Genomic DNA, 112,845 nt, shown 5'->3' with positions numbered 1-112,845 from the left:
CACTTGGTCGTCGACTCCCAGACGAGGTCGGCGCCGTGTTCGAGCGGCCGGCAGAGGTACGGGGTCGCGAACGTGTTGTCGACGAACAGCGGGACGCCGTGGTCGTGCGCGATGTCGGCGATCCGCTGGATGTCGGGCGTGACCAAGGCGGGGTTGCCGATCGTCTCGAGGTGGACGTAGGCGGTGTCCTCGTCGATCGCCTCGGCGTACCCCTCGTAGTCGAGGGGGTCGACAAAGCGAGTCGAGACCCCGCGGCGCTCGACGGAGTGGGTGAGGTAGGTGTAGGTGCCGCCGTACAGCGCCGACGACGTGACGATGTTGTCGCCCGCCGAGGCGAGCAGGAACGTCGTCACGTCGAGCGCGGCCATGCCCGAGGCGGTCGCGACCGCGCCGACGCCCCCCTCCAGCGAGGCGATCCGCTCCTCGAGGGCGGCGTTGGTCGGGTTCATCAGCCGCGAGTAGACGTTGCCGGCCTCTTCGAGCGCGAACAGGTCCGCGGCGTGGTCGGCGTCGTCGAACTGGTAGGCGGTCGTCTGGTAGATGGGCGTCGCGCGGGCGCCGGTCGCCGGGTCCGGCTCCGAGCCGGCGTGGACGCTTCGCGTGCTGAATTTCCGGTCGTCGTCCTCGTCGGATGGCATGGGTCGGTGTTCCGCCGCCGCGTAGTTAAACCCGACCGGCATACGCGGGCGTTTCCGCTATCTCTGATATCGCCCCCGAGGCGGCGGGCCGAGCCCGCGACGCGCCCAGCGGTACCGAACTCGTGCCAACCGTTAACAGCGTTCGGCCGTAACTTCGCGTATGGGAACACAAGGTCCGCGCGGCGAGTCCGCCGAGCTGGAGGACGTGCTGTCGGAGATCCCGGACGGGGTCTGGCAGTACCTCGCGCTCGGCGTCGCCCTCCTCGTCGGGGTCGCCCTCCTCGGGCAGAGCCTCGTCTTCGGCGTCGCGGCGCTCGCGGTGTTGCTCGCGGCCGTCACGGTCGTCAGCGCCGTCGAGATCGTCGACGCCTACGACAAGGAGGCGCTCACCGTCTTCGGCGAGTACCGGAAGCTGCTCCAGCCGGGCGTCCATATCATTCCGCCGTTCGTCTCGCGGACGTACGCGTTCGACATGCGGACCCAGACGATCGACGTCCCGAGCCAGTCGGCGATCACCCGGGACAACTCCCCGGTGACCGCCGACGCGGTCGTCTACATCAAGGTGATGGACGCGAAGAAGGCCTTTCTGGAGGTCGACGACTACAAGAACGCCGTCTCGAACCTCGCGCAGACGACCCTCCGCGCCGTCATCGGCGACATGGAGCTCGACGACACGCTCTCACAGCGGGAGCTGATCAACGACCGGATCAACGAGGAGCTCGACGAGCCCACCGACGAGTGGGGGATCCGCGTCGAGGCCGTCGAGGTCCGCGAGGTGAGCCCCTCCCAGGAGGTCCAGCGCGCGATGGAGCAACAGACCGGCGCGCGGAGCCTCCCCAGCCTGCGATCGCTCACGCGCGATGATCCTCGAAGCGCAGGGGGAACGCCGCTCCGCGGTCGAGCAGGCCGAGGGGGACAAGCAGTCCAACATCATTCGCGCACAGGGGGAGAAACAGAGCCAGATTCTCGAAGCGCAGGGGGACGCGATTTCGACCGTCCTGCGCGCTCGCTCCGCCGAATCGATGGGCGAGCGCGCAATCATCGAGCGCGGCATGGAGACCCTCGAAGAGATCGGGAAAGGCGAGTCGACCACCTTCGTCCTCCCGCAGGAGCTCACGAGTCTGGTGGGGCGCTACGGCAAGGCCCTCTCCGGCTCCGACGTCCAGCAGATGGAGGGACTGGAGGGCAAGGAGTTCGACGAGGAGACGGAGAAGCTGCTCGGCTTGGAGGACATCGAGAGCGCCCTCGAACAGCTCGACACCGTGGCCGACAGCGACCTCCGGACCGACGAGACGCGGGACGCGGACACGGCCCGCGATGTCGACCTCGGCAAGCAGGAGGCGGCGACCCGCGAGGCCGACCGCGACATCGAGTTAGAGAGCGAAAGCGAGCGGCCGGGGACGTGAGCCCGACTACGGGTTAGCGGTCAGCTCTCACAGGCCCGACACTCGAGAATATCCCGACTGAATTTCTGTGCGGCGTTCACGCTGTGCTGGTAGTAGAGGCTCTTGACCCCTTTCTTCCAGGCTTCGATGTAGAGCTGATTGATCTCCTTCACGCTCACTTCGCTCGGGTCGATCGAGACGTTCACGCTCTGTGCCTGGTCGATGTGTTTCTGTCGCTGTGCCGCCTGGTTGATGATCGCCATCTGCGGAATCTCGGCGAAGGTCTTGAACACCTCTTTCTCCTCGTCCGTCAGACAGTCGAGATGCTGAACGCTCCCGTCCTTATTCGCGATGCTGTCCCAGACGTCGCGCGTGTCTTTGCCCCGCTCCGCCAGTAGCGACTGAAGGAATCTGTTCTTCTGCGTCGACTTCAGCTTCGCACCGTCTCGCACGAAGTAGTTCGATTTCAGCGGCTCGATGCTCGGACTGACCTGCCCCAGAATGACGCTGCTCGATTTCGTCGGCGCCACGCTCATCGTCGTCGTGTTCCGCCTGCCGTACCCCTCGAGAACCTCCGGCTCCCCGAACTCGTCGGCGAGCGCTTCGCTCGCCTCGTAGCTCCGCTCTTTGATGGTCCGGAATATCTCCTCGTTCTTCTCCATCGCCTCCATGCTGTCGAAGGGGATCATGTTGCGCTGGAGGTAGCTGTGCCATCCGAGGACGCCGATCCCGATCGCTCTGTGTCGCTTCGCGAACCGCACGGCCCGTTCCATGAACCGGACGCCCTCCGTGCGCTGGATGAACTCCTCCATCACCGCGTCGAGGAACCGGGTCAGCGTCTCCACCGCGTCGGTGTCCTTCCACTCGTCGTAGTGGAGCGCGTTCATGCTCGAGAGACAGCAGACGAAGCTCTCGTCGGCGGTGGCCGGCAGCGCGATCTCGGTACACAGGTTGGACGCGTTTATTTGGTACTCCTTGTCCTTGTACACCTGCGGCTTCCCCTCGTTCATGTTCCCCCGGAAGATGATGTACGGAACGCCGATGTTGATCCGGGTCTCGATGATGTCCGCCCAGGTCTCTCGCTTCTCCTCGTCGCCGTCGACCATCGCCTGAAACCAGTCGTCACCGACGATGACGCCGTAGTAGATGTCCTGTACCGGGTCCCCCTCGGTTTTGATGTTGAGCCACTCCTCTAAGTCGTCGTGTTCGACGTCGATGTAGCCGGCGAACTGCCCCCGCCGGGTCTCGCCCTGGCTGATGACGTTGATGATCGTGTCGAACAGCTCCGTGAAGCTGTAACTCCCGTTGCTCTTGCCGTTGTTCGTTATCGGACTGCCCCGCGGCCGCAGCTCACCGAAGTACCCGCTCGTGCCGCCGCCCTGCTTGGTCATCTCGCCCACCTCGGCTTGTGTGTGGAGGATGCTCTCGATGGAATCCTCCATGTGGCTGCCGAAGCAGCTGATAGGCAGGCCTCTGTCTAAGCCGAAGTTAGACCATATCGGGCTGGCGAGACTGTAGAAGCCGCGGCTCATGTACTCGTAGAACCTGTCCGCGAACCCCTCCTCGTCGAGGATCTCTTCGGCGCGCTCCGCTATCTGTCTGACTCGCTCTTCGGCTTCGACCCCCTCGAGCAGGTATCCCTCTCTGAGGAACTCCCGACTGTCCTCGTTCAGCCAGTAAAACGGTTCGTCGTGCTGTTCCGCGACGCCGTCGAGTGCTGTCTGTGCCATCTTAGAACATGTCCTCCGCGGTAACGCTCTGCGTGTGTTTGTTGTACGTGGTCGACCGCTTGCTGAAGAAGTCGTTATCCTTCGTCATCATGATGTCCTCGTCGAACCAGCGCGTCTCCTCGAGCAGGTCGTCGTCCGTCTCGAATATCGGTTCCACGCCGACGTTTTCGAGGCTCTGATTGAACCGGTCTCGCAGAAACGCGTCGACATGGGCCCTGGGAAGGAAATCCAGCTCGTCGTCGGCGAATATCCAATCCAGGATCTCGGTCTCCGCCTCGTAGGCCTGCCGACAGGCCTCTTGGACGTCCGCCTCGAAGTCGTCGTCGAAGAGGTCCGGGTTCTCCGCTCTGATCGTCTCCACCAGCTCGACTCCGAACAGCCCGTGGATCTGCTCCTCCTTGCTGGTCGCTTCGACGGCGTTCGCTATCCCTTTGAACTTCTTTTCGTGCTTGTCGAAGCTCGTCATGATGAGGAACTGGCTGAACAGCGACACGTGCTCGACGAACGCGCTGAACAGCAGGATGCTCATCACGTACTCCCGTTCGTCGTCGCTCTCGCTCTTCTCCAGGTACTCGTCGAGATACTCGATCCGCTCTTTGATCGCCGGCTCCTCGGTCACCTGCTCGAAGTCGTCCGTGATCCCTAAGACGTCCAGTAGGTGACTGTAGGCGTCCATGTGCCGCACCTCGCTTTCCGCGAAGGTCATGCCCACGTTCCCGACCTCGGCTTTGGGCATCTCCTCGTAGATATCCGACCAGAACGTCTTCACCTGCACCTCGATCTGCGCGATAGCCAGCATCGTCCGCTTGATAACGGTCTGCTCGGCGGGAGTCGTGTTGACCTTGAAATCTTGGACGTCGCCGTCGAAGTTGAACTCCGTGTGTACCCAGTAGCTGTTCCGGATCGCCTCGACGTAGTCGAGAAACTCGCTGTACTCGTAGGGCTTCAGTTGTGTTCGCTCCGAGAAGATGTCCGTCTCTGTTTCTGTGTCTGTACTCGCGTCGGTGTTCGCGTTGGTGTTCGCGTTTTCGCTTTCACTCATTTGGCCGTCTCGAACGTGACCGATTGCGTTGGATTGCCGCTGCCACTGTCTGTCGTCAGTTCGGTGAGTCCGACCGCAGTCGTGTCGCTCGGGAGACGGTCTCACAGCGTACCGTGTGTGTAGCCGTGTGAACCGTATCGGACCACACAGACTCCACTGGCATAAGTATTACCAACAGAATTGTAGTATAACAATTTCACTTTCATAACGAGGGATCGAGGTCGGTCTCCCGATCCGCGAACGGGCGGTGCCGAGACGGGGACTGCGCGGTGATCTCCGGGTACGGGTGGTCGCGACAGCGCCCAACTGGCGGCGGCAAGCCCCCGCGTTAGTCCGATTGTGAGGGATCCGCCGAGTGGTTCGGCGAGAAGCGCGAACCCGGAGCTGGGCGCGAGGGAGACCGACGAGACCCGGAACTCGGACAACGTCGGCCTCGCCAAGCAGGAGGCGGCGACCCGCGAGGCCGACCGCAACACCGACTTAGAGACCGAAAGCGAGCGGCCGGGAAGCTGATAGGCGGGCGACCGACGGAACCCGGACTCAGGGCCGCCGGCGCTCAGGGCCGCCAGCGCTCGGGGTCGACCGCCCAGAGGAGCCCGACCGCAACCGCACCGCCGACGCCGCCGGCGACCAGCGAGAGGGGAAGGGACGCTCCCGACGCGATCGCCACCAATAACAGGACCGCGCCGGCGAGGAGCGCGGCGGTGTCCTCCGTGATCGTCGCCTGAACCACCGGGGCCAGAGCTGCGCCGACGACGGCGCCGGCGGCGATCCCGCTGCCCCGTCCGATGAGGATCGCGTGCGCCGCTGGATTTGTCGCTGTCTCGGGGACCGACGCGGGCGCGAGTGCGAGACCGACGCCGAACGCGAACGCGGCGGCAGCGCCGAGCGCGGGCGCGACCAGCGCGGCGCGGGCGGAGCGGTCGGTACCGCCCGCGGCGGCCGCGCCGCCGACGAGCAGGACCGAGCCGGCCGCGAGGAGCGCGGGGGCGGCGAGGAGTGAGACGGGCGAAGGGCTGACGAACGTGATTCCGTCGGGCGCGGATGGCGAAGGGACGAACCCGGGCGCGACCGTTCCGGCGAAACCGAGCGCCGCGACGCCGACGACGAGGAGGGCCGATCCGAGGAGTCGACTACGGAGTGACATGGACGGTCGGACGCGTTCCGATCACAAAACGATCGCGGGACCGAGTCGGGGGAGGGGGGCCTCGGACCGACCGCGCTCACACTGTAATTCCGGCGCGCCCGTCGCCGACGGTGACGATCACCCGTTCCGGCGGGCCCCGCTCGTCGGTGAGCCGCAACAGGAGCGTCTTGACGACCGGCTCGTCCGTCTCGATCTCGCCGCGGACGCCGGACTGGTCGACGGCGATCCGGAGCGAGTGGTCGCCCGTGCGGCTGATCCCGCCGAGGCGGAGTCGCACCTCGTCGGCGGTGAGCCGCTGGGCGATCAGGAGGATCGCGTCGCCGCCGTCGTCGACGAACTCGGTGCGCTCGACGAACTCGCGGGACTCGGTCGCCTCCGGCTTGAGCGCGCCGCGGGCCGCGTCGGCGGAGCGGAAGGAGGCCGCGTGCGTCAGCAGCTCCTCGGGCCGGGCGAGGACGCTGCGGCTGTCGACCATCGGGTTGCCGTCGACGTACCGGCTCCGAACGCCGAGGTCGCGGGGGGTCGAGGCGGCGACGTCGTGGAGGCGGTCGACGCACCCGCCGGTGGCGACGGCGAGCGTTCCGGCGACGACCGCGCGACGGTACACGGCCGGGAGTGTGACGCAGCGAGGTAAAAACCCCGTCGTCATGGTGACGCGGCGTGAGAATCGGAGCGGCGGTCGCGGTGCGGGCGCCGTCGACGGTCGCGGCGGGGACGACGGCGCCGGGAGGCGGCGGGCGCCGACGGCGACCGTTACTCGTCCATCGCCGGCGCCGGGACGCCCTCGTCGCCCGCGTCGAGTTCGAAGGCGCGCCGCAGCTCCGCGATCCGGTCGCGGATGTCCGCCGCTAACTCGAACTCCAGGTTGCTCGCGGCCTCGTCCATCCGGTCTTCGAGCGCCTCGATCTGCGCTTTCGCCTCGTCTTCGCTCTCGACGTCGCCGACGCTCACGCTCGAGGTGTCCGTCTTCGACCCGGGGAGGTTCGTCTCGCTGACGGGCTTGTCGATGGTGGTCGCCTCGTAGCCGTGTTCCTCGTTGTACTCCAGCTGGATCTCGCGGCGGCGCTGGGTCTCCTCGATGGCTTCCTCCATCGAGTCGGTCACCTTGTCGGCGTAGAGGACGACCTCGCCGTTGACGTTGCGCGCGGCCCGCCCCATCGTCTGGACGAGCGTCGTCGTGGAGCGTAAGAATCCCTCCTGGTCGGCGTCGAGGATGGCGACGAGGCTCACTTCCGGGATGTCGAGCCCCTCGCGCAGCAGGTTGATGCCGACGAGCACGTCGATGTTGCCGAGGCGGAGGTCGCGGATGATCTCGTGGCGTTCGAGGGTGTCCGTCTCGTCGTGCATGTACGCCACGTCGACGCCCGCCTCCTCGAGGTACTCCGTGAGGTCCTCGGCCATCCGCTTGGTGAGCGTGGTGACGAGGACGCGCTCGTCGCGCTCGATCCGGTCGTCGACGCGCTCTAAGAGGTCGTCGACCTGCCCCGTCGCGCCCGTCACCTCCACCTTCGGGTCGACGAGGTGGGTCGGGCGGACGATCTGTTCGACGATCCGGTCGGAGGTCTCGCGCTCGTAGTCGCCCGGCGTCGCCGAGACGTAGAGGGTGCGGTCCGTCTTCGCCTCGAACTCCTCGAAGGTGAGCGGGCGGTTATCGTACGCCGTGGGGAGCCGGAACCCGTTCTCGACGAGCGAGTCCTTCCGAGACTTGTCGCCCTCGTACTGCCCTTTGATCTGGGGGATCGTCTGGTGGGACTCGTCGACGACCGTGAGGAAGTCGTCGGGGAAGTAGTCCAGCAGGGTGTAGGGGGCGTCGCCGGACTCGCGGTCGTCCATGTGGACCGAGTAGTTCTCGATCCCCGAGCAGTAGCCGGCCTCGCGGAGCATCTCTAAGTCGAAGGTGGTGCGCTCCTCGATCCGCTGGGCGGCCACGAGGTCGCCCTGTCGCTCGAAGTAGCTGACGCGTTTCTCCATCAGGTCCTCGATCTCCGCGATCGCCTGTTCGAGCTTGTCGTCCGGGATCGAGTAGTGCTCCGCAGGGTGGAGCATGACGGCGGGCTCCTCGCTCACGACCTCGCCGTGCATCGGATCCACTTTGATCATGCGGTCGATCTCCTCGCCCCAGAGTTCGACCCTGACGGCGTACCGCCCGTACATCGGGTAGATCTCGACGGTGTCGCCGCGGACGCGGAAGGTGCCCTGCGTGAAGTCCACGTCGTTGCGCTCGTAGTTCAGGTCGACGAGGCGGGTGAGAAGCTCCTCGCGACCGACCTCCTCGCCGACTTCGAGGCGGAGCGCCATGTCCCGGTAGTTCTGGGGGTCGCCGAGCCCGTAGATGGCCGAGACCGAGGCGACGACGATCACGTCGTCGCGGGTCAGGAGCGAGCGCGTCGCGGAGTGGCGCAGTCGGTCGATCTCCTCGTTGATCGACATCTCCTTGTCGATGAACGTGTCCGTCTGCTCGACGTACGCCTCCGGCTGGTAGTAGTCGTAGTAGGAGACGAAGTACTCGACGGCGTTGTCCGGGAACAGCTCGCGGAACTCCTCGTACAGCTGGGCCGCGAGCGTCTTGTTGTGGGCCAAGACGAGCGTCGGCTGGTCCAACTCCTCGGCAACCCACGAGACGGTGTTCGTCTTCCCGGACCCGGTGACGCCGAGCAGCGTCTGCTTCTTCGCGCCCGACTCGAACCCCTCGACGAGTTGCTCTATCGCCTCGGGCTGGTCGCCCGCGGGCTCGAACGGGGCGTCGACGCGGAGCGGGCGGTCGACGGTTGGGCGGTCCTCCGAGAGGGGGGAGTCGGCGTCGCTCACGATACGCGTCGTTGGGCGGCGAGGCACTTGAGCGGCGCGACTACGTCGTTTATACCGTCAGAAGTCTCAGCGGTTCGGCCGGCTGTGAATACCCGATTGCTCCCAGTGGCGCGACGGAGGCTACTGAAACAGCAGTCGCTCGGACGTACAAGGTTACCGTTGGGGAGAACACCGCCAAAGCCCCGGTCACTTGTTTATAAATGATCAACAGTGGATCGTCGGCGAACACCTCCAAAGCCCCAGTCGCGAGGCGGGCGCACGCTCGCTGCGCGCCTCGCTCAGTCGCTCGCGCTGCTCGCTCCTTCGCTGCGGTGCTGGCGTCGCCTGCGCCCGCCTCGCGACTGCCCCTTTGAGTCCCGCCCCGCACAGCAACTGCGCCTCACACCTCCCCAGCCTCGTCGCTCACGCCCTGCGGGCGTTCGCGACTCCCTCGCGCGTGCTCCTCGCGCCCACAGGGCGCTCGGAGGCACGCGCCACCGCGTTTGTTTATAAACGGTCTCGCGTCGACACCCGGGTCGCTCCCCGGACGAAAACGTTTCCCCCTGTCCCCGCGACGCGTTCCGTATGCGCATCGCCGTCCCCAACAAGGGCCGCCTGCACGAGCCGACGCTCTCGCTGTTGGAGCGCGCGGGGCTCCACGTCGAGGAGACCGCCGACCGCCAGCTGTACGCCGACACCGTCGACGAGGACGTGACGGTGCTGTTCGCGCGGGCGGCCGACATCCCCGAGTACGTCCGCGACGGCGCGGCCGACCTCGGCGTCACCGGCCTCGACCAGGCGGCCGAGTCGGGCGGCGTGGCGGACGACGCCGCGTCCGCCGACGGCGACGACCTCGTCGACCTGCTCGACTTAGGCTACGGCTCCTGTAAGCTCGTCCTCGCGGCACCGGAGGACGGCGACGTGGCGGCCGTCGAGGACCTCGCCGGGAAGACGGTCGCCACCGAGTTCCCGAACGTCACCCGCGACTACCTCGACCGGGTGGGCGTCGACGCCGACGTGGTCACCGTGACGGGCGCGACCGAACTCACGCCGCACGTCGACATGGCCGACGCCATCGTCGACATCACCTCGACCGGGACGACGCTGAAGGTGAACCGCTTAGCCGTGATCGACGACGTGCTCGACTCCTCCGTGCGGCTGTTCGCCCGCCCGGACGTCGTCGACGACGCGAAGGTCGAGCAGGTGCTGACCGCCTTCGAGTCCGTCCTCGCGGCGGACGGCCGCCGCTACCTGATGATGAACGCGCCGAAAGATCGGCTCGACGAGGTGAAGGACGTGATCCCCGGGCTCGGCGGCCCGACCGTGATGGACGTCGAGGCCGACGAGGACGGCAACGGGATGGTCGCGGTCCACGCCGTCGTCGATGAGCGCGACGTGTTCGAGACCATCTCGGAGCTGCGCTCGGTCGGCGCGACCGGTATCCTCGTCACGGAGATCGAGCGGCTCGTCGAATAACTCCGGGACAGGGTCCTACCCGTCGCCGATCAGCCGCTCCTTCTCCGCGCGCGACAGCGACTTGATCGCGTACTCTCTCGACATCGCCGCCGACTTCGAGTCGAACGACTCGACGTGCCGCAGGGTGACGGGGGTCCGACCGCGGGTGTACTTCGCGCCCTCCCCGGCGTCGTGTTCGGCGACGCGGCGCTCGACGTCGGTCGTGTACCCGGTGTAGAGGGTGCCGTCGGCGCACTCGATGACGTACACGTGGTGGTCGGCCACGACCGGCCGTCCGGGCGCGAGCGCAAAGTGGGTACGGATGTGCCCGGGGCGGATCGGGGAGGTGCCCGAACCGAAGACGAGACGGAGCTGCGGCTCTCCGTGCGCTCGGTCTCCGATCGGCGTTTCGCCGGTCAGTCCCCGGTTCGCGTCCGCTCGCGAGACACCTCTGCGATGCCCGCGTTCGCGGAGCACTTCGGGCACGCGTTCAGGTCGCCGCGCTCGTCCGCGAAGACGCGCGCAAAGCGGTCCGAGACGTGCGACCCGCAGTGGTCACAGCGTGGCATGTGTTGCCGACGTGCGTCGGCAACTACCATACGAACTCGACGAACTAATACCCTTTTTCGACCCCGTCGGCTGCCGGTATTCGTCTCTTCGAGCCGATCCGCCGAGCGGAGCGTTCGGCAGGGCCCGGTCGCCTCACTCGGCCCGCACCGCGTCGACCGCGCGGGCGATCAGGCCGGCCTGCGCGCCGGCGACGAAGCCAGCGTCGACGTTGACGGTCGTGAGCACGGAACACGACTGGAGCGCGCCCTGAAGCGCCGCGACCCCCTCGCCGCCGACGCCGTAGCCGGTCGAGACCGGAAGGGCGATCACGGGCGCGTCGACGAGGCCGGCGACGACGGTCGGCAGGGCGCCCTCGCGGCCCGCCGCGACCACGACGACATCGGCTTCGCGGATCCGATCGACCTGATCGAGGATCCGGTCGAGGTTGGCGACGCCGACGTCGTCGACCCGATCGACCGCCGCCCCGATCTCGCGGGCGACGACCGCCGCCTCGCCGGCGACCGGCGCGTCCGCGGTGCCGGCGGCCACGACCGCGACCGCGGCGTCGAGCGACGGGGGCTCGAAGTCGCCGGCGCGCGCGACGACGGACCCCGTGCGGTCGTCCCGGTCGACCGTCGCGTCCGGGTCGCCGTCGCCGACCGCCGACGCGACCGCCGCCGCCGTCGCCTCGTCGGCGCGCGTCACCAGCGCCCGCCCCGTCGTTTCGAGCGCCGTCGTCGCCAGCGCGGCGACCTCCGCGGGCGTCTTCCCCTCCGCGAGGATCGCCTCGGGGATCCCGCGTCGCCGCTCGCGGGCGGCGTCGAACCGTCCCGCGTCGGTGGTCGCGTAGCCCGCGAGCCGCGACTCCGCCTCCTCGACGCCGATCTCGCCCGCTTCGAGCGCCGCAAGCGTCTCTCGCATGGCGGACCGTCGGCCGGGGAGCCGGTCGAACCTGTCGCTTCGCCGTCCGGGAGCGCGCCGCGAGCGAAGCCGGCCGGGGTCGGAGCGCACCCGTGAGCGTCACGCGACGGGGACGGCGCCCGGTCGAGGCGGGCCCGAGGCGGTGTCGAGAGGGGTTCGGAGCGCGTTCGAGCCGGCGCGCAGACGATAATCTCACAAGATTTATAAGTGACTGTGTTCGCAGCCCCCCGCGAACCGGCTTCACGGCGCCCCTCGCGGGCGAATTCAGGAACTCTTATTAACCATCACCGGGTAGGCCCGATCGCATGGCAGACCTCATTGTCAAAGCGGCCGTCAAGGAAGCCCTGGACGACAAGAACGTCGCTTCGGACTTCTACGACGCGCTGGACGACGAAGTGGACGAGCTGCTCGAAGACGCCGCGCGCCGCGCCGAGGCCAACGACCGGAAGACGGTCCAGCCGCGCGACCTCTAAAACGGAACTCGTTTCCGTTCCATTTTATTTGGACGCTGTCCGCCGAGCGGCGGCGCTGTCGGTCGTGGCGCCGTGATTCGGCGGTTTCAGACCTCGTCGACCCGGACGCCCGACTCCGTCCCGACGTGGATCTCGTCCGCGAGCCCGACGAAGAGGCCGTGTTCGACGATCCCCGGGATCGACGACAGCGTCGCCGACAGCGCGGCCGGATCGGCGACCTCACCGAACGGGCAGTCGAGGACGAGGTTCCCGTTGTCGGTCACCACGGGGCCGTCCTTCCGCTCCGCGCGCCGCAGCGTCGGCTCGCCGCCCGTCTCCCGGACCGCCGCGGCGACCGCGGTCCGTCCCGCGGGGAGCACCTCGACCGGGATCGACCGATCCAGCCGCGGCGACTCCTTCGAGGGGTCCGCGACGACGAGGAAGCGGTCGGCCGCGGCGTCGACGAGCTTCTCGCGGGCGTGGGCCGCGCCGCCGCCTTTTATAAGTGCTCCGCCGGGGGCGGTCGAATCGGACTCTCCGCTCCCGGCGTCGGCCGTTCCGGCACCCGTCGCCACCTGATCCGCGCCGTCGATGGCGACGTCGATCCCGGGCCCGTCCGGGCCGACTGCCTCCGGAAGGTCGAGGCAGGGAATCGCCGCCTCGACCGCGAGTTCGCGGCTCGCGAAGGAGGTGGGAACCCCCCGAATATCGAGGCCGGCGTCCACCCGGTCGCCGAGCCGCCGGATCGCGTGCGCCGCGGTCGACCCGGTCCCCAGTCCGACCACGTCGCCGTCGCTCACCGCCGCGGCCGCCGACTCGCCGGCGCGTCGCTTCATCGCGTCGCTCCCGCCGCTCGTCTTCATGGCGTCGACTGCGTGCGGGGGCGTTGAAAAGGCGTCGGGGAGGGGCGGCGCGAGGATATGAGGGAGGGGTATGAGGGCGTGCGCGGCCGACCTCGCCGTCACTCCAGCCGGTCCAGCACCGCCTCGGCGTCGTACGCCAAGGTGAGCTCCCGCGAGCGGCCGCGGCCGTCGACGTCGGCGTACTCCGCGTCGATGACGCCGAGCTGGTCGAGCTTGTTGATGATCTCCGAGTAGCGGGTGTAGCCGAGGTCGGTCTCGTCGTTGAAGGCGTCGTACACCGCCCCGGCGCGCTCGCCGTCGTGCTCGGCGAGGACGCGGACGAGATCCCGCTCGGACTCTGAGAGGCCGCGGAGCGACCGAGAGAGGTGGACGTGCTTCGACTTGTCGTACGCCTCCTCGACGTCCTCCTCCGATATCGTCTTCGAGGCGCGCATCTCGGCGTTGAGCCCGGCCCGGCGCAGGAGGTCGATCCCGACCCGGAGGTCGCCGCTGTCGGCGGTGAGGTCGGCGACGCGCTCCAACTCGGCGTCGCCGATGACCCCCTCGTGGAAGCCGCGCTTGGCGCGCTCGGCGAGGATGTCGTAGATCTCGGTCGCGTCGTAGACGGGGAAGTACACCTCCTCGGGGCGGAAGACAGACTGGACCCGGGTGTCGAGGTCGTCGATCACGTCGAGGCCGAGGTCCGAGGAGACGACGATCACGCCGATCTTCGCGCCGGAGTGGGCCTCGTGGGCGCGCAGGAGGGAGTACAGCGTGTCTGACGCCTCGTTCTCGTAGAAGAGGTAGTTCACGTCGTCGAGGGCGACGACCAAGACCTCGTCCTCCTCGACGAGGCGGTCGGTGATCTGGCCGAACAGCTTCTTGAAGGAGATGCCGGACGACGGGGGTTCGTACTCGAAGATCCCCTCGAACAGCCGTGAGAACACCGCGTAGCGCGTCGAGTCGACCTGGCAGTTGACGCGCACCGTCCGCACCTCGGTCCGGGCGCCGAGCTCGCCGAACAGCTTCTGGACCGCGGTGGTCTTCCCCGTTCCCGGCGGGCCGCGGACCATCGTGTTGAGGGGGCGAGAGCCGCGGACCGCGGGGCGGAGCGCGTACTTCAGATTCTCCAGTTGGCTCTCCCGGTGGCGGAACGTCTCGGGGACGTGGTCGATCTCGAACACCGACTCGTCGCGGAACACGGACTCGTCCCACGAGAGCATGTCCCCGGCGTCCCCGGTCATGCGAGTACCACGAGAGGCCGCGCACTTAACCGTTGCCCGGTGCCGGAGCGAAACTGAAACTTGTCGCACGAGCCCCGAAAGGAAGCGATTCCGGCGATCGGTCGTTCACTCTCGCTCTGGCGACATCTCGGTCGCAACACCTCCGCTCCCCGCCGCGTCATCGCGACGCAACACCAGCACGTGTCGAGTCAGCGACCGGTGAACCCGGCGCTCGAACGCCGCGTCGACGGTCCAGCCGGCGTCGCGGGCGGGGGCGCGCCAGTCGCGGTCCGCGACGAGTACCGCGCGCGGCGCGACCCGGGCCGCCTCGTCGAGCGCGCCCCCGACGAGGTCTGCCAGCTCGTGGCGCGCGATCTTCGACTGCCGGCCGTACGGGGCGTCGAACGCGACGCCGTCGACCGCGTCGTCCGGGAGGGGGAGCGCGGTCGCGTCGCCGCGCGCGACGTGCCAGTCGGGCGAGTCGTCAGTGCCGGGAGAACCGAGGTACTCGCGGAAGTTCCGACGCGCGCCGCGGACCATCTTCGCCTGCGCGTCGCAGGCGACGGCGTCGGCGCCGACGAGGCCCGCTTCGAGGGGAAGTCCCCCGGTGCCGCACATCGGGTCGAGGAGGGTCCGACCGGGGGCGGAACCCGCGAGGTTGGCGTAGGCGCGGGCGTCCGCCGGCGCCATGCTCCCCGGCTGGAAGAAGGGGCGCTCGGTGGGGTTCGGTGCGAAGTCGCGGGCGGCCTCGACCGCGACCCAGCCGAGCGCGCAGACGTCCGCGTCGCTGCCATCGGCACCGGCCACCGCGTCGTGTTCCGCGCGCGGGCCGGCCGCGAACAGCGCGCGGAGGACGTGGTCGGGGTCGTCGAGGTCGACGTCGAACCCGCGGTCGACGAGGACGCCGCCGAGCGCGCGCTCGGCCGCCTCGGTCGAGACGGCGGACGTCGCCCGGACGTCGCGGGCGCGGACCGCGACGCTCCCGGCGCGGTCGAGCGACGCGGCCCGGAGCGCGGCGGCCGCGGCGTCGACATCGGCGTCGGTCCGCGCGACCGCCTCGTGGGCGGCGCGGGTGTACGCGAGCCGGCGGACGCGGGCGCGGTCGATCCCGCCGGTGCGCGCGATCCCCGGCGCGAGGAGGTCGACGCCGGTGGCGGCGGTCGCGGCCTCGCGGGCCGCGAAGGCGTCGGTCTCGCCGGCGAGTTCGAGCCAGTACACGCCGACGGCTCCGCGCGGCGGCGCCAATAGCGTGGCGGTTCCGACCAGCCACCTTTTTACGGCGTTCGGGCGAGAATAGAGGTAATGACGGCCGACCCGAAGGAGACGATCACCGTAGAGAACGTCGTCGCTTCCACGGGGATCGGACAGGAGCTCGATCTCCAAAGCGTCGCGATGGACCTCGAGGGCGCCGACTACGACCCCGAGCAGTTCCCCGGGCTCGTCTACCGCACCACGGACCCGAAGTCGGCCGCCCTCATCTTCCGCTCGGGGAAGATCGTCTGCACCGGCGCGAACTCGATCGAGGCGGTCCACGAGAGCCTCGACATCGTCTTCGACGAGCTCCGCGCGCTCCAGATCCCGATCGAGGACCCGGAGATAACGGTCCAGAACATCGTCACCTCGGCCGACCTGGGCAAGAGCCTGAACCTGAACGCGATCGCGATCGGCCTCGGGCTGGAACACATCGAGTACGAGCCGGAGCAGTTCCCCGGGCTCGTCTATCGCCTCGACGAGCCGGAGGTCGTCGCGCTGCTGTTCGGGAGCGGCAAGGTGGTCGTCACCGGCGGCACGAGCCCCGAGGACGCCGCGGCCGCCGTCGACGTGATCGTCGAGGAGCTGAATGGGCTCGGACTACTGGAGTGACGCGGCGGAACGGAGACGGAACGCGGACTTGCCGCGGTCGCATTCCGCGGCCACTTTTACCCCTCGTCCCGTAGACCGACCATGCTCTTACAGACGGTGACGCCGGTCTCCGTGCTCGGGACGACCGTCCTGTTGGCGCTGTTCCTCTCGCTGACCGCGCACATCGCGGCTCGGAACGTCCTCGGCGACGTCGACCCGCGGCGCGCCCTCTACGTCGGCCCGCTGCCCGCGGTGATAAGCGTCGTCGGGAACGCGTTCGAGCTCTCCGGGGCGCTCATCCTCCTCGCCGCGCTCCTCGTCGACGGGACGATGTTCTGGTGGAGCTACGAGCAGCCCCGGCGGGCCGTGGCCGTGATGACGCTGATCCACGTCGTGGTCACGACGCTGCTCAGCGGGCTCCTGCTCGTGGCCTCGATCCTGCTCGCGTCGATGCCGGGGTAGGATCGGCGACGGCGGCGGTTCCTGCTCCCGGTCCCCTCACGGTGACGGCGGCGGCCCGTCGTACGCGTCGTGATCTTGGTAGAAGTTCAGCATCGCGAACTTCAGCTTCTCGGGGTCGACGTCGAGCAGCTCCTCGCGCTCCTCGGGCGGGAAGGCGGAGCGGACCGAGTACTTCCCCATGTCGGCGGTCGTGTAGCGGCGGTCCGCGAGGATCCGGACGCCGAAGTCGTCGGGGCCGCGGATCACCCGGCCGAGCGCCTGTCGCGTCTTGCGGATCGTCGGGATCTCGACGGCGTACATCCACCCCGGGTCGCGGGAGCGGTCGCGGTCCGCGAACGCCCGGTCGTAGGCGTCCTGAACCGCCTCGGTGCGGTCCGAGAGGTGCGGGTACGGGACGCCCACGACGACGACCGTGCGGGCGTCGTCGCCGTCGAAGCTCACCCCCTCGCCGAGCGTCCCCCACAGCGAGGTGAACAGCGCGGCGCCGTCGCTTGCGACGAACTCGCTGCGGAGTCGCTCCTCGTCGACGCCCGGCCCGTCGAGGTGGATCGAGCCGAGGGGGGCGTCGTTCCCTCCCTCCGACCCGCGTCTCGCGTCGCCGCCGCTCGGGGCGCTTCTCCCGCTCCCACCGGCGAGACGCTCGTGGTAGCGCTCGGCCTCGGCGTACGAGGGGAAGAAGGCGAGCGTGTTGCCGGGCGTGAACCGGATCGCGTCGCGGAGCAGCGACGACACCGCTTCCTGCGTCTCCGGGTCGTTGCGGTCCGAGGCGAAAAGCGGCGGCACGTCGGCGGCGAAGGTCCGGCGGTTCGCCTCGGGGTAGCCCATCTCGTAGGCCATCGACGCGACATCCTCCAGCCCCAGCACGTCCTCGGTCACGTCGAAGGGGCGCAGCGTCGCGCTCATCAGGACGGAGGCGGCCACCTCGTCGAACAGCTCGCTGGTGACGTTCCGCGGGATACAGGTGTACAGCTCCGCGCGGCCGTACACCTCGTCAGTACCCGCGTCGCGCCGGACGGAGACCACCGGATACTGGCCGAACTCCGCCCCCTCGTCCATCCACGTCGCGACGAACCGGGCGGCCGCGAGCGTCTGCGACTCCGACCGGGTCGTCGCCTCCCCGTCGCGGTAGCGGCGCTCGTACTCCTCGTCTATCGCCTGGCCGAGCTGGACGGCGAGCTCCGCCTCCGTGTCGATCCCCTTCCCCTCGTAGTTGCGGAGGAACGCCAGCGTGAGGTCGTCACGGCGGTCGTCGTTGGCGATCGAGACGTCCTCCCAGCTCTCGTCGACCCCGCCGAACCCGAGCCCGTCCTCGTACGTCTCGACGAGGGCGTCGCGGAAGGCGCGGAGGACGTTCTCGGCGGGCTCGGCGCGGGAGTCGTCGCTGTCGGCCAGCTCGTCGAGCGCGGCGTCGAGGGTGTTCTCCGTCAGCGTCCGGGTGGCGTGGTCGCGCGCGGCGTCCTCGATGTTGTGCGCCTCGTCGAAGACGGTGACTATCTCGCTCGGGTCGCGGTCGATCCAGCGGAAGAACTGCTCGCGGATGTTCGGGTCGAGCAGGTGGTGGTAGTTACAGACGACCAGGTCGACACCCTCCATCCCCTCCTTCAGCAGCTCGTAGCCGCACAGCTCGCGCTCGTCGGCGTACTCGTACACGTCGTCGGGGGTCCGGACATCATCGAAGAGCCACGAGAAGAACTCGTCGGTGTCGCGGGTGAGGTTGTTGCGGTAGTGCTCGCAGACGTTGGCGGTCTCGTACTCGTCGACCTCGGCCTCGAGCTCGTCGATCTCCTCCATGATCGCCTCGCGGGCCTCCGCGGCGCCCGCGTCGCCCTCGCGGCTCTCCGCCAGCAGCTCGCGCTGGCGCGACTCCAGCTCGCGCACCTCGCTCTCCGTCTCCACCATCTCGCGGGTGGTGTCCCGGAGGGTCTGACACTCCTGGTAGTCGACGTCGATGTGGCACATCGACGACTTCCCTTTAAATACGACCGCGCGGATCGGCTCCTCGCGGGTGATCGCGCGCGCGTCCTCGACGAACTGCCGCATCTGCTGGTGGACGTTGGTCGTGATGACGACCGTGCGGTCGTGCTCGCGGGCGTGTTCGAGCGCGGGCACGAGCGCGGAGAGGGTCTTCCCCGTCCCGGGCGCCCCCTCGAACAGCACGTCCTGTCCCCGGTCTAACGCGTTGGCGACCCTGTCCATCGCCTCGCGCTGGTTCGGGTAGGGTTCCTCGTACGGGAAGAACCGCAGGTGCGGCGACTCTGACACGGGGTGGGGTTCGGCGCCACCGGCCAAAAGGAGTCGGGTGGCGGGGCGGAAGTGGTTCGGGCCGGCGGCGGTCAAATTTTGACGGTAGTTGGTTTCGAAAATTTATAACTTTCGGGCGTGTGCGTCGTTACCACATAATTCCGGCATATACTACCGGTTCTTGCGCGAAAGCAGAGGCGAGATGGCAACCGAAACGGCGACCACGACGGAGGGGGTATCGACGGAGACCGGCAACTGGCGGGCGGGCGTGGCCGGCGGACTGGTCGGCGGGCTCGTCTTCGGCGCGATGATGTCGGCGATGACTCCTGGCGTATTACAGATGGCGATCCCGGCGATGTACGGCATCGAAGGCCCCGCCGGCGCCGTCGGCTGGGCGATCCACATGTCCCACGGCGCGGTCATCGGGCTCGGGTTCGCCGCGATCGCGGGCGTGCGGCCGAGGCTCGGCGACTCGGTCGGAACGGGCCTCGGCGTCGGGGCGGCCTACGGCCTCCTCGTCTGGGTCGCGCTCGCGGTGATCGCGATGCCGATCTGGCTGGGCGCCGTCGGCTTCCCGGGCGCGCCGCCGCTGCCGAACGTCGGCGTCGAGAGCCTCGTCGGCCACGTCGTCTACGGCGCGGTCCTCGGCGGCGTCTACTCGGCGGTCGCGAACTGAGGCGCGGCAGTGCGCCGTTTTTTAACACCTCGGCGACGACCACCGTAGCAACGAATGTTCGACGAGATCCTCGAGAAGTTCGAGGGGTCACCCAGCCAGCAGGCCGTCATCCGGCTGTTCCTGGAGCGCGGCTTCTCGGTCAACGAGGAGGGGCGGGTCGTCTCCGGCGGGATCGAGATCCCCTACACCGGCATCGCGCGCGAGCTCGACGTCGACCGCCGCGTCGTGGACTCGACGACGGACGCGATCCTGGCGGACCCCGAGCTGAAGCGCATCTTCACCAACATCTCGTCGATCCCGAGCCTGATGGATCTCGCGCCGGTCTTGGATCTGACGGTCCTCACCATCGAGGTCGCGGCCGCCGACGAGGCCGGGATCGTCGCCGAGGTCACGTCCATCCTCGCCGACCGCGGCGTCTCGATCCGGCAGGTGCTGAGCGAGGACCCCGAGTTCACCGACGACCCGAAGCTGTACGTGATCACCGACGCCGACCTGTCGGGCGACCTGCTCGTGGAGATCCGCGACCTCGACTACGTCCGCCGCGTCGGCTTCTGAGGCGCTTGCGCCGCGGCGCCGTCGCTGATCGATCGGCCGAACCGACCAGTTTCGCCCGATCGCCGCGTCCACGCGTCGGCCCGAGACCATTTATACGGCACCGAGCCATTCCGGAGCGCGGTCCCCACGCGATTTTTACTTTCACTGGGGTGTAAACCAGTCTTTATACGGGATGGGGAACAAGCCACGTGTACATGCCTGAAGACGAACTCGAGGACCTCCCCGGCGTCGGCCCGGCGACCGCGGACAAGCTCGTTGACAACGGATTCGAGAGCTACCAGTCGATCGCGGTCGCGAGCCCCGGCGAGATGTCCAACACCGCCGACATCGGCGAGTCGTCCGCCAGCGACATCATCAACGCCGCCCGCGAGGCCGCCGACGTCGGCGGCTTCGAGACGGGCGCGACCGTGCTCGAACGCCGCCAGGAGATCGGCAAGCTCTCCTGGCAGATCGACGAGGTCGACGACCTGCTCGGCGGCGGCATCGAGACCCAGTCGATCACGGAAGTGTACGGCGAGTTCGGCTCCGGGAAGTCGCAGGTCACCCACCAGATGGCCGTCAACGTCCAGCTCTCGAAGGAGAACGGCGGCTTAGAGGGCGGCTGCATCTTCGTCGACTCCGAGGACACGTTCCGCCCGGAGCGGATCGACGACATGGTCCGCGGGCTCGACGACGAGATCCTCGCCGACGAGATGGAGCGCCGCGAGATCGAGGGCACCCCGAACGATGAGGCGGCCTTGGAGGACCTGGTCGACGCGTTCTTGGACCAGATCCACGTCGCGAAGGCGTTCAACTCCAACCACCAGATCCTGCTCGCCGAGAAGGCGAAAGAGCTGGCTGGCGAACACGAGGAGACGGAGTGGCCGATCCGGATCGTCTGCGTCGACTCGCTCACCGCGCACTTCCGCGCGGAGTACGTCGGCCGGGGCGAGCTCGCCGAACGACAGCAGAAGCTCAACAAGCACCTCCACGACCTGATGCGGCTCGGCGACCTGTACAACACCGCCATCCTCGTCACCAACCAGGTCGCATCGAACCCGGACTCCTACTTCGGCGACCCGACCCAGGCGATCGGCGGCAACATCCTCGGCCACGCCTCCACCTTCCGGATCTACCTCCGGAAGTCGAAGGGCGACAAGCGGATCGTCCGCCTCGTCGACGCGCCGAACCTCGCCGACGGCGAGGCCGTGATGCGCGTCCAGAACGAGGGACTGAAACCGGAGTAAGCGAGGTTTCGCCGGCGTTAGTCGACCGTTGATCGCGTCGAACCGCCACCGATCGATCGAATCGGTCGGCAAACGGGAGATCGGGTTGACGAACGTCAATTTTCACCGAGAGGCCTCCAACCGTCCGAATTCGCGGAGGACGCCCCGTACGGCGGCGAATCGCGAGACGGCGGCGTGGCAATACTCGCCAGAACCGGCCGCGCATGGGCGCAGAGCGGCCGTCGGCGAGGGATCGCGGCTGAATAGATAGAAATTTTACACAACGCTCGTCCGCTTCGAGCGCAACGATTGCCGCGAAATCCGCGAAAAAACGTCCTTATATTCCATAGACATCTCCTTATATCGGACGAGCATCGTATTATCAACCCTCTTTTTTGTGAAACTCAACTCTAATGTTTATATGTAGTCGTTCCCGGGAGTCGAAACGTGATTCAGCGCATGAACACGAGCGAAACGAAGCGTGAACCGGACAGTCGTTCAGTAGAGGTGGAGGAATCATGACGGGCGGCGTTCTCGCCACGATCGATCCGAGCACGTTCGCGTCCGCGATGAACGGGACGTGGATCCTCGTCGTGACGTTCCTCATCTTCTTCATGCACGCCGGCTTCGCGATGCTCGAAGCCGGGCAGGTGCGGTCGAAGAACGTCGCCAACCAGCTGACGAAGAACCTCCTGACGTGGAGCGTCGGGGTGACGGTGTTCTTCCTCATCGGCACGGCGTTCACGAGCCTCGTGAACGGCTCGCCGGGGATCGCCTCCGCCGCCGGGTCGCTGTTCTCCGGCGGCGAACTGGCCGTCGAGGAGGGCGTCGTCGGCCCGTACGTCAACTGGCTCTACGGCGCGGTGTTCGCGATGACCGCCGCGACGATCGTCTCCGGGGCGGTCGCCGGCCGCGCGAAGCTCCGCGCGTACGTGACGTACACGTTCCTGCTGGCCGCGGTCATCTACCCGATGGTCATCGCGTTCACTTGGTCGGCGTCGGGCGACGGGCTCGTCGCGCAGCTGACCGGGACCGCGTTCCACGACTTCGCGGGCGGCATGATCGTTCACGGCATGGGCGGGATCGCGGGCCTCACGGCGGCGGCCGTCCTCGGTCCGCGGATGGACCGCTACGCGAAGGACGGCTCGACGAACGTCATCCCCGGTCACTCGCTGACGTTCGCCGTGCTGGGGACGCTCGTCCTCGCGTTCGGCTGGTACGGGTTCAACGTCGGCACGGCCTCCGTCGTCAGCGGCGGCGTGTTCAACACGCTGACGCTCAACCTCGTCGCGATGGGGACGACCATTGCGATGGCGGCCGGCGGGATCGGCGCCGCGACCGTCGTGTGGCTCCGCACCGGGAAGGTCGACACGCTGTACGTCGCCAACGGGCTGCTTGCGGGACTCGTCGGCATCACCGCGATCCCGGACACCACGGCGTGGTGGGGCGCGCTGGTCGTCGGCCTCCTCGCCGGCGGACAGCTCCCCCTCGTCTTCGAGTTCGTCTCGGACACGCTGAAGATCGACGACGTCTGCGCGGTGTTCCCGGTCCACGGGAGCGCCGGCGTCCTCGGCACGCTGCTGTTCCCGTTCGTCGCCGCGCCGGGCGAGCTCAGCGCGGGCATCGGCGCGCACTTCGTCGCGCAGCTGACCGGCGTCGTCATCATCGGCGGCTGGACGCTCACCGCGACCGCCGCCGTCTGGTACGTCCTCAAGGTCTCCGGCGAGGCGCGCGTCACCGCGGAACACGAGCAGGAGGGGCTCGACATCTCCGAGCACGGCGTCGAGACCTACCCCGAGTTCGGCGGCGACCGCGTCGCGACCGACGGCGGTCCGTCCGTGGTCGACACGACCGAGTCCGACGGCGAGTCCCCGCGCGCTGACGGCGGCGCGGAGGCGGGCACGGAGATCAAGATGGTCACCGCGGTCGTCCGCCCCGACAAGCTCGGGGACATCAAGCAGTCGCTCGCGGAGATCAACGCGCCCTCGCTGACGGTGACGAACGTCTCCGGCCGCGGCAGCCAGCCCGCGAAGAAGGGCCAGTGGCGCGGCGAGGAGTTCACCGTCGACCTCCACCAGAAGGTGAAAGTCGAGGTCGTCGTCGCCGACATCCCGGCCGACGAGGTGGCGGAGGCGATCGCCGACGCCGCCGAGACCGGCGAGCCCGGCGACGGCAAGGTGTTCATCATGCCGGTCGAGGACGCGCTCCAGGTCCGCACGGGCGTGACCGGCCCGGAGGCAGTGTAGCGACGACCGGCCCGGAGGCAGTGTAGCGACGACCGGAGACGGTGGAGGCGCGTAGCGCTCGAACCGACGCGGTCCCTTTTCGGCGTCCGAACCGGTTCGCCCGGTTCGGCAACTACTTTCAGCCCGACGCTCCAACCGATCGGTATGAACCACGAGCGCTCGCGCGGCCTGTACGACCGCGCGCTGTCGGTGATGCCGGGCGGCGTCAACTCCTCGGTCCGGGCGACGATGCCGCACCCGTTCTTCATCGAGCGCGGCGACGGCGGCCACGTGATCGACGCCGACGGCAACCGCTACGTCGACTGGGTGATGGGGTACGGCCCCCTACTGTACGGCCACGACCTCCCGGACCCGGTCGAGGCCGCGGTCCAGTCGCACGTCGCGGAGGGGCCGATGTACGGCGCGCCGACCGAGATCGAGGTGGAACACGCCGAGTTCGTCGCCCGCCACGTCCCGAGCGTGGAGTCGATCCGCTTCGTCAACTCCGGCACGGAGGCGACCGTCTCGGCGGTGCGGCTGGCGCGCGGCCACACCGACCGCGACAAGATCGTCGTGATGCAGGGCGGCTACCACGGCGCGCAGGAGTCGACGCTCGTCGAGGGGTCGCCGGGCGACGCCCGCCCCTCGACGGCGGGGATCCCGGAGGAGTTCGCCGAACACACCCTGCCGATCCCGTTCAACGACGAGGCGGCCGCGAAGGAAGTGTTCGCGGAACACGGCGACGAGATCGCGGCCGTCCTCGTCGAGCCGATCTTAGCCAACAAGGGGATCGTCATGCCGATAGAAGGGTACCACGAGACGCTGCGGGACCTCTGTGACGACCACGGCTCCCTCCTCGTCTTCGACGAGGTGATCACCGGGTTCCGGGTCGGCGGCCTCGGCTGCGCGCAGTCGAAGTTCGGCGTCACCCCGGACGTGACGACGTTCGGGAAGATCATCGGCGGCGGGTTCCCCGTCGGCGCGATCGGCGGGCGGGCGGACATCATCGAGGGGTTCACCCCCGCGGGCGAGGTGTTCCAGTCCGGCACCTTCTCCGGGCACCCGGTGACGATGGCGGCCGGGAAGGCCGGATTAGAGTACGCGGCCGAGAACGACGTGTACGAGCACGTCAACCGGCTCGGCCGGAAGCTCCGCGAGGGGATCGCCGAGATCTGCGCGGAGCGCGCGCCGGAGTACACCGTCGTCGGCACCGACTCGATGTTCAAGACGATCTTCACCCGCGAGGCGCCCGACGACGTCGACGACTGCTGTGCGGGCGGCTGCCGACAGGACCCCGACTGCGCCCGGTACGACCACTGCCCGAAGACGGGCGCCGACGTCGCCGCGGCCGCGACCGACCGCTGGGAGCGCGTGTTCTGGCAGGAGATGAAAGACCGGGGCGTGTTCCTCACCGCGAACCAGTTCGAGTGCCAGTTCACCTCCTACGCGCACACGGAGGAGGACGTCGAGCGGACGCTGGAGGCGTACCGAGAGGCGATCTGAGCGACGGCGGGAGCCGGTGTTCGAGACCGCCGCGTCGAGATAGTTTTTAAATAAAAGGGTCGTAGCGATGATTACTTATAAAAAGCGGCGCGGTGGCGCGTGCCTCCGAGTGGCCGCCGAAGGCGGCCGCGAGGAGCACGCGCGAGGGAGTCAGTCGCCGGAGCGAAGCGGAGGCGACTGACGAGGCTGGGGAGGTGTGAGGTGCGGTCGCTGTGCGGGGGCGGGACTCAAAGGGGCAGCCGGGAGGCGCGCGCAGGCGACGTAAGCACCGCAGGAGCGAGTGAAACGAGCGACGAGGAGCGCAGCGAGCGTGCGCGCGCCTCCCGGCTGGGGCTTTGGAGATGTTCTCGGTCGATTCATCGCTACCCAATTATAAGCGAGCGACTGGAGATTTGGAGGAGTTCGCCGGCGATCCGCTAGCAGCCATTTATAAGCGATCAACTAGAGCTTTAGAAAAGTCCGCCGCCGACCCGCGATCAGTCACGTATTACGGAACGCTTTTATACCGGAGATCGGGTACGTACAGGTGATGACCGCAGCGGCTCGTTCCGGCGCCGCCCTCTTCCGAGGCCGACGAGCCCTGCGACCGCGACGAGACGTCCGACCGCCGCGACCGGCTTCCGGCGCGGCGCGACGACGAGGCCCTTCGGGCCAGTAATCTTCACCTCTCGTCGCGTTCGCGCCGTTCCGTTCCGAAGAGTCTCGACTCCGCGTTCCGCGAGCGACCGCTCTCTGATTTTCTTACAAAATTAAAACCGCTGAATTTAAGGGCATAGCCCGGGTGTACTCTGGTAATGACGAGCGTTGCACTCGCGTTCAGCGGGGGACTCGACACGACAGTGTGCGTACCGCTACTGAAAGAGGAGTACGGCTACGACGAGGTCATCGGCGTCAACGTCGACGTCGGCCAGCCGACGGAGGAGTTCGACGAGGCCGAAGAGACCGCCGAAGCGCTGGGACTCGACATCCACGTCGTCGACGCGAAAGAGGAGTTCGCGGACCTCTGTTTCGACGCGGTGAAGGCCAACGCCGACTACCAGGGCTACCCGCTCGGCACCGCCCTCGCGCGCCCGGTCATCGCCGAGGCCATTCTGGGCGTCGCCGAGGAGCAGGGCTGTGACGCCATCGCGCACGGCTGTACGGGGAAGGGGAACGACCAGCTCCGGTTCGAGGCCGTCTGGCGCGGCTCCGACCTCGAAGTGATCGCCCCCGTGCGCGAACTCGGCCTCACCCGCGAGTGGGAGATCGACTACGCCGCCGAGAAGGACCTGCCCGTCGAGGCGGGCGACGGCGGCGTCTGGTCCATCGACGAGAACATCTGGTCGCGCGCGGTCGAGGGCGGCAAGCTGGAGAACCCGGACTACGAGCCGCCGGAGGACATCTACGAGTGGACCGCGGAGCCGGAAGGCGAGACCACCATCGAGATCACATTCGAGGAGGGCGTCCCCGTCGCGGTCGACGGCAAGGAAATGGACCCGGTCCCGCTCATCCAGCACCTCAACGAGTACGCGGGCGGCTACGGCGTCGGCCGCACCGACGTGATGGAGGACCGCATGCTCGGGCTGAAGGTGCGCGAGAACTACGAACACCCGGCCGCGACCGTCCTGCTGACGGCCCACCAGGCGCTCGAAGACCTCGTCCTCACCAAGAACGAGCGCTCGTTCAAGAAAGGGATCGAGCAGGAGTGGTCCGAGAAGGCGTACGAGGGGCTCGTGTTCGCGCCCGTCGTCGACGCGCTCGACGCCTTCGTCGACGAGACACAGGACGTGGTGACCGGCACGGCGACGGTGAAGGTCTCCGGCGGCGACTGCCGCGTCGTCGCGCGCGACTCCGAGTACGCCGTCTACTCCGAGGAGATGGCCTCGTTCAACACCGAGGACGTCGCCGGCATCGCCCAGTCCGACGCGACGGGCGTCGCGAAGTACCACGGGCTCCAAGAGCGCCTCGCGAACGACGTGAAGGCGAGCGTCTCGAAGCCGGAGCTGGCCACCGACGGGAGCGGCGAAACGGACACGTCCGAATAGATGACCGACGACGATCCCGACGCAGCGACGGACGCCGACATCGAAGCGAGCGGCGCGTCGGCCGGCGGCGACACTGCCGTCCGCCGCGACCGCTTCAGCGGCGGCCCCGCCCGCGAGTTCTTATCGAGCCTCGCGGCCGACGAGGCCATCTTCGAGGCCGACCTCGCGGTCGACCGCGCGCACGTGGTCATGCTCGCGGAGCAGGGGATCGTCGACGAGGCGGTCGCGGGCGAGATCCTCGCCGCGCTCGACGACGTCGAGACTGCCGGCCACGACGAACTCCCCGACGGCGAGGACGTCCACGAGGCGATAGAGACCGCCGTCATCGACCGGGGCGGCCCGGACGGCGGGCGGATGCACACCGCCCGCTCGCGTAACGACGAGGTGGCGACCTGCATCCGCTACCGCCTGCGCGAGGACCTGCTCGCCGCGGTTGAGGCGACGCTCACCGCCCGCGAGGCGCTCGTCGACGTCGCGAGCGAACACACCGAGACGGTGATGCCGGGGTACACCCACCTCCAGCCGGCCCAGCCGACGACGGTCGCGCACTACCTGCTGTCGTACGAGGGCGGGCTCGCGCGCGACACGGAACGCCTGTTCGACGCGTACGACCGGGTCAACCGCTCGCCGCTCGGCGCGGCCGCGTTCGCGGGGACGCCGTTCGACGTCGACCGCGACCGGACCGCGGAGCTGCTCGGCTTCGACGGGACGGTCCGCAACTCGATGGACGCCGCCGCCGCGCGCGACTTCCTCGCGGAGTCGGCGAGCGCGCTCGCGACGCTCGCGACGACGCTGTCGGGGCTCGCGGAGGACCTGATCATCTTCTCGAACAAGGGGGTCGTGGAGCTCTCCGACGACTACGCCTCGACCTCCTCGATCATGCCCCAGAAGAAGAACCCCGACACGCTGGAGCTCACCCGGGGCGTCGCGGGCGACGCGATCGGCGAGGCAACCGGCACGCTGAGCCTTCTGAAGGGGCTCCCGCGCGCCTACAACCGCGACCTCCAGCGCTCCCACGCGAGCGTCTTTGAGATCGCGGGCGACGTGTGCGAGGCGACCGAGGTCGCCGCGGGCGCGGTCGCGACCGCCGACTGGGACGAGGCCACGCTCGCGGCCGCCGCGGGCGAGGGATTCTCGACGGCCACCGGGGTCGCCGATCTGCTCGCGATGGGCGGCATGCCGTTCCGGACGGCCCACGAGATCGTCGCGGCGGCCGCGGAGACGGTCGCGGACGGCGACTCGCCGGACGCGGCGGCCGCAAAAGTTGACGAGGCCACTCGAAAGGTGACCGGCGAGCCCCTCTCCGCGTACGTGAGCCGCGAAGACGTGGAGTCGGCGCTCGACCCGGCCGAAAGCGTCGCGAGCCGCGACTCCGCCGGCGGACCGGCCCCCGAGGCGGTCGCCGACGAGCTCGCCGCCGCTGAGGCGGGCATCGAGGGAGACAACGCCGCGCTGGCGGCCGAGCGCGACGCGCTCGCCGACGCGAGCGAGGCACTGGACGCGGAGGTCGATCGCTATGTCTGAGCCGCGACGACCGCGAGATCATCGTCGGCTCGGTCGGGACCGACCCGACCGACGACGACGACCGTCCCCGTAGGGGGACACATTTACTACCGAGATCTGACATCCGATCTCGATACGGAACTATTTCGTCGAACTGATCCCGTTAGCGGCCGATCCGTCTTATGTAAATTATCCAATAAGTTCGAAGCCTTTATGCCTATTCGAGGACGAGTGTCTGCCACGATGACGAGCGACACCGACACGCTGACCGCGGAGGACCCGATCACGGGCGAGGAAATCGAGATCCCGGCCGATGTCGAGGTCGGCGAGATCATCGACAGTCCGGTCACCGGGACCGAGCTGGAGGTCATCTCGCTCGATCCGGTCGTCTTAGAGGAGGCGCCCGAGCTCGAGGAGGACTGGGGCGAGTAATGGCGACGACCGCCACGGCCGCGACACGCGAGTGGTCGACATGCGCGTGAGCGCCGACGTGAACGGAGGGGAGTCGACGTGCGCGTAGGAATCCTCTACTCGCGGATCCGGAAGGACGAGAAGCTGCTCCTCAACGAGCTCCGCGAGCGGGGCCACGAGGTCGAGAAGATCGACGTGCGCAAGGAGCGGTTCGGCTTAGAGTCGACCACGGCGGCCGTCGACGACCTCGACATCGTCGTCGACCGCTGCCTGTCCACGAGCCGGTCGCTGTACGCGACGCGCTTCATCGACAGCTACGGCGTCCCCGTCGTGAACTCCCCGGAGACGGGCGACATCTGCGCCGACAAGGCGAAGAACTCGCTCGCGCTCGCCGAGGCCGACATCCCGACCCCGGCGACCGAGGTCGCGTTCACCAAGGACGCCGCCCTGGAGGCGATCGAGGAGTTCGGCTACCCGTGCGTTCTCAAGCCGGTCACCGGCTCGTGGGGGCGCCTGATGGCGAAGATCGACTCGCGCAACGCCGCCGAAGCGATCTTAGAGCACAAGGAGACGCTCGGCCACTACGAGCACAAGGTGTTCTACGTCCAGGAGTTCGTCGACAAGCCCGGCCGCGACATCCGCGTGCTGGCGGTCGACGGCGAGCCGGTCGCGGCGATGACGCGGTCGTCGGACCACTGGCTCACGAACGCCGCGAAGGGCGGCGAGACGAAGTCGTTCGACCTCGACGAGCGCGCGACCGAACTGGTCGAGAAGGCCTCGGCCGCGGTCGGCGGCGGCATGCTCGGCGTCGACCTGATGGAGGTGGGCGTCGACCCGGACACCGACCCCGCCGAGACCAGCGCGGACGACTACACCGTCCACGAGGTGAACCACACCGTCGAGTTCAAGGCGCTCGACTCGGCCACCGACGTCGACGTCCCCGCGCGGGTCGTCGACTGGCTGGAGGCGAAGGCGGTCGAGCTGGCCGAGGGAGACGGCAGCGAAGAAAGCGAGGAGGCGAGCGCATGACCGACGACGCCTACACCGCGAGCGTCGTCGGCGGCACCGGGTTCACCGGCGGCGAGCTGCTGCGGATCCTCGCCGGCCACCCCGACTTCGAGGTCGTCCAGGCCACCTCGCGGTCGGCGGACAACATGACCGTCGGACGGTCGCACCCGAACCTGCGCGGGCTGGACCTGCGCTTCTCGGACCCCGACGACCTCGAATCGGTCGACGTCCTCTTCGCGGCGACCCCGCACGGCGTCTCGATGGAGCGCATCGACGAGTTCTTCGAGGCTGCCGACACCGTCGTCGACCTCTCGGCGGACTTCCGGCTCCCGGAGGCCGACGCCTACGACGAGTGGTACGACGGCCACGAGTCGCCGGAGTACCTCGAACGCGCCGAGTACGCGCTCCCGGAGCTGAACCGCGAGAACCTCCCCGGCGCCGACCTGATCGCCGGCGGCGGCTGCAACGCGACTGCGACGATCCTCGGCCTCAAGCCGCTGGTCGACGCGGGCGCGCTCGGTCCCGACGTGGGCGAGGTCGTCGTCGACGTGAAGGTCGGCTCCTCGGAGGGGGGCGCCGGCGGCGGCGCGGCCTCCTCGCACCCGGAGCGCTCGGGCGTCGTGCGCCCGTACGCGCCCACCGGTCACCGCCACGAGGCGGAGATCGAGGCGTACCTCGGGCTCTCCGTCTCCTTCACGGTCCACGCGGTCGACATGGTGCGCGGCGCGAGCGCGACCTGCCACGCCTTCCCCGACGAGCCGGTCTCGAAGGGGGACCTGTGGGGCGCGTACCGCGACGCCTACGCCGACGAGCCGTTCATGCGGATCGTCTCGGGCGGGGGCGGCGTCTACCGCTACCCCGAGCCGAAGTCGGTCGCCGGGACGAACCACGGCGAGGTCGGCTTCGAGCTCGACCCCGGGAACCGGCGCGTCGTCGTCTTCTCGGCCATCGACAACATGACCAAGGGCTCCGCCGGCCAGGCGGTCCACGCGGCGAACGTCGCGCTCGGACTGCCCGAGACCGCCGGCCTCGAGTTCGACGGGCTCCACCCGGTGGGATCGCCATGACGGGAGGGCAGTCCGCCGCCGGCGACGCGCCCGCGGACGAGCCTCCGGTCGTCGTCAAGGTCGGCGGCGCGAAGGCGGTCGACCCGGCCGGCGCGGTCGGCGACGTCGCGCACCTGACGGCCAACGGGCGCGCGGTCGTCGTCGTCCACGGCGGCTCGACGGTCGTCGACGAGACGCTCGAACGGCTCGGCATCGAGCCGGAGTACGTCGAGTCCGCGTCGGGCGTCACCGGCCGCTTCACCGACGCGGAGACGATGGAAGCGTTCTCGATGGCGATGGCGGGGAAGCTCAACACCGAGCTGACGGCGGAGTTCCGCTCGGCCGGGGTCGACGCGGTCGGCCTCTCGGGCATCGACGGCGGGCTCCTCGCGGGCCCGCGTAAGTCGGCGGTCCGCGTCGTCGAGGACGGGAAGCGGAAGATCCGGCGCGGCGACCACTCGGGGAAGATCGAGTCGGTGAACGCCGACCTGCTCAGCGGGCTCCTCGCCGACGGCTACACCCCGGTCGTCTCGCCGCCGATGGCTGGCGACGAGGGCGACGGCGAGGTCACCCCGGTCAACGCGGACGCCGACCGCGCCGCGGCCGCGATAGCGGGCGCTCTGGGCGCCGACCTCGTCCTGCTGACCGACGTCTCCGGCGTGTACGCCGACCCGGACGACCCCGAGACGCGCATCGACGCGGCCGCGACGCCCGACCAGCTGTCGGCCGTCGAGGACGCCGCCGAGGGGTTCATGGGCAAGAAGGTGATGGCCGCGAAAGAGGCGCTCGAAGGCGGATCCGGCCGCGTCGTGATCGCGGACGCCAACGTCCGCGACCCGGTCGTCGCCGCGCTCGGCGGCGAGGGGACGGCGATCGAGCGGTCGGCGCTGGGCGACGGCGCGGACGGCGGCGAGGCCGAGGAGGCCGACGAGAGCGGCGCCGTCGAGACCGACGGGGGTGAGACCGCGTGAGCGGCTTCGTCTTCTCCGAGAAGCCGATCGAGATCGCGTCCGGCGACGGGGTCCACGTGACCGACGCGAACGGCACCGAGTACCTCGACTTCGGCGCCAGCTACGCGTGTACGCCGGTCGGCCACTGCCACCCCGAGGTCGTCGACGCCGCGACGAGCCAGCTGGAGGAGCTCATGTACGTCCAGGCGTCGTACCCGCACGCGGCGCGGACGGCACTGTACGAGCGGCTGGCCGAGGTCGCGCCCGGCGACGTCGACAACGTCTGGCTCTGTAACTCCGGCACCGAGGCGAACGAGGCCGCGCTGAAGTTCGCCCGGCACGCAACGGGCCGCGAGAAGATCATCGCGACCACGCAGGGGTTCCACGGACGGACGATGGGGACCCTCGCGACGACGTGGAAAGAGAAGTACAAGGAGGGGTTCGGCCCGCTCGCCGGCGGCGTGGAGTTCGTCGAGTACGGCGACGCCGACGCGATGCGCGAGGCGGTCGATGAGGACACCGCCGCGGTAATCCTCGAGCCGCTCCAAGGCGAGGGCGGGATCAACCCCGTCTCGACCGAATACCTCCAGGCCGTCCGGGTCGCGACCGCGACGAGCGGGGCCGCGATGATCCTCGACGAGATCCAGACCGGACTCGGCCGGACAGGCTCGATGTGGGCGGCCGACCGCCACGACGTGGTGCCGGACATCCTCACGACCGCGAAGGGGCTCGGCAGCGGGCTCCCGATCGGCGCGACGCTGTGCCGCGACTGGATCGCGGACGATTCGGGCGACCACGGCTCGACGTTCTCGGGCGGCCCGGTCGTCTCCGCGGCCGCGGGCGCCACCCTCGACGTGATCGAGCGCGAGGAGCTGGCCGACCACGCCGAGGAGATCGGGAGCTACCTCCGCGGCGAGCTCCGCGACCGCCTCGGCGACGACGTCCGCGACGTGCGCGGCGACGGGCTGATGGTCGGGATCGAGGTCCGCCGCGGGTCGAACCGCCTGCTGCGCGACCTCGCGATCGACCACCAGATCCTCGCGCTCCCGGCGGGCCGGACCGTGCTGCGCCTGCTGCCGCCGCTGACGATCGAGCGCGAGCACGCCGACGCCGTCGTCGACGCGATCGAGGAGGTGGTCGGCTGATGGCGGCCGGCACGGAGCGGGAAGCCGACGCCGAATCCGAGGGCGGCACCGACGTCGTCGCCGGCGGCGGCTACCCCGCGGCCTGCGACACGCCCGCCCGCAAGCTGCTGTACGACATGGTCTCCATCCCCTCGCCGTCGGGCGAGGAGGAGCGGGCGGCCGAGCGCCTCGTCGACTTCTTCGAGGCGAACGGCCGGGAGGCGTGGATCGACGAGGTCGGGAACGTCCGGGCGCCGGCGAACGACGCCGTCCTCCTGACCTCGCATATCGACACCGTCCCGGGCGACATCCCGGTCGAGGTGCGGCCGGCACCGGCCGAGGGCGAGCTGCCGGAGCCCTCCGACGTCCGCGTCGGCGAGCCTGGCGACCCCGTGCTGTGGGGCCGCGGCGCGGTCGACGCGACGGGACCGCTCGTCTCGATGGCGGTCGCGGCGGTGAAAACGGGGGTCTCGTTCGCCGGCGTCGTCCGCGAGGAGGTCGACTCCGGCGGCGCGCGCGCCCTCATCGACGACCGCGACGCGCCCGAGGCGGTGATCAACGGCGAGCCGTCGGGCTGGCAGGGGATCACGCTCGGCTACCGCGGCCTGCTTGAGGGGACGTACGTGAACACGAGCGAGTCGGGCCACTCCTCGCGGCCGGAGCCGAACGCGATCCAGCACGCGATCGACTGGTGGCACGGCGTCGAGGAGGCGTTTACCCCAGACGACTCCGAGACCGCCGTGTTCGACCAGGTGACGACGAAGCCCATCTCGGTCGACGGCGGGCTGAGCGACGACGGCCTCGCCGTCGAGGCGACGATGGACGTCCAGCTCCGGATCCCGCCCTCGCGCCCGGTCGACGAGATCCACGAGCTGGCGGAGGCGGAGCTGTCGACCGGTTCCGTCCACTGGGGCGAGCCGATGCCGCCGGTGATGGAGAGCCCGCGGACCGACCTCGCGCGCGCGTTCCGCGTCGCGATCCGGGGCGCGGACGGCGACGTGCGCCTGCTCCGGAAGACCGGCACGAGCGACATGAACCTCTTCGCGGCCGCGTGGGACTGCCCGATGGTCACCTACGGCCCCGGGAACTCCGACCTCGACCACGCGCCCGACGAGCGGCTCCCGCTACCGGACCTCGACCGCGCCGTGCGCGTGCTGACCGAGGTCTGCCGGAAGCGACTGTAAGGTCCTCGTTTGCCCTCGTCACGGCTCGTTTTCAAACGACACCACGACACACACACTACACACGATGCCACTCGCCACCGACGACTTCCTCGACATCGACGACGTGACGCCCGCCGAATTGGACGCCCTGCTCGACCGCGCCGCCGCGATGAAGGCGGGCGAGACCGACCCCCGACTGGCGGACGCCACGCTCGGGATGATCTTCGAGAAGCCGTCGACGCGCACCCGCGTCTCCTTCGAGACGGGGATGACCCGACTCGGCGGCCACGCCATGTTCCTCGGCCCCGACGACATCCAGCTGGGCCACGGCGAGCCGCTGCGCGACACCGCGCGCGTGCTCGGCCGGTACGTCGACGGCGTGATGGCGCGGCTGTTCGACCACGCGGACGTCGAGGTGCTCGCCGAGTACGCCGACTGTCCCGTTATCAACGGGCTCACCGACGAGGCGCACCCCTGTCAGACGCTCGCCGACCTGCTCACGATCCGGGAGACGGTCGGCGAGGACGCCACCGTGGCGTGGGTCGGCGACGGCAACAACGTCGGGCAGTCGTTCGTCGTCGGCGCCGCGATGGCGGGGATCGACGTGGAAGTCGCCACGCCCGCCGACTACGGCATGAACCCCTCCGTCTTCGACCGCGCCGCCGAGTTCGGGCTGGACGTGACCCCCACGACCGACCCCGGGGGCGCAATCGACGGCGCCGACGTCGTCTACACCGACGTGTGGATCTCGATGGGCCAGGAGGACAGGCGCGACGAGAAGCTCGCCGCCTTCGACGGGTTCCAGGTGAACTCGGACCTGCTCGCCGGCACCGACGCCAAGGTGATGCACTGTTTGCCCGCGCACCGCGGCGAGGAGGTCACCGACGACGTGCTCGAATCGGACCGGGCCCTCGTCTGGGACCAAGCCGAAAATCGGATGCACGCGCAGAACGCGCTGCTCGTCGAACTGCTCGGCGGGGAGTGAGGAGCCGGTCCGGAGGACGAGTGCGAACCGCCGACCGCGGTCACCGCGGCGTCAGGGACGCTGCGGCGGGTCGCGGTCGTCCATGAGGAAGACGCTGTCCTGATTCGGGTCGAAGTAGACCTCCAGCGCGCGGAGGGAACCCACGTACGCCGCGATCGCGGCGAACACGAACGAGACAGCGGCCGGAACGACGAGACCGAGGACCATACCGAGCCGTTCGCTTCGCAGCAAACAAATGCGTATCGACGGCGCGGCGGCGCGTGCCTGCGAGCGGCCGGAGCGAAGCGGAGGCCGCGAGTTGCACGCGCGAGGGAGTCGGCCGACCGGAGGGAGGCCGACGAGGCTGGGGAGGCGTGAGGTGCGGTTGCTGTGCGGGGTGGGACTCAAAGGGGCAGCCGGGAGGCGGGCGCAGGCGATGTAAGCACCGCAGCGAGGGAGCGATAGCGACCGAGTGAGGCGCGCAGCGAGCGTGCGCCCGCCTCCCGGCTGGGGCTTTGGAGGGGTCCGTCGTAGAGTTACTTACACCGATTTGGCTCCGTTGAAACCCGATTCTACAGACATATTCTTCCCTGAAACAGCCGGTCGATGAGAGCTGCTTCTTGATCGATAGCGGGAGTGAGTGTAGTACGTCGTGAGTGAGGCCATTTATAAGGAGAATCGTGGTGTTGCTGTCGGCTGTTTATAAATAATCGACGCTGCTGAGATGGTTGTCTCCAAAGCCCCAGTCGCGAGGCGGACGCACGCTCGCTGTGCTCCTCGTCACTCGCTTCGCTCGTTCCTGCGGTGCTTACGTCGCCTGCGTCCGCCTCGCGACTGCCCCTTTGAGTCCCGCCCCGCACAGCACCGCAACCGCCGGAAGACGGTCCTGCTCGCTCGCTTCGCTCGCTGCGCGGGCTGCGACTTCCGTGCTCCCGCTCGCTCCCTCCGGTCGCTCGCGGGACCGCACCTCACGCCTCCCCAGCCTCGCCGCTCACGCCCTGCGGGCGTTCGCGGCGTCCCTCGCGGGCTGGCTCGCGGCCTCCGCTTCGCTCCGGCCGCTCGCAGGCGCAGCGAGGCGCGACGCGCCTCTGGCAGCCGGCGGCGCAGCCGCCGGCGACGCCACCGCGGGCTATTTATAAGCGATCGTCGGCACCGCTGACGACTATTTAAATACCGAATCAGTGCTACCGATCTGCGATACCCACTCCCGCTATCGCTCGCCGCTACCTCTGTACTGACCGCGATTGGGTTATTAATATATCACTTGCTGAAGATTTCAAAAGAGCCACCGATTTATAAACGAGCGACTGGGGCTTCGGAAGCGTTCACCAGCAATCCACAAGCAACCACTTATAAATAAATGACAGAAACCGCATCTAGTTCCCGGTCCAGCGTAGGATGGCGAGCGTCCCCTCGAAGAGGGCGATCATCGTCAGCGTCACGATGATCGGCGCCATCCCGGTCGGGTCGGGGCTGAAGAGGAACGCGATCCCGAGGAACGAGCCCCAGAAGATCAGCCGCTTCGCCTCTAACCACTGCCGGGTGACGAGGTTCATCATGATCGCGAGCATGATGAAAAGCGGGATCTGGAAGACGATCGCCATGAACGCGAGCATGATGACGATCAGGTTGAACGTCTCCGCGAGCCCGAAGGCGATCGTCGCCGCGTCGGAGGTGTAGGTGGTGAAATACGAGAAGATCGCGGGCAACACGAGGAAGTGCGCGAACGCGATCCCGATCCCGCCCAAGATGAGGCTGGTCGGCACCGCAGCGAGGTAGTAGCGCCGCTCCGTCTGGTAGAGCCCCGGTCGCATGAACCGGTACGTCTCGTAGACGAACGCCGGGAGCCCGACCACGACGCCCGCGAGGCCGGCGACCTTCAGCCGGGTGAGCGGGAGTTCGAGCGGGCCGTACAGCCGCGGCCGGTTCTCCATCGGCGCCGGGATGTGGTAGCTCCAGAAGTAGTTGATGAGCTCCGTCGACTCGGTGACGACGACGAGGGTGGCGAGGCCGCCGATGAGGAAGACGACCGCCAGCCGGCGCATCATCTCCTCGATGTGGGCCGCCAGCGGCATCTCCTCGTCCGTCTCGGGGCCCTCGATCCCGTCGAACGGCTCGTCGTCCTCGGTCGCCGGCACGCCGGCGGTCGCGGGGTCCGCGGCGTCGGCGGTCGTCGCCGGGGCGCCGCCGTCGCCGGCGGCTTCGGCGCCCTCCGTCGTCGCGTCGTCCGCCGCAGCGGCGTCGTCCGCCGAACCTTCGTCTGCCGACTCCTCGTCCGCCGCTCCCGCGTCGGACTCGGCCGCGTCGTCGGATTCGTTCCCGTCGTCAAGCGCGGCCGACCGACCAGCGTCCTCGGCCTCGACCACCTCATCCGGGTCCGAGAACGTGTCCGACGACTCGGAGTCGGATCCCTCCGCTTCGTCGCCTTCGTCGGAGTCCGCTTGGTCGCTCTCAGCAGACTCCTCCGCGTCGCTCTCAGCAGACTCCTCCGCGTCGCTCTCGGCGCCTCCCACCTCGGGGTCGACCTCGGGAGTCACCTCGGACTCGACGCTCTCTGACGACTCCTCGACGGCGGAGTCGCCGCTCTCGGATCCGGGGTCGACGGCGCCGTCGCTTTCGGGTTCGCCCTCGTCGGTCGACCCATCGGCGGCGGCCGAGTCGTCGTCGCGCGACCGGTCCGAGTCGTCCATTCAGTTGCCCTACGCGACCGGGCGGTTATCAACCTTTTCGGATAGCGGCGCCGCGCGGGGTCGGTCGGCCCCGTTCGCCGCCCCGTCCGGGAGCGTCGGTCGCCGGATCGACGGGGAGGGTGGCCGGATCGACGGGGAGGGTCGACGGCGAGAGCGCCCGCGGTCGAAAAGGTTGATAACGGCGACGGCCTTCGCCCTCCGTATGGCGAGCGCCCTCGACGAGGACACCCAACGGTCGATCGCGGAGGGCCAGGAGACGGCGAAGGCGTTCCTTCGGTCGATCCAGAAGGACCTCCAGAAGGTGTTCGTCGTCTTCCTGATCGGCTTCCTCGCGACGTTCTGGGCGCTCCGAACGTACATCTGGGACCGACTCCGGGAAGTGACGGAGTCGAACATGAGCGCCGCGGTCGCCGAGGAGGCCGACATCATCGCGACGACCCCGTTCGAGGTGATCCTCCTCCAAGCGAAGATCGGGCTGGTCGTGGGCGCGATCGTCGCGATCCCGCCGCTGATCTACGTCACCCGCGACGAGCTCCGCGCCCGCGGTATGTGGCCGCAGTCACCGATCGCCCGCTGGAAGCTCGCGCTGCTCGGGCTGCTCGGCGCCGGCCTGTTCTCCGCCGGCGTCGCCTACGGCGTGTTGGCCTTCTTCCCGCTGATGTTCGGCTTCCTCGCGGAGTTCGGCTTGGAGGCCGACATCCAGCCGACCTACGGGATCGTGATGTGGACGGAGTTCATCGTCTTCCTCTCGCTCTCCTTCGGGCTCGCCGGACAGATGCCGATGGTGATCACCGGCCTCTCGTACGCCGAGATCGTCCCGTACGAGACGTTCCGCGACAAGTGGCGCTACGCGGTCGTCGCCATCTTCGTGTTCGGCGCCGTCTTCTCCCCGCCGGACCCGTTCACCCAGCTGCTGTGGGCGTTCCCGCTGGTCGCCTTATACGGGTTCAGCCTCTACCTCGCGAAGCTCGTCGTCACGGCCAAGCGGAGCTCCGACCGGATCGACGTGCTCGGCGCGGTCCGGAACCACTGGAACGTCGTCGGGGGCGTGACCGTCCTCGGCGGCGCGCTGGTGTACGGCTTCTACGAGTACGGCGGCCGGACCGGGCTCAACGACCTGCTGCGGCTCGCGGGGAGCACCCGACGCTTCCTCGCGCCGGGCGAGGGGCTCGGCCTCGACCCGACGACCGCGCTCGGGATCTACGCCGCCGTCTGGGCGCTCGCGTTCGCCGCCGTCGGGACGCTGTGGGCAGTGTACACCGACCTCGACACGACGAGCGCGGGCGCTCAGTACGGCGACCCGACCGCCATCGACGTGAGCGAGCTCGACGCCGCGGGCGTCCGAGCGGCCCCCGCGGACGCGTTCGCCGAGATGGGCGAGGAGGAGTCGCTCGCGCTCGCGCAGGCCGCGATCGACGACGACGACCCGGAGAAGGCGCAGGCGATCCTCGACCGCTTCGACGAGGTGAACGAGGGGAGCGACGGCGAGGGGGGTGACGCGGACGGTGACGCGAGCGACGCCGGAAGCGCTGGCGGCGACGGCGACGCCGGCGGGGACGGGTTGGTCGGCTCCGTCCAGAACCGGACCTCGCGCGCGGGCTCGACGTTCCTCGCCGAGCTCACGGACGGCGAGGAGGAGGCGGCCGAAGACGACATCGGCGGCTACTACAAGGACCTCAAGTTCATCTTCGACTCGCTCCGCACGCGCTCGTTCCGGATCGTCGCCGTCTTCGGGGTCGTGATGGCGGCCGCGTTCACGTGGCTGTACCTCGGCGGGCTGGGTACGGTTCGGAGCGACCTCGAACGGCGCGTGCCCGCGGAGATCGAGGGCGGGATCGAGATCATCACCCTCCACCCGGTCGAGGCGCTCATCTTCATGGTGAAGTTCTCGGTGATGCTCGGCATCTTCGCCGCGTTCCCCGTGGTCCTCTACTACGCGTGGCCCGCGCTCCGCGAGCGCGGCTTCGTCGCCGGGCGGCTCTACCAAGTGTACCTGTGGACGGGCGCGCTCGGCGCCGGCATGATCGGCGGCTTCGTGCTCGGGTACACGACCATCGCCCCCGGGATCATCGGCTGGCTCGTCACGGACGCGCGCCTCGCCGACATGGTGATCACCTACCAGGTGAGCGACTTCCTCTGGCTCGTCATCTACACCACGATCGGGATCGGCTTCCTCGCGGACATCCCGATCGCGATGGTGCTCATGAACAACGCGGGCGTCCCGTACCGCGTGTTCCGCGAGCGCTGGCGCGAGGTGACGATCGGGATCCTGCTCGTCGCGGCCGTGTTCACCCCCGCCGACGTGATCACGATGTTCCTCGCGACGATCCCGCTGATGATCGCGTACGGGATCGGCGTCGGCGTCCTCTTCCTCGTCACCTTCGGCGGGCGCCGCGATCTCTCGCCGCCCGCGGAGTTCATCGGGGAGTGAGTTCCGGGCTCGTCGAGGAGAGAGCCCCCCGAACTCGGGGCGACCGACGGCGGAAACGGCCTCTCGCGGTTCCCGCGACCGACGACTATTCCCGCGCGCGCCCGCAACGGACGAACAGAAATGAGCAAGGACTACATCGAGGTCCGCGGCGCCGAGGAACACAACCTCAAGGACCTCGACGTCCGGATTCCGCGGGAGGAGTTCACCGTCGTCACCGGGCTCTCGGGCTCGGGGAAGTCGTCGCTCGCGTTCGACACCGTCTACGCCGAGGGGCAGCGCCGCTACATCGAGTCGCTGTCCGCGTACGCCCGCAACTTCCTCGGGCAGATGGACAAACCGCAGGTGGAGTCGGTCGAGGGGCTCTCGCCGGCGATCTCCATCGACCAGAAGAACGCCGCGAACAACCCCCGGTCGACGGTGGGGACCGTCACGGAGCTCCACGACTACCTCCGCCTGCTGTACGCCCGGATCGGCACCCAGTACGACCCCGTCACCGGCGAGGAGGTCGGCGAGCAGTCCGCCCAGGACATGGTGAACCAGATCCTCGACCTCCCCGAGGACACCCGCGCGAAGATCGCCGCGCCGGTCGTCCGCGACCAGAAGGGCGCGTTCGAGGACCTCTTCGAGGAGCTCGTCTCGGACGGGTACAGCCGCGTCGAGGTCGACGGCGAGCCGGTGGACCTCACCCTCGACGACCCCGACCTCGACGAGAACTACGACCACACGATCGACGTGATCGTCGACCGCGTCACCGTCTCGCCGGACGCGCGCTCGCGGATCACCGACTCCGTCGAGACCGCCCTCGAAGAGGCCGACGGCGCCCTCAAGCTGATCGTCCCGGACCCGCCCGAAGACGTCCCGTTCGCGTCGAACGCGCGCTCGACGGGGTCGCTCGCGGCAGACGCCGACGGCGACGACCGCCTCGTCGTCGAGTTCTCCGAGGAGCTCGGCAACCCCAACTCCGACGTCCAGTTCTCCGCGATCGAGACGCGCTCGTTCTCCTTCAACAGCCCCTACGGCGCCTGCCCCGAGTGCGAGGGGATCGGCTCGACGAAGGAGGTCGACGAGGAGCTCGTGGTCGAGGACCCCTCGAAACCCCTCAAACACGTGTTCGAGCCGTGGAGCTACGACCGCACCTACTACTCCCGCCAGCTCGACAACGTCGCGGAGCACTTCGGCGTCGACCTCGACACGCCGTTCGAGGAGCTCGACGAGGAGATTCGGCGGCAGTTCCTCTACGGCACCGACGAGATGGTCCACTTCGAGTGGACCACGAAGAACGGCACGCGCGAGAAGACCGAGCGGTTCGAGGGCGTGATCCCGAACTTAGAGCGCCGCCACGTCGAGACCGACTCCGAGCGCGCCCGCGACCACATCGAGGAGTACATGGCCGTGACGACCTGCCCCGAGTGCGAGGGGACGCGCCTCAAGGAGCAGTCGCGGCACGTCCTCGTCGCGGACACCGCCATCACCGAGGTCAACGAGCTGTCGATCGCGGAGGCCCGCGAGCACTTCGAGGGGATGGAGGCGGAGCTGAACGAGCGCGAGACGACCATCGCCGAGGAGATCTTAAAGGAGATCCGCGCGCGGCTCGGCTTCATGGAGGAGGTCGGCTTGGAGTACCTCACGCTCGACCGCGAGGCGTCGACCCTCTCCGGCGGCGAGAGCCAGCGCATCCGGCTCGCGACGCAGGTGGGCTCCGGGCTGGTGGGCGTCCTCTACGTCCTCGACGAGCCCTCCATCGGGCTCCACCAGCGCGACAACGATCGCCTGCTCGACACGCTCGAAGGCCTCCGCGACCTCGGCAACACCCTCCTCGTCGTCGAGCACGACGAGGAGACGATGCGGCGCTCCGACGAGATCATCGACATGGGGCCCGGCCCCGGGAAGCGCGGCGGCGAGGTCGTCGCGCAGGGCGACTTCGACGAGGTGGTCGCGACCGACGAGTCGGTGACCGCCGACTACCTCGCGGGCCGGAAGGAGATTCCGGTGCCCGACGAGCGCCGCGAGCCCGACGGCGAACTGACGGTTCGGGGCGCCCGCCAGCACAACCTGAAGGATCTCGACGTGCCGATCCCGCTCGGCACGCTGACGACCGTCACCGGCGTCTCCGGCTCCGGGAAGTCGACGCTCGTCAACGACATCCTCTACAAGGGGCTCGCCCGCGAGATGAACGACAACACCTCGGTCGACCCCGGCGACCACGACGCGATCGAGGGACTCGACGAGGTGGAGACGGTCCGGCTCATCGACCAGTCGCCGATCGGGCGGACGCCGCGCTCGAACCCCGCGACGTACACGGACGTGTTCGACCACGTCCGCGAGCTGTTCGCGGAGACGAAGCTCTCGAAGCGCCGCGGCTACGAGAAGGGCCGCTTCTCGTTCAACGTGAAGGGCGGCCGCTGCGAGGAGTGCGGTGGGCAGGGCACCGTCAAGATCGAGATGAACTTCCTCTCGGACGTGTACGTCCCCTGCGAGGAGTGCGGCGGCTCGCGTTACAACGACGAGACGCTCGACGTCGAGTACAAGGGGAAGACGATCGCCGACGTGCTCGACATGAGCGTCGCGGAGGCCCACGAGTTCTTCGAGAGCCACCGCGGGCTCGAACGCCGCCTGAAGCTCCTGAAGGACGTCGGGCTCGGCTACATGGAGCTCGGCCAGCCCTCCACCACGCTCTCCGGCGGCGAGGCCCAGCGCGTGAAGCTCGCCGAGGAGCTCGGCAAGCGCGCGACCGGCGACACGCTCTACCTACTCGACGAGCCGACGACGGGGCTCCACAAGGAGGACGAGCGCAAGCTGATCGACGTGCTCCACCGGCTCGTCGACGCCGGCAACACGGTGGTCGTCATCGAACACGAGCTCGACCTCGTGAAGAACGCCGACCACGTGATCGACCTCGGCCCCGAGGGCGGCGACGGCGGCGGCGAACTCGTCGCGGACGGCACCCCCGAGGAGATCGCGCACGAGGAGGCGTCCCACACCGGGCGCTACCTGCGCGACATGCTCCCGAAGGTCGACCTCGACGGCCCCCGCGACGACCGCCGGAAGCCCGCGGTCGCCGACGACGACTGACGAAAGAGGGGCGCGCCCAGTCGAGATTTGGTATCTCGAACCGAACGGAGACGCAACTGAGATTTCCGGTCGTTGAGCGATACCGAGAAGGGGTATCGCAGACCGGCGGCCGCGATGTGGTATTTAAATAGCCGTGAGCGACTGCGACGAGTGCTTATAAGAAGAAAGTGCGGTGGCGCGCCTGCGAGCGGCCGCCACCGGCGGCCGCGAGCCAGCCCGCGAGGGACGCCGCGAACGCCCGCAGGGCGTGAGCGGCGAGGTTGGGGAGGTGTGAGGCTGCGGTGCTGTGCGGTGTGGGGTGGGACTCAAAGGGGCAGCCGTCGAGGGCGGTGTAGGCGACGTAAGCACCGGAGTGAGGGAGCGAAGCGACCGAATGAGGAGCGTGGTTCGAGAGAGCTTCGCTCTCTCGTCATCCCGAAAATCGGAGATTTTCGGGCGACAGCGAGCGTACACCGCCCACGACGGCTGGGGCTTTGGAAGCCCTCACCGCAGTAGCATCGATCACTTATAAACAACCGACGGCAACGTCGAGATTTCACTTATAAACTGCCCCACTAAAGATGTGGGTCACCCCGCAGTCGGGCGACGACCGGACGATCCGATGACTCTCGCAACGACGAGGAGCGCGACCAGATCGACGGCGACCGTCGCGATGACGCCGAAACGGAGCAGGACCAACAGTCCGAGCACCGCCACGGCGAGCCCGACCGCGGCGCGACGAGCGCGGTCGGTGGTCGAAAGCGAGCGGGACACCTGAGCGCCGACGCCGACCTGCGCCGCGAAGAGGAGGACGCCGAACGGGGACACGGCTGGCATGCCCCCCGATTCCGACGGAGTCAGTATGAATATGTCGGCGGGGCGAAGAGCACCCGGACCGGGCCGTCGGCCGGGGCGACCGCCTCGGGGCGGTGTCGGAGCGGCCGAGGCGACCCCCGCGACCCGTATCTTGATACGCCGGCGCGTCGTCGCACCGGGCGATGAAAGAGATCACGACGGACGACGTGCCGGAAGCGCTCGGCCCGTACTCACAGGGGATCGTCTCCGGCGACACGGTCCACGTCTCCGGGAAGACGGGCGTGGACCCCGACACCGGCGAGGCCCCCGAGTCGGTCGCCGAACAGACGACGCAGACGCTCGAAAACGTCGCCGCGATCCTAGAGGCGGCCGGGACGACCCCGGACGCGATCGTCTCGGCGACCGTCTACCTCACCGACATGGACGACTACGACGCGGTCAACGAGGCGTACCGGTCGTTCCTCTCGGAGCCGTATCCGGCGCGGACCTGCGTCGAGGTGTCTCGACTTCCGGCGCCGCTCGACGTCGAGATCACGGTCACGGCGGAGCTCGAAGACGACTGAGCTCGACCGACCCGGCGACGCGACGAGCCGCGCACAGACGAACTCCGCCTCAGAACTTCTCCAACAGGTCGCCGTAGAACTCGCCGCCGCGGTCGTCCGCGAGCTTCTCGACGATGAGCTCCGGCGTCGACCGCGCGAGGTGGCCCTTCTTCGGCGAGCGGTTCACGCGGAGCTCGCCGTCGACGAGCCCGGCGGCCTCGATGCCGTCGACCGCGATTTCGAACTCCGCGGCGTCGCGGATCTCGCGGGCCAGGTGGGAGACGAACACCGCGGTCGCGTCCTGGTCGTCGAGCGCCTCCAAGATGCCCGCGATGATCTTCGCGGAGGCGCCCGGCTCGGTGATCGACTCTAACTCGTCGACGAGGACGAGCCGGCCGTCCGCGCCGTCGACGAGGTCGCCGAAGTCCCGGAGCGTCGCCTCGAACGCGCCCGCGTCGAGAGTCCCCTGCGATTTGGCGTAGTAGTGGATCTCCTCGAACCGCTCGACGGTCGCCGACTCGGCGGGCACGGGCAGCCCCATCTGCGCTAAGACGACGACGAGGGCGACCAGATCGAGCGTGGAGGTCTTCCCCCCGGAGTTGACCCCCGACAGAAGCGTCGCGCCGGAGACGGCGTAGTCGACGGGCTCGACGTCCGCGAAGTCGACGTCGAGCAGCGGGGAGCGGCCGCCCTCGATGCGGAAGCCCGCGTCCGCGTCGGCGTCCTCCGGGTCGACCACATCGGGCATCGCGCAGTCGAAGTCGCGGGCGAACCGCGAAATCGCCAGCTCCACGTCGAGTTCGAGAGCGTCGCGCACCAGCGCCTCGACCGGCTCGCGTAGGTCGCCGAGGTCGCTCGCGAGGTCGGCCTTCAGCTTCGCCGCGCGGCGGTCGCGGGCCGCCGACAGTTCGGTGCGGACCCGCGAGACGGCGCTCTCGTCGTGGTCGACCGGAAATGAGGGGTCACCGCCGAAGACCCGCTCCGCCAACTCCGCCTCCTCGGGCTCCAAGCGGAGCGCGTCGGCGAGGTGCTCGCGGGCGGCGTCGACCGCCGCGTCGTACTCATCCGCCAACTCGCGGTCCAAGAGGGAGTCGACGCGAGCGCCCTGCTCGACGAGGGAGAGGAAGTCGGTCCCCTCGATGGTGACGTCGCGCTCGCGGATCGCCTCGCGCAGGCGGTCGTCGGCGACCGAGGCCGCCGTCGACACGGCGGCGTCGAGGTCGTCGACGGCGGCGGTGAGCCGGTCTAACTCCGCGTCGCCGGCGATCGTGCCGTCGTCGTCGAGCCGCGAGAGCGCGTCGCGCAGGCGGTCGAGGTCGACCGGGGGGTCGGCGTCGCCCCCGTCATCCGGATCACTCCCCGAGACGGGGTCGCCGGCCGCCGCGGCCGCCTCGTGGACCGCCGCGGCCGCTTCCAACCGCTCGCGGTTCTCAGCGAAGAACGCGAGCAGGCGCTCGGGGACGGTTTCGGCGGGGTTTTCGAGGGCGTCCGGCCGCACGCTCACGTCGCCCTCCACGTCGAGGCCGGCGAACGACTCGTCCAAGACGATGACAGAGGCGTACGAGCGGCCAAGCTCGGAGACGTCGCGCGCGTCCTCGACCGTCTCGACGGAGAGTTCGGGCACCTCGGCCTCGGCGCGGGCGAGCGTCTCGGCGTCGGCGGTCGCGAGGCAGCGGTCGCGGACGCGGACGGTGGGCGGGTCCGAGAGGGGCGCGCAGTCGGCGAGCGCCTCTCGGACCGCCGGATCGGGGTCGCGGTCGGTCGCCTCGGCGGCGAACGCCTGCGCCTCCGCGACCCGCGAGGCGGACGCACTCGGGTAGAACGTCTCCAAGCGCTTCGCCGCGTAGTCGGTGACGGTGCGCTCGCGCAGCAGGTCGATCGCCTCCCGGTACAGCTCGCGGGCGCGGTCGGTGGCCAGCACGCGTCCGTCGTCGTCGTGGCGGCGGCGGATCGCCCCGCGTGCGATGCGGGCCGCGCGGGCCTCGTTGACGCCGGGCGCGCGGGCGATGGCGGCCACGTCGCCGGACTCGACGGTCGCGGCCGGGTCGTCGAGCTCGCGCAGGGCCGCGGCCGTCTTGGCGCCGACGCCGGGGATCGCCTCCAGCTCCATCTACCCGCCGGTATCGCGGCAACGGTCTAAAGCGTGCGGGTCGCTCCCGGGGTCCGGCGGTTCGGAAGCGCGAGACGACGGCACCGGTTCCGCGTGCGACGCCCTTTTTCGCGCCCGCCGCGAACGCCGGCCATGAGTCAGAACGCGCGGGCCGTCGGCGACGGCTCGCTCGATCCCGAGACGGCGGCGAAGGCGGCGAGCGCCCGCGACGCGCTCGGCGAGCGCGACGGGGTCCTCGTCGCGTTCTCGGGCGGCGTCGACTCCGCGGTCGTCGCGGCGCTGGCGCGGGACGCGCTCGGCGACGACGCCGTGGCGTGTACCGCCCGCAGCGAGACGCTCCCCGCGGCGGAGCTCGACGACGCGAAGCGCGTGGCCGACGAGATCGGAATCGACCACGAGACGGTCACCTTCTCCGAGCTCGACGACCCGAACTTCGTCGCCAACGACGGCGACCGCTGTTACCACTGCCGGACGATGCGGCTCGGCCGGATGTACGAGACGGCAAAGGAGCTCGGCATCGACACCGTCTGCGACGGGACGAACGCGGACGACCCGGGCGAGGGGCACCGGCCCGGGCTCCGCGCGGTCGAGGAGCTCGACGTGTTCTCTCCCCTCCTGGACGCCGGGATCTCGAAGGACGAGGTCCGCGCGATCGCCGACTCGTACGACCTCTCCGTGGCCGACAAGCCCTCGATGGCGTGCCTCTCCTCGCGGATCCCGACCGGCCTCGAAGTGACCGAGGAGCGGCTGACCCGCGTGGAGAAGGCCGAGCGCGTGCTCCGCGAGTGGGGGTTCGGGGGGTTCCGCGTCCGCGACCACGACGGGCTCGCGCGCGTTGAGATCGCGCCGGACGAGTTAGAGCGCGCGCTCGACCCCGCCTTCGCCGACGCCGTCCACGAGCACCTCACCGACCTCGGCTTCGAGTACGTCACCCTCGACATGGCCGGCTACCGGACCGGGAGCGTGAGCCCGGGCGGCGAGGAAGGCGGCTCCGACGAGGGGGGCGGCGGCGCGGATGACGACGTCAACGAACGCCCCGACAATTCCGGCGACGCCGACGGCGCGGACGACGATGGTTCCGGCGACGTCGACCTCGGTCGGAGCTACCCGCGCTGAAACGGGGCCGGACGGATTCGGCCGGCGCTCGCAGCGTTATCACCGGAGAGAACCCGGCGCGAAGGCTTATAAACCGTGTTACTGAATCGACACCTATGCGCGAGGCACAGACGCTGGCGGTGATCGCCGGCGGCGTCGGGGGCTCCGTCGGGGCGTTCGTCGGCGTCGCGGTCGGCGGGTCGGCGCTCTCGGTGACGCTGACCACCCTCGGGGTCGCGACGCTCGTCGGGGTCGGCGTCATCGCGAGCGCGGTGATCGCCGGCGACGTGGAATTCCTCGCCGACGCGGACGGCGAGTGACGGGAGCGGGCGAGAACCGCCGTCGACCGCGCGCTTCAAGACCCCGCCGCGACGAACGGAGGCCATGAGCCTCATCGCGTTCGACTTCGACGGGACGCTCTCCGACTCGGAGATGACGGTGCTGCTCGCCGAGCGGGCCGGCGTCGCCGACGAGGTCACCGAGATCACCGAGCGGGCGATGAACGACGAGCTCAGCTACGCCGAGAGCCTCTATCAGCGCGCGGCGCTTCTGGAGGGCCTCGGGGCGACGGAGGTCGAGGACGCGTTCGACGCGGTCCGGATCCGGCCCGGCGCGGCGCGTCTCATCGAGCGCCTGCGGGCGGAGGGCCACCACGTCGCCGTGCTCACTGGCGGGTTCGAGCGCGGCGTCGAGGCGGCGCTCGCCCGCGAGGGCGTCTCGGTCGACACGATCGTCGCGAACCGACTGCCGACCGACGCGGACGGCGCGCTCACCGGCGAGGCCGAGGGGCCGCTGATCGAAGGGACGAAAGACGACGCGCTCGCCGACCTCGCGGCCGAGGCGGGCGTGCCGATGGCGGAGACGGTGGCGGTCGGCGACGGCGCGAACGACCTGCCGATGCTGGAGGTCGCTGGGCTCGCCGTCGGCTTCGTCCCCAAGTCCGCGGTGCGCCCCGTCTGCGACTCGGTCGTCGCCTCCATGTACCGGCTCGGAAAGGTGTTGGAGTCGCACGGCGTGCTCGCCGCCGAAGCGTGATCCCCGAACCGGTTCGGGCCGGAGATACCTGACCACGTTCGGCTGAAGGGTTAAAGAGAAATAGAGAGTACACATAGGTATGAGCGTCCTCGTTGGGGTGGTCCGATGCTGCCGACGCTGACGTATCTCCAGTTTCATCTCGTCTTCAGTCTCCCCGTCTTGGCGCTGCTGTGGTACGTCGCCCCGCGGTACGAGCCGAAGCGCCAGCGCCGGGCGATCGCCGGGATCGCGATCCTCGTCGCTATCGCGTACGCCTACACCACGCCGTGGATCAGCTACATGATCCGACGGGGGGCGTGGGGATACGCCGACGGCGCCGTCGTCGCGCGGGCGCTGTCGATCCCCCTGGGGGAGTACCTCTTCTTCACGGTACAGACGGTTGTCGTCGCGTTCGCGCTCCACCGGGTCGGCTTCGACCCGACGTTCCGGGAGGGAGACTTCGACCGCGCGCCGCGGGCCGCCGGGGTCGCCGTCGGCCTCGCGATGGTGCCGGTCGGGCTGGGGCTCGTTCGGCTCGACCCCTCGTTCCTGTACCTCGGCGGGCTGATCGCGTGGGTCGGGCCGGTCCTCGCGCTCCAGTGGAGCGTGGGCGGGGGGTACCTCGCGCGCACGCCTCGGCTGTGGGTCACGGCGACGCTGCTCCCCGCCGCGTACTTCTGGGTCGTCGACCGGATCGCGATCGGGATGGGGACCTGGTACCTGTCGCCGGAGCTGACGACCGGAATTGCGGTCCTCGGGCTTCCGATAGAGGAGATGCTGTTCTTCGTCGCCGCGGGGCTGATGACGATCAACGGCCTCGTCCTGTTCGAGTGGGTGCTCGACTGGAACGAACGCCGGCCGACCGCGGCGGACGCGGTCACCGGCCCCGGGTCGGAGGCGTCCGACCGCAAGGTGGCCGGCCCCGACGCGCCGGCCGACCCGGACCCCGACGTGGTCGATGACTGAGGCGTCCTCGACGTCGGCGAGGGCGACCGAGTCCGGTTCCGCGGAGACTCGCGGGCGCGACGCCGGAGCGGCCCCCGCGGACGCGCGGCCCGAATCGGCGGCCGACGCCGCGAGCGAACGGGTCGACCGCTGGTTCGCGCGCCGCCCGGCGCTGGCGCTGGCCGCGCTGCTGCCGATCGGCGCCGTGACCCCCCTGTTTCCGGTCGAACTCGGCGTCGCGACGTTCGCGCTCGGCACCCTCGCCGTCGGGATGGCCCACGGCGCGGTCGACCATCTCGTTCCCCTCCGGGGCGCGCCGGGCGTGTCGCTCCGGCGGTCGATCGCGGTCGTCTCGGTCGTGTACGCGGTCCTCGGCGGCGCGGTCGTCGCCGCGTTCTTCGCCGCGCCCGTCGCGGCGTTCGTCGGGTTCATCGCGCTCACGTGGCTCCACTGGGGACAGGGCGACGTGGCGACGCTCGCGATCGCCGGCGTCGACCACCTGCCAACCTCCGGGGAGCGGTGGCTGGCGCTCGTCGTCCGCGGCGGCCTCCCGATGGGCGTCCCCCTCCTCGCGCACCCCGAGGAGTACCGGCTGGTGGCCGAGTGGATCGTCGGGCTGTTCCTCGTCGACGCCGGTGCGGCCGCGACCGCGGTCGACCCCCTCTTTGCGCCCGCGGTCCGGATCGGGGTCGGCGTCGGGATGGCGACGGCGACGCTGGCGTCGGTCGGGCTGGGTTACCGCCGGGTCCGGGACGGGCGCGACGCGGACGGCCGGCGGCGTGACCCGGACGGCCGGCGGCGTGACCCGGACGGCCGGCGGCGTGACCCGGGCGGCTGGCGGCGCGACGTCGGCGAACTCGCGGTGCTGTGGGCGTGGTTCCTGCTCGCCGCGCCCGTGTTCGCGATCGGGGTGTACTTCGCGCTGTGGCACGCGCTCCGACACGTCGGGCGGCTCGTCCTCGTCGATCCCGAGGCCGCGAGCGCGGCGTCCGCGGGCAACGCAGTCGGGGCGCTCGCCCGCTTCGGCCGCGACGCCGCGCCGCTCACGCTCGGCGGGTTTCTCGTCGTGGCCGCGGTCGGCGCGAGCGTCCCCGCGGGCGTCGCGGCGCCCGGCGACCTGCTGGCCGTGTCGCTGGTCGCCATCGCCGCCATGACGCTCCCCCACGTCGTCGTGGTCGCGTGGCTCGACCGGCGACAGGGCGTCTGGCGGCCGGGCACCGGGAGCTGACCGGGGAGCGCGAGCCTCCCGGTTCCGACACCGCACCGCTCTTTGTCGGCGGCCGCGTCCCTCCCATAATGGACGAGATCGCGATCCGCGACCCGCGGCCGAGCGACGCCGAGCCGCTGGAGGCGCTCATCACCTCGCACTTCAGCGAGGGGAGCGCCTACGGGGTCGACCTCGGGATCGGCGACCCGGCGTACCACGTGCTGGTCGCGGTCGAGTGCGGCGCGGAGGAGGCGGAGGAGGCGGGCGGCGAGGAACCCCGCGAGGACGGCGAGAGCGACCGCGACGACGCGATCCTCGGCGTGATGGCGCTCCGCGAACTCGACGACCCGGCCGCCGTCGCCGACGAGATGTACTTCTTCGACGACCCGGAGCTGCTTCCGGCGGCGACGCTGTACGGCCACTTGGAGATGGGGTACGTCCGGCCGGATACGACCGGCCGCGGGATCGGGAGCCGGCTGCTCGAACGGCTCCACGCGGTCGGCGCGGCGCGCGGCGTCGACCTGTTCCTCGCGGACTCGTGGTACCACGGCGGCGACGACTCCCCGGAGAAGCTGTTCGACGCGCACGGGTACGAGACGGTCCACCGCGACCCGATCGAGCGGTCGGCGGACGAGTGCCCGAAGTGCGAGGGGGAGTGCGTCTGCGCGGGCGCGCTCGCGGTCCGGCGGGTCGGGGACGACGGGGGCGACGAGAGGGACGCGGAGGCGACCCGGTCGTGAACCACGACCGTGTCCACGCCCGAGCGCCGTCGCATCACGTCGACCGGTGGTCCGAGGGGGTCGTCGAGTCGATCGGCGAGCGCGACGGCCACTGCGTCGTGACGGTGCGACCGCTCGCGTCGGGGGACGGAGACGAGCGCGGGGCGGGCGAGCGCGGAGCGGACGAGCCCGACGCCGAACTCGTCAAACTGACGATCACCTTCGCCGTGCGAGACCTGTTCGTGAGCCGGCTGCCGATCGAGGAGGGGGAGTCGCCGGTCGGCGAGCGCGTCTGGTACCGGAAGCGGGGCGGCTGAGGGGAGCGGGAGAGGAGCGAGCGGTCGCCGGTCGACTCGGCTTCGCATGTGGCCGGCGTTAGACTTCCGAGTTCCAGCCCGGCGTGCCGGGTGCGCCCCCGTCGTCCTCGATCTCGCGGACGAGCCGGTCGCGCGCGTCGCGGTCGAGGGCGACACGCTCGCCGTCGTCGCCGGCGCGTTCGGTCCACGCCCCGATCGCTCGGCCGACCCACGAGTCGGCCTCGCGGGCGCGCTCCCGGGCCTCGGCCATGCGGTCGCGGGTCACGGACAGCGACCCCGGGCGGGAGCCGACCGCGGCGCCGGCGAAGCGGGCGCGGTCGTCGGCGGTCCCCGCGCCGTCGCGGAGGCGCGCGACGACCCCGTCGAGCGCGTCGGGATCGGGGTAGGCGAACACGGTCGCGCCGAGCGCCTGCGGGCCGAACGCGGGCGCCGGGAGGTCCTCGGGCGGCTCGTCGTCGAGGAGTCGGTCGCCGCCGCCCGCGGCCTCGACGCGATCGCACTCCGTCTCGGCGCCGAGGTCGAGGTTGTGCCCGGGGTACGTCGAGCAGGTCCGGGGGTAGCGGTCGGTGTCGTGGATCCGGCACTGGAGCGTCGTCGGGTCGAGGAAGGCGCACGCGTCGAGCCAGCGCGGCTCGTCGGTCCCGATCGGCGCGACCGGCTTCGGGGGTTTCCGGAGGCCGACGACGAAGACGGGGCGGCCGTCGACCGCGGCGAGGTCGACCCCGTCGATCCGGACGCTGTCGTCCCGTTCGGCAGGTTCGAACAGCCGGGGGATCAGGGCGTCGCCGAGGCCGTCGTCGACGAACCGGGCGACCTCGTCGCGGGTGAGCGGGACGAGGTCGTACGCGTCGTCGAGCGGGGGGCGCGGCCCGGTGCGGTCCGAGCCCGCGGCGGCCGGATCGAGCGGGCGCCAGTCGACGCAGCAGCCGGCGCAGCCCTCGCAGTCGAGTTCCATGCGTCCGTGGTAACGGTTCGCGCGCGGATAAGCGATCGGCGGGGCGGCGCGGTTCGGCCGGGACGAGGGGATTCGGCCCGCTCAGAGCTCCCCCTTCGTGCTGGGCGTGTCGCTGCGGCGCTCGTCGAGGCGGGTCGCGTCGTCGAGCGCGCGCGCTAAGGCCTTGAACAGCGCCTCGACCTCGTGGTGGGCGTTGTCCCCTTTCTCGACCGTCGCGTGGAGCGTCAGCCCGGCGTTGTGGGCCAAAGAGAGCACGAAGTGATCGGCCATGACGCTGGTGAACTCCCCGACGGACTCCTGGGAGAACGAGCCCTCGAACTCGTAGTACGGGCGTCCCGCGACGTCGACGACGACGCTCGCGACCGCCTCGTCGAGGGGGACGCGTCGGTCGGCGTACCGCCGAATTCCTCGCTTGTCACCGAGCGCCTCGTCGAACGCCTCGCCGAGGCAGATCGCCACGTCCTCGACGGTGTGGTGGTCGTCGATGTCGAGGTCGCCGTCACAGCGGACCGTCAGATCGAAGAGGCCGTGCTTGGCGAACGATTCGAGCATGTGGTCGTAGAAGCCGATCCCCGTCGAGACCTCGCTGTCGCCGTCGCCGTCGATAGCGAGGGTGAGTTCGATCGTCGTCTCGCTCGTCTCGCGGGTGACGGCCGCGGTCCGGTCGTGCTCGCTCATACCGGCTCGTCGCGGGGGATTCGTAAGTCGGTTGCGGGTGTGAGGGCGTTCGAGTTCGTGAAAAGAGAGCGGACGCGGTGCGGGAGTCGAGAGTTCATTTATAAATGGTGGTGCGGTGGCGCGTGCCTGCGAGGCCGCGAAGCGGCCGAGCAGCACCGCGCGAGGGACGCCGCGAGCGACGCGGGCGACCGGAGGGAGCCCCGAGCGAGCGGCGAGGTTGGGGAGGCGTGAGGTGCGGTGCCGTGCGGGGCGGGGCTCAAAGGGGCAGCCGGGAGGGCGGCGCAGGCGACGTAAGGACCGCAATGAGGGAGCGAACGCAGTGAGTGACCGAGTGAGGACCGCAGCGAGCGTGCGCCGCCCTCCCGGCTGGGGCTTTGGAGGTGTTCGCCGGCAAGCGACAGGTGGCTATTTATAAGCAAGCGGCTGGGGCCAAGCAAGTGTTCACCGCCGATCCAGCGAGATCTATTTATAAATGAACTGCGGCATGCCAAGATTTCACTATTTAAATCTCGTCAGCCGTGTTCTGCGCCTCTCGGAGCGTGAACTCGCCCTCGTACAGCGCGGTGCCGACGACGACGGCGGCCGCGCCGGCCTTTTTTAAGTCGACGACGTCTTCGACCGTCGCCACCCCGCCGGAGGCGATAACCGGAATGTCCACGGCCTCGACCACGCTCGCGACCGCCTCGCGGTCGATCCCCTCTAATTGCCCCTCCACGTCGACGTTCGTGAAGAGGATGGCGCCCGCGCCCAACTCCTCGTAGCGGGCCGCGGCCTCGGCCGGGTCCAGCCCGGTCCCCTCGGTCCAGCCCGAGACGACGACCTCGCCGTCCTTCGCGTCGAGGCTGACGACGACGCCCCCGGGATGCGTCTCGTCGATCTCGGCGACGATCTCGGGCGTCTCGACCGCCGCGGTGCCGAGGATGACGCGGTCGAGCCCCAGGTCGAGCAGGTCCCGCGCGCCCTCCGCAGTCCGGATGCCGCCGCCGAGCTGGAGGCCGACCGCGTCCGGAACGCTCTCGACGACTGACTCGATCGCGGCGGCATTGACGCGCTCGCCCTCGAACGCGCCGTCGAGGTCGACGAGGTGGAGCGTGCCGGCGCCCGCCTCGATCCACCGCTCGGCGGCCGCGACCGGATCGCCGTAGCGCTTGCCCGTCCCGCGCTCGCCGCCGACCAACTGGACGACCTCGCCGTCCTGCACGTCGACGGCGGGGATCACCTCGAACTCGGGGAACTGGCTCATACGGGAGGGGAGTCGCGGCCGGTGATTAAACCGGTCGATTCGAGATGAAACAGAGGGTTACGCGGCGGACGTCTCCAAAGACGCAGTCATTTGCTTATAAATGGCTGACTGTGGATCGCCGGTGAAACACCTCCAAAGCCCCAGCCGCTCGGCGATACGTGATTGACCGCAGAACGACGGCGAACACTTCCAAAGCCCCAGCCGCGAGGCCGCAGTACGCTCGTTGCGCGCTTCAGTCGCTCACTCCGTTCGCTCCTTCCAGTGCTTACGTCGCCTACTGCGGCCTCGCGGCTGCCCCTTTGAGTCCCCGCCCCGCACAGCGACAGCACCTCACACCTCCCCAGCCTCGCGGTTCGCGCTCTCCGAGCGCTCACCGCGTCCCTCGCGCGTGCTGGCTCGCGACCGCCTTCGGCGGCCGCTCGCAGGCACGCGCCACCGCATTCACTTATAAACGATAGCGTTTCAACGAAGTCGAAAGTCCGGATCCGCTAGCCGCTCACGCCACCGAGATGAGCAGCTGCGAGACGTCCTCGTCGAAGTTCGTGGGGTCGGTCGCGAGCGTCTCGGCGGTCTCCGCGTCCGCGATTTGTCGCACGACCGTCTCGGCGTCGACGAAATTGGGGAGCGCCTCGTCGAGGACGCCGATGAGCGGCTCGGTCGGGTACGCGCCGCCGGCGACGATGACGTCGGTCCCATCGTGCCAGACGCCGAGCCGGGCCCCGATGTCGAGCACCCCCTCCACGTCGGTGGTGGAGCCGTCGGGGAGCGGGATCTCGCCGTCGAGCGCGTACTCGCCCGTCAGCCGCCACGCCGTGGCGGTGTGGCCCGACCGGACGGTGGTCGTCATCTCCTCGGCGACCTCGACGTTCTCGATGCCAGCGTTCCGGAGCTGCGCGCGGAACGCGTCGGTGGCGGCCGTCTCCACCTCGCTCATCACCCGGTCGCGGCCGACCCCGGCCGGGAGCTGATCGATCGCGGGGCGGAGGTCGATCCGCGTCGCGAAGAAGACGACCGGGGAGCCCGACGCGTCGACCGTCTCGGCGAGCGCGTCCGCGACGGGCGCGTACTCGAAGATCCGCGTGCGTTCGAGCGCCCGGACCGTGACCGGACCGTACGACTGTTCGAAGACGGTGCTCTCCGACTCGTCGGTCTGGCGCCAGTCCTCGATCCGGTCGCTCGTCACCTCGGGGGCCGGCAACGGCCCGTCGCGCCCGCCGAGACAGCCCGCGAGGCCGGCGACCCCGACCGCCGCGCCGCCGGCGAGCAGCCGCCGCCGGGTCGTCCGCGTCGACCGCGCTCCGGTGTACTCGTCCATGGATCCGGGTGGTCGTCCCGGAGTAAATGGGTGTCGGCGGGAGGGTATTCAGACACGAAACCGGGACGCGGACGGATCCCTTATGTAACCACCGAGTACAACAACCGAGTGATGACTACCGACGAGAGCGAGACGCGGCGGCGATCGGCCCGGTCACGCACCCGACGACGGTTCCTGACGGCGGCCGGGACGGCGGGAGCCGTCGCGCTCGCCGGCTGTAGCGCCGAGCGGACCGACGGGAGCGACGGCGGCGACGGCTCCGGGAGCGACGGGACGGGCGACGGAACCGACACCGACGACGGCGACGGGGAGGGAGACGGCGGCGACGACGAGACCCCGACGCTGACGGTGGCGACCTACACGAGCTTCATCGACGCCCCCTCCGTGAGCCCCGGCGAATGGCTCAAAGAGGAGTTCGAGAGCCGTGTCGACGCCGAGCTGGAGTGGGCGACCCCCGACAACGAGGTGAACTACTACGTCGAGCGCGCCGCCTCGGGCGCGGGCATCGACGCCGACCTCTACGTCGGCCTCACGACGGAGGACCTCGTGCGCGTCGACGAGGAGCTGGACGAAGACCTCTTCGCCGAGGCGGGCGAGATCGAGGGGCGCGACGCGGTCAAGCAGGGGCTCCGGTTCGACCCGTTCGACCGCGCGGTCCCGTACGACACCGGCTACGTGAGCCTCGTGTACGACGGTACGACGATGGAGGCGCCCGAGACGTTCGACGGGCTGCTCGACGACGAGCACGCGGGCGCGCTCATCGCGCAGAACCCCGGCGCCTCCTCGACCGGCCGCGCGTTCCTCCTTCACACGATCAACCGCTTCGGCGACGGCGGCGTCGCGAGCGACGGCGACGGCGAGGCGATCGAGGGCGAGGACGGCGACCCCGACTACGACTACCTCGATTACTGGACGGACCTCCAGGAGAACGACGTGCGCGTCCTCGGCTCGTGGGACGACGCGTACGCGGCCTGGAGCGAGGGCGAGGCGCCGATAGTCGTCTCCTACTCCACCGATCAGGTGTTCGCGGATATGGAGGGCCAAGACCTCGAGAAACACCAGATCCGATTCCTGAACGACCAGGCGTACGCGAACCCCGAGGGGATGGCCGTCTTCGCCGACGCCGACGAGCCGGACCTCGCCCGCGAGTTCATGTCGTTCATGCTGGAGCCCGACGTCCAAGGCGAGATCGCGCAGCGCAACGTCGCGTTCCCGGCGACCGACGGCGCCGAGCTCCCGAGCGACTACGCCGAGCTGGCGAAGGAGCCGGCCGACCCGGTGACGTTCACCTACGACGAGCTCCAGGGCTCGGTCGACGCGTGGGTCGAGGCCTGGGAGCGGCAGTTCGCCGGGAACTAACCCCGTGGCCGACGTGGGACCGAGCGCGTGACGGGAACCGATACCCAGCGGCTGACCCGCCTCCGCGAGGGCGTCGAGTCGCACGCGCTGACCGCGCTCGCGGTCCTCACCAGCGCCGCGCTCGTCGTCGCCTTCTACTACCCGACCGCGACCGTCCTGATCGAGGCGGTCGTCGTCGACGGCGCGGTCACCCTCGCGGTCTTCGCCGACGTGCTCACCGACCCGTTCTACTTCGGCGAGCTGGCGCGGTTGCTATCGGGCGAGTCGCCAGCGGCGGTCGCGCGCTCGCTCGCCTCGCCGGACCGCCGGCTCGGGATCGTCGGCTTCACCGCCTACCAGGCGGTCCTCTCGACTATCGCGAGCGTCGCCCTCGGGCTCCCGGCCGCCTACCTGCTCGCGCGCTTCGAGTTCCCCGGCCGGAAGACGCTGCGCTCGCTGACCATCGTCCCGTTCGTCCTCCCGTCGATCATGGTCGCGGTCGGGTTCGTCGCCACGTTCGGCGACAACGGCACGCTGAACGCCGCGCTGACGGCCATCGGACTCCCGCCGGTCGACCTGCTGTTCACCCTCGAAGCGGTGGTGATCGCCCACGCGTTCTACAACGCGCCGCTCGTGGCGCGGGTGACGACCGCGGCGTGGGAGTCGGTGGACGCGAGCGCGGTCGAGACCGCCCGCAGCCTCGGCGCCGGCCCGGTCCGGGCGTTCGTCGACGTGGTCGCCCCGCAGGTGTACCCCGCCGTCCTCACGGGCGCGGCGCTCACCTTCGTGTTCACCTTCGGCACCTTCCCCATCGTGCTCGCGCTCGGCGGGTTCCAGCTGGCGACCGTCGAGGTGTTCATCTACCGACTCGTCCGCGACCTGAGCTACGCCGAGGCCGCCGCGTTAGCGATCGTCGAGCTCGTGATCTCGCTCGGCGTTCTCCTCGCGTACCTCCGGTACGAGGCCCGACAGTCGACGAACACGCGGGGCGCGAGACCCCTTCCGCGGCGCCCGTTGGTTCCGACCGCCCCGACGCTCCGCGAACTGCTGCCGCGGGCGGGGCTGGCCGCCTATGCGGTCGTGGCCGGGGTCATCTTCCTCGCGCCGATCGCGTCGATGATCCTCGCGAGCGTCACGGGCGGCGACGGCGCGCTCACGCTCAACCACTACCGGTTCCTGGTCGAGCGCCAGCAGACGGGCGCGGCGTTTCAGGTTCGTCCGTGGCCCGCCATCCGGAACTCGCTGGTGTTCGCGACGGGGGCGACGCTGCTCGCGCTCCCGATGGGTGTCGTCGTCGCGGTGCTGACCACGCGGCGGTACCGCGGGCGGACGCTGGTCGACGCGGCCGCGATGGCGCCGCTCGCGGTGTCCGGGATCATCGTCGGGCTCGGCCTCCTCCGGGGGCTCGTCTTCGGCGTCGAGATCGCGGGGTGGCGGATCGCCGCGAGCGGCGCGGTCGCGGTCGTCGTCGCGCACGCGGTCTCGGGCTACCCGTTCGTCGTGCGCACCGTGTCGCCCGGGCTCGACGGGCTGGACCGCTCGCTCGTCGAGTCCGCGCGGGCGCTCGGCGCGTCGCGGGCGCGGGTGATCCGCGACGTGGAGCTCCCCCTCGTCTGGCCCGCGGTCGTCGCGGGCGCGGCGTTCGCGTTCGCCATCTCGATCGGGGAGTTCACCTCAACCGTGGTGTTGGCGACCGGCGCCGACGCGTACACGATGCCCGTTGCGATCGAACGCTTCATCGGGCGGCGGCTCGGACCCGCGACCGCCATGGGCGTCGTCCTGCTGGTCGTCACCGGCCTCAGCTTCGTCGTCATCGAGCGGCTCGGGGGTGAACACCGTGGGCTCTGAGCCGCCGGCGGGTTCTGAGAACGGCCACTCGGTCGCGGTCGAGCTCGACGGCGTGACGAAGCGCTACGGCGAGACGGCCGCCGTCGACGACGTGACGCTCCGGGTGCGCGAGGGGGAGTTCTTCACGCTCGTCGGCCCCTCCGGCTGCGGGAAGACGACCACGCTCCGGCTGATCGCGGGGTTCGAGGAGCCGACCTCGGGGACGGTCCGGTTCGCCGGCGAGTCGATGTCCGGCGTCCCGCCCGAGGACCGCGACGTTGGCGTCGTGTTCCAGAGCTACGCGCTGTTCCCGCACATGACCGTCGGCGAGAACGTCGCGTACGGGCTCAACTTCGCTGACCCGCCCGAGGGGATGACGCGCGACGAGCGCGTCGCGGAGCTGCTCGAACTGGTGGACCTCCCCGACGCCGCCGACCGCGACCCCGAGAGCCTCTCGGGCGGGCAACAGCAGCGGATCGCGATGGCGCGGGCGCTGGCGCCCGGCCCCGACGTCCTGCTGCTCGACGAGCCGATGAGCGCGCTCGACGCGCGCCTCCGCGAGCGGCTCCGCGCGCAGGTGAAGCGGATTCAGTCCGAGCTGGGAATCACCACGATATACGTCACCCACGACCAGGAGGAGGCGCTGGCCGTCTCGGACCGCGTCGCGGTGATGAACGGCGGGACGCCCGAGCAGGTGGCGCCCCCGCGGACGGTCTACCGCGAGCCCGCCACCCGGTTCGTCGCCGAGTTCGTCGGCGACAACAACGTGTTCGCCGGGAGCGTCGTCGACACGCCCGCCGAGGGAGCGATCGCGGTCGACGTCGACGGCGGCGACGAGACGCTCCGCGTGCGAATCGACGCCGGCACGGCCACGTCGGTCGGCGACCGTGCCGTCTTTTGCGTCCGTCCGGAACACCTCCGCGTCGCAAGCGCGGGCGAGGCCGCGGGCGACGAGCCCGCCGCCCCCGCGGGCGAGAACGCCCTCCGCGCGACCGTCGCGAGCGCGGAGTTCCTCGGCGAGACGACGCGCGTCACGCTCGACTGGGGTGACCGCGAACTGCTCGTCCGGGCCGTGGATCCCCTCGACGGCGCGGTCACAGTCGGATTCGACCCGGGCGACGCGCACGTGATCGAGGTCGAATCGCGGTGAGCGACGACGTTTGTTTATAAATGCGGTGCGGTGGCGCGTGCCTGCGAGGCCGCCCCGCGGCCGAGCAGCACGCGCGAGGGAGTCAGTCGCCGGAGCGAAGCGACGGCGACTGACGAGGCTGGGGAGGCGTGAGGTGCCGTGCGGTCGCCGTCGGGTGGGGCTCAAAGGGGCAGCCGCGAGGGCGGCGTAGGCGACGTAAGCACTGGAACGAGGGAGCGAACGCAGTGAGCGACCGAGTGAAGCGCGCAGCGAGCGTACGCCGCCCTCGCGGCTGGGGCTTTGGAGGTGTCGTCCGTCGGCTTGCTGGCAGCTATTTATAAATAAACGGTTCATTCTTAAAAAGCAGTCACCGTTCAGCCCGCGATTACGAGCTACCGGACCATCCCACCGAATCCATCCACCTCGTAAACGTATCGAGGCGACACGCCTTACCCCGCGGACCCAGTAGGACACACATATGGCCTCCGAGGCGTGCGACGTCTGCGAGCGGTCCGTGCGGATCGCCGGCGGGATCGGCGACCTGTGGAACTTCGCGTTCGAGTCGACGCAGGGACTCACGCTCGAACTCACCGACGGCTCGGAGTTCTTCCTCTGTTTCGACTGCATGGAGAAACTGCCCGACGACCACGAGCCGACCGCCGAGGACGTGGCCGACCTCCGGGAGCGCACCGACCCGGTCGAGGACGACGGCAACCACTTCTGGCACTGGGGCTAACGCGGAGCAGGTCGCCCGGCTCCCGCACCGCAATTTCCTCACCGTTTAAAAAGAAACCGCCGCGTCAGTCCGACTTCGACTCCTCGTCCGCGCCTGACTCCTCGTCCGCGCCCTCCGCTATCTCCGGCGTCGACGGCTCCGGCTCGACGCCGGTCTCGGCGGGGGTCGCGGTCGCGTCGGCGACGTCGTTCGACCGCGCGCCGCTCCCGAACAGCCGGCCGAAGAGACCGCGGTCGCTGCGCTTCTCCGCGAGCAGGACGGAGCACTCCACGTCGTTGAGCACGTCCAACACGAGCGAGCCGCTGACCAGCCGCGAGAGCAGCCCCTTCTCGGTCGCGCCGACGATGAGCATCGTGGCGTCGCGGGCGGCGCGCTCGATGCTGGCCTCCACGTCGCCGGTCTCGATCCGGAGCGTCGCGTCCGAGAGGTCGTGGGCGTCGGCCCAGTCGGCGAGGAACGCGCGGCCCTCGTCCTCCTCTCCCGATTCCGCGACGTGGAGCAGCGTCACTTCGCCGTCGAACTCGGTCTGGAGCATCTTCGCGACGGCGCCGGAGAGGTCCGAGGCCGGACCGCCCGCGGTTGGCACGAGGATGCGCGAGGCGTCGAACCCGCGGTCGCGGAACACGAGGAAGTCCGAGGGCAGCGAGTACGCCAGCTCGTCGATCGCGGACTCGGCGCGCCCGGGCGCCCCGTGGGAGTCCTCGCCCCAGCCCATCACGGTCATGTCCGCGCCGTAAGTGCGCGCGGCGTCGAACACCTCCTCGAACACGCGGTGCGAGAGCACGACGTGGGTCTCCACGTCGACGCCGAACGTCTCGGCGTCCGCGCGGGCCTGGTCGAGGAGGCCGTGGGCCGCCTCGTGGGCGCCGCGGTCGCGCGCCGCCTCAAGGGAGGTCTGGTCGGGGACGTTCGCGATGTTGACCGCGACGACCGTCCCGTTCCGCTGCTTGGCGATGGCCGAGGCGAGCGTGATCAGGTGCTCTTCGGTCTTGGGGTTCGCGAGCGGCACCATCACGCGGTAGTCGTCGCCGCTCGGCTGGACCGCGGTCGCCGCCGAGACGGCCTGCTCGGGCAGGTCCTCGGAGCGGTCGAGGATCCACGTGCCGAGCACGCCGCGCGACTCCACCTTCCCGCGGGCGTACAGCAGGTACCACAGCAGGGCGAAGGCGACGAGCCCGAACGAGATCAGGATGATCGTCGGCTCGATGTAGATTATCAGCGCGAACGACGACACCGTCCCGATGATCGGAACGAGCGGGTAGAAGGGGACCTCGAAGTCGGGGTCGTACCCCTCGACCTCGGACTCGCGCATCACGATCAGCGCGAGGTTGAGCAGTCCGTAGACGATGAGGTGGAGGACGGAGCCCATCGTCGACAGCGACTCGACGCCGCCGGCGACGAGGAACACGAGGATGAGCGCGCCGGTGAGCGCGATCGACTTGTACGGGGTGCCGAACCGCTCGTGGATCTCGTTCAGCTTCGGGGTGACGATCTTCTCGCGGCCCATCGCGAAGTTGATCCGCGACGACGAGAGGATCGACGCGTTCGCCGAGGAGGCGGTCGCGAGCAGCCCGCCGATCAGGAGCATGCTGGCGCCGACGGCGCCGAGCGAGAAGCCGAACACCTCGTACTGTCCGAACAGGAGCCGGGCGGCGTCGACGACCGCGGTCTCGTTGTTCGCGACCAGCTCGTTCGGCACGGCCGCGAGCAGCACGACGAGGAACAGCGCGTACACGACCGTCACGATGATAACCGATCCCAGCACCGCGAGCGGGAGGTTCCGTCCGGGGTCTTTGATCTCCTCGGCCACCGAAGTGATCTGGACGAACCCGAGATACGAGACGAAGATGATCCCCGTCACCGGCAGCACTTGGCTCGTCGTGCCCGGCGGCGCGAGGGGACGCAGGGACTCCATGTCGGCGTTCAGCAGGCCGACGACGGTGAAGACGGCGAGGATGCCCAAAAGCGACATCACGATAACGATCTGGAGCCCGCCCGTCTCCTTCGCGCCGAAGTAGTTGACTGCGATGAAAAGCAGCGCGCCCGCGAGCCCGATCACCTGCGCCGCCTCCAGCGTCACCGGACCGAGTCCGACCGGGCCGAGGCCGACGAGGGCGTTGACGTACTCGCCGAACCCGTACATGTAGAAGGCGGACGCGAACGCCAGCCCGAGCCAGTTCGCCCACCCCGCGACGGAGCCGAACATGGGCCCGAGCGCGCGGTTGACGTAGAAGTACGCCCCGCCGGACTTCGGCATCGCCGTCCCGAGTTCGGAGGCCGACAGCGCGGTGAACAAGGCGATCACGCCGCCGAGGACGAAGGTGAACGCGGCGAGCGGCCCGGCGCGGGCGACCGCGGTGCCGGGGAGCACGAAGATCCCCGCGCCGATCATCGTCCCGATCCCGATGGTGAGCGCCGCGAGCGGCCCGAGGTCCTTCGCGAGTTCCTCGTCGCCGCTCATGGCGGACCACCTCGGACGGTTGTGACTCTTCGGGCGTGTATCATACCTCCTTTCTCTCCTCCGTTCGTATAAAGTCGGCTGATCCGGGCGACGGCGCCGTTCCGGGAGCGAAGGCGAGCTGGTCGCGCCTTTTGAACGGAACACAAGGTCCATACCCTCACGCGCCCCGGTACGATCCAACAGGTGGATCCCGTGACGAAGAAACGCGAATACCGCGACGACTACGACGAGAAGACGCTGTACATCCCCGGCCCGACGGAGGTCCGCGACGACGTCATCGAGGCGATGGCGGAGCCGATGTTCGGCCACCGGATGGACCGGATGACCGACCTGTACACGACCATCGTCGAGGACACGAAGGAGTTCCTCGGCACCGACAACGAGGTCGTAATCTTAACCGGCTCCGGCACGGAGTTCTGGGAGGCGACGACGCTGAACCTCGTCGACGACCGCGTCCTCGTCCCGACGTGCGGCGCCTTCAGCGAGCGCTACGCCAACGTCGCCGAGCGCCTCGGCAAGGACGTCGACCGGCTGGAGTACGAGTGGGGCGAGGCGGTCAAGCCCGAGGACGTCCGCGAGGCGATCGAGACCGCCGACGCTGAGTACGACATGGTCGCTGGCGTGATGAACGAGTCCTCGACCGGCGTCCGGAACCCCGTCGAGGAGATCGGCGACGTTCTCAAAGAGTACCCGGACACCTACTTCGCCGTCGACGCCGTCTCCTCGCTCGGCGGCGACTACGTCGACATCGACGCCCACGGGATCGACGCGATCTTCGCGTCCACCCAGAAGGCGTTCGCGATGCCCCCCGGACTCGCCGTCTGCGTCGTCAGCGAAGACGCCTACGACCGCGAGGTCGAGAAGGGCGACTCCTCGTGGTACGGCGGCTTCCGCCGCACCATCGACTACTACGACCGGAAGGGCCAGACCCACTCCACGCCCGCGATCCCCATCATGTTAGCGTACCGCAAGCAGATGAAGCGCATGCTCGACGAGGGTCACCGCGCCCGCGACGAGCGCCACCGCGAGATGACCGAGTACGTCCACGACTGGGCCGCCGAGCACTTCGCGATGTTCCCCGAGGCGGGCTACGAGTCGCAGACGGTCGCCTGCATCGAGAACACGCAGGGGATCGACGTGGCCGCGACCATCGAGGAAGTGAACGAGAAGTACGACATGGCCTTCTCGAACGGCTACGGCGACCTCGGCGAGGAGACGTTCCGGATCGGCCACATGGGCGAGCACACCGTCGAGAGCGTGAAAGAGCTCACCGACGCCATCGAGGACGTGGCGGACCTGTAATCCGGCCCCCACCGACCGAATTCGAGCCGCTTCAGCCCTCGTCGCGGTCGGCGACGAGTTCGATCCGATAGATTCGACCGCCGCTCTCCGTCCGCTCCGCGCCCACGACGACGAACGCGCGGTCGCCGACGTCGACGATGTCGCCGGTGGCGAGCGGTTCCTCGCTCGTTTCGCTCTCCGCCTCACCGTCGACCGCGTCCGCGCCGACGGCGAGCGCGGCCGCTCCCCGGTCGATCGCGCGCCGCCAGAAGGCGTCCGAGGGCGGCCGGGGCCCGACCCGCGACGCCAGCTCGCTCCGCGTGAGTCGTCTCATCGGGTTCGCCTCGTCGCGCGCGGCCTTAGCCGGTTCGGAATCCGGCGATACCCGAGCGGCCGCCGCACCGCCCTCACAGCCAGAGCAGCTGCGCGTGCCGCGTCCCGTCGAACTCCAGAACCGTCTCCTCGTCGACGAGTCCGGCCTCGACGGCGACGCCGACCGCCTCCGTGCCGACGATGTTCGCGACCTGCGCGCGCCGGAGCCCCGCGACGACCTCCTCGGCGGTCGCCTCGACGGCGTCGTCGCCGCCGTAGAACTCCTCGCTCACGGTGAGCGTGACCGGCCCGTCCTCGTACGTCTCGCCGAGGCAGTCGGGGTCGCAGACGGAGACGAGCCGGCCCTCGGCGGTCTCGCGCTCGCGGAGGAGCATTCAGAAGCCCTCGGGCCCCTCGCCCTGAAGCTCTCGCTCCGGGCCTTCGGCCTCACCGTCCCCCCCGCGACGACCGCCCTGTCCGCCGCGACCGCCGGGCTGGCCCCCGGGGCCGCCGGCGCCGCCCTGTCCGCCGCGGCCGCCCTGGGGAGCCTGCCCGCCGGGGCCGGGCGCCTGCCCGGTCTGCTCTTCGATCATCTGTTCTTCGGTCTCGCGGCGGAGCTCCTCGGCCTGATCGGCGACCTCCTCGGCCTGCTCGTGTTCGCCCGCCTCTTCGAGCGCCCGCGCCTTCTCCTCTAAGACGCCCGCGTCGCGGTAGCCGAGCCGAATCGCGTTGTCGAAGCATTTGACCGCGTCCTCGGCGAGCCCGCGCTCGACCAGCAGGAACCCGCGGTTGTACCACGCCTCGGCGAAGCGCGGGTCGGCTTCGACGGCTCGCTCGGCGTGTTCGAGCGCCTGCTCGCTCCGGCCGGACTCCCAGAGCGCGTACGCGAGGTTCGTCTCGGCGGTCGCGGCGTGCTCCGACTCCTCGTCGATGCGGAGCGCCTCCTGATACGCGCCGATCGCCTGGTCGAACTCCTCCAGCTGGGCGTGGGCGGCGCCCTTGTTCACCCACGCCTCCTGGGCCGCAAGCGAGTCCTCCTCGGCGAAGTTGGCGGCGCGCTCGAACGTCTCCGTCGCCTCCTCAAAGCGGTTGATCCCCATGTACGAGAGGCCGACGTCGATCAGCTGCTCGACGTCGACGTCCTCGCTGCCGATGTTCCGGCGGTCAAGCTCCTCGGTCAGCACGCGGGAGTCGACGGGGTCGACGCGGCTCGGGTCCTCGCCCAGCTCCGGCGGGTCCAGCGTGAACGCGTCGTAGTCGGCGTCGACGCCCTGCCCCGAGGAGAACTCGTGGCCGTCGTCGTCGCGTTCGTCGGTCATACCCGCGGATTGGCGGTCACGACGCGTAAGGGTTGCGTCGCACCGCGTCCCGCGGGGGAGACTCCCACGGGTAGACGCTTTTACCGCTGGGGACCGTGTCCCCGGCCGCATGCCCTCCGACCCTCGACTCTCCACGCGGCTCCGGTTCGGCGTCGCGGCCCTCCTCGTCGCCGTCGGCGCCGCCGCCAGCCTCGCGGTCGCGCCGGACCTCCCGGAGCGGATGGTGACGCGGTGGGACGCGGCCGGCGAGCCGACGGGGACGCTCTCCCGAACCCTCGGGATGTGGCTCGTGCCGGGGCTCGCGGCCGGGCTGATCGGCCTGTTCGCGCTGCTCCCGCGGATCGACCCCTTGGGCGAAAATATCTCGGCGTTCCGGGTCCACTACGACCGGTTCGTCGTCGTTCTCACCGCGTTCCTCGTCGCCGTCCACCTCTCCGTGCTCGCCGTCAACCTCGGCTACGCGGTCGACGTGACGACGCTCGCGCTGGCGGGCGGGGCCGCGCTGTTCTACTACGTCGGGACGCTGCTCCCGCACGTCGAGCCGAACTGGTTCGTCGGGATCCGGACGCCGTGGACGCTCAGCGACGACGCCGTCTGGGACCGCACCCACGCGCTCGGCGCCCGGCTGTTCAAGCTCTCGGCGCTGATCGCGGTCGCCGGCCTCCTCGTCGGCGAGTACGCGGTGTACTTCCTCGTCGGCCCGGCGCTCGCGACCGCCGCGATCACCGTCGCGTACTCGTACGTCCTGTACGCGCGACGGGCCGACGGAGAGGGCGGAGACGACGGCGAGGCCGCGTCTCGGGCCGCGGAGTAGAGATCCGACGCTCGGCGTCGGCGCTCCGAGGCGCTGGCGAGTTCCGCCCCGGTGCCCGGCGTTTATATCCGCGGCCCCGAAGGAAGCGGTATGACCGAGGAGTCACGCGCTGACCGGCAGTCCCCCGTCGGCGAGCCGGTGGTCCGGTCGGACCCGGCGGTGACGGGCGACCGGGCCGCGGACGCGGTGGGGTTCGACCCGAACGACCCCGACAGCGTCGCCGAGGCCGCGGAGACGGTGGCCCGCTTCGCGGCCGGCGACGTCGGCGACGGCGACAACGTCCTCATGCTGCGCGGCGCCGCCGCCTGCGCGGCGCTCGTCCGCGGCGTCGGCTCGTACAAGGAGGCCGCAGAGCGGGCGGGCGAGGACGTCTCCGTCGCGTTCATCCGCAAGTGGGCGCGGGTCCACGACCTCCCGCAGGCGATCCGCAGGCAGGTCGCCAACGGGCGGATCGCGCCGAGCGCCGCCAAGCACGTCGCGCGGCTCGGCGGGCGGGACCGCTACCTGCTCGCGTGGGCGGCGATCGACGGCGAGCTCACCGTCCGTGAGGTGCGCGCCATCGCCTCCGCGGTCAACGAGGGGGCGGACATCGAGGCCGCGGTCCGCGAGGCGGGCGTCGAGCTCGGCCGGCTCCAGCTCCGGCTCCCGCCCGAGACGTACGTGGAACTGCGTCGCCGCGCGTCGATGGAGAACGTCGAGCCGGGCGAGATCGTCGCCGACGCGGTCGACGAGTACCTCGCGGACGACCGGGGAGACTGAGAACCGCCGATCGACTACGCCGCGTAGCCGGTCGCGAACCGCTCCGCGGCCGCGGCGATCGCCGCCCGCGCTCGGACCACCTCGCCCCACGCGATCGTCTCGTCCGGGTAGTGCGCCTCGTCGATGGTGCCCGGACCGAACAGTACCGCCGGGATCCCGGCCGCGACGAAGTGCCGCGAGTCCGCGCCGTACGTCGCCCCCCGCGGCTCGACGTCCGGGAGGCCGGTCGCGACGAGGCCGGCGCGGACCGCCTCGACGACCGGCTCGTCGACGGCGATCTCGGCGGGCTCGAACTGGACCGAGAACCGCTCGAACCGGGGCGGGTGGTCGCGCAGCCAAGAGTCGGCCGCGACCCGCTCCAGCCGCTCGCGGAACGTCTCCTCCACCTCGTCGACCGTCTCGCCGGGCGCGACGCCGACTCGGAACTCGGCTTCGAGCGTCGCCGGCACCGTCGACGCCCACGAGCCGGCCTCGACGCGGCCGCAGACGACCGGCCACGGCACCGGGAACTCCCCGTACAGCGGGTGCGAGACCGACTCGCTACGCTCCGTCTCCAGCTCCATGAACGCCTCGCGGATCGCCTCGAACCGCGGGAGCACGTCCTCGCCGCGCCACCGGGTGGCCGCGTGCGCGCTCCGCCCGTCGATCTCTAAGCGGGCCATGAGCGACCCCTCGCAGGCGACGACGGGACGCAGTTCGGTGGGCTCCGCGACGATCGCCGCGTCGCGCTCGAAGGGATACGGGTTCGCGAGCGCGGCGGTCGCCGCGCCGTAGCCGCCGTCCTCCTCGCCCGCGACGGCCTCGACCACGAGCCGGAGCCCGGACGGCGGGAGGTCGATCGACCCGTCCGCGACCCCCTCGCGGACGTCCACCGCGGCGCCGACGCAGGCCGCCAGCCCCGACTTCATGTCGGCCGCACCGCGGGCGGTGAGGGTCTCGCCGTTCTCGTCGCCGTCGGCGTCCGCGGACGCGGCCCCCTCCGCGTCGTCGCGCCAGACCGGCTCGAAGGGGTCGCTCGACCACTCGGACGGCTCGGCCGGGACGACGTCGAGGTGGCCGTTCAAGACGAGCGTGGGGGCCGGGTCGTCGCCGCCATCGTCGTCGGGCATGGCGGCGTCGCTCGCGCCGCCGAGTTCGAGGACGCCCGCGACGCTGCGCCGCCCCTCGACGGCCGCCGCGTCGAGATCGTCCGGGAAGGAGGGGTGGTCGGCGAGGACGGCGGGGTCGGCGTCCCAGGCGTACGTCTCGAAGCCGAGGTCGGCGAGTCGCTCCGCGACGAACGCGGCCGCGGCCGCCTCCTCGCCGGCGGTCGAGCGGTGCCGACAGAGCTCGGCGGCGAACGCGCGCATGTCGAATGCCATGCTCGCGGCGACGGCGGGGGGTCGGAAACCGTTTCGGGTGGCGGCGCCGACCCCTGCCGCGGTTCTAAACGTTTATCCCTCGGCTGACCTTATCCGGAGTCGTCTGGGCCGGTAGCTCAGTTAGGGAGAGCGTCCGGCTTTTAACCGGACGGTCGGGGGTTCGAATCCCTCCCGGCCCGCTGTCACCGCCGCGAGCAAAACCGCGAGCGGCGGTGCTGTGCCGAGGGAGAGATTCGAACCCCGGTCATACCTCCCGACCGACCCACTCCAGCGCCGCTCGCCGACAGTCGAGCAGCGTCCCGAGGTGGTCCGCATCGACGATCTCCAGCGTTCCGTCCATCTCCTGGACGAGCGAGCGCACGGGCGGAAGCGGCGTGTTCTCGTCGCTCGTGCCGTGCCACGCGCGGACCGGGACACCGACCGAGTCGGCGTCGAGCGACGCGCTCGCGAACGCCCGGTTCTCGCGTTCGACCGCCCGGGCGCCGCGGTCGAGCGCCTCGTGGAAGTCGGCCGCCACGGCCTCGGCGACCGGGTCGGAGACGGACCGGTCCGTGTATTGCGAGACGACCGCGCTCGGTCCGGAGATCGACGCGACCATGTCGGAGATCCGGAACACGGCGCGCAGCGCGAACGGGACCGACGCGAGCGTCGCGAGGGCGTTCTCGGCCGGGGGGACGACGCTGCTCACCAGCCCGACCCGAGCGATGCGGTCGTCGCTCGCGGCGGCGAGCGCGAACGGGCCGCCGCCGGAGAAGCCGAGGGCGCCGGCCCGGTCGACCGATTCCGCGTCGAGGAGCGCGCCGAGGTCGGCCGGCCAGTCTTTCCACGTCCACTCGGCCGGCGGCGGCGACGAGCGACCGTAGCCGGGGCGGTCGGGGACGAGGAACCGAACACCGACCTCGCTCGCGGGCGCCGACAGCAGCGCTCCGAACAGCCGCGATCCGGGGGTGCCGTGGTGAACGACGACCGGGACCCCGTCCGGGTCGCCGCCGGTCGCGTACGAGAGGGTGCGTCCGTCGGGGAGGGTACACGCGTCCGTCGAGAGCTCCGCTGGGTCGGGCGTCATGGTGGGACCTACGCGGCGGTTCTCAGAGGAGCGGAAAACGGATTGCGGTCTCGGGACCCCGGAACCGCGAGCGGCGCCGCTCGCGGTCGGCGAACGGGGAAAGAAAGCGTGTGGAGCGTCGGCGTGTGACGCGCCAGTTTGTGACGCGTTTGCGCGTGTCGCGAACCCCTCAGTAGCCGAGCTGCTCGCGCACGAGGACGACCGTCGTCCGGCCCTCCTCAGTCTCGTGCCGGTAGATGAGCTGCTTCGCGATCGACGACTCGACGCCGTACGCCTCCTGGGCGCGCTCGTTCTCAAGCGGGTACGCGACCGACTCCAGCCGGTCGAGCGCGTCGTCGAGCGTCGGAACGATCTTGTTGATCCCGGTGACGATGACGACGTTGCCCGCGGCGAACGGGTACGCGCCGATGCGGCTGCCGGAGAGGTCGGCGGCGACGAGCTCGCCCGTCTGCGCGACCGCGTTGATGCCGCCGAGGAAGTAGTCGGCCGTCTGCGACTCGCGGCGCGCGGTCTGTCGCTCCGCGTCGTCGTCGATGCCCCAGATCTGGTCCGGGAGGCTCTCCCACTCGTGGTCGCCCCCGCTCAGGAACTCGTCGAACCCGATCTCTTCGAGCGTCGTCGAGTGCCCGTTCATCACCGAGACCCCGGCGGGGATCTGGGACTTCACGGCCTCCAGCGCCTCGTCAGTGTCGTCGACGACGACCACGTCGAAGCCGCGCTCCTCTAAGTTGGCGACCGTCTCCTCGACGGTCTCGTCGTCGGGAAGCTCGTCTAGTTCCGCGTCGATCTCCGTGTCGTCTGCGTAGTCGGCCTTCTGCTGTGGCATGGTAAACGTGAAAACCTCGTCGGGAGATCGGAGGGCCGGGAGTCACTTAACCGCTCGCGGACACCGCCGTCCGGTGGTTACGCCGGTGTTACCCTCGTGTCGCGCGAGCCGAATGTGGGATGTAGTAACGCGGCACGTGGTCGGAGGCGAACGGGACGTTCGGTCGGACGACGAGCGGAACGCTACGCGGGTCGGGTCGTCATAAAAATCGCGTGTCGTCGGGGCCCGAAGGGGCGCGCGACGGTCGGTCTGCGGACGGTTCGGTGAAGCGACTGCGGTCGGCGTGGGTGAGTGTAGTTGTCCTATCGGACGCTTACATCGCGCCGCCCATCCCGCCCATGCCGCCCATGCCGCCGCCCATGCCGCCGGGCGCGCCGCCGGGGCCGCCGTCGTCGCCGCCGTCGTCCGTGCCGCCGCCCTTGAGGTCACCGGCCGCGATGACATCGTCGATGCGGAGGATCATGACGGCCGCCTCGGTGGCGGACTCGATGGCCTGGGTCTTGACGCGGAGCGGCTCCACGACGCCCTCGGCCTCCATGTCGATCACGTCGCCCGTGTAGGCGTCGAGACCGGCGCCGAACTCGCCGCCGTCGTGGCGGGAGCGGAGGTCGACCAGCGAGTCGATGGGGTCGAGACCCGCGTTCTCGGCGAGGGTGCGCGGGACGACCTCTAATGCGTCGGCGAACGCCTCGACGGCGAGCTGCTCGCGGCCGCCGACGGAGTCGGCGAAGTCGCGGAGCTGCAGCGCCAGCTCGGCCTCGGGGGCGCCGCCGCCGGGCAGCACCTGCCCGTCGAGCAGCGTCGTGCGGACGACGCCGAGCGAGTCGTCGATGGCGCGCTCGACCTCGTCGACGACGTGTTCGGTGCCGCCGCGGAGGATGAGCGTGACGGACTTCGCCTCCTCGACGTCCTCGACGAAGATGCGCTCGTCGCCGCCGATGTCCTTCTGGGCGACGGAGCCGGCGAAGCCGAGGTCGTCCGTCTCGATGTCGTCGAGGTTGGAGACGACGCGGCCGCCGGTCGCGCGGGCGAGGCGGTTGAGGTCGCCGGACTTCGCGCGGCGGACGGCGAGGATGCCCTCCTGCGCGAGGTAGTGCTGCGCCATGTCGTCGATGCCGTCACCGACGAAGACGACATCGGCGCCGATGTCGGTGAGGTGGTCGACCATCTCGCGGAGCTGCGCCTCCTCCTGGTCGAGGAACTGCTGGAGCTGGTCGGGGTCCGTGACGTTGACCTCGGCGTCGATCTCCGTCTCCTTCACTTCGATGGCGCCGTCGAACAGCGCGACGTCGGCGTCCTCGACCGCGAAGGGCATGTTCTCGTCGACGCGCTCCTTGTCGACGATGACGCCCTCGACGAGCTCGGACTCGTCGATGGAGCTGCCGACGACCTTCTCGACGGAGACGTTCTCCGTGTCGATGCCATCGTCGTCCTGAACCGCGAGGACGGCGTCGACGACGAGCTCGGCGAGGAGGTCCTTGGAGTTCTCGGCGCCCTTGCCGGTCATCGCCGTCTCGGCGATCTCGACGAGCGTGTCGCGGTCGTCCGCGGAGACGTCGATGGCCTCCTCGTCGAGGATCTCCTTGGCCTTCTCGGCGGCCTGTCGGTACCCCTGCGCGAGGGTCGTCGCGTGGATGTCCTGGTCGAGGAGCTCCTCGGCCTGATCGAGGAGCTCACCGGCGACCACGACCGCGGAGGTGGTGCCGTCGCCGACCTCCTCCTCCTGCGTCTCGGAGACCTCGACGATCATGTTGGCCGCCGGGTGGTCGATGTCCATCTCCTTCAGGATGGTGACGCCGTCGTTCGTGACGACGACGGACCCGCCGGAGTCGACGAGCATCTTGTCCATCCCTTTCGGGCCGAGCGTGGTGCGGACGGACTCCGCGACCGCCTTGCCGGCCGTGATGTTCATGTTCTGCGCGTCCTTTCCGGAGGTACGCTGCGACTCTTCAGAAAGTACGATCATGGGCTGATTGCCCATCCGCTGACGCTGTGACATTACAGCCATTGATTGATTGTGATTCTATATAAACCCTTCGCTCGGGTCGTGCGAAACCGCAACACGGTGGGGGAGTATCGGCCGGTATGGGGTGCGTTCACACGGTTCTTTATATAGAACTCCAGATCAACTGCTGGGCGTACATTGTTTATAAACAGCCGCGGTGGCGCGTGCCTGCGAGGCCGCTTTGCGGCCGAGCAGCACCGCGCGAGGGAGTCGCTGGCTCCCGGAGCGAAGCGGAGGGTGCCAGCGACGAGGCTGGGGAGGCGTGAGGCTGCCGTGCGGGGCGGGACTCAAAGGGGCAGCCGTGAGGCGGGCGCAGGCGACGCAAGTACCGCAGGGAGCGAACGAAGTGAGCGACCGAGGAACGCAGCGAGCGTGCGCCCGCCTCACGGCTGGGGCTTTGGAGGCGTTTACCACATCGCTAGTAACGACGATTTATAAACGAACGACGGCGGCGACGCCAGCACAGAACACCACTTATTGCGGCGCGTTGAAGCTCACGTCGTCGTCGAGCTCGTTGGACATGCGCTCTAGGTACGAGTACACCGCGCCGTGCGGGGCGCCGTCGAGCAGCATCCCGACGGCTCGCCGGACCACTTCGAGCTCCTCGGGCTGGCCGACGGCGCCCACGGTCGAGCCGTAGACGACGACGTTCGCGCCCGACAGCTCCTCGATGAGCTCCCGAGTCCGACCGTTCTCGCCGATGATCCGGCCCTTCTTGCGCTGGAGGTCGTTGTCGTTGCGGGTGTGCTCGGAGAGGTCGATCAGGTCGAGCGTCCGGAGGTCGTGGTCGAGGATCGACAGCGCCGTCTCCGGCTTGAACCCGCGGCCGATCGCCTTGATGATGTCAGGCGCGACCATCGCCGCCACGGGGTCGTCGCGCTCCTCGATGGCGACGCTCCCCGACTCCGAGTCGATGTCGAGCCGCACGTTCGCCCGCTCTTCGATCTCCCGCATCGTCTCGCCGCCGGCGCCGATGACGACGCCGATACGGTCCTGCGGAACCGTCACGTGTTGCATATCACGGAGTACCCGGCGGAGCCTTTTAAGAGTGTTCCGCCGCGGGCGGTGTGTGGCCGCGTGACGGTGTCCTCCGGCCGCTTTCGGGCGACGCGGCTCCGATCTACTCGTCAGACGGCCCGTCAGATTCGCGCTCCGGCTCGCCCGACTTCCCCTCCGGCTCCCCCGTCGGGTCCGGCTCCGGCTCCGTCACGTACGCCCGGAGGTCGTCGGGGTCGACGTCGATCCCCTGTCGCGTGAAGAAGGTCGCCACGTTCTCGCAGTCGCGCTTCAGGAACTCCCCGGCGTTCGGGTGGTGGACCGTCACCGCCTGCCCGAGGTCGATGATCACCAGTTCGCCCTCGTGGATGATCATGTTGTACTCCGAGAGGTCGCCGTGGATCAGCCCGGCGCGGTAGAGCCGGCGCATGTACTCGCGGACGACCTCGTAGGCGGTCTCGGGGTTCTCCACGTCGACCTCGCTCAGCCGCCGGGCGCGGTCCTCCGCGTGCCCCACGAGCTCCATCACGAGGACGTTGCGCTGGACCGCGATCGGCTCGGGCACCCGGACGCCCGCCTTCCGCGCGCGTTCGAGGTTCGCGAACTCCTTGCGCGTCCACGCCAGCACGACCGCCTTCTTGTCGCTCGCGATCCCCTCGAAGCGCGGGTCGCCCTCCAGGTAGTCGCGCATCTGCCGGAAGTTCGAGGAGTTGATCCGGTACACCTTCACCGCGACTTCGCGCTCGGGCGTGACGCCCTCGGGGCCGCCGCGGGCCGCTTCCGACCCCGGCTCCGGCCGCTCGCCCGCCTGCCCGCCGAGCGCCTCGAAGACGCTCGCCTCCTTGCCCGTCGACACCGGCCCGCCGAAGGCGTCGACGTAGCCGTCCTGGACCAGCTTGTAGACGGCCGCCAGCGTGGCGTCGTCGAACACCGACTCCTGGAGCTTGAACTGCTCGGTGTCTTTGATCCGCTTGCGGAACTCGTCGAACTCGCGGTCCTGCCGCCGGGCGATCCGGTCGGACTCGGTGTCGGAGACGTCGAGCTGCTCCCACTCGTCGCCGGGCTGGTCCGCGGGTTCGAGCAGGCCGAAGTCCTCGCTCATTCGTGGCAGGGTTCGGCGCCGCGAGGGATAAGCGAGGGGGTCGCGGGCCGCGGCGGCTTCGCCACCGAGCCGGTCACAGCACGTCCATCGCGTCCTCGACCGGCATGTGCCCGTCGCGGACGGCCTCTAAGATCGTTCGGCGCTCCTCGGTCTCCGGGTCGGTCGCGGCCGCGTCGTCGCCGCCCTCGCCCTCGCCGACCTCCGCGAGCGTGACCTTCTCCGTCTCGCCGACGAACTCGGGGAAGTCGGTGCCGTCCGCGAGCGCTTTCTCCTTTTTGACGCGGTAGGAACCGGCGTCGGTGGTGTAGAGGTCGCCGGGGTGGAAGAAGAACCAGTCCTCGCGGTCGAACCGGACCGCGATCCGCGCCTTCGCGCCGAAGTTCCGCGCGAAGAAGAGCAGCGCCTCCACCTCCTCGCCGGTGAGGTAGATGGGGTCGCCCGCGCTCGACTTCGCCTCGATGGCGTAGAACGTCTCGCCGTCGCCCGCGAGCACGTCGGGGAGCTCCCGCTCCGTGGCGGAGCCGCTCGCCGGCGCGCGCATCACGGCGAACCCCGCCTCGTCCAAGGCGTTCACCAGCTCGCGCTCGCGGCGGTCCCCCTTCCGGTTAGCGGACACGGTCGTCGTCACCCGGTTCGGTCATGGGGGCCGTAGACGGGAGCCGGGCAAAAGCCCGGCGGGTCGCGGCCCCCGACTGCCCCGGTTCCGCGCGGCCGGCCGTCACCCTCGGAGCCGCCACCACAGCGACCGAATCTTGTAGCCGAGCGATCCCCGCTCGTACCCGTTCCAGCCGCTCATCCCGCCGGAGAGCGTCGCCGCCTCGTAGCCCGCGTCGTCGAGCACGCGAGTCGCGCGCTTGGCGACGATCCCCATCTTACAGACGGTGACGACCTCGCGGTCGTCGGGGACCTCGTCGAGCCGCCGGCGGAGCGCGGCGTCGTCGCCGCCGCGGAGTTCGTCGTACACCGGCACGTTCCGGCTCCCGTCGATCGCGCCGGCCTCGAAGTCCGCCTCGGGGCGGATGTCCAGCAGGAACGGCTCGTCGTCGGTGCCGAGGCGCTCGTCCAGTTCGGCCGGGCGGATGCGACTCATCGGCGGAGGGTCGGTCTCGCGGGGGAAATCCCTGCCGACCGCGGCCGGTACTCGGCGACCAGCACCACCCTCACTTCCGCACCCGCTCGGCGTGTTCGAGGACGATTCGCCCGAGTCGCTCGGTGCGGCGGCGGAGGTCCTCGTCGGTAATCCGGGGGCCGGCGTCCGGATCGGTCGCCCCCGTCTCGATCTTCGAGGAGGCGCCCTGGATCCCGACCTCGTGGGGGACGGTCCACGCGTGGACGTTCCGGAACGTCGAGCGGAGGTGTTCGAGCGTCCCGCCGTAGGAGCCGCCGCCCGCGGTCGCGAGGAGGCCGACCGCAGTGTTCTCGTACTCGTCGGAGCCGCAGAAGTCGTGGAAGTTCTTGAACGTCGACGAGTAGGAGCCGCGGTAGACGGGCGTGCCGGCGAGGACGCCGTCGGCCTCGCGGACGCGTCGTTTCAGGGCCTCACTGTCGCCCTGCGCGCCCTCGTCGGGGTGGTACAGCGGGAGGTCGACGGCGGCGAGGTCGATCAGGTCGGTCTCCGCGCCGGCGTCGCCCGCGGCGTCGAGCGCGACGCGGAGCGCGGCCCGCGTGGTGCTGTCCGCGCTCCGACTGCCGGAGACGGCGGCGATTCGGGTCATAATCCGGGTTCGGGGGCGAGTAATAAAAACGGAGGCGATCGAAGCGGTCCGGGTACGAAGTTCTGATCGGCGGCGGTTCGTCAGCGGCGCTGGGGAGCGTTTCGTATTTTTAAATCCCAGTCGATTGTTTATAAGCGGGAGACCAGAGATCGACGGCGAACACCGCCAAAGCCCCAGCCGCTCGGCTATACGCTGACACCTCCTGATCGACGGCGACTACCTCCAAAGCCCCAGTCGGGAGGACGCCGTACGCTCGCTGCGCTCCTCACTCGGTCGCTCACTTCGTTCGCTTCCTCGTTGCGGTGCTTACGTCGCCTACGGCGTCCTCCCGACTGCCCCTTTGAGTCCCGCCCCGCGACCGCACAGCACCTCACACCTCCCCAGCCTCGTCGGCCTCCCTGTGGTCGGCCGACTCCCTCGCGCGTGCGATTCGCGCCCTTCGGGCGCTCACCGGCACGCGCCACCGCAGTTGATTTATAAACAGCCGCTATCGATTTGGCCGCGCAAGCCTCGCGAGCGACACCGGGCATTATTGTCCCCGCCGCCGACGTGGGCGACATGGATCAGATCTCCTTCGGCACGGACGGCTGGCGGGCGACGCTCGACACCTTCACCGACGAGCGCGTGCGGATCGTCGGACAGGCGGTCGCGGACCACCTCGACGCGGCGGGCCACGACGAACCGGTCGCCGTGGGGTACGACGCCCGCGAGACCTCGGAGGGGTTCGCAGAGAGCCTCGCCGAGGTGCTCGCCGGCAACGGCTTCGACGTACTCCTCCCCGAGCGCGACGCGCCGACGCCCGTCATCGCGTACGCCATCGTCGATCGCGGACTCGCCGGCGCGTGTATGGTCACGGCCTCGCACAACCCGCCCGAGTACAACGGCGTGAAGTTCATCCCGCACGACGGCGCGCCCGCACTCCCGGACGTCACCGAGGACGTCGTCGACCGCCTCGCGGAGCCGGACCTCCTGCCCGAGGCCGAGCGCGGCGAGATCGAACGCGTCGACCTCGTGAGCGACCACGCGGACGCCGCCCGCGACCTCGTGGGGCGCGTCGCCGCCCCCGGCACCGGCGACGCGCTCGACCTCTCCGGGCTCACGGTCGCGTACGACGCGATGCACGGGAGCGGGCGCGGCGTCACTGACGCGCTGCTGGAGTCGGCCGGCGCGGAGGTCGTCCGCCTGCGCTGCGAGCGCGACGTGACCTTCGGCGGCGACTCTCCCGAGCCGTCGGCCGAACACCTCGAAGCGCTCGCCGAGCGCGTCACGAACCCTGACAGCGACGTCGACCTCGGAATCGCGAACGACGGCGACGCCGATCGGATCGCGGTCGTCACGCCCGAGCGCGGCGTCCTCGACGCGAACCTCTTCTACGCCGCCTGCTACGACCGCCTCCTAGAGACCGACTCGGGGCCCGCGGTCCGCACCGTCTCGACGACGTTCCTCGTCGACCGCATCGCGGAGGCGCACGGCGAAGACGTGTACGAGACGCCGGTCGGCTTCAAGTGGGTCGCCGAGGCGATGGGCGAACACGACGCGCTGTTCGGCGGCGAGGAGTCGGGCGGGTTCACCCTCCGCGGCCACGTCCGCGAGAAGGACGGCGTGCTGATGGCGCTGCTCGCGGCCGCGACCCACGCCGCCGAGCCGTTCGACGCGCGCGTCGACCGCCTGCTCAACGAGCACGGGCGCATCGCGGCCGGGAAGGTGTCGCTCGACTGCCCCGACGACCGGAAGGAAGGCGTCCTCGACGAGCTCGAAGACCACATTCCGGAGTCCGTCTGCGGCTCCCCCGTCGCGAAGGTCGTCACCCTCGACGGGTTCAAGCTCCTATTGGAAAGCGGCTCGTGGCTGCTCGTCCGCCCCTCGGGCACCGAGCCGAAGCTCCGGGTGTACGCCGAGGCCGACTCCGAGGCCGCCGTCGACGACCTGCTCGCAGAGGGGCGCGAGCTCGTCGAGCCCCTGATCTGAGGGAGACGAACGACGGGCGGCGGCCGGTGAGGGACCCGCCCGCTCGCACGAGTTTCAGTTTCGCCTTGCGTTCGGCTCGTTTATTTATAAATTAACCTCGTATCATCGCGTACGGCCTATCGCGGCCGAGAGCCCACATGATCGACGAGCCACTGCCGGCGACCGAGCGCACCGACGCCGAACCGAAGCTGACCGAGTACACCGACGCCGAACCGAAGCTGACCGAGTGCGACGCGGCCGACCGCGAGGGACCGCCGAGCTACGACGGGACCGACCGCGACGCATCCGACCGGGGGCCTCGGGAGGAACCGGACCGAGCCACCGACCCGCCGCCCGACCGACCCGACGGTGACGCGGCCTGCGAACGCGACCGCGAACCGGACGGCGAGGGCGACGACTCGGTCGACCCCGACGCACGCGAATACCGGCTCGAACGGCTCCGACTGTGGCGGACCGTCGTCACGCTCGCGGTCGTCGTCGCCCGTCTCATCCGGTCGCTGTGAGCGGCCGGTCGCCGCTCCGATCGGGTGCCTTTTTAGGTGATACCGCCCAAGCTGAACGTATATGTTCAAGGCCATCGTGGGCGCGTCGACGTTTCAGGACGCGCTCGATTCGGTGAGCGTGTTGGTCGACGAGTGTAAGATCCGCCTGAACGAGGAGGAGCTCTCGATCCGGGCCGTCGACCCCGCCAACGTCGGCATGGTCGACCTCACGCTGGAGGCGGCCGCGTTCGAGTCGTACGACGCCGACGGCGGCGTCATCGGCGTCAACCTCGCCCGCTTGGAGGACATCGCCGGCATGGCCAACTCCGGCGACCTGATCCACCTCGAACTCGACGAGGAGACCCGCAAGCTCCACATCGAGATCGACGGCCTCTCGTACACCCTCGCGCTCATCGACCCCGACTCGATCCGCCAGGAGCCGGACATCCCGGACCTCGACCTCGCCTCCGAGATCGTCGTCGAGGGCGCCCAGCTCGACCGCGGGATCAAGGCCGCCGACATGGTCTCCGACCACATCCGCCTCCGCGTCGACGAGACCGACGAGGCGTTCTTCATCGAGGCCGAGGGCGACACCGACGACGTCAACCTCAAGCTCGACCGCGAGGACCTCATCGCGCTCACCGCCGGCCCCGCCGACTCGCTGTTCAGCCTCGACTACCTGAAGGACATGAACAAGGCGATCCCCTCCGACGCCGAGGTCACCGTCGAGCTCGGCGAGGAGTTCCCCGTCAAGCTCCACTACGGCTTCGCAGAGGGCCTTGGAAATGTGACATTTATGTTAGCCCCCCGAATTCAGAGCGACTGAAACGTCCGAATTCGCTGTTTTCGTAGGTGTCGACTATTTTATTTTTGCTCGCCTCACTCAGCTGCGACCACCGGAACCGACACCGTCACCCGCGTTCCGCGCGGCCCCCGGTCCGCGTACTCCACGTCGGCGCCGACCGCGGCGGCGCCCCACGCGACGACCCACAGCCCGAGCCCCGACCCGTGTTCGAGGGCGGTCTCGCGTCCGGACTCGACCGCCTCGACCTCGTGGTCCGGGATGCCAGGGCCGTCGTCCTCGACGGTGAGGACGTAGCGGGCGTCGCCGTCGGCGGCCGCACCGCCGTCGCCCCGGGCGCCCTCCCGGCGGAGCGACGCGCGCACCCACGTCCCGCCGTCCTCGCGCTCGACGCCCTCGCCGTCGTGGTGGTCGACGGCGTTCTCCACGGTGTTCTCGACGACCGCGCGGAGCGCGTCCGGCCTGACGCGCGTGGTCCAGTCGACCTCTCCGCCGCCGTCGGTCGCCGCCGCGTCCTCGACGTCGAGCTCGACCGTCGCCGCGTCGTCGCGCTCGCGGGCGTCCGAGACGATCGAGTCAACGAGCTCGCGGACGTCCGTCGGCTCGGGGTCGGTCTCGGCGAGCAGCCGCTCGACGGTGCCGGCCTTCTCGCCGAGCGCGGCCAACGCACCCGCGCGGCGCTCGACGGCGTCGGCCATCCGGACCAGCTCCGGGTCGTCGAGGCGGTCGCGGAGGATCTCACCGTAGCCGTGGACGACCCCGGCGTCATTTCGGAGGTTGTGGCGGAGGATTCGGTTGAGCACCTCCAACTGCTGGCGGCGGCGCTCGCGCTCGGTGACGTCGGAGAGGACGACGGTATAGCCGACGTGCGTCTCGTTTGGGTCGGTCAGCCGGGAGACGGACACCGCGTACGTGCGGCGGCCGGCGCCGTCGGCGGCGTCGATTTCGACCGTCTCGCGGGAAACGCTCTCGTCGGAGCCGGGATCAGCGGGGTCGCCGGAGTCGTCCCCGTCCGACGCCCCCGTCTCTCTCTCGTCGAGCCCGACCGGCAGGTCGAGGAAGTTGGCGAGCGGGCGGTCGCGGGCGGTCTCGGCGTCGACGCCGAGGATCGCCTCGGCGGCGGGGTTGAGCCGGACGACGCGGTGGTCCAGCCCGAGCGCGACGATGGGGTCCCGCAGGTCGTCGATGGCGGTGCGCTCGGCGGCGCGGCTGGTCGTCGGGTTCCGGTCGAACATCTCCGCCCGATTGAACGCGTACGCGTCGAGCAGGACGTGCGGGACGAACATGATCGGCGCGAGCTGGAGCTGGGGGACCGGGCCGAGCGCCAGCGCCCACGCGACCAAGGCGAACCCCGGCGGGATGGGGCTCAGCGCGACCGCGGCGCTCTCCCGGCGGTAGAGGGGCCCGTAGCTCAGGAGGGTGTCGACGAGGAGGAACACCGCACTGGCGACGAGGACGGTCTCCGCGGCGACGGTGAGGTACGCCCACGGCCCGAGCGCGTAGGAGACGGTCTCGACGCCGAAGACCGGGTCGCGTCCGAAGTCGGTCCAGAAGGCGCCGTGGAGGGAGTTCGTGACCAGCAGGAGCGTCGAGAGGAGGCCGAAGCCGACGATCGTCGCGAACAGGCGACCGCGGACGACGTCGCTCCGACCGGTGTACTCTAAGGCGAACCCCAGAAAGGCCACGCCGGTCCAGATGACGCCGAGCCACGTCGCCGTTTCGAGCAGGGCACGGAGGGCCGGGTCGGCCACGAGCAGCCCGGTCCCGTAGGCGAAACACCACGTCGCCTGCGCGGCGAACACCGCGAGGAACCAGTCGACTCCGGGGCGACCGCGGCGTTCGCGGATCGCCCACGCGAGCAGGACCGCGCCCGCGCCGCCCGCGAACGAACCGACGACCGGCCACGCGGGGACGGCGTCGAACATGTGTCGGTCCCGAAGGCGAGCCGCGAGGTAAAACTGTCGCGGGCGGCGGCGGCGTCCGCCCGCGCCCAGTCGGCCGCCCGGGCGAACGCGACCGCCACGGGCGCGAGCAGCAGCGCGCCGATCAGGAACGGCGACGCGACGGCGACCGTATACAGCACCGCCATCAGCGGCGGGCCGACAGTGCGCCCGAGGCTCGACGCGCCCTGCGTCACGCCGAAGGCGGCCCCCTGGTCGGCGTCGTCGGCCGACGCGGAGACGAGCGTCGCCAGCGAGACGTTGACGAGGGCGTTGCCGAGCGAGAGCGCCGCGAGCGCGGCGAGCAGCGCGACCAGCGGGAGCGTGAGCCAGCCCGGGCCGCCGAGAGCGACGCCGCCGGCGACGCGGTCGACGAGGCCGGTCGCAGGGATGGCCACGAGCGCGACGGCGAGGACGACTGACCCGGCGGCGACGAGCGTCCGCGAGGAGACGACCCGCGAGAGCCGCCCGACGAGGACGCCCTGATTGATCGCGCCGAGGACGCCGACGTAGGTGAGGAGGAACGCCGCGCTCGTCGCGTCGTAGCCGAACGCGTCCGCGACGTACGGGATGAACATCACCTGAACGCCCGCGAACGCGACCGCGACGACGAAGTACGCGACCGTCAGCGGCCGGAGCGACGCGGAGGCCAGCGCGTCGCGGAACTGCCCGATCGCGGTCGTCCGGCGGGGCGGCGGGCCCCCGTCCGCGTCCTCGGTCGGTCGCGTCCGAGTCGGCTCCTCCAAGAAGGCGAACCCGACGAGGACCGCGAGGAAGCTCATCCCCGCCGCCGCGAAGCTCGGCAGGGAGTAAGCGGTGGCCGGGACGAACGCCGGGAAGAGGGCGTCGGCGCGGGCGACGACGGCGTCGGCGGCGAGCAGGCCCCCGATCGCCGGCCCGAAGACGAACCCGAGCGCGAACGACGCGCCGACGAGGCCGAGCGCGCCCGCCCGTCGGTCGCGCGGCGTGATGTCGGCGACGTACGCCTGCGCGGCGGCGATGTTGCCCCCCATGGCGCCCGCGAGCGTGCGGGAGGCGAACAGCGTCGCCAGCGCCGTGACGGGGCCGAACCGTGCCCCTGCGGGCCCGGCGTAGCCGAACGTCACCCACGCGACGCCGGCGGTCGCGAGCGACGCGAGGAGGACCGGGCGGCGCCCGATCCGATCGGAAAGCCGGCCGAGCGTCGGCGCTGCGAGGAACTGCGCGAGCGAGTACGAGGCCGCGAGCAGCCCGATGAAGGCGTCGCTGACGCCGAAGGACCTGACGTAGAAGGGGAGGATGGGGATCACGATCCCGAAGCCGACCAGGTCGATGAACACGACGCCGATCACCACCGCGAGCGCCCGGCGCGGGTTGGCGACGGCCGGGGGTCGGTCAGCCCCTCTCTCGCCGTCGGAGGTATCGGCGTCCGCGGCGTCGGCGGCGCCGACCTCGTCGAGACCGTCCGCGCTCGACGCCGCACCGGCTTCCGGGTGTGTCACGGTAGTGAGAGGTCGCGCGGGGACTTAAGCGGGCGGCCGCGGCGAGTCACAGGTGCCGCTCGATGACGCGCTTCGCGGCCTGTCCCTTCTCCTTCCAGCCGTATCCCTCGTCGTACACGTGGCGCTTGGCGTCGACGAGCTCCTCGGGGGTCGACTCCTCGAAGCCGCCGCGGTCCCACGCGCCCGACTCGTGGAGCCATTCGATAACGTTCTCGCGGGTCTCGGGCCACGAGAGGCCGACCATCTCGTACCACGCCACCATCGCGAAGACGGCGTTGTCGTGGCAGCCGGGGACGGAGCCGTGCTCGTAGACGGTGCGCATCGGCTCGCGGGTGGGCTCGGAGACGCGCTCCTTGAACTCCGCGGCGGTGAGCAGGCGGAGGCGGTCGCCGTCCTCGATGACGCGCTGATCGCGCTGAAGCGCGCCGAGCGCCGCCTTGTGGAGCCCGCCCCAGTCCGCCGGAATCGCGTCCCGCAGCGCCGCCTCCGTGAGGCCGTCGGGCTCGGCGGAGAGCACCGACAGGAGGTCCGTGTACGCCTTCTCGACGGTCGGCCAGCTCACGCCCTCGAACTCGCAGTCGGCGTCGTGAAGGCTGTTCGTCGTCCGACAGCCGGGACACGGGTAGCGGAACGTCGGCACTGGATGGGTGTGAGCGGCCGCCGGAGTTAGGGTTTTCGCGACGGTTCGGCGGGAGCGACGCGCCGGAACCAGCACGGACGTTCGTGGGGTTCCGAAACGTTTACTCGCCGTCCGGTCGCGGATCAAGACGGTATGACAAAGGTCAGCGTTATCGGTGCGGCGGGGACCGTCGGAGCCGCGGCCGGCTACAACCTCGCGTTGCGCGACGTGGTCGACGAGCTCGTCTTCGTCGACATCCCGGACCAGCGCGAGACGACGATCGGGCAGGCGGCCGACGCGAACCACGGCGTCGCCTACGACTCGAACACGACCGTCCGGCAGGGGGAGTACGAGGACACCGCCGGCTCGGACGTCGTCGTGATCACGGCCGGAATCCCGCGCAAGGAGGGCCAGACCCGGATCGATCTGGCCGGCGACAACGCGCCGATCATGGAGGACATCGGCTCGTCGCTCGCCGAACACAACGACGACTTCGTCACCGTCACCACCTCCAACCCGGTCGACCTGCTCAACCGCCACCTCTACGAGGCGGGCGACCGCGACCGGCACAAGGTGGTCGGCTTCGGCGGCCGGCTCGACTCCGCGCGCTTCCGCTACGTCCTCTCCGAGCGGTTCGACGCGCCCGTGAAGAACGTTGAGGCGACGATCCTCGGCGAGCACGGCGACGCGCAGGCGCCCGTCTTCTCGAAGGTGCGCGTCGACGGCCGCGACCCGAGCTTCGACGCCGACGAGAAGGAGCAGATCCTCGCGGACCTTCAGGAGTCCGCGATGGATGTGATCAGCCGGAAGGGCGCCACGCAGTGGGGGCCCGCCACCGGCGTCGCGCACACCGTCGAGGCGATCCTCAACGACACCGGCGAGGTGCTCCCCTGCTCCGTCGTCCTCGACGGCGAGTACGGCTACGACGACACCGCGCTCGGCGTGCCCGCGAAGCTCGGGTCCGACGGCGTCGAGGAGGTCGTCGAGTGGGACCTCGACGAGTACGAGTCGGAGCTGCTCGACGAGGCCGCCGAGAAGCTCTCCGAGCAGTACGAGAAGATCGCGTAGGGCCGTTCGCGGGAATCGGTCGCCGCCACCCACCGGATTTTTACCGCTGCCGCGCGCTCCTCCGAGCATGAACCGCGCCGAGATCGACACCGACGACCTCCTGAAAGTCGTGTTGCTGCTCGTCATCGCGTGGCTTCTCCTGGAGATCGTGGGGGCCGTCCTCGAGGTCGCCTCCTGGCTGTTCGACGCCATTCCGACGCTGATCGGGGTCGCGCTCGTCGTCGTGATCGCCTTACACCTCACCGATCGGATCTGAGTCGAACGCCGACGTGTTCAGCCTCAACGTCCCGCTGCCGCCCGCGGTGGAGCGGCTCGCGGCCGATCTCCACCCGAAACTAACGGGCTTCGACCACGTGCGCGACCGGCGCACGCTCGTCTGTAAGCGGTTTGGCGTCGGAGACGTGCGGGACGAGGAGGGCGAGCGAGCAGACCGGGGAGACGCACCGCCCCGTGAGGAGGCCCTCGACCGCCTCCGCGAGCGGCTTCGCCGGCCGCTCGCCGGCGTCGACCCCTTCGAGGTCGCCGTGACCGGCGTCGACGTCTTCGACGCGCCGCGGTCGGGGTCGCGGCCGGTGGTGTATCTGGCCGTCGAGAGCGACAAACTGATTCGGCTCCATCGGCGGCTGTGTGCGTTGTTCGGCGCGGTGGAGGGGATCGAGGGCGACGAGTACGTGCCGCATATCACGCTGGCGCGTGGTGGGAACCCCGAGCCGGGGGTCGTCGCCGACCTCGTCGATAGCGAGTTCGAGCCGGTCCGGTGGCGGGTCCACGCGCTCGACGTGTGGGACCCGGAGTTCCGAGAGGTCGCGGCGAGCGTCGATTTATAAGTGATCGATTTTGGGGTGTCGGCGACTACCTCCAAAGCCCCAGTCGCTCGCTAATAAATGGCCAACCACAGATCGACGGCGACCACCGCCAAAGCCCCAGTCGCGAGGACAGCACACGCTCGCTGCGCGCCTCGTCACTCGCTTCGCTCGTTCCTGCGGTGCTTACGTCGCCTGTGCTGTCCTCGCGACTGCCCCTTTGAGTCCCACCCACCGCACAGCGACCGCACCTCACACCTCCCCAGCCTCGTCAGCCGGCCTCCGCTTCGCTCCGGCCGGCTGACTCCCTCGCGCGTGCTCCTCGCGTCCTTCGGACGCTCGGAGGCACGCGCCGACCGGACAAGGGTACTGTATATAAATGAGCGACGGCCGCGACCGACTACGCGTCGTCGACCCCGTTTGGCTCCTCAACCGCGTGATGCGGCCCCACCGGCCCGTGCGTCGGGCAGACGCCGGCGATGGGCGTCGCGTTGAGACAGCAGGCGCGCTGTTCGCTCGCGACGAGGCCCCGCGAGAGGGGCTCGCCGCAGCGGGCGCAGTACGACTCCGCCTCGTCGCCGGCCATCCCTCAGCGCTCGCGGATCCGCATCGGCACCGGATGGTTCGGATGCATCGTCAGCGAGCCGCGCAGGGCGAGGCTCGGCCCCTCGTAGTCGAGGTCGAACCGCGAGCAGACCGTCGCGAGGATTATTTTTGCCTCCAGAAGCGAGAACGCCTTCCCGATACAGTGGCGCGGGCCGCCCCCGAACGGGAAGTAGGCGAACCGGGGGCGTTGACTCCGTCGCTCGGATGTCCAGCGGTCTGGGTCGAACGCCTCGGGGTCGTCGTACCAGCGCTCGGAGCGGTGGATCACCCACTGCGAGACCATCAGCGCCGACCCCTCGGGGATCCGGTACCCCCCCAGTTTCACGTCGAGCTTCGGCTCGCGGAACAGCGTGTAGACGGGCGGGTAGAGGCGCATCGACTCGTTGAGCACGCGCTCAGTGTACTCCATGTCGCGGACCGCGTCCGCAGTCAGGGGGCTCCCGTCGGCAGTCGCGTCGTCCGCTGCGCGACTGCCATCGACCGCCGCATCGGCCTCGCCTGCGACCCGCTCGCGGGCCTCGGGGTGGTTCGAGAGGAGGTAGAACGCGTAGGTGAGCGCGAGCGCGGTGGTGTCGTGGCCGGCCAGCAGCATCGTCACCAGCTCGTCACGGAGGTTCTCGTCGGTCTGCTCGCCGCGGTCGCGGGCGCGGAGCAGGACGGATAGCAGGTCCATCGGGAGGTCGGCGTCGGGGTCGCCGGGCGGCCCGCGGACGCCGGTCCCGTCCGGGCCGGCTGGGTCGACGCTCGGGTCGCGCTCCGTGCCGCGCCGGCGCGCGACGATGTCATCGATCACCGATTCGAGCGTGTCGATCGCGGCGTCGAACTCGCGGTTTTCGCGGGTCGGCAGCCACTCCGGGATCAGGTACCGGCGGGGGTCCGGCTCGAACCGGGCGCCGAGCGGTTCGAGGTTCTCTTGGACCGTCTTCACCTCCTCGTCGGAGATGTCCGCGCCGAACATCGCCGTGACGATGATTTTGACCGTGAGCCGCGCCAACTCCAGCTGGAGGTCGACGACGTCGCCGTCCTCCCAGTCGGCGACGTGCGACTCGGCGTGGTCGGCCATCACGCCGGCGAGCGCGCCGATCCGCCGGTTGTGGAAGGCGGGATTCGCCAGCGTGCGCTGGCGCTTCCACGTGTCGCCCTCGCTCATCAGGAGGCCGTCGCCGAGCAGCGTGTCCATCGCGTCGTCGAACTGCGGCTTGCGGTAGCGGTCCGCGTCGGCGACGAGCACGCGCTCTACATCGGCAGGGTTCGTGAGCAGGTACGTCTCCCTCGGGCCGAGGTTCAGTCGCACCACGTCGCCGTAGCTGTCGGCGCAGGCGCGCAGGAAGCCGAACGGGTCGTCCGCGAACTGGCGACCGTTGCCGAACAGGGGGTCGCCCAGGGGTCCGGGCGGCGTAACGGACATACGATTTCTGGGGGTTGAGCGGGGTTAAACGTTCGGCGGGGAGCAAATCAGGAGCCGAAAACGGACGAGCGAAACGGACGAGCGAAAATCGACGGGACTCGGTGGGTGAGCGTCGCTACCGCGCGTCCAGCTGCTCGACGCGGGCGATCAGCTCGTCGACGGCCGCCTCCTGGTCGTCGGTGGCGTCGACGATGCGCTCGGTCGCGTCCTCGGTGCGGTCGGAGCGCTCCCGGACCGCCTCCAGCGAGGAGGTGAGCTCCTCGACGGTCGCGGCCTGGTCGTCGGTGGTCCGCGCGACCTCCGCGACGCCGGCGGCCGCCTCGTCGACGGCGTCGGCGATCTCTTCGAGCGAGTCGAGGACCGTCTCAATCTCGGTGCCCGCATCCTCGATGCGCTCGTGGGAGCGCTCGACGGCGGTGGTGGTCTCCGCGGACTGCGCCTGAAGCTTGTCGAGGCTCTCCGTGATCTCCTCGGTGTAGCCGCGGGTCTCGTCGGCGAGCTTCTTCACCTCCTCGGCGACGACCGCGAAGCCGTCGCCGCCCTCGCCGGCGCGGGCGGCCTCGATGTTGGCGTTGAGCGCGAGCAGGTTCGTCTGCTCGGCCACGTCGGAGATGACCTCGATGACCTCCTCGATGTCGTCCATGCGCTCGGAGAGCGCGCCGACGCTCTCGACGAGCTCGTCGCCGATCTCGACGACGTCCTCGGTCGCCTCGCGGGCGTCCTCGCTCGCGTCGAGCCCCTCGTCGGCGGCGTCGGCCGCCGCGACCGCGGCGGAGTCGACCTCGTCGGCCGTCGCGGCGACCTCCTCCATCCCCGCGGAGAAGGACTGCATCTCGGAGACGCTCTCTTCGAGGAGCTCGTTCTGCTCGTCGACGTTCTCGGCGATGTCGGCGGCCGCGGCGCTCGCCTCCTCGACGGTCTCGTCGAGGTCGCGCGCCTTCTCGTGGACCCCCGAGGAGAGCTGGTCGAGGTTCTCGGCCATCTGATTGACGACGTCGATGACGCGGACCAGGTCGGCGCTGAGGTGCTCGAAGGAGTCGCGGCGGCTCGCGCGGGCGTCGAGGTTCCCCTCGCCGATCGCCTCCGCGGTCTCCCGGACCTCGGCGACCAGCTCGCCCGTGGCGTCGCGCTGGTTCACGTTCTCCGTCCGGTCGACGACGACCTCGGTCACGCCGACGAGCTCCCCGGTCTCCTCGTCGTACATCGCGGTCGCCGTGAACTCGATGTGGCGCTCGTCGCCGTGGCGGTCGACCATCGTGCTGGTGTCGCGGTAGCGGTTGCGGCCGGCCTCGCGACGCTCGACGCCGTGGACCTCATCGGCGGTGTCCGGCACGTCGAGCACCTTGTCGGCGAGCGTGTCGGCCCGTCGGCCGTCGGGGTAGAACAGCTCCGAGACGTGGTCGTGGCCGATCGCCTCCTCGCGCTCGACGCCGGTGAGCGACGCGATCGCCTCGTTCCACTCCGCGACGTTCCCCTCGCAGTCGAGGATGAAGGTCGGGACGCTGGTGGCGTTGAACACCTGCTGGAAGCCGGCGCCCGCGAGCGTCGCCGCGCGGTTCACGCCGTCGGCGTCGGTGAACGTGTGGTCGCCGGTCCGGTCGACGACGTCATTCGATGTCCCGTCGGCCGATCCGGCAGAATCGGGTCCGTTCTCGACGACGACGCCCCCGTCGGGGACCGACCGAGAGTCGGTCCCCCGTCCGAGTAGCCGCCGCAGACGCTCGCGAAGTCCCGTCATGTCTACGTCACCGTCTCCCAACCGGCATCATAAACCGTACGTTCCGGTATTCGAGTTTGATAATCGGAGAAGACCGGGCGGCGGCGGGGACGCCCCGCGGCGGCGAGTCGGGAGCGCCCGGCCCGCAGCGTTCAATGGCGTCCGGCGGCTACGGCGATCCGAGACCGATGGACGCCGACGCGGTGCGCGAGCGGGCCCGCGACCTCCCGACGGAGCCGGGGGTCTACCAGTTCCGCGCGGGCGAGACGACGCTGTACGTCGGGAAGGCGCTCGACCTCCGCGACCGAGTGCGGTCGTACGCGGACCCCCGCTCGGGCCGCATCCGCGGGATGGTCGAGCGCGCCGACCGGATCGAGTTCGCGGTCACCGACACGGAGACGCAGGCGCTCCTCTTAGAGGCGAACCTCATCAAACGGCTCCGGCCGCGGTACAACGTCCGGCTGAAGGACGACAAGTCGTACCCCTTGGTCGCCTTCTCAGACCACGAGGTGCCGCAGATCGAGGTGACCCGCGACCCCGAGGCGGGCGCGGTCGCGTACGGTCCGTTTACCGACGTGGGCCGCGTCGAGACGGTAGTGAAGGCGGTGCGGGAGGTGTACGGCCTCCGCGGCTGCTCAGACCACAAGTACGAGGGCCGCGACCGCCCCTGCCTCGACTACGAGATGGGCATCTGCTCGGCGCCGTGTACGGGCGAGATATCCCCCGAGGAGTACGCCGAGGACGTCGCCGCCGCGCGGCGCTTCTTCGAGGGGGAGACGGGCGCGCTCGCGGACCCCCTCCGGCGCCGGATGGAGGTGGCGGCCGAGGCGAACGAGTTCGAGCGCGCCGCGAACCTCCGCGACCGATTGGAGGCCGTGGAGGCGTTCCACGGCGAGGGCGGCGAGGCCGTCAGCGACCGGACCGACGACCGCACCGTCGACGTGCTGGCGGCCGCGGTGGAGGGCGACACCGCCCGCGTGGCCCGGCTCCACAGCGAGCGCGGCCAGCTGGTCGACCGGAGCCGGCACCGACTCGACGCGGCGGCGGTGGAGGACGCTGGCGGCGGGGACGCGGCAGCGAGCGGTGGGGACGAGGCGGACCCCGCCGACCCCGACGCCAACACCCCCGCGGCCGTCCTCGCGGCGTTCCTCGCGCAGTACTACGCCGAGCGTGAGTTCCCGGACGCGGTCCTCCTCGCCGAGCGGCCCGCCGACCCCGACGTGGTCGACTGGCTGGAGGGCGAGGGCGTCGCGGTCCGGGTCCCGGGCGCCGGCCGCGAGGCGAAGCTCGTCGAGCTCGCGCTGAAGAACGCCCGGAAACGCGGCGGGCGCGACGATCCCGTGGGCGCGCTCGGCGACCGGCTCGGAATCTCACGCCCCGAGCGGATCGAGGGGTTCGACGTGAGCCACGCGCAGGGGACCGCCGTGGTCGGCTCCGACGTCTGCTTCGTCGACGGGAGCGCGGAGACGGCCGACTACCGCCGGAAGAAGCTCACCGACCGCAACGACGACTACGCGAACATGCGCGAGCTGGTCCGGTGGCGCGCCGAGCGCGCGCTCGAGGACCGCGACGACCGGCCCGACCCGGACCTCCTCCTGATCGACGGCGGCGAGGGGCAGCTGGGCGCCGCCCGCGACGCCCTCGCGGAGACGGGCTGGGACGTCCCCGTCGTCGCCCTCGCGAAGGCCGAGGAGATGGTCGTCACCCCGACCGGCACCCGGCGGTGGGACGAGGACGCCCCCGAACTCCACCTGCTCCAGCGCGTGCGCGACGAGGCGCACCGCTTCGCCGTCTCCTACCACCAGACCGTCCGCGACGAGGTGGCGACCGTCCTCGACGACGTGCCCGGCGTCGGGCCGGAGACGCGCCGGCGACTGCTCCGCCGGTTCGGCTCGGTCGAGAACGTCCGCGACGCCTCCCGCGACGACCTCACCGACGTCGACGGCGTCGGCGATGCGACCGCCGACACGCTTCGCGAACGCTTATAAAAGAACGAAGCGGTCGGCGCGTGCCTGCGAGCGGCCGCCATCGGCGGCCGCGAGACAGCACCGCGCGAGGGAGTCGGCCGACCGCAGGGAGGCCGACGAGGCTGGGGAGGCGTGAGGTGCTGTGCGGTCGCGGTCGGGTGGGACTCAAAGGGGCAGCCGGGCGGCGGGCGCAGGCGAAGTAAGCACCGCAACGAGGGAGCGAACGGAGTGAGCGACCGAGTGAGGAGCACAGCGAGCGTGCGCCCGCCGCCCGGCTGGGGCTTTGGAGGCGTTCGCTGCCGATCCGCGATCACTCGTTTCGGCTCGGTTAGGTCGGATAAATCGGACGCGTGCCCAAGTGAAACTCACAGACCGGTGCGAACTGGCCAGTTCCGGGGTCGACGCATCTTCCCCGTGAATGGCTTTTTATTCGCTCGAAAACAGACGGAGACGATGCCCTCCACTCGCCGTGGGTTCGCGTGCGTCGCCGCCGCCCTCGCCGTCGGGACGGCCGGTTGTACCGATCGGCTGAATACGGAGCGATTACGGACCGTACGCCTCGATCTGTCGAATCGGACGGAGGCGTCTCTCGCGTTTCACTTCGTGTTGGAATCGGAGGGAGACCTCGGCCGATGGCGGAAATTCGCCCTCGACGCGGACGAGCGCCGGCGGGTCAGTTTCCGGCCGGAAAGCGACAGGGAGTGGTCGGGATACCACGCCGTGGCGGGAGACAGACGGGTGTCCGGCTCGCTTCTCGGTCAGGGGGACGAGCGGTCGTGTCTCCAACTCGACTACGAGATCACGGACGCCGAGATCAGGGCGATGATGTCGAGTGAGCAACCCTTGTGCCGCGACGAGTAGGCGCCCCCGTACCGAGCGGTCGGTGCGGGGAAACAGCAACCGCCTGGGGGGTCGACGGGATCCCGTATTTATAAGCGACCGCGATCGATCCGTACCCGACCATGCGAGCGTTCTTCGCCGTCGACCTCCCGGACTCCCTCGCGCCGGCCGTCGCGGACGCGCAGGCCCCGTTCGCGGACGCGGCCGGCGTCAACCCGGTCGACCCCGAACAGGCCCACGTGACGCTGAAGTTCCTCGGCGAGATCGGCGGACGCGACGACGAGACCGAACCGACGGTCGACGACGTGATCGCGGCCGGCGAGCGCGCGGTCGACCGCGCCGCCGTCGGCCCGTTTAAATGTACCATCGCCGACCTCGGCGTCTTCCCGAACCGCGAGTACATCTCCGTCGCCTGGGCCGGGGTCGACAGCGGGACCGAGGAACTCACCGCGCTCCACGAGGCGCTCGAAGCGGAGACGACCGCGCTCGGCGTCGACCCGGAAGAGCACGAGTTCACCCCGCACGTCACGCTGGCCCGGGTCGAGAACGCGACCGGCGCCGAAGCGGTCCGCGGCGCGCTCGACGCCGACGACCCCGAAATCGGGAGCTTCGCGGTCGACGAGATCCGACTGATGAGATCGACGCTGACCGAGTCGGGGCCCGAGTACGACGTCGTCCGGGAGTTCGACCTCGGGTGAGGCGCTCCGACACGCGTCTCCGGTGAGATTCTCACCGCTGATAGCCGCGGCCGTACGTTTAACGTACCGGATCGGAGAGGGGTTCACAGATGGACGACGGGCCGCGATCGGAGGGCGCCACGGGATCGGCGGGGAGCGGCGGCGCCGGGCGGAGCGGCCGTCCGACCGACGGTGGCCCCCCGGCGGTGGCGCGGCTCGACCGGCGGTTCGACGCGTCGACGCGGCGCGAGGCGGCCGAGGCGCTCGGCAACCCCTCCAGTTCGATGAGCGCCGCCGCCGAGCGGGTCGTCGAGGGGCTGTTCGAGACCGCGCTCGGCGATCCCGACGAGGCCGTCCGCGCGGCGGCGATCGAGTCGCTGTACTTCCACGGCGACGACCACGTCGACCGGTTAGCGCGGCGGATCGCCGAGCGACGGGCCGCCGAAGGCGACTCCCGGGCGGCGGGACGCGGCGTCGCCGAGACGTTCTCGCGCTGGCTGGAACACGACCGGGCCGCGTATCGGATGCTCGGCGCGACCGGGCTGTCGGCCGTCGGCGACGAGGGCGCCGCCGGCCGGCTCCGCGAGGCGTTCGACGACGACGACGCGCGGGTCCGCGCTCGGGCCGTCAGGGGATACGCGCGGGTCGGCGGCGAGGCGGTCGAAGCCGTCCGACCGCTGGTGAACGCGCCGAACGAACTCGTGCGCGGCGCCGCGCTCGACGCGCTCGTCGCGATTGACAGCGCCGACGCGGTCGAACTGCTCGCGCTCGCGGCGCGGCGCGGGAACGAGCGGCTCCGCCTCACCGCCGTCGACCGACTGGGAGCGCTCGACCGACGGGACGCGACCGGGGTACTGATCGGGTCGCTACGGGACCCCGCCGAGGCGGTCCGCCGGGCGGCCGCGAGGTCCGTCGCCGCGGTGGTCGCCGAGGCAGACGCGGTCCCCGCGGGCGACGTTCGCGACCGCCTCCTCGCCGAGCGACCCTTCGAGGCCGACGGCCCGCTCGCGGCGTTCCGGGCGGTCGCCGCGGAGCGAACCGCGGCCGACCGGGCCGCGGAGAGCAGGGACGCCGCCGGGTCGCGGGAAGGCGTGACCTCCGGATCGCGGGAGCGCGTCGACGCGAAGACCAAGCGGTACGCGGCGTGGCTGTACTGTGAGCTCCTCGAGGCCGCGGACCCGACCGCCGCCGACCGGTCGGCGGCCGTCAAATGGCTGATCGACGCGCTCGACCACCGCGACCGGCTAGTCGCGGACCTCGCCGCCGCGTACCTGCCGCGGATCGTCTCGGCGGACGCGACCGAGGAGGACCCCTCAGAGGGCGCGACCGAGTCCCCGCTCGGCGTCGACGTCGAGCGGAACCTGCGGGCGCTCGCGAGCGACGAGGCCGCCGCCGAGGCGGCGCGGGAGCGCGCCAGAGCGGTGCTGCGGCGGTTCAAGCGGGCCGTCGTCGAGGCGGCCGCGGACCGCCACGTGGAGTACGTGTACGTCCGCTGGCCCGCGGACTACACCGAGAGCTACAACGAGTGACCGATCGACGAGACGGCTGGGGACCGGGCGTCCGCAGACGCGGACGCGCTAGCGACGGAATCCGCGTCGACCGCCTGGGCGCCGCGAAACCCGAGCCTACGGCCGGCGAACGAACCGGCCGTCGTCGACCGCGACCGTCAGGTCGATGGTCTCGTCGAGGAAGTTCAGGACGGTGGCGACGTTCCGGTCCGCGTCGGCGTCGACGTACAGCTGTAACACGCCCCCCGCGTCCCCGAGGCGCGCGGCGAGCATGCGGACGAACGCCACCGCGCGTTCGACGTCGAAGGCGGCGACGATCTGGTGGAAGACGCTCACCTCCAGCGAGACGCGCTCGCCGGGCTCGTGGTTGGCGTCGAGGATCCGCGAGACCGTCTCGCCGACCTCGTCGGGGGAGAGGCGCGGGTCGAGCTCGACGATCTCGGCGTTGCGTCCCTCGAAGTCGACGTCGGGCGTCGCCTCGAAGTCGTACTCGCCGGTCGAGACGATAACCGTCCGCCGGGGCCACGCGTCGAGAGCCCCGTCGAGCGCGCGCACTAACCGCTCCGGGGTGGGAGTCACGGCCACCGCCAGCCCCGCGGCGCCGTGGAAGTGCGTCCGGAGCGGGTCGGCCTCGTCGCCGGCCGCCGGTGCGTCGACGCGAACGACGCCGTCCCAGCCCACCAGGTCCGCCACGTGCGTCCCGCCGGCGATCCGGTCGACCACGTGCTCGTGGAGGTGCGTCTTGAACTCGGCGACGGCGCCGTCGGTGTCGTAGGCGGTCTTCGCGGTGGCGCAGTACGGACAGTCCCAGCTCACGCGGAAGTCCGACTTCGAGAGGGCGTCCGAGTGGTGGGCGAGCAGGTGCGACCCCGTCACGTCGGCCATCTCCGAGCGGTCCCGCGTCCACGCGACGAACCCGCACCGGTCACACGCCCAGCGGCTCACCATGGTCGAGAACGTACCTCACGAGACCCGTCGGAAGCACATGTATGTTGTGTTATGTGTGGCCGGCCGCCGCGCGCGGCTGGCCCGGCGGGCGCGACGGGCGCGACGACGGCGGTCACGCGGAATCGACCGACCCGTCGCCCACCCCCGACGCGAACCCGTTCTCGTCGGCGTGTTCCACGCGTACCCGAGTGACCCGCGTCGCGGTCGCGCCGGTGACGGCGAGCGTGACGTCGCCGACCGCGACGCGGTCGCCCTCGGACGGCAGCCGCCCGAGCTGTCGAGTTATCAGGCCCGCGACGGTCTCGGCGCCCGCGTCCGCTGGCAGCGCGAGCCCGAGCGTCTCGTTGAGGTGGGCGACCGTCGTCCAGCCGCGGACCACGGCGGCGTCGGGCGCGACCACGTCGACGGCGTCCGTCTCCCACCGACCGACCAGCTCACCGACGACCTCCTCGAAGAGGTCCTCTAAGGTCGCGATCCCGACGACTGCGCCGTGTTCGTCGACGACGATCACCATTCGGGCCTCGCTCGTGCGCATCTCCGCGAACAGCTCGTCGAGCGGTTTCGTCTCGGGGACGAACGTCGGCTCGCTGAGCGCGCTCGCGAGGTCGGCGCCCGCCTCGTTCGCACGGATGGCGTCGCGGACGTCGAGGATGCCGACCACGTCGTCGCGGTTCTCGCCGTAGACGGGCATCCGGGTGACGCCCTCGCTCGCGGCCCGCGAGAGCGCGTCCGCCGGCGTCGCCGTCCGCGGGAGCGCGACCACGTCGGTCCGGGGGACCATCACCGCGTCGACGGTGGTGGTCTCCAAGTCGAGGACGCCGCGGATCATCGCCCCCTCGTCGGGGTCGAGCGCGCCCGCGGCCTCGCCCGACCGCACGAGCGTCGCGATTTCCTCGCGGGTGAGGTACGACTCGATCGCGGACTCGCCCCCCGTGAAGCGGTTGACGACCCCGGAGAGCGCCTCGAACACGTACAGGACGGGGCGGAGGACGCGCTGGATCGCGACGACGATCCGTGAGACGCGGAGCGCGTGCTTCTCGGCGTTCGCGACCGCGTACGACTTCGGCGCGATCTCGCCGAAGACGATGACGAAGAGCGACGTGACGAGCGTCGACCCCGTGGCCGCCTCGCCGCCGGAGAAGCCGAACCGGACGAACACCGCGGTCGCGACCGACGCCGCGGCGATGTTGGCGACGTTGTTGCTCACCAGCGCCGTGACGAGGAAGCGGTGCGAGTCGTCGCGCAGCGCCGACAGCGCCCGGGCGCCAGGGACGTCGGTCGCGACGAGCGAGTCGATCCGGTGGGTCGGCACGGAGAACACCGCGAGTTCCGAACTGGAGAAGAAGGCGCTCACCGCGGTCAGCGCGAGGATGGCGCCGACGCCGACGAACGCGATCGTGAGGTCCATACCGTCACATGCGGCCGGGTATAAAAGGGAGTACCGACGTGGTGATACCCACGAACGCGCATTCTCCACCGGAAACGGAGGGGTCGATACCCACGAGCGCGGATCCGTCCGGGCGGCAAAACGGCGCGATTCGGAAAGCGTTAACCCCGCGCCGCGGGTGCATTTCGACATGAAGGTACTCGTGACCGACCCCATCGCGGACGCGGGGTTGGACCGACTCAGAGACGCCGGCCACGAGGTCGTCACCGACTACGAGAGCGAGGGGGACGACCTGCTCGACGCCGTCGCCGACGCGAACGCGCTGATCGTGCGGTCTGGGACCGACGTGAACGAGGCCGTCTTCGAGGCCGCGAGCGACCTCGTCATCGTCGGCCGCGCCGGCATCGGCGTCGACAACATCGACATCGAGGCCGCCACCGACCACGGCGTCATCGTCGCGAACGCCCCCGAGGGGAACGTCCGCGCCGCCGCCGAGCACACCGTCGCGATGACGTTCGCCGTCGCGCGCTCGATCCCGCAAGCCCACGGGCGCCTCGTCGGCGGCGAGTGGGCGAAAGGCGAGTTCCTCGGCACCGAGGTGAACAACAAGACGCTCACCATCGTCGGCCTCGGCCGCGTCGGCCAGGAGGTCGCCAAGCGCCTCGACTCGCTCGGGATGGACCTCGTCGTCTACGACCCGTACATCTCCGAGGAGCGCGCCGACCGGATGGGCGCCGAGCTCGTCGAGGACCTCCACGACGCGCTCGCGGCCGGCGACTTCGCGACGATCCACACCCCGCTCCTCCCCGAGACCGAGGGGATGATCGGGGAGGCCGAGCTGGCCCAGTTAGAGGGCGGCTACCTGATCAACTGCGCCCGCGGCGGCATCGTCGACGAGGACGCGCTCGCCGAGGCGGTCGACGACGGCGTCCTCGCGGGCGCCGCGCTCGACTCCTTCGCCGAGGAGCCGCTGCCCCAGGACTCGCCGCTGCTCGACGTCGAGGAGATCGTCGTGACCCCCCACCTCGGCGCCTCGACGGAGGCCGCCCAGGAGAACGTCGCGGTCGACACCGCGGAGGCCGTCCTCGCGGCGTTCGACGACGAGCCCGTCCTGACCGCGCTCAACGCGCCCTCCGTCGACGAGAGCGCATTCCCGCGGATCGAACCGTACATCAACGTGGCCGAGACCGCCGGGAAGGTCGCCGCCCAGCTGCTCGACGGCCGGATCACCGAGGTCGAGGCCACCTACGAGGGCGACATCGCCGCCGAGGACGTCGACCTCGTCACCGCGAGCGCGCTGAAGGGCGTCTTCGAGCCCTTAGAGTGGCAGGTGAACGCGGTGAACGCGCCGCGGCTCGCCGAGGAGCGCGGCATCGAGGTGACCGAGTCGAAGACGCGCCAGACCGACGACTTCCAGAGCCTCGTCCGCGTCACCGTGCGCAACGGCGACGACGAGATCGCGGTCGAGGGGACGCTGTTCGCGGGCGAGGACGCCCGCATCGTCCGGATCGACGGGTTCCGCGTCGACGCGGTTCCGTACGGCCACATGCTCGTCGCGCGCAACACCGACGAGCCGGGCGTCATCGGCCTCATCGGCACCGTTCTCGGCGACCACGACGTGAACATCGCCGGGATGTTCAACGGCCGCGAGACGCAGGGCGGGGAGGCGCTCACCGTCTACAACCTCGACTCGGCCGTCCCGGACGCCGCGATCGAGGAGCTGCTCGCGGACGACCGCGTGGTGGAGATCACCGAGATCACGCTGGACGGCGCCGACGGACGCGCGGACGAGTAGCGCGCGCCTAATCGAATAGAGCGCGCCGACGAGGAGGGCGACCCCGCGCCGCCGAACCGACCGGACTACTCCTTCGCCGCGAGCGGCTCCGAGGGCGTGACGAGCGCGTCCGGGTCCGCGACGACGGGCGACGCGACCTCCGCGATCGGTCGGTCGCCGAAGCCGACGACGAACGCCGCGCCGTCGCCGACGTCCGTCGTCCCCCCGTCGGGGAGCGCGTCCGTCTCCCCGCGACCCCGCCCGGCCGCGACGGTCCAGCCGTGCGACGCGGCGAGCGTCGCGACGCTCGCGAGACCGATCCCGGTGCCGTCGGCGGCGGTCGTGTAGCCACGCTCGAACGCGCGGTCGCGATCGGTCCGCGGAATCCCGGGCCCGTCGTCGACGACCGCGAAGCCACCGTCGAGCGCGACGGCGGTCACGGTCGGGTCGGGACCGGCGTGGACCGCCGCGTTCCGGAAGAGGTTCTCTAAGACGCTGCGCACCGCGGCCCTGTCCGCGACGTACGACTCGGCGCCCGCGACCGTCAGCGTCGCGCCCGCCGTCTCCGCGGTCCGCCACGCCTCCTCGGCCAGCGTCGGGAACCGGAACGACTCGGCGTCGGCGTCGGGGTCCGGGTGGTCGACGGCCGCGAGCGTCTCGTCGACGATCTCGAAGATCCGGTTGTGGGCGCCCTCGACGCGCTCGATCGCCGCCTCGTCGCCCGCGGTCGCGAGGTCCGTGAACCCGTCCGCGACCGCCAGCGGGTTCTTGATGTCGTGCGCCAGCGCGTGCGTCAGCGTCTGGAGTCGGTCGTTCGCCACCTCGAGGTCCCGCCGGTTGCGCTCCGAGTCGGTCACGTCTCGCAACAGCAACACCGTCCCCTGCGAGCGGCTGCCGAGCGTCGGGAGGGAGACGGCCGAAAGGGAGACGAACCGGGGCTCCCCGCCGACCTCGACGCGGAGGGGCTCGTCGGGGGCCTCGCCGCGTCGGTACGCGGCGTGGACCTCGGGGGCGCTGGCTAGCGCGTCCGCAGCCGCGGCGCCGACCGCGACGTCGTCGCCGAGCCACGCGCGGGCGGCGGGGTTCGTGTCCGCGATCCGGCCGCTCCGGTCGACGACGACGATCGGGTCCGGGACCGCCTCCAGCGTCACCTGCCGGGCGACCGGCGTCACGCCGAGCGTCCGCCCGCGTCGGACCGCGACCGTGAACGCGACGCCCGTGAGCACGAACAGGAGCTCGGGCCGGAACGCGGGCCCGCCCCCGAGGACGACGAACTGCGCGGCCCACGGCGCGCCGGCGCCGACGAGCAGCAGTCCCGCGGACGCGCGGAACGCGGGCGCCGAGTCGTACACGCCGTACGCGAGCGTCGCGAACGTCGCGACGAGCAGGAGCTGCGAGTAGAGCCAGCCGGCCCACCACGCCGGACCGAACTCGCGGGCGAGCACCGTCCCGGAGCCGAACGCGACGAGGTCGGTGCCGGTCCGGACCAGCCCGTGGTACTCGTTCGTCCAGCTCAGCAGCGTCAGCGCGGCGAGCGGAGCGATCAGCACGAGCAGCCGGCGCCGGGAGATCCACGCGTCGTAGCCGAGGTACGACGCGACGAACGCGACCGCCGCGACCGGGACGACGGCGGTCGCGGGGTACTGGACGTTGAGCCAGAACACCTTGCCGGCCTCCGTCGCCGCGACCGCCTCGCCGAACAGCCCGGCGGACCACCAGAAGATCGCACCCATGAACGCGACCGCGGCAAGTCCGCCCGGCTCGTCGCGGTACTCGAACGTGGCTACGGTGGCGCCGGCGGCCACGGCCGCGGCGAGCGCGGCGAGCGGCGCCGTCAGCGAGACGTCTATCAACTCGTTTGTTGTTCAATACGCCACTATATAATACAAACCGTCGGCGTATCGCGCCTGAATATCGGCGGCGCGGCCCGCGCGAGACGCGTCGAACCCGGGCGACCGCCGGGGTCGAGGGTCGGCGACTCCCGTCCGAGAGGTATATTTATGAACTATCATTAAGAATGCGGATCCGTATGGTGGAAGCTGAGGTCCACGTCATCGACCGCGGCGGATTGTACTGCGATATGAATTACATGATGGAGGCGAACACCATCGGGAGCCACGACGAGCCGAATCCCGACACCGAGTACGGGGAGATCCCGGTGTGGAACCTCGTCATCGACCACCCGGAGGCGACGATCCTCTGGGACACCGGATCGCACCACGACGCCGCCGACGGTCACTGGCCGGAGGGGCTCGTCCAGGCGTTCTACCCGCACGACGCGAGCGAGCACCGCCTCGACGACGATCTTGAGGCGGCGGGCTACTCGCTCGACGACATCGACGCGGTGTTCCAGAGCCACCTCCACCTCGACCACGCGGGCGGCTTGGAGTTCTTCGCGGGCACCGACACGCCCGTCTACGTCCACGAGGAGGAGCTGAAGTTCGCCTACTACAGCGCGAAGACGGACGAGGGGAGCAGCGCGTACGTCCTCGACGACTTCGACCACGACCTGAACTGGCGGGTGCTCCACCGCGACCGCGAGGAGCATTTCACCGACCTGGAGTTCGTCCGCTTCCCCGGCCACACGCCCGGACTCACCGGGAGCGTGATCCACCTCGACTCCGAGGGCACCGTCGTGTTCACCGGCGATCAGGTGTACATGGACGAGAACTACGAGGCGGGGACGCCGCTCGGCGGGCCCCTCGTGTGGGGGAAGACGGAGTGGGCCGAGAGCCTGAACCGGATCCGCGAGCTGGAGCGGCGCCACGACGCCGAGGTCGTGTTCGGCCACGATCCCGAGCAGTTCGCGGCGATCCAGCCGGGGTGGGGAGTGTGAGCTACGAGCGCTCCGTCTCCGCCGAGCCGCACGAGCTCTCGCCCGAGACGGTCTGGGAGGTCCAGATGCCGGCGGTCCGCGTCGGCGCGGGCGCGGCCGACGAGCTCGGGTACCAGCTCGGTCAGCTCGGGCTCGACGGCGACGAGCGCGGGCTGATCGTCACCGACTCGGACCTCGTCTCGCTGGGCCACGTCGACCGCGTCGCGGACGAGCTGGCCGCCGACGGCCTCGACGTCGACGTGTACGACGGCGTCGAGCGCGAGCCCAGCATCGAGGCGGTCCGGGAGTGTATCGCGTTCGTCCGCGAGGAGATGGGCGACGACGGGTACGACTTCTACCTCGGGCTGGGCGGCGGGAGCTGCATGGACACCGCGAAGGCGACCCGCGCCGTCATCGCGAACGGCGGCGACGTGCTCGACTACGTGGCCGCGCCGACCGGCGCGGGCGAGGACCTCACCGAGTCCGGCCCGCCGCTGATCCTGCTGCCGACGACGGCGGGGACCGGCTCCGAGATCTCCCCCGTCGCGATCCTCTCGGTGCCCGAGAAGGACATCAAGGAGGGGATCTCCAGCCCGCACGTCCGCGCCGACGCCGCGGTGCTCGACCCGACGCTCACCACCACGCTGCCGCCGGACCTCACGGCGAAGACCGCGATGGACGCGCTCGGCCACGCGATCGAGGGGTACACCACCCACCGCTACGACGACCTGCTCCGCCCGGAGGACCCGGCCGACCGCCCGGTGTACGCCGGCCGGACCGGCTTCACGGAGATGTTCAGCGAGAAGGCGATCGACCTGCTCTCCTCGAACGTGCGCCGCGTCGTCAACAACGGCGACGACGTCGAGGCGCGCGGCGCGATGCTGAAGGGCGCGCTGTTCGGCGCGATCGCCGGGCTCACCGCCGGCGCGAGCCTCGCGCACGCGATGGCGTACCCCGTCGGCAACAACTACCACACGTACCACGGGGAGACGATCGCCGCGCTCACGCCCGCGAGCACCCTCGGCTACAACGTCGCCAGCGACCCGCCGCGGTTCGCGAAGGTAGCGGAGATACTCGGCGCCGACACCTCGGGAATGAGCACCCGCGAGGCCGCCGACGAGGCCCGGGAGGAGTTCGTGCGGCTCCAGCGCGACCTCAACGTGCTCCCGAGCGGACTCAACGAGCTCGCCGGGATCACCGACGACGACATCGGCGTACTCGCCGAGAGCACCGTCGAGAGCCAGCAGCGACTCCTCCGGTGTAACCCGCGGCCCGTGACGAAGGAGGACGCCGAGGCGGTGTTCCGGGACGCGCTACACAACTGGGAGTAAAGGCTCTGAGAGTGGGAGACGCTCCGCGTTAGTAAGTGGCGACCGGGACGAACGGCTCGATGTCGTCGGCGTTCCGGTCGGCGGTTATCCTCTGATATGGTCGAGGACCGCGTCGGCGTCGTTCGGGACGGGCTCCGGGTCGCCGCCGGCCTCGTAGGCCGCGTCGGGGTCCTTGAGGAGGTGACCGGTCGTCAGGCAGACGACCCGCTCGTCGTCGTCGACGACGCCGGAGCGCCGGAGCTTCTTGAGGCCCGCGAGGCTCGCCGCGGAGGCGGGCTCGACGCCGACGCCCTCGCTGGCGAGGTGGCGCTGCGCGGCCGTTATCTCGTCGTCGCTCACGGCGACGGCGGTGCCGTTCGTGTTGCGGATGCCGGGGATCGCCTTCGGGGCGTTGACCGGGTTGCCGATGCGGATCGCGGTCGCGCGCGTCTCGACCTCCTCCCAGCGACGGACCTCGTCGTTCCCCTCCTCGATTGCCTCGACCATCGGCGCGGCCCCCTCGGCCTGGACCCCGGTGAGCTTGGGGACCTCGTCGACGTCGAGTGCCCCCGACTGGACGAGCTCGCGGAATCCCTTATAAAGCGCCGAGGTGTTGCCGGCGTTGCCGACGGGGAGGACGATCCGGTCCGGGAAGGCGCCGTAGTCGGCGTAGAACTCCTCGAGTATCTCGAAGCCGATCGTCTTCTGTCCCTCCAGGCGGAACGGGTTCAGCGAGTTGAGCAGGTACGCCTCGCCGCGGGCGGCTAACTCCTGAACGATGTCGAGGCAGGCGTCGAAGTTGCCGTCGACCTCTAAGATGCGGGCGCCGTGGAGGCTCGCCTGCGCGACCTTGCCGGCGGCGACCTTCCCGGCCGGGAGGAGGACGAGCGTCTGCATGTCGCCGCGGCCACCGTAGGCGGCGAGCGCGGCCGAGGTATTGCCGGTGGAGGCGCACGCGAGCGCGTCGACGCCGAGTTCCTTCGCGACGCGGACGCCGACGGTCATCCCGCGGTCCTTGAACGAGCCGGTGGGGTTCATCCCCTCGTGTTTGATCCGGAGCGCGTCGACGCCCACCGCCTCCTCGATGCGCGGGACGCGGTGGAGCGGGGTGTCTCCCTCGGGGAGGGTGACGCCCAGGTCGAAGGGGAGCGCCTCGCGGTAGCGCCAGACGCCGCGCTCGGGGCCGTCGGAGGGCGCGCCCGCGCCGAACTCGTCGAACGTCGGCGGGTCGGCGTACCGGACTTCGAGCAGGCCGTCGCAGTCGTCGCAGGTGTACCGGACGTCCTCGAAGGGAGCGAACGTCTCGTCGCACTCGATGCAGGCGAGCCACGTCCCGTCGGCGGCGCAGTCGGGCGCCGCCGGGGCCGGGGCGTCGATGGCGAGATCCATTACGTCGAGGTCCGTTCCGCCGCGGCTTAAGACGGGCGGTCGGAACGGACGTTGCCGGCCGGAACGAAGGTGTTCGGTCGTCGCCGGGCAAGCCGAGTCCGTCCCCTTCAGTCGACGATGATCTCGGAGGTGTCGTCGCCCTCGTCGCCGCCGGAGCCGAGGCGGTCCTGATAGCGCTGGATCCAGTCGGCGAAGCAGTCGGGGCAGAGCCGCTGGGTGTCGATGTTCGCCCGGTCGACGCTCAGCCGGACGGTCCGCGAGAGCGCGTCCGTCGTCGGCTCGCCGCAGGCGTCGCAGGGCTCGGTCGTCGGCGCGTCGCTCATGTCGTACCGGTCGCGGCGCCGGCTCTTAAAAGTACGTCGACGGCTGCGGGGCGCCTCGGGGGGGACGCGACCGCTCAGACGGTCCGGAACGCCCGATCGCCGGCGTCGCCGAGGCCGGGGACGATGAACCCGTCGTCGTCGAGGCGGTCGTCGATGGCGACCGTCAGCAGGTCCGCCTCGGGGACGGCCTCGCTCACGCGGACGAGGCCGGCGGGCGCCGAGACCGCCGAGAGCACGAAGAGGTCCTCGAACTCGTCGGCCTCGTCGAGGACGTGGTCGAGGACGGCGACCATCGTCGACCCCGTCGCGAGCATCGGATCCGCGACGATGACGGTGTCTTCCGGCCGGATCTCGGGGAGCTTCACGTAGTCGATGGTGATCGGGAACTCGCCGTCCGCGGTCATCCCGGCCTCCTCGTCGCGGCCGGCGGAGATGACTCCCTGCTTCGCGCGGGGGAACGCCTTCAACAGCCCCTCGACGAACGGGGTCGCGGCGCGGAGGACGTTGATGATCACCACGTCGTCGAGCCCCTTCACGCGCTCGCCGGTCGTCTCCGCGAGGGGGGTCTCGACGGGGACGTACTCCGTCTCCATCGCGCCGTCGATGATCTCGTAGCCGCAGATGCGGCCGAGCTTCACGAGCCCCTTCCGGAACGCGACCTGCTCGGTCTCGACGTCGCGCAGCCGCGAGAGAGTGTCCGTCGCCAGCGCGTGGGTGATGAGGTACGCGTCGTCGCGGTCTTCGATCGTCATTGTCCGGAATCGCGCCCGGAACGGCCTTAAAACGTGGCGAATTGAGCGTTCGCCGGGCGGCGCGAAGCGGCGTAGGCGGCAGCGGCGGGCGGGAGACGGGCGCGCCAGCGGCGCGCCGACCGCTACCGAAGCACGGCCACGTACGTCACGCCGAAGAGGATCAGCGCCAGCGTCGCGACGTTGACCGCGGTGAGCGCCGCCACGCCGAGGAAGTCGAGCCCCCAGACGACCACCCAGGCGAACCACGTCGAGAGCACGGCGTTCATCGCGAGCAGCACCTTCGGGTCGCCCGAGGAGCGCTCGACCCCCTCGCGGATCCCCGGCCCGTCGTCGTCCGTCCCCTCGTCGGCGCTCTTCTCGGCGCTCATACGCCGACTGGCGGGTGTGCGCCACTTAGCTCTTGTCCGTCCGGGACGTACGAGGGCCATGGTCGAAGCGCCCCGTCCCCGCAACCGCCGCGGCGATCCGATCGACCCGGTCCCGTTCCTCGTGACGACGGGGCTCGCGTTCACGGTCGTCTTCTCGTTCGGGCCGATCTACGGGCTCGCGTACGGGCTCTCGCTGCGCTCCGCGCTGGCGCTGTCGGGGGCGGCGTTCGCCGGCGCGACGGCGCTCGCGTACCGGCAGTTGGTCCGAAGCGCGCCCGCGCTCGACGCCGGTCCCCTCCCGCCGGGTCCGCGCGTCGAGCGGCTGTTCTACGGGGCGGTCGGGCTGGGCGTCGTGCTGGTCGCGCTCACGCTCCCGCTGCTGTGACGGGAGAGGGAAGACCGGAACGCGGCGGCGAGAGCGGAACGCGGCGGCGAGAGCGGAACGCGGCGATGTCCCGTGAGCCGACGAATCGGCTGTGCGAATCTATCGCACGACACCCGGAGACTAAGTCGATCGGTGCGGATCGTTATCGTATGGGACTCATCAGCACGGTGACCGACGCGCTCGCGGGCTCGACGGAGACGGCTCCCGGAGTGGCCGGCGACGACGGCTCGGAGGGTTCGTACTGGTGCGACGACTGCGGCGTGCGGGTCCGCGACGTCGACGTCGACGACGAGGGGCTCGACCGCGACGACGAGGGGGTTCCGGCGTGTCCGGACTGCGGCGACGCGATGCGCTTCGAGCGCGCGAGCGGCCACGGCTGCGCCTGCTGAGCGCGAACGTCTCGAATAAACGAGTCATGGCTCGCGGAGCACCGTCGACTCGCCCTGCTCGGCCGGGAACGGGGCGGGGTCGACGTCGGCCGGGTCGTCGCCGACGCCCGGGTCGCCGAGCGCCGCGAGCTCGTCGTCCGTCAGGAGCGCGTCGTCGAGCCGGTCGACGAGCGCGGCCTCGTCGACCCCGGTGCCGATGACGACGAACTCGGTCCGCCGGTCGCCGTGGTCGTCGTCCCACTCCAAGTCCGGGCGGTTCGAGCGCAGCATGTCGCGCTCGACCGACGGGAGGCTCGCGATCCACGGGCCGAGCGCCTCGACGCGGACCGACCGCCCGGCCTGCCCGACCTGCTGGCGCTGGTCGGTGCCGGCCACCCACAGCGTCCCCTTCGAGCGGACCACGTCGTCGGGGAGGTCCCGGAGGAGGGCGGCGATCTGGTCCGGGTGGAACGGCCGACGGCGTCGGTAGGTGAAGGAGGTGACGCCGTACACCTCGTCGGGGTGACGATGGTCGTGGTCGTGAGTGTGGTCGCCGTCACCATCGTGCCCGTCGTGGTCCCGGGCGCCGTCGCCGTCGTGCCCGTCGTGGGCGTGGTCGCCCGAATTGGCGTCGGTCAGCGCGCGCTTCCAGCCGGGGAGGTCGCCGAGCTCGCCCGCGTCGAACAGCCCGACGTCGAGGATCCGGTCCGGGTCGACCGCGGAGAACTCCGCGACGACCGTCTCCGCGTCGGGCTGGAGCGCGCCCACGAGGTCGATCGCCTCGTCCATCTCCGCGTCGGTACAGAGGTCCGCCTTGTTACAGACGACGAGGTTCGACACCTCGACCTGCTCGACGAGGAGGTCCGAGAGTGGGCGGTCGGCATCGCCGTCGCCCGCGCCGTCGTTCCCGCGGCCGTCGCCCGCGGCGTCGTTTCCGCGGCCGGCGACGGCCGCGCCGTCCGGATCGACGCGCCGCTCCGGCGTCTCGTCGCCGGCGAACGCGTCGAGGAACTGGCGCGTGTCGATCACGGTCACCAGCGCGTCGACGCGGTACCGCGCTGCCGCGCGCGATTCGGTCGTGAACAGCCGCGCGACCGGCGCGGGCTCGGAGATGCCCGAGGACTCGACGACCAGGGCGTCGAAGGAGCGCTCGTTCGCGAGCCGCACCACGGCGCTTTCGAGGTCGTCTTGCAGCTCACAGCAGATACAGCCGTTCGACAGCTCGGTGACGCCCTCGACGTCGACCTCGGACTCCTCGGCTATCAGGTCCGCGTCGACGTTCACGTCGCCCATGTCGTTGACGAGGACCGCGACGTCGCGGTCGCCGGCGTTCCGGAGCAGGTGGTTCAGAAGGGTCGTCTTGCCCGCGCCGAGTCCCCCCGAGAGCACGGTCACCGGGATGCGGTCGTCCATACGGTCGGATCGGCCACGACGCTCTTGAACCCCCGGGCGGCGAGCGGGAGCGGACGGGCGGCGAGCGGGAACGACCGGGCGCCGGGGCCCGCCACGGGCCGATCCGAGCCGATACGTTGATAGGCTGGGGTCGTCGAACTCGCGGTATGGTTCTGTCCGCCTCCGCCGTGTCGCTCGTCAGCGTCGCGGTGACCGTGCTGATGGTCGCCGCGATGCTGTATCTCGTCTGGGGAGCGCTCGGCGACGACATCCACACGCCGAGCCCCGGCAACGAGGACCGACCGGAACTGGACGACGACGACGCCGAGTCCGACGAGGCGTCGAGCGAGCTCACGGACGGGAACACCGCCTGACGACTCGCGCTCCGCGGGCGAATCCGTGCCGCGGACCGTGGCTGTGCCGCCCCGGACCGCGACAGGTTTTAACGCGGGTGGAGTGTCATGAGAGATAATGACAGTAGCCGACCGGATCGAGACGTTTCGGGCCACGCTGGAGGAGTGGCTCCGGGGCCTGTACCACGGGATGATCACGCATCCGGCCTACGAGAAGATCGAGAAGGAGGCCGAGGACGCCGAAGACGAGTTCATGCTGGCGTGTTTCCCGGACGCGTTCGGGATCCCGTCGCCGGTGTCGTACTACACCGCCGAGCTGCTCCCGTACCTCGAAGACGAGTTCGAGGCGTGGGAGCGGCGGCTGTGGGACCGCGAGACGCTGATCGAGCGGAAGGGCCAGCAGTACCACTTCTGATGACGGGACGACACCTACCCCGCGACTGATGGAGCAGTTCGTCTTCTTCGGCGGCAAGGGCGGCGTCGGAAAGACCACCGTCTCGTGCGCGTACGCCCACCGCTGCGCCCGCGACGGGGTGCGAACGCTCGTCGTCTCCACCGACCCGGCACACTCCGTGTCGGACGTGTTCGACCAGCAGTTCGGCGACGAGCCGGAATCGGTCGCGGGCGTCGAGGGGCTGGACGCGATGGAGATCGACCCCGAAGACGAGATGCAGCGGCATCTCGACGAGATCCGCGAGGCGCTCTCGGAGCAGGTGTCGGCCGCGATGGTCTCGGAGATCAACCGCCAGCTGGAGATGTCCCACGGGACGCCCGGCGCGTACGAGTCGGCGCTGTTCGACGCGTTCGTCGACGTGATGCGCACGGAGAGCGAGCCGTACGACCGCGTCGTCTTCGACACCGCGCCCACGGGCTCGACGCTGCGGCTGCTCGGGCTCCCCGAGTTCCTCGGCGACTGGATCGACCGGCTGCTGTACAAGCGCAAGCAGTCGATCGACCTGTTCGAGAAGGCCGCGATCGGCGACATGGAGCCGCGGCGCCTGCTGGAGGGCGATCCCGTGATCGAGCGGCTCCAGCGGCGCAAGGAGTTCTTCGAGTACGCCGGCGAGACGATGCGGAACGAGGCCGCCTTCTTCCTCGTGTTCAACCCCGACCAGCTCTCGGTCAACGAGACGGCGCGGGCGATCGAGGGATTCACCGAGCGCGACCTGCGAGTCCGCGGGCTGGTGGCGAACAAGCTCACGCCGTCGCCCGACGAGGACGAGGAGGGACGCGGCGCGCGCTACCTCCGCGAGAAGGTCGAGACAGAGCGCGAGCGACTCGCGCAGGTCCGCGAGGGGTTCGACCCGCCGCTCGTCGCCGAGATCGAGTCGCGCACGACGGAAGTCCGCGGGGACGTGCTCGCCGACGTCGCGGCCTCCCTCGACGTGGAACCGTCAGTGACCCACGACTGAAGTCGTGGGCTTGTCAGTGGACTCCCCTTCTGTCGTCGAATCGACGCTGGCGGTGAATCCGCCCTTCAGGTTCAGCGTCCCTGACTTTAGCGCACACTGACAGGGTGCGCCTCCATCCGAAGACGTCTGCCCCGAATGGAGTCGTTTCAACAGTTTCCGAGCGATGTTCTTGCTCGCGTTGTAGTCCGCGTTCAGCTCGTAGTCGCACTTCTGACACGCGAACTGGTGTTTCGACCCCCGATTTCTCTCGTGTGTGAAGCCGCACCTCGAACACCGCTGAGACGTATATGCGGGACTCACCTGCTCGACTTCAATCTCGAGCATCTCCGCTTTGTACTCGACGTACTCGTATAAGCGTCGGAACGCCCACGCGTGGAATCGCTTCGCACCAGCCATCCGGTCGCGGATGTCTGTCAGATCCTCGAACGCGATGTGCGTACACCCGTGGTTGCGAGCTTCGTCGAGAATCTGGTTCGAGGCGCGGTGGAGTTCGTCCTGTATCCAGCGGTGTTCTCGGTCGTCCATCGACTGGATCGACAGGTGCGCCGACCGCGTACCCGTCTGTTGCATCGACCCGCGCGTCTTCTCGAACTCGCGGCGTCGATGATTCATCTCGTCGGCGTTCCCGATGAACGCACCCGTCGACGTCACGGCGAGCGAGCCGTCCACGTTCAGATCGACGCCAAGGACTGTTCTGTGCTCGGCGTCAGAAGAAGCAGCCGTGGGCTGTTTGTTCTCGTCCTGCTCGTCCGTGGTGCGGCGCATTCGCGCGTGGAGGTAGAACGCCTCGCTCGAGCGGTCGTACTGGAGCGTGGACATCCGGAACTCGTAGTCCTCGTTCAGTAGGTACTCGCCGATCGGTGTCTCCTCAGGATCGTCAGGAATCACGTACTCACACTCGACACGCCCGTTCACCGTCGAAAGGGAGACGTGGTCGCGGTGGAACGTCGCGGAACGCTTGTCGTAGACGACGCTCCACGCGTCGAACTGCGGCTGACTAGTGGTTTCGCCCTTTTTGAGTCGGGCAACACCGCTTTTTGTGGCCTCGATAGCGCGTCGAATCCCCTTCTGAACGAGGTTCGCAGTCAGCTCCGTTTCATTGCGAAGTCGGTCGTAAAGCGCGGTTTCGGCTTGTTGTTTTGAGGTGACGCAGTGCTCGTCCGGGTGTCGCCACGCCCATGCTGCGGTCGTGTTCGCACAGTGGAGGAACTGCTCTTTCGTCTGATGGAGGTCGTCGCACCGCCCCTCGGGCACGTCAAGTTTGACTTTGACGGTGCGAATCACATCCTCCATCTGTATTTCACATGTTAATCTATTTATTCATAAAGTCTGCGGCTGGTAGTGGGGAGTCAAGTTGCTATCGCTCGTGGTATGTTGCGGGGAGTCGGATTCCTCCCACGGCTGAAGCCGTGGGCTTCCTCCTCGTTCCTCTGTGACGCGCGGAACGCGGGCGGCGAGCCGGCCTCGCTCTCTCGCGGCGGAGCGGTTCCACCGGACCGAACCGGGAGACTCAAAGCGCGCGCGAGGTCGATCGGAGCGCCGATAGCACGAATTTTACCGGTGAGTCAGAGAAAAGAACCGGATTTCGGCGACGGCCCCGACGCGACCGGCAGATATTGACGTTAACCATCATGAACGAAGGTAACGTTTAAGTTGAACATAGTGAACCGATATCACGAGGGAGGGAACCTATGACAAGTGTAATCTGGATCGTAGTTGCCGTGCTGGGCACCTTTACCGTGGGCTACATGGGGTACTCGCGGTACCTCTCGCAGTTCGTCGACCTCGACGACGAGCGGGAGACGCCGGCACACAAGTACGAAGACGGACAGGAGTACGTACCGTCGAAGAAGCCGGTACTACTGGGGCATCACTTCTCGAGCATCGCGGGCGGCGCACCGATCGTCGGCCCGATCACCGCAGGGGCGATCTGGGGATGGGTCCCCGCGCTGCTGTGGGTCGCCATCGGGAATCCGCTGATGGGCGCGGTCCACGACTTCATCTCGCTGTCGAGCTCGATCCGGCACGAAGGGCGCTCGATCGGGTACATCGTCGGGCAGTACGTCGGTGAACGCGGCAAGAACCTGCTGCTGTGGTTCGCGTTCCTCACGATCATCCTCGTCGTCGCCGTGTTCGCGCTGGTCGTCGGGATCGTGTTGAACGCGTTCCCGTCGGCGGCGACCGCGAGCTTCGTGTACATCGGGCTCGCGGTCGTGTTCGGCGTGTACCTCTACCAGCTCGACGGGCCGTTCATTCCCGGGACCGTCGTGTTCGTCGCCGGCGTGTTCGCCGGCGTGTGGGTCGGCATCCAGTACCCGTTCGCGTTCTTCCAGCTGGCGGGCGACGCCTCCCACGCCGCGGGCACGTTCGTCCTCTTCGAGGGGAGCACGGGTTCGTGGGTTCCCGGCGCGGGCGCGCTCGGCGGCAACACGGCCGCGTGGGTGCCCGTCATCCTGATATACGCGGTGATCGCCAGCGCGCTCCCGGTCTGGACGCTGCTCCAGCCGCGCGACTACCTGTCGTCGTTCCTGCTGTACGCGGGCGTCGGCGGCGCGCTGGTGGCGATCATCGTCGGCACGGTGCTCGGAACGTCCTCGCAGCCGCTCGTCGTCGACAGCAGCATCCAGCCGTTCCAGGGGTTCATGGGGGTCGACAGCCGTGCGCCGTATCCGCTGTTCCCCATGCTGTTCGTGACGATCGCCTGCGGGACGATCAGCGGCTTCCACTCGCTCGTC

General features: G+C 70.0%; 104 protein-coding genes, 1 tRNA gene and 2 pseudogenes (2 of these 107 cut by a window edge). 57 read left to right on the top strand and 50 right to left on the bottom strand.

The annotated features are described in order from the left end of the window. Positions 1-638: the start of an O-acetylhomoserine aminocarboxypropyltransferase/cysteine synthase family protein gene (locus B378_RS0109890; RefSeq protein ID WP_017343638.1), read on the bottom strand. 664 nt of this gene lie to the left of the window's left edge; the window shows 638 of its 1,302 coding nt (coding positions 1-638); the start codon lies at positions 636-638; its stop codon lies off the left edge, out of view. A 25-nt stretch (positions 639-663) separates the two neighbouring features. Continuing rightward, positions 664-1,071, bottom strand: coding sequence for a hypothetical protein (locus tag B378_RS17315; protein ID WP_017343637.1), 408 nt, complete (start codon positions 1,069-1,071; stop codon positions 664-666). Here B378_RS17315 and B378_RS15870 point away from each other — a divergent pair. Further along, a pseudogene (locus B378_RS15870) lies at positions 958-2,044 on the top strand (SPFH domain-containing protein). The gene B378_RS17315 and the pseudogene B378_RS15870 overlap by 114 nt on opposite strands. Before the next feature lie 20 nt (positions 2,045-2,064). On the opposite strand, the gene B378_RS0109880 reads toward B378_RS15870, so the two are convergent. Beyond that, complete coding sequence (locus B378_RS0109880; RefSeq protein ID WP_017343634.1) at positions 2,065-3,753, bottom strand: ribonucleoside-diphosphate reductase subunit alpha; 1,689 nt, start codon at positions 3,751-3,753, stop codon at positions 2,065-2,067. 1 nt (position 3,754) lies between these two features. After that, entirely contained in the window at positions 3,755-4,795 is a 1,041-nt protein-coding gene (locus tag B378_RS0109875; RefSeq protein ID WP_017343633.1) for a ribonucleotide-diphosphate reductase subunit beta, read from the bottom strand. A gap of 339 nt (positions 4,796-5,134) precedes the next feature. Between B378_RS0109875 and B378_RS16760 the strand changes: the two genes are divergently transcribed. After that, positions 5,135-5,308, top strand: a complete 174-nt coding sequence (locus B378_RS16760) for a hypothetical protein (protein ID WP_017343632.1) — start codon at positions 5,135-5,137, stop codon at positions 5,306-5,308. Between the two features lie 43 nt (positions 5,309-5,351). On the opposite strand, the gene B378_RS0109865 is transcribed toward B378_RS16760, so the two are convergent. The 3 genes from B378_RS0109865 to uvrB all read right to left on the bottom strand — a co-directional run bounded on the left by B378_RS0109865 (position 5,352) and on the right by uvrB (position 8,750). Beyond that, the gene (locus B378_RS0109865; protein WP_017343631.1) at positions 5,352-5,942 is read right to left on the bottom strand and encodes a hypothetical protein; all 591 of its coding nucleotides are present in this window, start codon (positions 5,940-5,942) and stop codon (positions 5,352-5,354) included. 76 nt (positions 5,943-6,018) lie between these two features. After that, positions 6,019-6,549 carry a hypothetical protein gene (locus B378_RS0109860; RefSeq protein WP_017343630.1) on the bottom strand — a complete coding sequence of 177 codons (531 nt, stop codon included), beginning with the start codon at positions 6,547-6,549 and terminating at the stop codon, positions 6,019-6,021. 146 nt (positions 6,550-6,695) lie between these two features. After that, on the bottom strand, positions 6,696-8,750 hold the full coding sequence (uvrB, locus tag B378_RS0109855) for an excinuclease ABC subunit UvrB (protein ID WP_017343629.1): 2,055 nt from the start codon (positions 8,748-8,750) through the stop codon (positions 6,696-6,698). A 564-nt stretch (positions 8,751-9,314) separates the two neighbouring features. Between uvrB and hisG the strand changes: the two genes are divergently transcribed. Continuing rightward, entirely contained in the window at positions 9,315-10,205 is an 891-nt protein-coding gene (gene hisG / locus B378_RS0109850; RefSeq protein WP_017343628.1) for an ATP phosphoribosyltransferase, read from the top strand. Between the two features lie 15 nt (positions 10,206-10,220). Here the strand turns inward: hisG and B378_RS0109845 are convergent, their stop codons facing one another. The 3 genes from B378_RS0109845 to larB form a co-directional block, all read right to left on the bottom strand. Beyond that, positions 10,221-10,469, bottom strand: a complete 249-nt coding sequence (locus B378_RS0109845; protein ID WP_017343627.1) for a GIY-YIG nuclease family protein — start codon at positions 10,467-10,469, stop codon at positions 10,221-10,223. Positions 10,470-10,600: 131 nt separating this feature from the next. Then, positions 10,601-10,753 carry a hypothetical protein gene (locus B378_RS17085; RefSeq protein ID WP_008440770.1) on the bottom strand — a complete coding sequence of 51 codons (153 nt, stop codon included), beginning with the start codon at positions 10,751-10,753 and terminating at the stop codon, positions 10,601-10,603. A gap of 133 nt (positions 10,754-10,886) precedes the next feature. Further along, positions 10,887-11,654: a nickel pincer cofactor biosynthesis protein LarB gene (larB, locus tag B378_RS0109835; RefSeq protein ID WP_017343626.1), complete on the bottom strand. Its 768-nt coding sequence runs from the start codon at positions 11,652-11,654 to the stop codon at positions 10,887-10,889. A 305-nt stretch (positions 11,655-11,959) separates the two neighbouring features. Here larB and B378_RS0109830 point away from each other — a divergent pair, with 305 nt between their 5' ends. Next, positions 11,960-12,127, top strand: a complete 168-nt coding sequence (locus B378_RS0109830; RefSeq protein ID WP_004047560.1) for a DUF1931 family protein — start codon at positions 11,960-11,962, stop codon at positions 12,125-12,127. Positions 12,128-12,213: 86 nt separating this feature from the next. On the opposite strand, the gene rpiA is transcribed toward B378_RS0109830, so the two are convergent. The 3 genes from rpiA to B378_RS0109815 form a co-directional block, all read right to left on the bottom strand. After that, on the bottom strand, positions 12,214-12,969 hold the full coding sequence (gene rpiA / locus B378_RS0109825) for a ribose-5-phosphate isomerase RpiA (protein ID WP_017343625.1): 756 nt from the start codon (positions 12,967-12,969) through the stop codon (positions 12,214-12,216). Positions 12,970-13,067: 98 nt separating this feature from the next. Next, the gene (locus B378_RS0109820; RefSeq protein WP_017343624.1) at positions 13,068-14,192 is read right to left on the bottom strand and encodes an ORC1-type DNA replication protein; all 1,125 of its coding nucleotides are present in this window, start codon (positions 14,190-14,192) and stop codon (positions 13,068-13,070) included. 105 nt (positions 14,193-14,297) lie between these two features. Further along, a complete protein-coding gene (locus B378_RS0109815; RefSeq protein ID WP_017343623.1) occupies positions 14,298-15,389 on the bottom strand; it encodes a methyltransferase domain-containing protein in 1,092 nt (363 codons plus the stop codon). An 84-nt stretch (positions 15,390-15,473) separates the two neighbouring features. Between B378_RS0109815 and B378_RS0109810 the strand changes: the two genes are divergently transcribed. Both B378_RS0109810 and B378_RS0109805 read left to right on the top strand, forming a co-directional pair. Further along, positions 15,474-16,034, top strand: a complete 561-nt coding sequence (locus tag B378_RS0109810) for a TATA-box-binding protein (RefSeq protein ID WP_017343622.1) — start codon at positions 15,474-15,476, stop codon at positions 16,032-16,034. Between the two features lie 81 nt (positions 16,035-16,115). Further along, a complete protein-coding gene (locus tag B378_RS0109805; protein ID WP_017343621.1) occupies positions 16,116-16,475 on the top strand; it encodes a hypothetical protein in 360 nt (119 codons plus the stop codon). A 36-nt stretch (positions 16,476-16,511) separates the two neighbouring features. On the opposite strand, the gene B378_RS0109800 is transcribed toward B378_RS0109805, so the two are convergent. Beyond that, a complete protein-coding gene (locus B378_RS0109800) occupies positions 16,512-18,737 on the bottom strand; it encodes an ATP-dependent DNA helicase (RefSeq protein ID WP_017343620.1) in 2,226 nt (741 codons plus the stop codon). Between the two features lie 181 nt (positions 18,738-18,918). Here B378_RS0109800 and B378_RS0109795 point away from each other — a divergent pair, with 181 nt between their 5' ends. From B378_RS0109795 to argF, 14 genes are all read left to right on the top strand, one after another. Continuing rightward, positions 18,919-19,392, top strand: a complete 474-nt coding sequence (locus B378_RS0109795; RefSeq protein WP_017343619.1) for a histidine kinase — start codon at positions 18,919-18,921, stop codon at positions 19,390-19,392. 54 nt (positions 19,393-19,446) lie between these two features. Then, positions 19,447-19,947, top strand: a complete 501-nt coding sequence (locus tag B378_RS0109790; protein WP_017343618.1) for an ACT domain-containing protein — start codon at positions 19,447-19,449, stop codon at positions 19,945-19,947. A gap of 194 nt (positions 19,948-20,141) precedes the next feature. Beyond that, positions 20,142-21,173 (top strand): DNA repair and recombination protein RadA, encoded by a 1,032-nt coding sequence (gene radA / locus B378_RS0109785; RefSeq protein WP_017343617.1) that lies wholly within the window; start codon positions 20,142-20,144, stop codon positions 21,171-21,173. A gap of 497 nt (positions 21,174-21,670) precedes the next feature. After that, positions 21,671-23,398: an ammonium transporter gene (locus tag B378_RS0109775; protein WP_017343615.1), complete on the top strand. Its 1,728-nt coding sequence runs from the start codon at positions 21,671-21,673 to the stop codon at positions 23,396-23,398. Between the two features lie 144 nt (positions 23,399-23,542). After that, on the top strand, positions 23,543-24,880 hold the full coding sequence (locus tag B378_RS0109770; protein ID WP_017343614.1) for a glutamate-1-semialdehyde 2,1-aminomutase: 1,338 nt from the start codon (positions 23,543-23,545) through the stop codon (positions 24,878-24,880). A 794-nt stretch (positions 24,881-25,674) separates the two neighbouring features. After that, positions 25,675-26,904 carry an argininosuccinate synthase gene (locus B378_RS0109765; protein ID WP_017343613.1) on the top strand — a complete coding sequence of 410 codons (1,230 nt, stop codon included), beginning with the start codon at positions 25,675-25,677 and terminating at the stop codon, positions 26,902-26,904. Beyond that, on the top strand, positions 26,905-28,428 hold the full coding sequence (gene argH, locus B378_RS0109760; RefSeq protein WP_017343612.1) for an argininosuccinate lyase: 1,524 nt from the start codon (positions 26,905-26,907) through the stop codon (positions 28,426-28,428). A gap of 222 nt (positions 28,429-28,650) precedes the next feature. Then, a complete protein-coding gene (gene lysW / locus B378_RS0109755) occupies positions 28,651-28,839 on the top strand; it encodes a lysine biosynthesis protein LysW (protein WP_004599337.1) in 189 nt (62 codons plus the stop codon). A 78-nt stretch (positions 28,840-28,917) separates the two neighbouring features. After that, entirely contained in the window at positions 28,918-29,847 is a 930-nt protein-coding gene (gene lysX, locus B378_RS0109750) for a lysine biosynthesis protein LysX (protein ID WP_017343611.1), read from the top strand. Further along, the gene (argC, locus tag B378_RS0109745) at positions 29,844-30,893 is read left to right on the top strand and encodes an N-acetyl-gamma-glutamyl-phosphate reductase (protein WP_017343610.1); all 1,050 of its coding nucleotides are present in this window, start codon (positions 29,844-29,846) and stop codon (positions 30,891-30,893) included. The genes lysX and argC overlap by 4 nt, the downstream gene beginning before the upstream one ends. Further along, positions 30,890-31,843 (top strand): acetylglutamate/acetylaminoadipate kinase, encoded by a 954-nt coding sequence (locus B378_RS0109740; RefSeq protein ID WP_017343609.1) that lies wholly within the window; start codon positions 30,890-30,892, stop codon positions 31,841-31,843. Before argC ends, B378_RS0109740 begins: the two co-directional genes overlap by 4 nt. Beyond that, positions 31,840-32,967, top strand: coding sequence for an aspartate aminotransferase family protein (locus tag B378_RS0109735; RefSeq protein ID WP_017343608.1), 1,128 nt, complete (start codon positions 31,840-31,842; stop codon positions 32,965-32,967). The genes B378_RS0109740 and B378_RS0109735 overlap by 4 nt, the downstream gene beginning before the upstream one ends. Beyond that, positions 32,967-34,130: a [LysW]-lysine hydrolase gene (locus B378_RS0109730; protein ID WP_017343607.1), complete on the top strand. Its 1,164-nt coding sequence runs from the start codon at positions 32,967-32,969 to the stop codon at positions 34,128-34,130. The genes B378_RS0109735 and B378_RS0109730 overlap by 1 nt, the downstream gene beginning before the upstream one ends. A 64-nt stretch (positions 34,131-34,194) precedes the next feature. Next, positions 34,195-35,094: an ornithine carbamoyltransferase gene (argF, locus tag B378_RS0109725; RefSeq protein WP_017343606.1), complete on the top strand. Its 900-nt coding sequence runs from the start codon at positions 34,195-34,197 to the stop codon at positions 35,092-35,094. A 51-nt stretch (positions 35,095-35,145) separates the two neighbouring features. Here the strand turns inward: argF and B378_RS17080 are convergent, their stop codons facing one another. Together B378_RS17080 and B378_RS0109715 are read right to left on the bottom strand one after the other, a co-directional pair. Further along, the gene (locus tag B378_RS17080; protein ID WP_017343605.1) at positions 35,146-35,301 is read right to left on the bottom strand and encodes a hypothetical protein; all 156 of its coding nucleotides are present in this window, start codon (positions 35,299-35,301) and stop codon (positions 35,146-35,148) included. Positions 35,302-36,449: 1,148 nt separating this feature from the next. Continuing rightward, complete coding sequence (locus B378_RS0109715) at positions 36,450-37,763, bottom strand: twin-arginine translocase subunit TatC (protein WP_017343604.1); 1,314 nt, start codon at positions 37,761-37,763, stop codon at positions 36,450-36,452. Positions 37,764-37,965: 202 nt separating this feature from the next. Here B378_RS0109715 and B378_RS0109710 point away from each other — a divergent pair, with 202 nt between their 5' ends. Beyond that, positions 37,966-40,194, top strand: coding sequence for a twin-arginine translocase subunit TatC (locus B378_RS0109710; RefSeq protein ID WP_017343603.1), 2,229 nt, complete (start codon positions 37,966-37,968; stop codon positions 40,192-40,194). Positions 40,195-40,314: 120 nt separating this feature from the next. Then, positions 40,315-43,266, top strand: a complete 2,952-nt coding sequence (gene uvrA / locus B378_RS0109705; RefSeq protein ID WP_017343602.1) for an excinuclease ABC subunit UvrA — start codon at positions 40,315-40,317, stop codon at positions 43,264-43,266. 567 nt (positions 43,267-43,833) lie between these two features. Here uvrA and B378_RS0109700 read toward each other — a convergent pair. Next, positions 43,834-44,082, bottom strand: a complete 249-nt coding sequence (locus tag B378_RS0109700) for a hypothetical protein (protein ID WP_017343601.1) — start codon at positions 44,080-44,082, stop codon at positions 43,834-43,836. Between the two features lie 161 nt (positions 44,083-44,243). Here B378_RS0109700 and B378_RS0109695 point away from each other — a divergent pair, with 161 nt between their 5' ends. Next, entirely contained in the window at positions 44,244-44,624 is a 381-nt protein-coding gene (locus B378_RS0109695; RefSeq protein WP_017343600.1) for a RidA family protein, read from the top strand. 49 nt (positions 44,625-44,673) lie between these two features. Here the strand turns inward: B378_RS0109695 and B378_RS0109690 are convergent, their stop codons facing one another. Further along, complete coding sequence (locus B378_RS0109690; RefSeq protein WP_017343599.1) at positions 44,674-46,713, bottom strand: helix-hairpin-helix domain-containing protein; 2,040 nt, start codon at positions 46,711-46,713, stop codon at positions 44,674-44,676. A 132-nt stretch (positions 46,714-46,845) separates the two neighbouring features. Between B378_RS0109690 and larE the strand changes: the two genes are divergently transcribed. From larE to B378_RS0109655, 7 genes are all read left to right on the top strand, one after another. Next, a complete protein-coding gene (gene larE, locus B378_RS0109685; RefSeq protein ID WP_017343598.1) occupies positions 46,846-47,829 on the top strand; it encodes an ATP-dependent sacrificial sulfur transferase LarE in 984 nt (327 codons plus the stop codon). Between the two features lie 95 nt (positions 47,830-47,924). Then, the gene (locus B378_RS0109680) at positions 47,925-48,128 is read left to right on the top strand and encodes a hypothetical protein (protein ID WP_017343597.1); all 204 of its coding nucleotides are present in this window, start codon (positions 47,925-47,927) and stop codon (positions 48,126-48,128) included. 64 nt (positions 48,129-48,192) lie between these two features. After that, complete coding sequence (gene serB / locus B378_RS0109675) at positions 48,193-48,843, top strand: phosphoserine phosphatase SerB (protein ID WP_017343596.1); 651 nt, start codon at positions 48,193-48,195, stop codon at positions 48,841-48,843. A 105-nt stretch (positions 48,844-48,948) separates the two neighbouring features. Continuing rightward, positions 48,949-49,788 carry a lycopene cyclase domain-containing protein gene (locus tag B378_RS0109670; RefSeq protein ID WP_017343595.1) on the top strand — a complete coding sequence of 280 codons (840 nt, stop codon included), beginning with the start codon at positions 48,949-48,951 and terminating at the stop codon, positions 49,786-49,788. Then, complete coding sequence (locus B378_RS0109665; RefSeq protein WP_017343594.1) at positions 49,781-50,995, top strand: Brp/Blh family beta-carotene 15,15'-dioxygenase; 1,215 nt, start codon at positions 49,781-49,783, stop codon at positions 50,993-50,995. Before B378_RS0109670 ends, B378_RS0109665 begins: the two co-directional genes overlap by 8 nt. Before the next feature lie 68 nt (positions 50,996-51,063). Further along, the gene (locus B378_RS0109660) at positions 51,064-51,714 is read left to right on the top strand and encodes a GNAT family N-acetyltransferase (protein ID WP_017343593.1); all 651 of its coding nucleotides are present in this window, start codon (positions 51,064-51,066) and stop codon (positions 51,712-51,714) included. After that, the gene (locus B378_RS0109655) at positions 51,711-52,010 is read left to right on the top strand and encodes a hypothetical protein (protein ID WP_017343592.1); all 300 of its coding nucleotides are present in this window, start codon (positions 51,711-51,713) and stop codon (positions 52,008-52,010) included. Before B378_RS0109660 ends, B378_RS0109655 begins: the two co-directional genes overlap by 4 nt. A gap of 58 nt (positions 52,011-52,068) precedes the next feature. Here the strand turns inward: B378_RS0109655 and B378_RS0109650 are convergent, their stop codons facing one another. The 4 genes from B378_RS0109650 to B378_RS0109635 all read right to left on the bottom strand — a co-directional run bounded on the left by B378_RS0109650 (position 52,069) and on the right by B378_RS0109635 (position 56,201). Then, the gene (locus tag B378_RS0109650) at positions 52,069-52,965 is read right to left on the bottom strand and encodes a YkgJ family cysteine cluster protein (protein ID WP_017343591.1); all 897 of its coding nucleotides are present in this window, start codon (positions 52,963-52,965) and stop codon (positions 52,069-52,071) included. A gap of 81 nt (positions 52,966-53,046) precedes the next feature. Continuing rightward, entirely contained in the window at positions 53,047-53,643 is a 597-nt protein-coding gene (gene hisB / locus B378_RS0109645) for an imidazoleglycerol-phosphate dehydratase HisB (protein ID WP_017343590.1), read from the bottom strand. Between the two features lie 502 nt (positions 53,644-54,145). After that, a complete protein-coding gene (hisA, locus tag B378_RS0109640) occupies positions 54,146-54,886 on the bottom strand; it encodes a 1-(5-phosphoribosyl)-5-[(5-phosphoribosylamino)methylideneamino]imidazole-4-carboxamide isomerase (protein ID WP_017343589.1) in 741 nt (246 codons plus the stop codon). Positions 54,887-55,382: 496 nt separating this feature from the next. Then, entirely contained in the window at positions 55,383-56,201 is an 819-nt protein-coding gene (locus B378_RS0109635; RefSeq protein WP_017343588.1) for a hypothetical protein, read from the bottom strand. Between the two features lie 111 nt (positions 56,202-56,312). Between B378_RS0109635 and B378_RS0109630 the strand changes: the two genes are divergently transcribed. The 4 genes from B378_RS0109630 to B378_RS0109615 all read left to right on the top strand — a co-directional run bounded on the left by B378_RS0109630 (position 56,313) and on the right by B378_RS0109615 (position 61,231). After that, positions 56,313-57,560, top strand: a complete 1,248-nt coding sequence (locus tag B378_RS0109630) for a thiamine ABC transporter substrate binding subunit (protein WP_017343587.1) — start codon at positions 56,313-56,315, stop codon at positions 57,558-57,560. Positions 57,561-57,587: 27 nt separating this feature from the next. Continuing rightward, positions 57,588-59,387: an iron ABC transporter permease gene (locus B378_RS0109625; RefSeq protein ID WP_017343586.1), complete on the top strand. Its 1,800-nt coding sequence runs from the start codon at positions 57,588-57,590 to the stop codon at positions 59,385-59,387. After that, a complete protein-coding gene (locus B378_RS0109620) occupies positions 59,377-60,516 on the top strand; it encodes an ABC transporter ATP-binding protein (RefSeq protein WP_017343585.1) in 1,140 nt (379 codons plus the stop codon). The genes B378_RS0109625 and B378_RS0109620 overlap by 11 nt, the downstream gene beginning before the upstream one ends. A gap of 457 nt (positions 60,517-60,973) precedes the next feature. Next, positions 60,974-61,231, top strand: coding sequence for a hypothetical protein (locus tag B378_RS0109615; protein ID WP_017343584.1), 258 nt, complete (start codon positions 60,974-60,976; stop codon positions 61,229-61,231). Between the two features lie 64 nt (positions 61,232-61,295). On the opposite strand, the gene B378_RS0109610 is transcribed toward B378_RS0109615, so the two are convergent. Then, the gene (locus B378_RS0109610) at positions 61,296-63,692 is read right to left on the bottom strand and encodes an amino acid permease (RefSeq protein ID WP_017343583.1); all 2,397 of its coding nucleotides are present in this window, start codon (positions 63,690-63,692) and stop codon (positions 61,296-61,298) included. 192 nt (positions 63,693-63,884) lie between these two features. Here B378_RS0109610 and B378_RS0109605 point away from each other — a divergent pair, with 192 nt between their 5' ends. Beyond that, positions 63,885-64,994 carry an alanine--glyoxylate aminotransferase family protein gene (locus B378_RS0109605; RefSeq protein ID WP_026046243.1) on the top strand — a complete coding sequence of 370 codons (1,110 nt, stop codon included), beginning with the start codon at positions 63,885-63,887 and terminating at the stop codon, positions 64,992-64,994. Positions 64,995-65,025: 31 nt separating this feature from the next. On the opposite strand, the gene B378_RS0109600 is transcribed toward B378_RS0109605, so the two are convergent. From B378_RS0109600 to B378_RS0109590, 3 genes are all read right to left on the bottom strand, one after another. Beyond that, on the bottom strand, positions 65,026-65,307 hold the full coding sequence (locus B378_RS0109600) for a hypothetical protein (protein WP_017343581.1): 282 nt from the start codon (positions 65,305-65,307) through the stop codon (positions 65,026-65,028). Between the two features lie 73 nt (positions 65,308-65,380). Then, positions 65,381-65,680, bottom strand: coding sequence for a DUF424 domain-containing protein (locus tag B378_RS0109595; protein WP_017343580.1), 300 nt, complete (start codon positions 65,678-65,680; stop codon positions 65,381-65,383). Next, positions 65,681-66,604 (bottom strand): tetratricopeptide repeat protein, encoded by a 924-nt coding sequence (locus B378_RS0109590; RefSeq protein WP_017343579.1) that lies wholly within the window; start codon positions 66,602-66,604, stop codon positions 65,681-65,683. A gap of 109 nt (positions 66,605-66,713) precedes the next feature. Here B378_RS0109590 and B378_RS0109585 point away from each other — a divergent pair, with 109 nt between their 5' ends. Both B378_RS0109585 and B378_RS0109580 read left to right on the top strand, forming a co-directional pair. After that, on the top strand, positions 66,714-67,418 hold the full coding sequence (locus B378_RS0109585) for an SdpI family protein (protein WP_017343578.1): 705 nt from the start codon (positions 66,714-66,716) through the stop codon (positions 67,416-67,418). A gap of 90 nt (positions 67,419-67,508) precedes the next feature. Next, a complete protein-coding gene (locus B378_RS0109580; protein WP_017343577.1) occupies positions 67,509-68,177 on the top strand; it encodes a hypothetical protein in 669 nt (222 codons plus the stop codon). Positions 68,178-68,191: 14 nt separating this feature from the next. Here the strand turns inward: B378_RS0109580 and B378_RS0109575 are convergent, their stop codons facing one another. Further along, on the bottom strand, positions 68,192-69,538 hold the full coding sequence (locus B378_RS0109575; protein ID WP_017343576.1) for a M20/M25/M40 family metallo-hydrolase: 1,347 nt from the start codon (positions 69,536-69,538) through the stop codon (positions 68,192-68,194). A 105-nt stretch (positions 69,539-69,643) separates the two neighbouring features. Here B378_RS0109575 and B378_RS0109570 point away from each other — a divergent pair. After that, positions 69,644-69,717 (top strand) — tRNA-Lys (locus tag B378_RS0109570). Between the two features lie 65 nt (positions 69,718-69,782). Here the strand turns inward: B378_RS0109570 and B378_RS16415 are convergent. From B378_RS16415 to B378_RS0109525, 8 genes are all read right to left on the bottom strand, one after another. Then, positions 69,783-70,604, bottom strand: coding sequence for an alpha/beta fold hydrolase (locus B378_RS16415; protein WP_082224280.1), 822 nt, complete (start codon positions 70,602-70,604; stop codon positions 69,783-69,785). A gap of 169 nt (positions 70,605-70,773) precedes the next feature. Beyond that, on the bottom strand, positions 70,774-71,430 hold the full coding sequence (locus B378_RS0109555) for a lactate utilization protein (protein ID WP_017343575.1): 657 nt from the start codon (positions 71,428-71,430) through the stop codon (positions 70,774-70,776). 313 nt (positions 71,431-71,743) lie between these two features. Beyond that, complete coding sequence (gene thsA / locus B378_RS0109550; protein ID WP_017343574.1) at positions 71,744-73,396, bottom strand: thermosome subunit alpha; 1,653 nt, start codon at positions 73,394-73,396, stop codon at positions 71,744-71,746. 513 nt (positions 73,397-73,909) lie between these two features. Next, on the bottom strand, positions 73,910-74,452 hold the full coding sequence (locus B378_RS0109545) for a KH domain-containing protein (RefSeq protein WP_017343573.1): 543 nt from the start codon (positions 74,450-74,452) through the stop codon (positions 73,910-73,912). 103 nt (positions 74,453-74,555) lie between these two features. Beyond that, a complete protein-coding gene (rio1, locus tag B378_RS0109540; RefSeq protein WP_017343572.1) occupies positions 74,556-75,533 on the bottom strand; it encodes a serine/threonine-protein kinase Rio1 in 978 nt (325 codons plus the stop codon). Between the two features lie 73 nt (positions 75,534-75,606). Beyond that, positions 75,607-76,161: a Holliday junction resolvase Hjc gene (gene hjc, locus B378_RS0109535; RefSeq protein WP_017343571.1), complete on the bottom strand. Its 555-nt coding sequence runs from the start codon at positions 76,159-76,161 to the stop codon at positions 75,607-75,609. A 90-nt stretch (positions 76,162-76,251) separates the two neighbouring features. Further along, positions 76,252-76,623, bottom strand: coding sequence for a rhodanese-like domain-containing protein (locus B378_RS0109530; RefSeq protein WP_017343570.1), 372 nt, complete (start codon positions 76,621-76,623; stop codon positions 76,252-76,254). 70 nt (positions 76,624-76,693) lie between these two features. Beyond that, positions 76,694-77,248 (bottom strand): NADPH-dependent FMN reductase, encoded by a 555-nt coding sequence (locus B378_RS0109525; RefSeq protein ID WP_017343569.1) that lies wholly within the window; start codon positions 77,246-77,248, stop codon positions 76,694-76,696. Between the two features lie 558 nt (positions 77,249-77,806). On the opposite strand from B378_RS0109525, the gene B378_RS0109515 reads away from it, so the two are divergent. The 3 genes from B378_RS0109515 (at position 77,807) to B378_RS0109505 (ending at position 80,524) form a co-directional block, all read left to right on the top strand. Further along, on the top strand, positions 77,807-79,216 hold the full coding sequence (locus B378_RS0109515) for a phosphoglucomutase/phosphomannomutase family protein (RefSeq protein ID WP_017343568.1): 1,410 nt from the start codon (positions 77,807-77,809) through the stop codon (positions 79,214-79,216). Between the two features lie 137 nt (positions 79,217-79,353). After that, the gene (locus tag B378_RS0109510) at positions 79,354-79,719 is read left to right on the top strand and encodes a hypothetical protein (RefSeq protein WP_017343567.1); all 366 of its coding nucleotides are present in this window, start codon (positions 79,354-79,356) and stop codon (positions 79,717-79,719) included. 61 nt (positions 79,720-79,780) lie between these two features. Next, positions 79,781-80,524 carry a DNA polymerase sliding clamp gene (locus B378_RS0109505; protein WP_004599283.1) on the top strand — a complete coding sequence of 248 codons (744 nt, stop codon included), beginning with the start codon at positions 79,781-79,783 and terminating at the stop codon, positions 80,522-80,524. Between the two features lie 53 nt (positions 80,525-80,577). On the opposite strand, the gene B378_RS0109500 is transcribed toward B378_RS0109505, so the two are convergent. From B378_RS0109500 to B378_RS0109490, 3 genes and pseudogenes are all read right to left on the bottom strand, one after another. Next, positions 80,578-82,425, bottom strand: coding sequence for a histidine kinase N-terminal 7TM domain-containing protein (locus tag B378_RS0109500; protein WP_017343566.1), 1,848 nt, complete (start codon positions 82,423-82,425; stop codon positions 80,578-80,580). 68 nt (positions 82,426-82,493) lie between these two features. Next, positions 82,494-83,921, bottom strand: a pseudogene (locus B378_RS0109495) (MFS transporter); the annotation flags it as partial. Positions 83,922-83,967: 46 nt separating this feature from the next. Further along, positions 83,968-84,561, bottom strand: coding sequence for a hypothetical protein (locus B378_RS0109490; RefSeq protein ID WP_017343564.1), 594 nt, complete (start codon positions 84,559-84,561; stop codon positions 83,968-83,970). Between the two features lie 132 nt (positions 84,562-84,693). Here B378_RS0109490 and mdh point away from each other — a divergent pair, with 132 nt between their 5' ends. The 3 genes from mdh to B378_RS0109475 all read left to right on the top strand — a co-directional run bounded on the left by mdh (position 84,694) and on the right by B378_RS0109475 (position 86,435). Further along, positions 84,694-85,608 (top strand): malate dehydrogenase, encoded by a 915-nt coding sequence (gene mdh, locus B378_RS0109485; RefSeq protein ID WP_017343563.1) that lies wholly within the window; start codon positions 84,694-84,696, stop codon positions 85,606-85,608. A 67-nt stretch (positions 85,609-85,675) separates the two neighbouring features. Next, positions 85,676-85,864: a hypothetical protein gene (locus B378_RS0109480; protein WP_017343562.1), complete on the top strand. Its 189-nt coding sequence runs from the start codon at positions 85,676-85,678 to the stop codon at positions 85,862-85,864. A gap of 13 nt (positions 85,865-85,877) precedes the next feature. After that, positions 85,878-86,435, top strand: a complete 558-nt coding sequence (locus B378_RS0109475) for a 2'-5' RNA ligase family protein (RefSeq protein WP_017343561.1) — start codon at positions 85,878-85,880, stop codon at positions 86,433-86,435. A 376-nt stretch (positions 86,436-86,811) separates the two neighbouring features. Here the strand turns inward: B378_RS0109475 and B378_RS0109470 are convergent, their stop codons facing one another. The 3 genes from B378_RS0109470 to B378_RS0109460 form a co-directional block, all read right to left on the bottom strand. After that, positions 86,812-86,997, bottom strand: coding sequence for a hypothetical protein (locus B378_RS0109470; RefSeq protein ID WP_017343560.1), 186 nt, complete (start codon positions 86,995-86,997; stop codon positions 86,812-86,814). A gap of 3 nt (positions 86,998-87,000) precedes the next feature. Beyond that, positions 87,001-88,425 (bottom strand): cytochrome P450, encoded by a 1,425-nt coding sequence (locus B378_RS0109465; protein ID WP_017343559.1) that lies wholly within the window; start codon positions 88,423-88,425, stop codon positions 87,001-87,003. A 115-nt stretch (positions 88,426-88,540) separates the two neighbouring features. Beyond that, complete coding sequence (locus B378_RS0109460) at positions 88,541-90,163, bottom strand: methyl-accepting chemotaxis protein (protein WP_017343558.1); 1,623 nt, start codon at positions 90,161-90,163, stop codon at positions 88,541-88,543. Between the two features lie 167 nt (positions 90,164-90,330). On the opposite strand from B378_RS0109460, the gene B378_RS0109455 reads away from it, so the two are divergent. The 4 genes from B378_RS0109455 to B378_RS0109440 all read left to right on the top strand — a co-directional run bounded on the left by B378_RS0109455 (position 90,331) and on the right by B378_RS0109440 (position 95,155). Further along, positions 90,331-92,130 carry an excinuclease ABC subunit C gene (locus B378_RS0109455; protein WP_017343557.1) on the top strand — a complete coding sequence of 600 codons (1,800 nt, stop codon included), beginning with the start codon at positions 90,331-90,333 and terminating at the stop codon, positions 92,128-92,130. A 432-nt stretch (positions 92,131-92,562) separates the two neighbouring features. Next, the gene (locus B378_RS0109450) at positions 92,563-92,970 is read left to right on the top strand and encodes a hypothetical protein (RefSeq protein ID WP_017343556.1); all 408 of its coding nucleotides are present in this window, start codon (positions 92,563-92,565) and stop codon (positions 92,968-92,970) included. A gap of 101 nt (positions 92,971-93,071) precedes the next feature. Next, entirely contained in the window at positions 93,072-93,647 is a 576-nt protein-coding gene (gene thpR / locus B378_RS0109445; protein ID WP_017343555.1) for an RNA 2',3'-cyclic phosphodiesterase, read from the top strand. Positions 93,648-93,736: 89 nt separating this feature from the next. Continuing rightward, positions 93,737-95,155 (top strand): HEAT repeat domain-containing protein, encoded by a 1,419-nt coding sequence (locus tag B378_RS0109440; RefSeq protein WP_017343554.1) that lies wholly within the window; start codon positions 93,737-93,739, stop codon positions 95,153-95,155. 96 nt (positions 95,156-95,251) lie between these two features. Here B378_RS0109440 and B378_RS0109435 read toward each other — a convergent pair whose 3' ends face one another. Together B378_RS0109435 and B378_RS0109430 are read right to left on the bottom strand one after the other, a co-directional pair. Then, positions 95,252-96,082, bottom strand: coding sequence for a hypothetical protein (locus tag B378_RS0109435; RefSeq protein WP_017343553.1), 831 nt, complete (start codon positions 96,080-96,082; stop codon positions 95,252-95,254). A 112-nt stretch (positions 96,083-96,194) separates the two neighbouring features. Continuing rightward, the gene (locus B378_RS0109430) at positions 96,195-97,490 is read right to left on the bottom strand and encodes a hemolysin family protein (RefSeq protein WP_017343552.1); all 1,296 of its coding nucleotides are present in this window, start codon (positions 97,488-97,490) and stop codon (positions 96,195-96,197) included. Between the two features lie 169 nt (positions 97,491-97,659). On the opposite strand from B378_RS0109430, the gene serA reads away from it, so the two are divergent. Then, on the top strand, positions 97,660-99,264 hold the full coding sequence (serA, locus tag B378_RS0109425) for a phosphoglycerate dehydrogenase (protein WP_017343551.1): 1,605 nt from the start codon (positions 97,660-97,662) through the stop codon (positions 99,262-99,264). 65 nt (positions 99,265-99,329) lie between these two features. Here the strand turns inward: serA and B378_RS0109420 are convergent, their stop codons facing one another. Continuing rightward, entirely contained in the window at positions 99,330-101,096 is a 1,767-nt protein-coding gene (locus B378_RS0109420; protein WP_017343550.1) for a histidine kinase N-terminal 7TM domain-containing protein, read from the bottom strand. A gap of 176 nt (positions 101,097-101,272) precedes the next feature. Between B378_RS0109420 and B378_RS0109415 the strand changes: the two genes are divergently transcribed. Both B378_RS0109415 and B378_RS0109410 read left to right on the top strand, forming a co-directional pair. After that, a complete protein-coding gene (locus tag B378_RS0109415; protein WP_017343549.1) occupies positions 101,273-102,079 on the top strand; it encodes an N-acyl homoserine lactonase family protein in 807 nt (268 codons plus the stop codon). Then, positions 102,076-103,389, top strand: coding sequence for a hydroxyacid-oxoacid transhydrogenase (locus tag B378_RS0109410; protein ID WP_017343548.1), 1,314 nt, complete (start codon positions 102,076-102,078; stop codon positions 103,387-103,389). Before B378_RS0109415 ends, B378_RS0109410 begins: the two co-directional genes overlap by 4 nt. A gap of 84 nt (positions 103,390-103,473) precedes the next feature. On the opposite strand, the gene thrC is transcribed toward B378_RS0109410, so the two are convergent. The 4 genes from thrC to B378_RS0109390 form a co-directional block, all read right to left on the bottom strand. Further along, positions 103,474-104,757, bottom strand: a complete 1,284-nt coding sequence (gene thrC / locus B378_RS0109405) for a threonine synthase (RefSeq protein ID WP_017343547.1) — start codon at positions 104,755-104,757, stop codon at positions 103,474-103,476. A gap of 107 nt (positions 104,758-104,864) precedes the next feature. Beyond that, on the bottom strand, positions 104,865-105,080 hold the full coding sequence (locus tag B378_RS0109400) for a hypothetical protein (protein ID WP_004599263.1): 216 nt from the start codon (positions 105,078-105,080) through the stop codon (positions 104,865-104,867). Between the two features lie 74 nt (positions 105,081-105,154). Next, positions 105,155-105,832: a uracil phosphoribosyltransferase gene (gene upp, locus B378_RS0109395; RefSeq protein ID WP_017343546.1), complete on the bottom strand. Its 678-nt coding sequence runs from the start codon at positions 105,830-105,832 to the stop codon at positions 105,155-105,157. Between the two features lie 122 nt (positions 105,833-105,954). Continuing rightward, positions 105,955-106,200: a hypothetical protein gene (locus B378_RS0109390; RefSeq protein WP_017343545.1), complete on the bottom strand. Its 246-nt coding sequence runs from the start codon at positions 106,198-106,200 to the stop codon at positions 105,955-105,957. Positions 106,201-106,258: 58 nt separating this feature from the next. Here B378_RS0109390 and B378_RS0109385 point away from each other — a divergent pair, with 58 nt between their 5' ends. Continuing rightward, positions 106,259-106,585, top strand: a complete 327-nt coding sequence (locus B378_RS0109385; RefSeq protein ID WP_017343544.1) for a hypothetical protein — start codon at positions 106,259-106,261, stop codon at positions 106,583-106,585. A 149-nt stretch (positions 106,586-106,734) separates the two neighbouring features. Then, positions 106,735-106,974, top strand: coding sequence for a hypothetical protein (locus B378_RS0109380; RefSeq protein WP_017343543.1), 240 nt, complete (start codon positions 106,735-106,737; stop codon positions 106,972-106,974). A gap of 24 nt (positions 106,975-106,998) precedes the next feature. Here the strand turns inward: B378_RS0109380 and B378_RS0109375 are convergent, their stop codons facing one another. Further along, the gene (locus tag B378_RS0109375; RefSeq protein WP_017343542.1) at positions 106,999-108,366 is read right to left on the bottom strand and encodes a GTP-binding protein; all 1,368 of its coding nucleotides are present in this window, start codon (positions 108,364-108,366) and stop codon (positions 106,999-107,001) included. A gap of 146 nt (positions 108,367-108,512) precedes the next feature. Here B378_RS0109375 and B378_RS0109370 point away from each other — a divergent pair, with 146 nt between their 5' ends. The 3 genes from B378_RS0109370 to B378_RS0109360 all read left to right on the top strand — a co-directional run bounded on the left by B378_RS0109370 (position 108,513) and on the right by B378_RS0109360 (position 110,110). Then, on the top strand, positions 108,513-108,719 hold the full coding sequence (locus tag B378_RS0109370) for a hypothetical protein (protein ID WP_017343541.1): 207 nt from the start codon (positions 108,513-108,515) through the stop codon (positions 108,717-108,719). 97 nt (positions 108,720-108,816) lie between these two features. Further along, a complete protein-coding gene (locus B378_RS0109365) occupies positions 108,817-109,113 on the top strand; it encodes a hypothetical protein (RefSeq protein WP_017343540.1) in 297 nt (98 codons plus the stop codon). A 28-nt stretch (positions 109,114-109,141) separates the two neighbouring features. Next, entirely contained in the window at positions 109,142-110,110 is a 969-nt protein-coding gene (locus B378_RS0109360) for a TRC40/GET3/ArsA family transport-energizing ATPase (RefSeq protein ID WP_017343539.1), read from the top strand. On the opposite strand, the gene B378_RS0109355 is transcribed toward B378_RS0109360, so the two are convergent. Next, on the bottom strand, positions 110,093-111,403 hold the full coding sequence (locus tag B378_RS0109355; protein ID WP_017343538.1) for an RNA-guided endonuclease TnpB family protein: 1,311 nt from the start codon (positions 111,401-111,403) through the stop codon (positions 110,093-110,095). The two genes, B378_RS0109360 and B378_RS0109355, sit on opposite strands and share 18 nt — an antisense overlap. 398 nt (positions 111,404-111,801) lie before the next feature. Between B378_RS0109355 and B378_RS0109350 the strand changes: the two genes are divergently transcribed. Then, positions 111,802-112,845, top strand: the 5' portion of a protein-coding gene (locus tag B378_RS0109350; RefSeq protein WP_026046240.1) for a carbon starvation protein A. It continues 813 nt past the right edge of the window; only the first 1,044 of its 1,857 coding nucleotides appear in the window; the start codon lies at positions 111,802-111,804; its stop codon lies off the right edge, out of view.

This window comes from Halorubrum sp. T3 (genome assembly GCF_000296615.1).
Lineage (GTDB): Archaea > Halobacteriota > Halobacteria > Halobacteriales > Haloferacaceae > Halorubrum > Halorubrum ruber.
The sequence above is the reverse complement of the archived record's forward strand: the minus strand, read 5'-3'. Positions and strand labels throughout refer to the sequence as shown.

Excerpts from the sequence above, each read along its gene's own strand:
- B378_RS0109440 (WP_017343554.1), top strand. The coding sequence starts at position 93,737 with ATGGACGACGGGCCGCGATCGGAGGGCGCCACGGGATCGGCGGGGAGC.
- B378_RS0109830 (WP_004047560.1), top strand. The coding sequence starts at position 11,960 with ATGGCAGACCTCATTGTCAAAGCGGCCGTCAAGGAAGCCCTGGACGAC.
- B378_RS0109545 (WP_017343573.1), bottom strand. The coding sequence starts at position 74,452 with ATGCAACACGTGACGGTTCCGCAGGACCGTATCGGCGTCGTCATCGGC.
- larE (WP_017343598.1), top strand. The coding sequence starts at position 46,846 with ATGAGTCAGAACGCGCGGGCCGTCGGCGACGGCTCGCTCGATCCCGAG.
- rio1 (WP_017343572.1), bottom strand. The coding sequence starts at position 75,533 with ATGAGCGAGGACTTCGGCCTGCTCGAACCCGCGGACCAGCCCGGCGAC.
- lysW (WP_004599337.1), top strand. The coding sequence starts at position 28,651 with ATGACGAGCGACACCGACACGCTGACCGCGGAGGACCCGATCACGGGC.
- B378_RS0109880 (WP_017343634.1), bottom strand. The coding sequence starts at position 3,753 with ATGGCACAGACAGCACTCGACGGCGTCGCGGAACAGCACGACGAACCG.
- thrC (WP_017343547.1), bottom strand. The coding sequence starts at position 104,757 with ATGGATCTCGCCATCGACGCCCCGGCCCCGGCGGCGCCCGACTGCGCC.
- rpiA (WP_017343625.1), bottom strand. The coding sequence starts at position 12,969 with ATGAAGACGAGCGGCGGGAGCGACGCGATGAAGCGACGCGCCGGCGAG.
- B378_RS0109370 (WP_017343541.1), top strand. The coding sequence starts at position 108,513 with ATGGTTCTGTCCGCCTCCGCCGTGTCGCTCGTCAGCGTCGCGGTGACC.
- thpR (WP_017343555.1), top strand. The coding sequence starts at position 93,072 with ATGCGAGCGTTCTTCGCCGTCGACCTCCCGGACTCCCTCGCGCCGGCC.
- B378_RS0109400 (WP_004599263.1), bottom strand. The coding sequence starts at position 105,080 with ATGAGCGACGCGCCGACGACCGAGCCCTGCGACGCCTGCGGCGAGCCG.
- argH (WP_017343612.1), top strand. The coding sequence starts at position 26,905 with ATGACCGACGACGATCCCGACGCAGCGACGGACGCCGACATCGAAGCG.
- hisA (WP_017343589.1), bottom strand. The coding sequence starts at position 54,886 with ATGAGCCAGTTCCCCGAGTTCGAGGTGATCCCCGCCGTCGACGTGCAG.
- B378_RS17080 (WP_017343605.1), bottom strand. The coding sequence starts at position 35,301 with ATGGTCCTCGGTCTCGTCGTTCCGGCCGCTGTCTCGTTCGTGTTCGCC.
- B378_RS0109610 (WP_017343583.1), bottom strand. The coding sequence starts at position 63,692 with ATGAGCGGCGACGAGGAACTCGCGAAGGACCTCGGGCCGCTCGCGGCG.
- B378_RS0109710 (WP_017343603.1), top strand. The coding sequence starts at position 37,966 with ATGGCGAGCGCCCTCGACGAGGACACCCAACGGTCGATCGCGGAGGGC.
- B378_RS0109555 (WP_017343575.1), bottom strand. The coding sequence starts at position 71,430 with ATGCCACAGCAGAAGGCCGACTACGCAGACGACACGGAGATCGACGCG.
- B378_RS0109480 (WP_017343562.1), top strand. The coding sequence starts at position 85,676 with ATGAACCGCGCCGAGATCGACACCGACGACCTCCTGAAAGTCGTGTTG.
- B378_RS0109770 (WP_017343614.1), top strand. The coding sequence starts at position 23,543 with ATGAACCACGAGCGCTCGCGCGGCCTGTACGACCGCGCGCTGTCGGTG.
- B378_RS0109455 (WP_017343557.1), top strand. The coding sequence starts at position 90,331 with ATGGACGCCGACGCGGTGCGCGAGCGGGCCCGCGACCTCCCGACGGAG.
- serB (WP_017343596.1), top strand. The coding sequence starts at position 48,193 with ATGAGCCTCATCGCGTTCGACTTCGACGGGACGCTCTCCGACTCGGAG.
- B378_RS0109680 (WP_017343597.1), top strand. The coding sequence starts at position 47,925 with ATGCGCGAGGCACAGACGCTGGCGGTGATCGCCGGCGGCGTCGGGGGC.
- B378_RS0109515 (WP_017343568.1), top strand. The coding sequence starts at position 77,807 with ATGGATCAGATCTCCTTCGGCACGGACGGCTGGCGGGCGACGCTCGAC.
- B378_RS0109465 (WP_017343559.1), bottom strand. The coding sequence starts at position 88,425 with ATGTCCGTTACGCCGCCCGGACCCCTGGGCGACCCCCTGTTCGGCAAC.
- uvrA (WP_017343602.1), top strand. The coding sequence starts at position 40,315 with ATGAGCAAGGACTACATCGAGGTCCGCGGCGCCGAGGAACACAACCTC.
- B378_RS17085 (WP_008440770.1), bottom strand. The coding sequence starts at position 10,753 with ATGCCACGCTGTGACCACTGCGGGTCGCACGTCTCGGACCGCTTTGCG.
- B378_RS0109650 (WP_017343591.1), bottom strand. The coding sequence starts at position 52,965 with ATGGAACTCGACTGCGAGGGCTGCGCCGGCTGCTGCGTCGACTGGCGC.
- B378_RS0109365 (WP_017343540.1), top strand. The coding sequence starts at position 108,817 with ATGACAGTAGCCGACCGGATCGAGACGTTTCGGGCCACGCTGGAGGAG.
- B378_RS0109575 (WP_017343576.1), bottom strand. The coding sequence starts at position 69,538 with ATGGCATTCGACATGCGCGCGTTCGCCGCCGAGCTCTGTCGGCACCGC.
- B378_RS0109600 (WP_017343581.1), bottom strand. The coding sequence starts at position 65,307 with ATGAGACGACTCACGCGGAGCGAGCTGGCGTCGCGGGTCGGGCCCCGG.
- B378_RS0109775 (WP_017343615.1), top strand. The coding sequence starts at position 21,671 with ATGACGGGCGGCGTTCTCGCCACGATCGATCCGAGCACGTTCGCGTCC.
- B378_RS0109510 (WP_017343567.1), top strand. The coding sequence starts at position 79,354 with ATGATCGACGAGCCACTGCCGGCGACCGAGCGCACCGACGCCGAACCG.
- B378_RS0109375 (WP_017343542.1), bottom strand. The coding sequence starts at position 108,366 with ATGGACGACCGCATCCCGGTGACCGTGCTCTCGGGGGGACTCGGCGCG.
- B378_RS0109430 (WP_017343552.1), bottom strand. The coding sequence starts at position 97,490 with ATGGACCTCACGATCGCGTTCGTCGGCGTCGGCGCCATCCTCGCGCTG.
- hisG (WP_017343628.1), top strand. The coding sequence starts at position 9,315 with ATGCGCATCGCCGTCCCCAACAAGGGCCGCCTGCACGAGCCGACGCTC.
- B378_RS0109670 (WP_017343595.1), top strand. The coding sequence starts at position 48,949 with ATGCTGCCGACGCTGACGTATCTCCAGTTTCATCTCGTCTTCAGTCTC.
- B378_RS0109525 (WP_017343569.1), bottom strand. The coding sequence starts at position 77,248 with ATGACCCGAATCGCCGCCGTCTCCGGCAGTCGGAGCGCGGACAGCACC.
- B378_RS0109615 (WP_017343584.1), top strand. The coding sequence starts at position 60,974 with ATGGCCTCCGAGGCGTGCGACGTCTGCGAGCGGTCCGTGCGGATCGCC.
- B378_RS0109810 (WP_017343622.1), top strand. The coding sequence starts at position 15,474 with ATGACGGCCGACCCGAAGGAGACGATCACCGTAGAGAACGTCGTCGCT.
- B378_RS0109450 (WP_017343556.1), top strand. The coding sequence starts at position 92,563 with ATGCCCTCCACTCGCCGTGGGTTCGCGTGCGTCGCCGCCGCCCTCGCC.
- B378_RS0109630 (WP_017343587.1), top strand. The coding sequence starts at position 56,313 with ATGACTACCGACGAGAGCGAGACGCGGCGGCGATCGGCCCGGTCACGC.
- argC (WP_017343610.1), top strand. The coding sequence starts at position 29,844 with ATGACCGACGACGCCTACACCGCGAGCGTCGTCGGCGGCACCGGGTTC.
- B378_RS0109460 (WP_017343558.1), bottom strand. The coding sequence starts at position 90,163 with ATGACGGGACTTCGCGAGCGTCTGCGGCGGCTACTCGGACGGGGGACC.
- B378_RS0109435 (WP_017343553.1), bottom strand. The coding sequence starts at position 96,082 with ATGGTGAGCCGCTGGGCGTGTGACCGGTGCGGGTTCGTCGCGTGGACG.
- B378_RS16415 (WP_082224280.1), bottom strand. The coding sequence starts at position 70,604 with ATGACGCCCGACCCAGCGGAGCTCTCGACGGACGCGTGTACCCTCCCC.
- B378_RS0109695 (WP_017343600.1), top strand. The coding sequence starts at position 44,244 with ATGAAAGAGATCACGACGGACGACGTGCCGGAAGCGCTCGGCCCGTAC.
- B378_RS0109660 (WP_017343593.1), top strand. The coding sequence starts at position 51,064 with ATGGACGAGATCGCGATCCGCGACCCGCGGCCGAGCGACGCCGAGCCG.
- radA (WP_017343617.1), top strand. The coding sequence starts at position 20,142 with ATGCCTGAAGACGAACTCGAGGACCTCCCCGGCGTCGGCCCGGCGACC.
- thsA (WP_017343574.1), bottom strand. The coding sequence starts at position 73,396 with ATGATCGTACTTTCTGAAGAGTCGCAGCGTACCTCCGGAAAGGACGCG.
- B378_RS0109505 (WP_004599283.1), top strand. The coding sequence starts at position 79,781 with ATGTTCAAGGCCATCGTGGGCGCGTCGACGTTTCAGGACGCGCTCGAT.
- B378_RS0109580 (WP_017343577.1), top strand. The coding sequence starts at position 67,509 with ATGACCGAGGAGTCACGCGCTGACCGGCAGTCCCCCGTCGGCGAGCCG.
- B378_RS0109355 (WP_017343538.1), bottom strand. The coding sequence starts at position 111,403 with ATGGAGGATGTGATTCGCACCGTCAAAGTCAAACTTGACGTGCCCGAG.
- B378_RS0109500 (WP_017343566.1), bottom strand. The coding sequence starts at position 82,425 with ATGTTCGACGCCGTCCCCGCGTGGCCGGTCGTCGGTTCGTTCGCGGGC.
- B378_RS0109595 (WP_017343580.1), bottom strand. The coding sequence starts at position 65,680 with ATGCTCCTCCGCGAGCGCGAGACCGCCGAGGGCCGGCTCGTCTCCGTC.
- serA (WP_017343551.1), top strand. The coding sequence starts at position 97,660 with ATGAAGGTACTCGTGACCGACCCCATCGCGGACGCGGGGTTGGACCGA.
- B378_RS0109390 (WP_017343545.1), bottom strand. The coding sequence starts at position 106,200 with ATGAGCGCCGAGAAGAGCGCCGACGAGGGGACGGACGACGACGGGCCG.
- B378_RS0109790 (WP_017343618.1), top strand. The coding sequence starts at position 19,447 with ATGTTCGACGAGATCCTCGAGAAGTTCGAGGGGTCACCCAGCCAGCAG.
- B378_RS0109585 (WP_017343578.1), top strand. The coding sequence starts at position 66,714 with ATGCCCTCCGACCCTCGACTCTCCACGCGGCTCCGGTTCGGCGTCGCG.
- B378_RS0109740 (WP_017343609.1), top strand. The coding sequence starts at position 30,890 with ATGACGGGAGGGCAGTCCGCCGCCGGCGACGCGCCCGCGGACGAGCCT.
- B378_RS0109530 (WP_017343570.1), bottom strand. The coding sequence starts at position 76,623 with ATGAGTCGCATCCGCCCGGCCGAACTGGACGAGCGCCTCGGCACCGAC.
- B378_RS0109665 (WP_017343594.1), top strand. The coding sequence starts at position 49,781 with ATGACTGAGGCGTCCTCGACGTCGGCGAGGGCGACCGAGTCCGGTTCC.
- B378_RS0109385 (WP_017343544.1), top strand. The coding sequence starts at position 106,259 with ATGGTCGAAGCGCCCCGTCCCCGCAACCGCCGCGGCGATCCGATCGAC.
- upp (WP_017343546.1), bottom strand. The coding sequence starts at position 105,832 with ATGACGATCGAAGACCGCGACGACGCGTACCTCATCACCCACGCGCTG.
- B378_RS0109805 (WP_017343621.1), top strand. The coding sequence starts at position 16,116 with ATGCTCTTACAGACGGTGACGCCGGTCTCCGTGCTCGGGACGACCGTC.
- B378_RS0109415 (WP_017343549.1), top strand. The coding sequence starts at position 101,273 with ATGGTGGAAGCTGAGGTCCACGTCATCGACCGCGGCGGATTGTACTGC.
- B378_RS0109690 (WP_017343599.1), bottom strand. The coding sequence starts at position 46,713 with ATGGAGCTGGAGGCGATCCCCGGCGTCGGCGCCAAGACGGCCGCGGCC.
- B378_RS17315 (WP_017343637.1), bottom strand. The coding sequence starts at position 1,071 with ATGGACGCCCGGCTGGAGCAGCTTCCGGTACTCGCCGAAGACGGTGAG.
- B378_RS0109730 (WP_017343607.1), top strand. The coding sequence starts at position 32,967 with ATGGCGGCCGGCACGGAGCGGGAAGCCGACGCCGAATCCGAGGGCGGC.
- B378_RS0109700 (WP_017343601.1), bottom strand. The coding sequence starts at position 44,082 with ATGCCAGCCGTGTCCCCGTTCGGCGTCCTCCTCTTCGCGGCGCAGGTC.
- argF (WP_017343606.1), top strand. The coding sequence starts at position 34,195 with ATGCCACTCGCCACCGACGACTTCCTCGACATCGACGACGTGACGCCC.
- B378_RS0109380 (WP_017343543.1), top strand. The coding sequence starts at position 106,735 with ATGGGACTCATCAGCACGGTGACCGACGCGCTCGCGGGCTCGACGGAG.
- larB (WP_017343626.1), bottom strand. The coding sequence starts at position 11,654 with ATGCGAGAGACGCTTGCGGCGCTCGAAGCGGGCGAGATCGGCGTCGAG.
- B378_RS0109765 (WP_017343613.1), top strand. The coding sequence starts at position 25,675 with ATGACGAGCGTTGCACTCGCGTTCAGCGGGGGACTCGACACGACAGTG.
- B378_RS0109820 (WP_017343624.1), bottom strand. The coding sequence starts at position 14,192 with ATGACCGGGGACGCCGGGGACATGCTCTCGTGGGACGAGTCCGTGTTC.
- B378_RS0109590 (WP_017343579.1), bottom strand. The coding sequence starts at position 66,604 with ATGACCGACGAACGCGACGACGACGGCCACGAGTTCTCCTCGGGGCAG.
- B378_RS0109875 (WP_017343633.1), bottom strand. The coding sequence starts at position 4,795 with ATGAGTGAAAGCGAAAACGCGAACACCAACGCGAACACCGACGCGAGT.
- B378_RS0109360 (WP_017343539.1), top strand. The coding sequence starts at position 109,142 with ATGGAGCAGTTCGTCTTCTTCGGCGGCAAGGGCGGCGTCGGAAAGACC.
- B378_RS0109715 (WP_017343604.1), bottom strand. The coding sequence starts at position 37,763 with ATGGACGACTCGGACCGGTCGCGCGACGACGACTCGGCCGCCGCCGAT.
- B378_RS0109635 (WP_017343588.1), bottom strand. The coding sequence starts at position 56,201 with ATGGACGAGTACACCGGAGCGCGGTCGACGCGGACGACCCGGCGGCGG.
- hisB (WP_017343590.1), bottom strand. The coding sequence starts at position 53,643 with ATGAGCGAGCACGACCGGACCGCGGCCGTCACCCGCGAGACGAGCGAG.
- B378_RS0109795 (WP_017343619.1), top strand. The coding sequence starts at position 18,919 with ATGGCAACCGAAACGGCGACCACGACGGAGGGGGTATCGACGGAGACC.
- B378_RS0109470 (WP_017343560.1), bottom strand. The coding sequence starts at position 86,997 with ATGGCCGGCGACGAGGCGGAGTCGTACTGCGCCCGCTGCGGCGAGCCC.
- mdh (WP_017343563.1), top strand. The coding sequence starts at position 84,694 with ATGACAAAGGTCAGCGTTATCGGTGCGGCGGGGACCGTCGGAGCCGCG.
- B378_RS0109865 (WP_017343631.1), bottom strand. The coding sequence starts at position 5,942 with ATGTCACTCCGTAGTCGACTCCTCGGATCGGCCCTCCTCGTCGTCGGC.